This is a genomic window from Confluentibacter lentus, assembly GCF_002806995.1.
Lineage (GTDB): Bacteria > Bacteroidota > Bacteroidia > Flavobacteriales > Flavobacteriaceae > Confluentibacter > Confluentibacter lentus.
On record NZ_NIHE01000006.1, the window covers coordinates 1 to 115343 of the forward strand.

Annotated in this window: 123 protein-coding genes, 2 tRNA genes, 1 rRNA gene and 1 pseudogene; 41 read left to right on the forward strand and 86 right to left on the reverse strand. The window is 33.4% G+C overall.

What is annotated here, in order from left to right:
- Positions 1–84 (forward strand): 5S ribosomal RNA (gene rrf, locus CDH50_RS11360); the annotation flags it as partial.
- A 117-nt stretch (positions 85–201) separates the two neighbouring features.
- Entirely contained in the window at positions 202–705 is a 504-nt protein-coding gene (locus CDH50_RS11365) for a hypothetical protein (RefSeq protein WP_100612405.1), read from the forward strand.
- 3 nt (positions 706–708) lie between these two features.
- On the opposite strand, the gene CDH50_RS11370 is transcribed toward CDH50_RS11365, so the two are convergent.
- The 10 genes from CDH50_RS11370 to CDH50_RS11415 form a co-directional block, all read right to left on the reverse strand.
- The gene (locus tag CDH50_RS11370) at positions 709–939 is read right to left on the reverse strand and encodes a DUF6095 family protein (RefSeq protein ID WP_100612406.1); all 231 of its coding nucleotides are present in this window, start codon (positions 937–939) and stop codon (positions 709–711) included.
- A complete protein-coding gene (gene murQ, locus CDH50_RS11375; protein WP_100612407.1) occupies positions 926–1747 on the reverse strand; it encodes an N-acetylmuramic acid 6-phosphate etherase in 822 nt (273 codons plus the stop codon). Before murQ ends, CDH50_RS11370 begins: the two co-directional genes overlap by 14 nt.
- A gap of 90 nt (positions 1748–1837) precedes the next feature.
- Positions 1838–2662, reverse strand: a complete 825-nt coding sequence (locus CDH50_RS11380) for a DUF4249 family protein (RefSeq protein ID WP_100612408.1) — start codon at positions 2660–2662, stop codon at positions 1838–1840.
- Positions 2663–2666: 4 nt separating this feature from the next.
- Positions 2667–5042, reverse strand: a complete 2376-nt coding sequence (locus CDH50_RS11385) for a TonB-dependent receptor (RefSeq protein ID WP_100612409.1) — start codon at positions 5040–5042, stop codon at positions 2667–2669.
- Positions 5043–5117: 75 nt separating this feature from the next.
- Positions 5118–7328, reverse strand: a complete 2211-nt coding sequence (locus CDH50_RS11390) for an NADP-dependent isocitrate dehydrogenase (RefSeq protein WP_100612410.1) — start codon at positions 7326–7328, stop codon at positions 5118–5120.
- 851 nt (positions 7329–8179) lie between these two features.
- Positions 8180–8530: a 50S ribosomal protein L19 gene (gene rplS, locus CDH50_RS11395; protein ID WP_100612411.1), complete on the reverse strand. Its 351-nt coding sequence runs from the start codon at positions 8528–8530 to the stop codon at positions 8180–8182.
- 136 nt (positions 8531–8666) lie between these two features.
- Entirely contained in the window at positions 8667–9344 is a 678-nt protein-coding gene (gene trmD, locus CDH50_RS11400) for a tRNA (guanosine(37)-N1)-methyltransferase TrmD (RefSeq protein ID WP_100612412.1), read from the reverse strand.
- Between the two features lie 203 nt (positions 9345–9547).
- Positions 9548–10483 (reverse strand): hypothetical protein, encoded by a 936-nt coding sequence (locus CDH50_RS11405; RefSeq protein WP_100612413.1) that lies wholly within the window; start codon positions 10481–10483, stop codon positions 9548–9550.
- Between the two features lie 119 nt (positions 10484–10602).
- On the reverse strand, positions 10603–11343 hold the full coding sequence (locus tag CDH50_RS11410; RefSeq protein ID WP_100612414.1) for a DUF2490 domain-containing protein: 741 nt from the start codon (positions 11341–11343) through the stop codon (positions 10603–10605).
- On the reverse strand, positions 11333–12289 hold the full coding sequence (locus tag CDH50_RS11415) for a TerC/Alx family metal homeostasis membrane protein (protein ID WP_100612415.1): 957 nt from the start codon (positions 12287–12289) through the stop codon (positions 11333–11335). Before CDH50_RS11415 ends, CDH50_RS11410 begins: the two co-directional genes overlap by 11 nt.
- A gap of 289 nt (positions 12290–12578) precedes the next feature.
- Between CDH50_RS11415 and CDH50_RS11420 the strand changes: the two genes are divergently transcribed.
- The 6 genes from CDH50_RS11420 (at position 12579) to CDH50_RS11440 (ending at position 16816) form a co-directional block, all read left to right on the forward strand.
- The gene (locus CDH50_RS11420; RefSeq protein WP_100612416.1) at positions 12579–13064 is read left to right on the forward strand and encodes an Hsp20/alpha crystallin family protein; all 486 of its coding nucleotides are present in this window, start codon (positions 12579–12581) and stop codon (positions 13062–13064) included.
- Between the two features lie 154 nt (positions 13065–13218).
- Entirely contained in the window at positions 13219–13947 is a 729-nt protein-coding gene (locus CDH50_RS11425; RefSeq protein WP_100612417.1) for an energy transducer TonB, read from the forward strand.
- A gap of 191 nt (positions 13948–14138) precedes the next feature.
- The gene (locus CDH50_RS15345; protein WP_262496130.1) at positions 14139–14267 is read left to right on the forward strand and encodes a hypothetical protein; all 129 of its coding nucleotides are present in this window, start codon (positions 14139–14141) and stop codon (positions 14265–14267) included.
- Between the two features lie 28 nt (positions 14268–14295).
- Positions 14296–15642 carry a histidine kinase gene (locus CDH50_RS11430; protein ID WP_100612418.1) on the forward strand — a complete coding sequence of 449 codons (1347 nt, stop codon included), beginning with the start codon at positions 14296–14298 and terminating at the stop codon, positions 15640–15642.
- A gap of 13 nt (positions 15643–15655) precedes the next feature.
- Positions 15656–15955, forward strand: coding sequence for a 2TM domain-containing protein (locus tag CDH50_RS11435; RefSeq protein ID WP_198513489.1), 300 nt, complete (start codon positions 15656–15658; stop codon positions 15953–15955).
- A 105-nt stretch (positions 15956–16060) separates the two neighbouring features.
- Complete coding sequence (locus tag CDH50_RS11440) at positions 16061–16816, forward strand: LytR/AlgR family response regulator transcription factor (RefSeq protein WP_100612420.1); 756 nt, start codon at positions 16061–16063, stop codon at positions 16814–16816.
- A 64-nt stretch (positions 16817–16880) separates the two neighbouring features.
- Here CDH50_RS11440 and CDH50_RS11445 read toward each other — a convergent pair whose 3' ends face one another.
- From CDH50_RS11445 to CDH50_RS11480, 8 genes are all read right to left on the reverse strand, one after another.
- Positions 16881–17921 carry a hypothetical protein gene (locus tag CDH50_RS11445; RefSeq protein ID WP_100612421.1) on the reverse strand — a complete coding sequence of 347 codons (1041 nt, stop codon included), beginning with the start codon at positions 17919–17921 and terminating at the stop codon, positions 16881–16883.
- Positions 17922–18068: 147 nt separating this feature from the next.
- The gene (gene miaA, locus CDH50_RS11450) at positions 18069–18977 is read right to left on the reverse strand and encodes a tRNA (adenosine(37)-N6)-dimethylallyltransferase MiaA (RefSeq protein ID WP_100612422.1); all 909 of its coding nucleotides are present in this window, start codon (positions 18975–18977) and stop codon (positions 18069–18071) included.
- Positions 18970–19815 (reverse strand): ion transporter, encoded by an 846-nt coding sequence (locus tag CDH50_RS11455; protein ID WP_100612423.1) that lies wholly within the window; start codon positions 19813–19815, stop codon positions 18970–18972. Before CDH50_RS11455 ends, miaA begins: the two co-directional genes overlap by 8 nt.
- A 29-nt stretch (positions 19816–19844) precedes the next feature.
- Positions 19845–21206, reverse strand: a complete 1362-nt coding sequence (locus CDH50_RS11460) for an exonuclease domain-containing protein (protein ID WP_100612424.1) — start codon at positions 21204–21206, stop codon at positions 19845–19847.
- A gap of 43 nt (positions 21207–21249) precedes the next feature.
- Positions 21250–21606: a four helix bundle protein gene (locus tag CDH50_RS11465; RefSeq protein WP_100612425.1), complete on the reverse strand. Its 357-nt coding sequence runs from the start codon at positions 21604–21606 to the stop codon at positions 21250–21252.
- A gap of 28 nt (positions 21607–21634) precedes the next feature.
- Positions 21635–22297: a YggS family pyridoxal phosphate-dependent enzyme gene (locus CDH50_RS11470; protein ID WP_100612426.1), complete on the reverse strand. Its 663-nt coding sequence runs from the start codon at positions 22295–22297 to the stop codon at positions 21635–21637.
- 79 nt (positions 22298–22376) lie between these two features.
- On the reverse strand, positions 22377–23267 hold the full coding sequence (locus CDH50_RS11475) for a 3-hydroxyacyl-CoA dehydrogenase family protein (protein WP_100612571.1): 891 nt from the start codon (positions 23265–23267) through the stop codon (positions 22377–22379).
- Positions 23268–23387: 120 nt separating this feature from the next.
- Complete coding sequence (locus CDH50_RS11480) at positions 23388–24347, reverse strand: Gfo/Idh/MocA family protein (RefSeq protein WP_100612427.1); 960 nt, start codon at positions 24345–24347, stop codon at positions 23388–23390.
- 157 nt (positions 24348–24504) lie between these two features.
- On the opposite strand from CDH50_RS11480, the gene CDH50_RS11485 reads away from it, so the two are divergent.
- Positions 24505–25146, forward strand: a complete 642-nt coding sequence (locus tag CDH50_RS11485) for a protein-L-isoaspartate(D-aspartate) O-methyltransferase (protein WP_100612572.1) — start codon at positions 24505–24507, stop codon at positions 25144–25146.
- 5 nt (positions 25147–25151) lie between these two features.
- Here the strand turns inward: CDH50_RS11485 and CDH50_RS11490 are convergent, their stop codons facing one another.
- The 3 genes from CDH50_RS11490 to CDH50_RS11500 form a co-directional block, all read right to left on the reverse strand.
- Positions 25152–25910, reverse strand: a complete 759-nt coding sequence (locus CDH50_RS11490) for a carboxypeptidase-like regulatory domain-containing protein (RefSeq protein WP_100612428.1) — start codon at positions 25908–25910, stop codon at positions 25152–25154.
- A 151-nt stretch (positions 25911–26061) separates the two neighbouring features.
- Complete coding sequence (locus tag CDH50_RS11495) at positions 26062–26850, reverse strand: carboxypeptidase-like regulatory domain-containing protein (protein WP_100612429.1); 789 nt, start codon at positions 26848–26850, stop codon at positions 26062–26064.
- Between the two features lie 105 nt (positions 26851–26955).
- The gene (locus CDH50_RS11500) at positions 26956–28857 is read right to left on the reverse strand and encodes a DEAD/DEAH box helicase (RefSeq protein ID WP_100612430.1); all 1902 of its coding nucleotides are present in this window, start codon (positions 28855–28857) and stop codon (positions 26956–26958) included.
- Positions 28858–29248: 391 nt separating this feature from the next.
- Between CDH50_RS11500 and CDH50_RS11505 the strand changes: the two genes are divergently transcribed.
- On the forward strand, positions 29249–29899 hold the full coding sequence (locus tag CDH50_RS11505; protein ID WP_100612431.1) for a hypothetical protein: 651 nt from the start codon (positions 29249–29251) through the stop codon (positions 29897–29899).
- 47 nt (positions 29900–29946) lie between these two features.
- On the opposite strand, the gene CDH50_RS11510 is transcribed toward CDH50_RS11505, so the two are convergent.
- The 4 genes from CDH50_RS11510 to CDH50_RS11525 form a co-directional block, all read right to left on the reverse strand.
- Positions 29947–31179: a M48 family metallopeptidase gene (locus CDH50_RS11510; RefSeq protein ID WP_100612432.1), complete on the reverse strand. Its 1233-nt coding sequence runs from the start codon at positions 31177–31179 to the stop codon at positions 29947–29949.
- A 44-nt stretch (positions 31180–31223) separates the two neighbouring features.
- Positions 31224–31571: a four helix bundle protein gene (locus tag CDH50_RS11515; protein ID WP_100612573.1), complete on the reverse strand. Its 348-nt coding sequence runs from the start codon at positions 31569–31571 to the stop codon at positions 31224–31226.
- Positions 31572–31640: 69 nt separating this feature from the next.
- The gene (locus CDH50_RS11520) at positions 31641–32435 is read right to left on the reverse strand and encodes a TrmH family RNA methyltransferase (protein ID WP_100612433.1); all 795 of its coding nucleotides are present in this window, start codon (positions 32433–32435) and stop codon (positions 31641–31643) included.
- Complete coding sequence (locus tag CDH50_RS11525; protein ID WP_100612434.1) at positions 32428–33510, reverse strand: DUF3810 domain-containing protein; 1083 nt, start codon at positions 33508–33510, stop codon at positions 32428–32430. Before CDH50_RS11525 ends, CDH50_RS11520 begins: the two co-directional genes overlap by 8 nt.
- Before the next feature lie 200 nt (positions 33511–33710).
- On the opposite strand from CDH50_RS11525, the gene CDH50_RS11530 reads away from it, so the two are divergent.
- Entirely contained in the window at positions 33711–35174 is a 1464-nt protein-coding gene (locus CDH50_RS11530; protein ID WP_100612435.1) for an aminoacyl-histidine dipeptidase, read from the forward strand.
- A gap of 89 nt (positions 35175–35263) precedes the next feature.
- Here the strand turns inward: CDH50_RS11530 and CDH50_RS11535 are convergent, their stop codons facing one another.
- From CDH50_RS11535 to CDH50_RS11570, 8 genes are all read right to left on the reverse strand, one after another.
- Positions 35264–36103 carry a hypothetical protein gene (locus tag CDH50_RS11535; protein ID WP_100612436.1) on the reverse strand — a complete coding sequence of 280 codons (840 nt, stop codon included), beginning with the start codon at positions 36101–36103 and terminating at the stop codon, positions 35264–35266.
- The gene (locus tag CDH50_RS11540; protein WP_198513490.1) at positions 36100–36600 is read right to left on the reverse strand and encodes a hypothetical protein; all 501 of its coding nucleotides are present in this window, start codon (positions 36598–36600) and stop codon (positions 36100–36102) included. Before CDH50_RS11540 ends, CDH50_RS11535 begins: the two co-directional genes overlap by 4 nt.
- 129 nt (positions 36601–36729) lie before the next feature.
- Entirely contained in the window at positions 36730–37095 is a 366-nt protein-coding gene (locus CDH50_RS11545; protein ID WP_100612438.1) for a DUF2200 domain-containing protein, read from the reverse strand.
- 199 nt (positions 37096–37294) lie between these two features.
- The gene (yidD, locus tag CDH50_RS11550) at positions 37295–37516 is read right to left on the reverse strand and encodes a membrane protein insertion efficiency factor YidD (protein ID WP_100612439.1); all 222 of its coding nucleotides are present in this window, start codon (positions 37514–37516) and stop codon (positions 37295–37297) included.
- A 145-nt stretch (positions 37517–37661) separates the two neighbouring features.
- A complete protein-coding gene (cysS, locus tag CDH50_RS11555) occupies positions 37662–39143 on the reverse strand; it encodes a cysteine--tRNA ligase (RefSeq protein ID WP_100612440.1) in 1482 nt (493 codons plus the stop codon).
- A gap of 75 nt (positions 39144–39218) precedes the next feature.
- Positions 39219–39896 carry a GTP cyclohydrolase I FolE gene (gene folE / locus CDH50_RS11560; RefSeq protein ID WP_100612441.1) on the reverse strand — a complete coding sequence of 226 codons (678 nt, stop codon included), beginning with the start codon at positions 39894–39896 and terminating at the stop codon, positions 39219–39221.
- Between the two features lie 173 nt (positions 39897–40069).
- Complete coding sequence (locus tag CDH50_RS11565; protein ID WP_100612442.1) at positions 40070–41575, reverse strand: OmpP1/FadL family transporter; 1506 nt, start codon at positions 41573–41575, stop codon at positions 40070–40072.
- A gap of 24 nt (positions 41576–41599) precedes the next feature.
- Positions 41600–42607 (reverse strand): hypothetical protein, encoded by a 1008-nt coding sequence (locus CDH50_RS11570; protein ID WP_232732007.1) that lies wholly within the window; start codon positions 42605–42607, stop codon positions 41600–41602.
- 132 nt (positions 42608–42739) lie between these two features.
- Between CDH50_RS11570 and proS the strand changes: the two genes are divergently transcribed.
- The 3 genes from proS (at position 42740) to rpsT (ending at position 44714) form a co-directional block, all read left to right on the forward strand.
- Complete coding sequence (gene proS / locus CDH50_RS11575) at positions 42740–44218, forward strand: proline--tRNA ligase (RefSeq protein ID WP_100612443.1); 1479 nt, start codon at positions 42740–42742, stop codon at positions 44216–44218.
- 149 nt (positions 44219–44367) lie between these two features.
- Positions 44368–44439, forward strand: a tRNA-Glu gene (locus CDH50_RS11580).
- A 23-nt stretch (positions 44440–44462) separates the two neighbouring features.
- Positions 44463–44714: a 30S ribosomal protein S20 gene (rpsT, locus tag CDH50_RS11585; RefSeq protein WP_100612444.1), complete on the forward strand. Its 252-nt coding sequence runs from the start codon at positions 44463–44465 to the stop codon at positions 44712–44714.
- An 84-nt stretch (positions 44715–44798) separates the two neighbouring features.
- Here the strand turns inward: rpsT and CDH50_RS11590 are convergent, their stop codons facing one another.
- The 6 genes from CDH50_RS11590 to rho all read right to left on the reverse strand — a co-directional run bounded on the left by CDH50_RS11590 (position 44799) and on the right by rho (position 50460).
- Positions 44799–45560, reverse strand: a complete 762-nt coding sequence (locus CDH50_RS11590; protein ID WP_100612445.1) for a YoaK family protein — start codon at positions 45558–45560, stop codon at positions 44799–44801.
- Positions 45544–46035, reverse strand: coding sequence for a hypothetical protein (locus CDH50_RS11595; RefSeq protein WP_100612446.1), 492 nt, complete (start codon positions 46033–46035; stop codon positions 45544–45546). Before CDH50_RS11595 ends, CDH50_RS11590 begins: the two co-directional genes overlap by 17 nt.
- A gap of 4 nt (positions 46036–46039) precedes the next feature.
- Positions 46040–46525 (reverse strand): hypothetical protein, encoded by a 486-nt coding sequence (locus CDH50_RS11600; RefSeq protein ID WP_100612447.1) that lies wholly within the window; start codon positions 46523–46525, stop codon positions 46040–46042.
- Positions 46526–46620: 95 nt separating this feature from the next.
- Positions 46621–47991 (reverse strand): sensor histidine kinase, encoded by a 1371-nt coding sequence (locus CDH50_RS11605; RefSeq protein WP_100612448.1) that lies wholly within the window; start codon positions 47989–47991, stop codon positions 46621–46623.
- The gene (locus tag CDH50_RS11610) at positions 47975–48691 is read right to left on the reverse strand and encodes a response regulator transcription factor (protein WP_100612449.1); all 717 of its coding nucleotides are present in this window, start codon (positions 48689–48691) and stop codon (positions 47975–47977) included. The genes CDH50_RS11605 and CDH50_RS11610 overlap by 17 nt, the downstream gene beginning before the upstream one ends.
- Before the next feature lie 113 nt (positions 48692–48804).
- Complete coding sequence (gene rho, locus CDH50_RS11615) at positions 48805–50460, reverse strand: transcription termination factor Rho (RefSeq protein ID WP_100612450.1); 1656 nt, start codon at positions 50458–50460, stop codon at positions 48805–48807.
- Between the two features lie 195 nt (positions 50461–50655).
- Here rho and CDH50_RS11620 point away from each other — a divergent pair, with 195 nt between their 5' ends.
- Positions 50656–51066, forward strand: coding sequence for a DUF4293 domain-containing protein (locus CDH50_RS11620; RefSeq protein ID WP_100612451.1), 411 nt, complete (start codon positions 50656–50658; stop codon positions 51064–51066).
- A 77-nt stretch (positions 51067–51143) separates the two neighbouring features.
- On the opposite strand, the gene CDH50_RS11625 is transcribed toward CDH50_RS11620, so the two are convergent.
- Positions 51144–51641 (reverse strand): metallophosphoesterase family protein, encoded by a 498-nt coding sequence (locus tag CDH50_RS11625; protein WP_100612452.1) that lies wholly within the window; start codon positions 51639–51641, stop codon positions 51144–51146.
- A 114-nt stretch (positions 51642–51755) separates the two neighbouring features.
- Between CDH50_RS11625 and truA the strand changes: the two genes are divergently transcribed.
- Positions 51756–52499, forward strand: coding sequence for a tRNA pseudouridine(38-40) synthase TruA (gene truA / locus CDH50_RS11630; RefSeq protein WP_100612453.1), 744 nt, complete (start codon positions 51756–51758; stop codon positions 52497–52499).
- Positions 52500–54266, forward strand: coding sequence for an ABC transporter ATP-binding protein (locus CDH50_RS11635; protein WP_100612454.1), 1767 nt, complete (start codon positions 52500–52502; stop codon positions 54264–54266).
- A gap of 4 nt (positions 54267–54270) precedes the next feature.
- On the opposite strand, the gene CDH50_RS11640 is transcribed toward CDH50_RS11635, so the two are convergent.
- The 4 genes from CDH50_RS11640 to folP are packed head-to-tail and all read right to left on the reverse strand — an operon-like array spanning position 54271 to position 57443.
- The gene (locus tag CDH50_RS11640; protein WP_100612455.1) at positions 54271–55059 is read right to left on the reverse strand and encodes a DUF3667 domain-containing protein; all 789 of its coding nucleotides are present in this window, start codon (positions 55057–55059) and stop codon (positions 54271–54273) included.
- Complete coding sequence (locus tag CDH50_RS11645; RefSeq protein WP_100612456.1) at positions 55060–55845, reverse strand: diadenylate cyclase; 786 nt, start codon at positions 55843–55845, stop codon at positions 55060–55062.
- Between the two features lie 36 nt (positions 55846–55881).
- On the reverse strand, positions 55882–56565 hold the full coding sequence (locus tag CDH50_RS11650; protein ID WP_100612457.1) for a hypothetical protein: 684 nt from the start codon (positions 56563–56565) through the stop codon (positions 55882–55884).
- 53 nt (positions 56566–56618) lie between these two features.
- A complete protein-coding gene (gene folP, locus CDH50_RS11655; RefSeq protein ID WP_100612458.1) occupies positions 56619–57443 on the reverse strand; it encodes a dihydropteroate synthase in 825 nt (274 codons plus the stop codon).
- 162 nt (positions 57444–57605) lie between these two features.
- Here folP and CDH50_RS11660 point away from each other — a divergent pair, with 162 nt between their 5' ends.
- The 7 genes from CDH50_RS11660 (at position 57606) to CDH50_RS11690 (ending at position 62977) form a co-directional block, all read left to right on the forward strand.
- Positions 57606–58145 carry a DUF1599 domain-containing protein gene (locus CDH50_RS11660; protein ID WP_100612459.1) on the forward strand — a complete coding sequence of 180 codons (540 nt, stop codon included), beginning with the start codon at positions 57606–57608 and terminating at the stop codon, positions 58143–58145.
- 76 nt (positions 58146–58221) lie between these two features.
- Entirely contained in the window at positions 58222–59316 is a 1095-nt protein-coding gene (locus CDH50_RS11665; RefSeq protein ID WP_100612460.1) for a BT_3928 family protein, read from the forward strand.
- A gap of 47 nt (positions 59317–59363) precedes the next feature.
- Positions 59364–60440, forward strand: a complete 1077-nt coding sequence (locus tag CDH50_RS11670; protein ID WP_100612461.1) for an ABC transporter permease — start codon at positions 59364–59366, stop codon at positions 60438–60440.
- A gap of 25 nt (positions 60441–60465) precedes the next feature.
- Complete coding sequence (locus CDH50_RS11675) at positions 60466–60954, forward strand: TlpA family protein disulfide reductase (RefSeq protein WP_100612462.1); 489 nt, start codon at positions 60466–60468, stop codon at positions 60952–60954.
- A gap of 72 nt (positions 60955–61026) precedes the next feature.
- Positions 61027–61776 carry a triose-phosphate isomerase gene (tpiA, locus tag CDH50_RS11680; protein WP_100612463.1) on the forward strand — a complete coding sequence of 250 codons (750 nt, stop codon included), beginning with the start codon at positions 61027–61029 and terminating at the stop codon, positions 61774–61776.
- Between the two features lie 40 nt (positions 61777–61816).
- The gene (gene prmA / locus CDH50_RS11685) at positions 61817–62653 is read left to right on the forward strand and encodes a 50S ribosomal protein L11 methyltransferase (protein ID WP_100612464.1); all 837 of its coding nucleotides are present in this window, start codon (positions 61817–61819) and stop codon (positions 62651–62653) included.
- A gap of 51 nt (positions 62654–62704) precedes the next feature.
- The gene (locus tag CDH50_RS11690) at positions 62705–62977 is read left to right on the forward strand and encodes an ATP-dependent Clp protease adaptor ClpS (protein WP_100612465.1); all 273 of its coding nucleotides are present in this window, start codon (positions 62705–62707) and stop codon (positions 62975–62977) included.
- A 109-nt stretch (positions 62978–63086) separates the two neighbouring features.
- On the opposite strand, the gene CDH50_RS11695 is transcribed toward CDH50_RS11690, so the two are convergent.
- The 6 genes from CDH50_RS11695 to CDH50_RS11720 all read right to left on the reverse strand — a co-directional run bounded on the left by CDH50_RS11695 (position 63087) and on the right by CDH50_RS11720 (position 67384).
- The gene (locus tag CDH50_RS11695; RefSeq protein WP_100612466.1) at positions 63087–63293 is read right to left on the reverse strand and encodes a YgaP family membrane protein; all 207 of its coding nucleotides are present in this window, start codon (positions 63291–63293) and stop codon (positions 63087–63089) included.
- A 23-nt stretch (positions 63294–63316) separates the two neighbouring features.
- Positions 63317–64729: an MBL fold metallo-hydrolase gene (locus CDH50_RS11700; protein ID WP_100612467.1), complete on the reverse strand. Its 1413-nt coding sequence runs from the start codon at positions 64727–64729 to the stop codon at positions 63317–63319.
- Between the two features lie 86 nt (positions 64730–64815).
- Positions 64816–65604, reverse strand: coding sequence for a sulfite exporter TauE/SafE family protein (locus CDH50_RS11705; RefSeq protein WP_100612468.1), 789 nt, complete (start codon positions 65602–65604; stop codon positions 64816–64818).
- Position 65605: 1 nt separating this feature from the next.
- A complete protein-coding gene (locus CDH50_RS11710; protein WP_100612469.1) occupies positions 65606–66019 on the reverse strand; it encodes a DUF6691 family protein in 414 nt (137 codons plus the stop codon).
- A 93-nt stretch (positions 66020–66112) separates the two neighbouring features.
- Positions 66113–66670: a YeeE/YedE family protein gene (locus CDH50_RS11715; RefSeq protein ID WP_100612470.1), complete on the reverse strand. Its 558-nt coding sequence runs from the start codon at positions 66668–66670 to the stop codon at positions 66113–66115.
- 81 nt (positions 66671–66751) lie between these two features.
- Complete coding sequence (locus CDH50_RS11720; RefSeq protein ID WP_100612471.1) at positions 66752–67384, reverse strand: Crp/Fnr family transcriptional regulator; 633 nt, start codon at positions 67382–67384, stop codon at positions 66752–66754.
- 84 nt (positions 67385–67468) lie between these two features.
- On the opposite strand from CDH50_RS11720, the gene CDH50_RS11725 reads away from it, so the two are divergent.
- A tRNA-Arg gene (locus CDH50_RS11725) sits at positions 67469–67542 on the forward strand.
- A 57-nt stretch (positions 67543–67599) separates the two neighbouring features.
- Here CDH50_RS11725 and CDH50_RS15210 read toward each other — a convergent pair.
- The 17 genes from CDH50_RS15210 to CDH50_RS11800 form a co-directional block, all read right to left on the reverse strand.
- Positions 67600–67770 (reverse strand): hypothetical protein, encoded by a 171-nt coding sequence (locus tag CDH50_RS15210; RefSeq protein WP_198513491.1) that lies wholly within the window; start codon positions 67768–67770, stop codon positions 67600–67602.
- A 36-nt stretch (positions 67771–67806) separates the two neighbouring features.
- Entirely contained in the window at positions 67807–67968 is a 162-nt protein-coding gene (locus tag CDH50_RS11730) for a DUF1328 domain-containing protein (protein WP_100612472.1), read from the reverse strand.
- A 78-nt stretch (positions 67969–68046) separates the two neighbouring features.
- Complete coding sequence (locus CDH50_RS11735) at positions 68047–68712, reverse strand: hypothetical protein (RefSeq protein ID WP_100612473.1); 666 nt, start codon at positions 68710–68712, stop codon at positions 68047–68049.
- A gap of 4 nt (positions 68713–68716) precedes the next feature.
- On the reverse strand, positions 68717–69049 hold the full coding sequence (locus CDH50_RS11740) for a hypothetical protein (RefSeq protein WP_100612474.1): 333 nt from the start codon (positions 69047–69049) through the stop codon (positions 68717–68719).
- The gene (locus CDH50_RS11745) at positions 69036–69428 is read right to left on the reverse strand and encodes a hypothetical protein (RefSeq protein ID WP_100612475.1); all 393 of its coding nucleotides are present in this window, start codon (positions 69426–69428) and stop codon (positions 69036–69038) included. Before CDH50_RS11745 ends, CDH50_RS11740 begins: the two co-directional genes overlap by 14 nt.
- Before the next feature lie 10 nt (positions 69429–69438).
- On the reverse strand, positions 69439–69702 hold the full coding sequence (locus CDH50_RS11750) for a YtxH domain-containing protein (RefSeq protein WP_100612476.1): 264 nt from the start codon (positions 69700–69702) through the stop codon (positions 69439–69441).
- Between the two features lie 43 nt (positions 69703–69745).
- The gene (locus CDH50_RS15120; RefSeq protein ID WP_157804979.1) at positions 69746–69898 is read right to left on the reverse strand and encodes a lmo0937 family membrane protein; all 153 of its coding nucleotides are present in this window, start codon (positions 69896–69898) and stop codon (positions 69746–69748) included.
- Between the two features lie 25 nt (positions 69899–69923).
- Positions 69924–70346, reverse strand: a complete 423-nt coding sequence (locus tag CDH50_RS11755) for a hypothetical protein (RefSeq protein WP_157804980.1) — start codon at positions 70344–70346, stop codon at positions 69924–69926.
- Positions 70347–70364: 18 nt separating this feature from the next.
- Entirely contained in the window at positions 70365–70943 is a 579-nt protein-coding gene (locus CDH50_RS11760; RefSeq protein ID WP_100612478.1) for a hypothetical protein, read from the reverse strand.
- A gap of 281 nt (positions 70944–71224) precedes the next feature.
- Positions 71225–73009: a CHASE3 domain-containing protein gene (locus CDH50_RS11765; protein ID WP_100612479.1), complete on the reverse strand. Its 1785-nt coding sequence runs from the start codon at positions 73007–73009 to the stop codon at positions 71225–71227.
- Positions 73010–73013: 4 nt separating this feature from the next.
- Positions 73014–73460: a response regulator gene (locus tag CDH50_RS11770; protein ID WP_100612480.1), complete on the reverse strand. Its 447-nt coding sequence runs from the start codon at positions 73458–73460 to the stop codon at positions 73014–73016.
- Between the two features lie 4 nt (positions 73461–73464).
- Positions 73465–74031: a helix-turn-helix domain-containing protein gene (locus CDH50_RS11775; RefSeq protein WP_100612481.1), complete on the reverse strand. Its 567-nt coding sequence runs from the start codon at positions 74029–74031 to the stop codon at positions 73465–73467.
- Positions 74032–74143: 112 nt separating this feature from the next.
- The gene (locus CDH50_RS11780; RefSeq protein WP_100612482.1) at positions 74144–75262 is read right to left on the reverse strand and encodes an AI-2E family transporter; all 1119 of its coding nucleotides are present in this window, start codon (positions 75260–75262) and stop codon (positions 74144–74146) included.
- Positions 75263–75382: 120 nt separating this feature from the next.
- Entirely contained in the window at positions 75383–75568 is a 186-nt protein-coding gene (locus tag CDH50_RS11785; protein WP_100612483.1) for a CsbD family protein, read from the reverse strand.
- 252 nt (positions 75569–75820) lie between these two features.
- Positions 75821–75973, reverse strand: a complete 153-nt coding sequence (locus tag CDH50_RS11790; RefSeq protein ID WP_100612484.1) for an SsrA-binding protein — start codon at positions 75971–75973, stop codon at positions 75821–75823.
- Positions 75974–76472: 499 nt separating this feature from the next.
- Complete coding sequence (locus CDH50_RS11795) at positions 76473–78530, reverse strand: M56 family metallopeptidase (protein WP_100612485.1); 2058 nt, start codon at positions 78528–78530, stop codon at positions 76473–76475.
- Position 78531: 1 nt separating this feature from the next.
- Positions 78532–78891 (reverse strand): BlaI/MecI/CopY family transcriptional regulator, encoded by a 360-nt coding sequence (locus CDH50_RS11800; RefSeq protein WP_100612486.1) that lies wholly within the window; start codon positions 78889–78891, stop codon positions 78532–78534.
- 150 nt (positions 78892–79041) lie between these two features.
- Here CDH50_RS11800 and CDH50_RS11805 point away from each other — a divergent pair, with 150 nt between their 5' ends.
- Positions 79042–79995, forward strand: a complete 954-nt coding sequence (locus tag CDH50_RS11805) for a calcium/sodium antiporter (RefSeq protein ID WP_100612487.1) — start codon at positions 79042–79044, stop codon at positions 79993–79995.
- Positions 79996–80085: 90 nt separating this feature from the next.
- Here CDH50_RS11805 and CDH50_RS11810 read toward each other — a convergent pair whose 3' ends face one another.
- Complete coding sequence (locus CDH50_RS11810) at positions 80086–81108, reverse strand: glutamine synthetase beta-grasp domain-containing protein (RefSeq protein WP_100612488.1); 1023 nt, start codon at positions 81106–81108, stop codon at positions 80086–80088.
- Between the two features lie 293 nt (positions 81109–81401).
- Here CDH50_RS11810 and CDH50_RS11815 point away from each other — a divergent pair, with 293 nt between their 5' ends.
- From CDH50_RS11815 to CDH50_RS11830, 4 genes are all read left to right on the forward strand, one after another.
- Entirely contained in the window at positions 81402–83588 is a 2187-nt protein-coding gene (locus CDH50_RS11815) for a glutamine synthetase III family protein (RefSeq protein WP_100612489.1), read from the forward strand.
- A gap of 81 nt (positions 83589–83669) precedes the next feature.
- Positions 83670–84848, forward strand: coding sequence for an AIR synthase related protein (locus tag CDH50_RS11820; protein WP_100612575.1), 1179 nt, complete (start codon positions 83670–83672; stop codon positions 84846–84848).
- A gap of 108 nt (positions 84849–84956) precedes the next feature.
- Positions 84957–85919, forward strand: coding sequence for a DUF3078 domain-containing protein (locus CDH50_RS11825; RefSeq protein WP_100612490.1), 963 nt, complete (start codon positions 84957–84959; stop codon positions 85917–85919).
- Positions 85920–86100: 181 nt separating this feature from the next.
- Positions 86101–88653, forward strand: a complete 2553-nt coding sequence (locus CDH50_RS11830) for an adenosylcobalamin-dependent ribonucleoside-diphosphate reductase (RefSeq protein ID WP_100612491.1) — start codon at positions 86101–86103, stop codon at positions 88651–88653.
- Between the two features lie 138 nt (positions 88654–88791).
- On the opposite strand, the gene CDH50_RS11835 is transcribed toward CDH50_RS11830, so the two are convergent.
- The 7 genes from CDH50_RS11835 to CDH50_RS15385 form a co-directional block, all read right to left on the reverse strand.
- The gene (locus CDH50_RS11835) at positions 88792–90099 is read right to left on the reverse strand and encodes a hypothetical protein (protein ID WP_100612492.1); all 1308 of its coding nucleotides are present in this window, start codon (positions 90097–90099) and stop codon (positions 88792–88794) included.
- Positions 90096–90809, reverse strand: a complete 714-nt coding sequence (locus tag CDH50_RS11840; RefSeq protein WP_100612493.1) for a hypothetical protein — start codon at positions 90807–90809, stop codon at positions 90096–90098. Before CDH50_RS11840 ends, CDH50_RS11835 begins: the two co-directional genes overlap by 4 nt.
- Positions 90810–90974: 165 nt before the next feature.
- Positions 90975–91595 carry a Pr6Pr family membrane protein gene (locus CDH50_RS11845; RefSeq protein WP_100612494.1) on the reverse strand — a complete coding sequence of 207 codons (621 nt, stop codon included), beginning with the start codon at positions 91593–91595 and terminating at the stop codon, positions 90975–90977.
- 36 nt (positions 91596–91631) lie between these two features.
- Positions 91632–92966, reverse strand: coding sequence for a hypothetical protein (locus tag CDH50_RS11850; protein ID WP_100612495.1), 1335 nt, complete (start codon positions 92964–92966; stop codon positions 91632–91634).
- 138 nt (positions 92967–93104) lie between these two features.
- Positions 93105–93767 carry an ATP-binding cassette domain-containing protein gene (locus tag CDH50_RS11855; RefSeq protein WP_100612496.1) on the reverse strand — a complete coding sequence of 221 codons (663 nt, stop codon included), beginning with the start codon at positions 93765–93767 and terminating at the stop codon, positions 93105–93107.
- Positions 93768–94118: 351 nt separating this feature from the next.
- The gene (locus tag CDH50_RS15380) at positions 94119–94907 is read right to left on the reverse strand and encodes a hemolysin family protein (protein WP_317044652.1); all 789 of its coding nucleotides are present in this window, start codon (positions 94905–94907) and stop codon (positions 94119–94121) included.
- Between the two features lie 33 nt (positions 94908–94940).
- Entirely contained in the window at positions 94941–95393 is a 453-nt protein-coding gene (locus tag CDH50_RS15385; protein ID WP_317044653.1) for a CNNM domain-containing protein, read from the reverse strand.
- Positions 95394–95594: 201 nt separating this feature from the next.
- Here CDH50_RS15385 and prfA point away from each other — a divergent pair, with 201 nt between their 5' ends.
- On the forward strand, positions 95595–96671 hold the full coding sequence (gene prfA, locus CDH50_RS11870) for a peptide chain release factor 1 (protein WP_100612498.1): 1077 nt from the start codon (positions 95595–95597) through the stop codon (positions 96669–96671).
- A 94-nt stretch (positions 96672–96765) separates the two neighbouring features.
- Positions 96766–97581 (forward strand): orotidine-5'-phosphate decarboxylase, encoded by an 816-nt coding sequence (gene pyrF, locus CDH50_RS11875; protein ID WP_100612499.1) that lies wholly within the window; start codon positions 96766–96768, stop codon positions 97579–97581.
- A 24-nt stretch (positions 97582–97605) separates the two neighbouring features.
- Here the strand turns inward: pyrF and CDH50_RS15125 are convergent, their stop codons facing one another.
- The 3 genes from CDH50_RS15125 to CDH50_RS11885 all read right to left on the reverse strand — a co-directional run bounded on the left by CDH50_RS15125 (position 97606) and on the right by CDH50_RS11885 (position 98810).
- Positions 97606–97752: a hypothetical protein gene (locus tag CDH50_RS15125; protein ID WP_157804981.1), complete on the reverse strand. Its 147-nt coding sequence runs from the start codon at positions 97750–97752 to the stop codon at positions 97606–97608.
- A 78-nt stretch (positions 97753–97830) separates the two neighbouring features.
- A complete protein-coding gene (locus tag CDH50_RS11880) occupies positions 97831–98028 on the reverse strand; it encodes a Lacal_2735 family protein (RefSeq protein ID WP_100612500.1) in 198 nt (65 codons plus the stop codon).
- A gap of 80 nt (positions 98029–98108) precedes the next feature.
- A complete protein-coding gene (locus CDH50_RS11885; RefSeq protein ID WP_100612501.1) occupies positions 98109–98810 on the reverse strand; it encodes a DUF4197 domain-containing protein in 702 nt (233 codons plus the stop codon).
- Positions 98811–98971: 161 nt separating this feature from the next.
- On the opposite strand from CDH50_RS11885, the gene CDH50_RS11890 reads away from it, so the two are divergent.
- The gene (locus CDH50_RS11890) at positions 98972–100447 is read left to right on the forward strand and encodes a catalase (protein WP_100612502.1); all 1476 of its coding nucleotides are present in this window, start codon (positions 98972–98974) and stop codon (positions 100445–100447) included.
- Positions 100448–101032 (forward strand): hypothetical protein, encoded by a 585-nt coding sequence (locus CDH50_RS11895; RefSeq protein WP_100612503.1) that lies wholly within the window; start codon positions 100448–100450, stop codon positions 101030–101032.
- Here the strand turns inward: CDH50_RS11895 and purU are convergent.
- On the reverse strand, positions 101029–101880 hold the full coding sequence (gene purU, locus CDH50_RS11900; RefSeq protein ID WP_100612576.1) for a formyltetrahydrofolate deformylase: 852 nt from the start codon (positions 101878–101880) through the stop codon (positions 101029–101031). The two genes, CDH50_RS11895 and purU, sit on opposite strands and share 4 nt — an antisense overlap.
- A gap of 513 nt (positions 101881–102393) precedes the next feature.
- Here purU and CDH50_RS11905 point away from each other — a divergent pair.
- Positions 102394–102972: a Crp/Fnr family transcriptional regulator gene (locus CDH50_RS11905; protein ID WP_100612504.1), complete on the forward strand. Its 579-nt coding sequence runs from the start codon at positions 102394–102396 to the stop codon at positions 102970–102972.
- 246 nt (positions 102973–103218) lie between these two features.
- On the opposite strand, the gene CDH50_RS11910 is transcribed toward CDH50_RS11905, so the two are convergent.
- Complete coding sequence (locus CDH50_RS11910; RefSeq protein WP_100612505.1) at positions 103219–103614, reverse strand: hypothetical protein; 396 nt, start codon at positions 103612–103614, stop codon at positions 103219–103221.
- Between the two features lie 117 nt (positions 103615–103731).
- Here CDH50_RS11910 and CDH50_RS11915 point away from each other — a divergent pair, with 117 nt between their 5' ends.
- On the forward strand, positions 103732–104175 hold the full coding sequence (locus CDH50_RS11915; RefSeq protein ID WP_100612506.1) for an Lrp/AsnC family transcriptional regulator: 444 nt from the start codon (positions 103732–103734) through the stop codon (positions 104173–104175).
- Here the strand turns inward: CDH50_RS11915 and CDH50_RS11920 are convergent.
- Together CDH50_RS11920 and CDH50_RS11925 are read right to left on the reverse strand one after the other, a co-directional pair.
- On the reverse strand, positions 104172–105140 hold the full coding sequence (locus CDH50_RS11920) for a YpdA family putative bacillithiol disulfide reductase (protein WP_100612577.1): 969 nt from the start codon (positions 105138–105140) through the stop codon (positions 104172–104174). The genes CDH50_RS11915 and CDH50_RS11920 overlap by 4 nt on opposite strands.
- Positions 105140–106345 carry an MDR family MFS transporter gene (locus CDH50_RS11925; RefSeq protein WP_100612507.1) on the reverse strand — a complete coding sequence of 402 codons (1206 nt, stop codon included), beginning with the start codon at positions 106343–106345 and terminating at the stop codon, positions 105140–105142. The genes CDH50_RS11920 and CDH50_RS11925 overlap by 1 nt, the downstream gene beginning before the upstream one ends.
- Positions 106346–106717: 372 nt before the next feature.
- On the opposite strand from CDH50_RS11925, the gene CDH50_RS11930 reads away from it, so the two are divergent.
- Positions 106718–107323 (forward strand): DUF1684 domain-containing protein, encoded by a 606-nt coding sequence (locus CDH50_RS11930; protein WP_100612508.1) that lies wholly within the window; start codon positions 106718–106720, stop codon positions 107321–107323.
- 4 nt (positions 107324–107327) lie between these two features.
- Here CDH50_RS11930 and CDH50_RS11935 read toward each other — a convergent pair whose 3' ends face one another.
- From CDH50_RS11935 to CDH50_RS11945, 3 genes and pseudogenes are all read right to left on the reverse strand, one after another.
- Complete coding sequence (locus CDH50_RS11935; RefSeq protein ID WP_100612509.1) at positions 107328–108173, reverse strand: glycosyltransferase family protein; 846 nt, start codon at positions 108171–108173, stop codon at positions 107328–107330.
- A 14-nt stretch (positions 108174–108187) separates the two neighbouring features.
- A pseudogene (locus tag CDH50_RS11940) lies at positions 108188–108582 on the reverse strand (FluC/FEX family fluoride channel).
- Positions 108583–108592: 10 nt separating this feature from the next.
- Entirely contained in the window at positions 108593–109633 is a 1041-nt protein-coding gene (locus tag CDH50_RS11945) for an SRPBCC family protein (protein ID WP_100612510.1), read from the reverse strand.
- A 170-nt stretch (positions 109634–109803) separates the two neighbouring features.
- On the opposite strand from CDH50_RS11945, the gene CDH50_RS11950 reads away from it, so the two are divergent.
- Positions 109804–111843, forward strand: coding sequence for a dipeptidyl-peptidase 3 family protein (locus CDH50_RS11950; protein ID WP_100612511.1), 2040 nt, complete (start codon positions 109804–109806; stop codon positions 111841–111843).
- Positions 111844–112421: 578 nt separating this feature from the next.
- Positions 112422–112808: a pyrophosphohydrolase domain-containing protein gene (locus CDH50_RS11960; RefSeq protein WP_100612513.1), complete on the forward strand. Its 387-nt coding sequence runs from the start codon at positions 112422–112424 to the stop codon at positions 112806–112808.
- A 69-nt stretch (positions 112809–112877) separates the two neighbouring features.
- Here CDH50_RS11960 and CDH50_RS11965 read toward each other — a convergent pair whose 3' ends face one another.
- A complete protein-coding gene (locus tag CDH50_RS11965; protein WP_100612514.1) occupies positions 112878–113942 on the reverse strand; it encodes a branched-chain amino acid aminotransferase in 1065 nt (354 codons plus the stop codon).
- An 88-nt stretch (positions 113943–114030) separates the two neighbouring features.
- Here CDH50_RS11965 and CDH50_RS11970 point away from each other — a divergent pair, with 88 nt between their 5' ends.
- Both CDH50_RS11970 and mnmD read left to right on the forward strand, forming a co-directional pair.
- Positions 114031–114531 carry a DUF4920 domain-containing protein gene (locus tag CDH50_RS11970; protein ID WP_100612515.1) on the forward strand — a complete coding sequence of 167 codons (501 nt, stop codon included), beginning with the start codon at positions 114031–114033 and terminating at the stop codon, positions 114529–114531.
- A 2-nt stretch (positions 114532–114533) separates the two neighbouring features.
- On the forward strand, positions 114534–115208 hold the full coding sequence (gene mnmD, locus CDH50_RS11975) for a tRNA (5-methylaminomethyl-2-thiouridine)(34)-methyltransferase MnmD (protein ID WP_100612516.1): 675 nt from the start codon (positions 114534–114536) through the stop codon (positions 115206–115208).
- Positions 115209–115343: the final 135 nt, after the last annotated feature.

Below are 115343 nucleotides of genomic sequence, written 5' to 3' on the forward strand. Positions count from 1 at the left end.
CACCTCTTACCATTCCGAACAGAGTAGTTAAGCCCGTTAGCGCCGATGGTACTGCGAAAGTGGGAGAGTAGGTCGTTGCCTTTCTTGGAAGCCCTTCATAGCAATATGAAGGGCTTTTTTTTATGAGTGTAAGGAGTGGTATTTATAAAGACTAAGTGGAAATAATTTTTAAACTTAAAAAATTTATTTAATTTAGTCTACATGAACATAATTATACAATCTACATTAAAAACACTTCAAAAGTCTCAATATATTCTTGCCAATTTATCCAACGAGCAACTATCTAATACCTCGGTATCTCCTTACTATTCAAGTATTGGATCGCATATAAGGCATATTTTGGATTTTTATGATTGTATATTAAATAAGGATTTAAAGAATAGAATCGATTTGACAGCAAGGACCAGAAATAAGGCTGTTGAAAATTGTTGTAATCTAGCAGAAGAGTATTTAAATGTAATCACTGAAAGGCTTAAAGACTCCGATTTTAATATAGATGATATTATTATAGTTGCAGATGATTTGGGGTTAGGAAAGATTGAAATGTCTTATACCTTAGCAGCGATATTATCGCAAGCTAATAGCCATGCGATACATCATTATGCTATTATAAACTATATATTAAATGGTTTAAATGTTTCATTAGAAGATTCAGATTTTGGATATAATCCTACCACTCCAAAAAGAGAGAAGCAAAACAATTAATGATTATTTTTTAAACATGCTATTCATTATAATTTTAATGCCTTTGAATATTAAAAAGATAGCAAACGCTGAAATTAAGCAGCCTAGTATAAGTATAGGTAAGTAAAGAGGTTTTTCTTTATTGCTAAGGGCCACACTAAGTAAAATAGGACCCATGAATAGACTTAGCACTGCAAAAATTAATGTTTTTACACCTTTCGCCAAAATTTTTTTATCCGTTTTACTTGTTTCCATGGTGGTAGTTTATTATTGCCAATCGTACATTTTTATATGTATCTAATAAATTTTTTGCTTCTTGTTGAGAGATATTTAACTCCGACATAATCATTTTAGTGCCTCTATCAACGAGTTTATTGTTGCTTAGTTGCATATCCACCATTTTATTTCCTTTAATATGACCTAACTGAATCATAGTAGTAGTGGTTATCATATTTAAAACCATTTTTTGAGCAGTTCCAGCTTTCATTCTAGAACTTCCTGTCACAAATTCTGGGCCAACGATAACTTCAATCGGATATCTAGCGGTTATAGATAATGGACTATCCTGATTACAAGTGATGCATCCAGTCACAATATCATTTTTGTTGCACATTTCTAAAGCAGATATCACATAAGGTGTCGTGCCAGAAGCCGCTATACCTATAACAATATCATTTTTGTTGATTTTATAAGATTTTAAATCTTGCCACCCCAGAGTAGTTGAATCTTCTGCAAACTCGACAGCTTTTCTAATGGCGGTATCACCTCCAGCTATCAATCCGATTACCAAGTCATGCGATACACCAAATGTAGGGGGACATTCAGAGGCATCTAAAATACCCAGTCTCCCACTAGTACCTGCTCCTAAATAGAATAAGCGTCCGCCGATTTTTAGTTTAGAAACTATTTGTTCGATTAAATTTTCAATCTGGGGAAGCGCCTTTTCAACAGCTAATGCAACCGTTTTATCTTCATTATTGATATTTTTAAGCAATTCGGAAACACTCATCTTTTCCAGATGGTTATAATTAGAATCTTGTTCGGTAGTTTTAATAAAGTTCATCTGTCAAAAATACACTTTTTTGATAATGTGATTGTAAATCTATCACCTTCCTTTTGATACTTTATACATAGTTTTGTTTTAAACAAAATTTTATTCAATAGTATAAATAAATTGGTCTGCTTCCGATAGTCTAAAATATCCAAAAGGATAGTTGTCAGGGTTTGTTGTATTAACACAATTACCTCTAATACTGGTAGGTTGGGTTTCAAAAGGACTGCCATTTTCATCTGCCTTTTGTTGGAGTAAAAGAAAAATAAACTCATAAAATCGCTTGGAAACTCCATAGTTTCTAATGATTATTTTATCACCTGGATAAAGGTCTTCTTTGCTGAAATATCCAAAAATATCATTTCCGTTGGTAAATTCATCATCATAAATCTCTAAATCAACCAAAGAATTTTTATCATTAATGAATTCAAAGAAATAATAATTATCTTCATTTTCAGGATCGTTATAATAGGCTTTAAGTTCGGTTTCATCACCTGAAAATCCTTTATCATTTTCCTGTTCTACACGGGTAATTGAAGTGACCGATTTTAATATTTCGGTGCCAATGTAGGTTTCATTTTTGTAGTTAATAGTTAGGGTGTATTCTTCATCGATTTTAGGAATAAAATCATATGCAACGTAAATGCCTGTATCGCCTTCTTCATTAAAAACAAATGTATTGTTACTAGTATCTGTGATTTTTACTTCGGCGTTTATTGCTGGTTGAATTTGCGTATCAAAATAAGGAGCTGATAACGATAATTTTATTACCTGAAAATTACCAGTAGTTCCTTTAAGCCAATTGATAGAGGCTTCAATAACCAATTTTGGTGGAATACTGGGAGCACCAATTTGGATAACATCTTCGCAAGCTGTTGTCAATATGCAGATAAAAATGAGTATTGTTTTTTTGAATATTGAATTCATGATGTTAAAACTTAAAATTATAGGATACAGACGGTACTATACCGAATATTGATAATCGCGTTGCTTCATTAAGCCCGCTTGTTTCATTGCTTCCAAAGCGAATAGATGCGGCATTTCTTCTATTATAAGCATTATAAATTCCAAAAACCCAATAACTTTGCCAGCCTTCTTTTTTTTCTGGTTTTGGGGTGTATGTTGTTGAAATATCCAAACGATGATATGACGGTAATCTATTGGAATTCCTTGGTTCGAAATTGGGAACATTTACACCATTATATATGTATTGCGAATTAGGGTATGTTGTTGGTCTGCCAGTTTGAAATAAAAAATTAGCATTTAACTTCCATTTTTCAGAATACTTATAGCTTCCGGTTATTGAGATATCATGTGTTCTATCATGGGGTGTATTGTACCAATTACCATTATTAATACCCAATTCATTAGGTGTTCTTCCTTTGGTTTGTTGCTTTGATTTTGAAAGCGTATAAGCTATCCAACCATTTAACCTTCCTTCATTTTTTTTAAATAAAATCTCTAAACCATAAGCTTCGGCATTACCATTTAATATCACTTGTTCTATGGCATTATTTGCTATTAAATCGGCTCCATCAATATAGTCAATTCTATTTTTAACTGTTTTATAAAAACTTTCAATCTCTAGTGAATAATTTGTATTGTTGAAGTTTTTGAAATAACCCAAGGCAAATTGGTCTAATAATTGGGGCTTTATATATTTTCCACTTGGAGTCCAAACATCAAGAGGCGTAGGAGAACTTGTATTGGACAATAAATGCAAATATTGGCTCATGCGATTATAGCTTGCTTTCACAGATGAGTTATTATTAAGTTGATAAGCAATTGATAGCCTAGGTTCCACATTAAAAAATGATTTTATAACATCACTTCTTTTAAAGTTTTCTGTGCCAATTGGATTTGCTTTTTCATAAATCTGTAAGTTATCATTAAAAATGACAGCTTGATCATTTTCATAAATATTAAGTTCATCTTGGCCTAAACGTAAAAATGAACTTAATCTTAATCCAAATGACACTGCAATTTTATCTGATAATTGATATTCAGAATCCAAATAAACAGCATTCTCAAAAGCATATTTGTCTATAAGTTTAAATGGACTAATTCCAGACGTTTGCGTTGTTGGATCAATTTTTCCCGGATTAAATTTGTAATAAATACTGTTTAAACCAAATTCGAGTTTCATTTTATTGCTTAAATAATATTTGAAATCGTATTTTAAATTAAAGTTTTGAATCCCAGAGTTCCATTTAAACTCCACAAAATTGAGTTTTAAATCATAGTAATAATCGGAATAAATAAGTGATAAATTGGTAAAAAGTTTATTGGAGAATAAATGATTCCATCTTACATTAAGAGTGGAATTTCCATAGATGTTTTCAAAAGAATCTGCAATAGTAAATACATCACGACCAAAATAGCCAGATAAGTAAATATTATTTTTATCATCTATTTTGAAGCTTAACTTGGTGTTTAAATCATAAAAATAAGCTTCATTATTAATGTCAAACAGAGGTAAAAATAAGTGTGCATAACTAGAGCGCCCTCCAAAAAGAAACGAACTTTTGTCCTTTTTTAAAGGTCCTTCAATAAGAAGTCTGCTAGAAACAATACCTATGCCACCATTAGCATGGAATTTTTTGCTATTACCATCTTTCTGATAAATATCCAATACAGATGATACCCTGCCACCATATCGTGCAGGAATGCCTCCTTTGTATAATTTCAGGTCTTTGATGGCATCTGGATTAAAAACTGAAAAGAAGCCAAATAGGTGAGATGAGTTGTAAATGGTGGCTTCATCTAAAAGAATTAAATTTTGGTCAACCGCGCCACCCCTTACATTAAATCCAGAAGCCCCTTCACCAGCATTTGTCACCCCAGGTAATAATGTGATTGCTTTTATAATATCTGCTTCTCCCAAAACAACAGGTATGTTTTTAATGGTATTAGATGTTAAGCTATTAACACTCATTTGAGGCTTTTTAATATCTAGCTTTTCAATATTTTCCGTAATTATTATTTCGTTTAGGGTTTCAATGTTTTCTTCTAAACGATAGTTTTTAGTGATATTTTCCGAAAGATTTAATGTATCGGTTATTGTATTATAGCCAATGGATGATATAATTATTTTATGAGTGCCCTTTGGAAGTGTGATCGAGAAAAAACCGTACTCATTTGAAGATGTTCCTAACTCAATTTCAGGAAAGTAAAGATTAACACCTATGACTGTTTCGTTACTTTTTACTTCAAATATAGTACCACTTAAAGTGAATTTTTCTTGTGAATTTGAATAAAAACAATTGAAAAAGCAAAGCATGGCAAAGCAGGTAAAGATGTTTTTCATCAATCAATTTTTGATAAATGTAAAAAAAATGCCTCTGATTAAGAGGCATTTTATATAAACTTTATATTAATAATTTTAGCTTAAAATAGTATTAAACGTTTTGCTTGGTCGCATCGCTTCATTTACAAGCTTTTCATTTGGGATATAGTAACCCTCTATGTTTACAGCTTTTCCTTGAATGCTGTTAAGTTCGTTTAAAATAACAGATTCATTACTTGCCAATTCTTTTGCAATAGGCGCAAATTCTATTTTTAAGCTACTATCAGAATTTTGGCTTGCTAAAGCTTCCGCCCAATATTTAGCAATGTAATAGTGGCTTCCTCTATTATCTATGCCACCAACATCTCTGGAAGGACCGTTGTTGTTTTCCAATAATTGTTCAGTGGCCTGGTCTAGGGTTTCAGCCAAAATTTTTGCTTTTGTATTATTGTTTACCTCACTAAAATGCTCTAATGATACGGCTAATGCTAAAAACTCACCTAAAGAATCCCAACGCAAATGATTTTCGTTTAAAAATTGTTCAACGTGCTTTGGTGCAGAACCGCCAGCTCCTGTTTCAAACAAGCCGCCACCATTCATTAAAGGTACAATAGACAACATTTTAGCACTGGTTCCAACTTCTAAAATCGGGAATAAATCAGTTAAATAGTCACGTAATACATTTCCGGAAACCGATATGGTATCTTTACCTTCCTTCAATCTTTTACAAGTAAATAACGTGGCATCAACCGGCGATAAAATTCTTAAATCCAATCCTGTTGTATCGTAATCTTTTAAATAAGTATTTACTTTTTTAATCAATTCAGCATCATGAGCTCTGTTTTCGTCCAACCAAAACACGGCTGGTGTTTCAGAAGCTTTTGCACGGTTAACCGCTAATTTCACCCAATCTTGTACTGGGGCATCCTTAGTTTGGCACATTCTCCAAATATCTCCAGCTTCAACAGGGTGTTCCAATAATGTCTTTCTGGAAGCGTCTAGAACACGTATAACACCCTCCGATACGATTTCAAAAGTTTTGTTGTGAGAACCGTATTCTTCAGCCGCTTGTGCCATCAAGCCAACGTTAGGAACTGTCCCCATTGTTTTAGGATCAAAAGCACCATTTTCTTTACAAAAATCTATGGTGGCGCTATAGATCCCTGCATAACTGCTGTCAGGAATGACCGCTTTGGTGTCTTGTAATTTTCCTTCTGGATTATACATACGGCCAGAAGTTCTAATCATGGCAGGCATGGAAGCATCAATAATCACATCACTTGGTACATGAAGGTTTGTTATACCTTTATCAGAGTTTACCATGGCAATGGCAGGACGTTTTTTTAATTCAGCTGCAATATCAGCTTCAATTTCTTGACGCTTTGCTTCAGGTAATTCTTGAATTTTTTCAATTAAATTACCAAAGCCATTATTAACATCAACCCCTATTTTTTCAAAGGTTGCACCATGTTTATCAAAAACATCTTTAAAAAACACTTTTACGGCATGTCCAAAAATTATAGGGTCGCTCACTTTCATCATAGTGCCTTTCATATGTAATGAAAATAGTACGTCTTTAGCTTTAGCATCAGCTACTTGTTCCTCAAAAAAAGATACTAATGCTTTTTTACTCATTACGGTAGCATCAATTATTTCACCTTTTAATAAAGAAAATTTGTCCTTTAAAATGGTTATGTTTCCTTTGTTATCAGTATGTTCTATAGTGATACTTGTTGCTTCTGGTAAGGTTAAAGATTTTTCATTACTAAAAAAATCGCCACTGGACATGGTCGCCACATGTGTTTTGGAATCTTTACTCCACGCACCCATAGAATGGGGATTCTTTTTTGCATAATTTTTAACAGATTTAGGAGCACGTCTATCTGAATTCCCTTCACGAAGGATAGGGTTCACCGCACTACCTTTTATTTTGTCGTATCGAGATTTTGCCTCTTTTTCCGCATCATTTTGTGGTTCATCTGGGTAGCTTGGAACGGCATAACCTTTTGATTGTAATTCTTTTATGGCTGCTTTTAATTGTGGAATGGAAGCGCTTATATTTGGAAGCTTAACAATGTTTGCCTCGGGTTTCGTTGCTAAGGCACCAAGTATGGCCAAATCATCAGATACACGTTGTTCTTCTTTTAAAAAATCTGGAAAAACAGCTAAAATTCGTGCGGCTAAAGAAATATCTTTAGTTTCAATTTCAATTCCTGAAGATTTAACAAAAGCTTTTACTATTGGTAATAATGAACGTGTTGCTAAAGCAGGAGCTTCATCTGTTTTTGTATAGAAAATTTTAGACATTCGGGTCCAGTTTTTAAGTTAATAAAGTGCTTAAATTTTGAAAATACACTCATGCATTTTTCGAGTTGCGAATATACAAAAATTGATTTTTATTAATTGGCTATTCTTACGTGAAGTGTGCATATTTATTGGAATTATAAAAAAAAATGCTGCTGTAGAGAATTTGTTAAAAAATAGGTAAGATATTTAAAAAACAAAAGCCATATCATATAGAACTTAATCTATTGTGATATGGCTTTCTTTGAAGTAGCATGACTTGACCTAATTAGTATTGCTACTAAATCAACTTAATCTTTCGATTAATCTTTTCAATGCAAGTATTGCTATTTCAACGAAACATTTTAGTAATTTTCAATATGCATTGACATACTACTAAAATATTTCTGTTTATTGTTTTTTTTGATGCTTTTCAATCTATCATTTGTTTTCACAACTAATAAATTTCGAAACATTGCTCTTGCCATAATAAGCCCTTTCGGAACCTATCATTTTCAGAACTTTCAATCATATTAGTCATTTAGCTGCTTACACATCTAAATCTATCTATGGTATCATGGTTTTTTGCTTACACACGCATACACGTGGTGCAAAATAACCTCAAAAAACAATAATTTTTATAAAGAACGTTGCTTCATTTAGAATGTCAATATAAATTCACTTTTACATGAAACCAACCGAGGGTTGTTATTTAATTCTTATGCTAAGATAGTTTAAGAAATGAAAAAACCAAACTTTTTAGGCCATTAGATATCAACGCGTTATAAACCGATGTTATTAACTTTTGTTCATAAAAAAAGCCTTGATACAATATCAAGGCTTTTGAATTTCTGTTTAAAAACAGAAGTATATTTTTAGTGTCTACTTTCCTTAATTCTAGCTTTTTTACCAGTAAGACCTCTAAAATAGAAGATTCTAGCTCTACGAACTTTACCTTTTTTGTTAACTTCAATTTTTTGCAATGCAGGCAAATTAATTGGGAATATACGTTCTACTCCAATAGTACCAGACATTTTTCTGATGGTGAAGGTTTCTGATGCTCCAGTGCCTCTTCTTTGAATAACTACACCTCTAAAAAACTGAGTACGCACTTTTTCGCCCTCTCTAATTTCATAGTAAACAGTAATTGTGTCTCCAGCTCCAAACTCTGGAAAGTCTTTTTTGGTTACAAACTCGTCTTGAACAAATTTTACTAAAGATTCCATATCTTTAAATTTAATATTGATTAATTCGGAACAACATTCACGATTCTCGCCAGAGGTTAACCCGAAATTGGCTGCAAAGATAATTAAAAAGTTAAGAGTTAAAAGCTAAAAGCCAAAAGTTTTTGAAAATAAGTATTTAATCTTCCAACAAGTCGGGTCGTCGTTGTTTGGTGCGTTCAAAAGCCTGTTCTTCTCGCCATTTTTCTATTTCAGGTAGGTTGCCGCTAAACAGTAATTCTGGGACTTTCCAACCTTTATACTCACGTGGCTTGGTATAAATGGGCGGAGCCAATAAATTATCTTGAAACGAATCGGTTAGGGCAGAGGTTTCATTACCTAAAACACCAGGAATTAATCTAATAATCGCATCACAAAGTACCGCGGCAGCCAATTCGCCACCAGATAACACATAATCGCCAATAGAAATTTCCCGGGTTATAAAATGATCGCGCACCCGTTGGTCAACCCCTTTATAGTGGCCACATAAAATAATGATGTTTTCTTTTAATGATAGGTGGTTTGCGATGCCCTGTTTTAGGGTTTCGCCATCAGGCGTCATATAAATGACTTCATCATAATGGCGTTCTGCTTTTAGTCCAGAAATGCATTTATCAATCGGTTCAATCATCATCACCATACCGGCACCTCCACCAAATTGGGTATCGTCAACCGATTTATAATTATCACTCGTGTAATCCCTTAAATTATGAAAATGGACTTCGACCAAATTAGCTTCTATAGCGCGTTTTAATATGGAGGCTTCAAACGGACTTTTAAGTAATTCGGGTAAAACGGTGATGATATCTATGCGCATGATGGTATTTTAAAACATGCAAAGATAGTTTATTTGGAGAATATTTTTTTGGTGAGGGATTTGGTTTTGTTTAACGTGTTAGTGCATGATTAGTTGGGTGGTTGAACAGGAAATTTAGCAAATAAAAAATGAATAGAAAATCTGAGAGGATTTTCGTAAGTGGCTTGAACTGACAATTAATTTTATACTGTGTTTTGCACAGTTTATTCTTCTTCATCGTAATACTCAAAACTTATATCTGAATTCCCAATTGGCTTTAAATGTTCAAATCTTTCTTTTACATTTTCCAGATCCGTATAAAGCTCCTCAATTTCTCCTTTAATGCTGTATTCTTTATGAAATGAAATGAGGCGATTTAAGTAATAGTTTGTGTCATACATTTCAAGTTCAAGAGGTGGTTGCTCTTGTAAATATTCTTTGAAATTTATGGGTAATTCAGATTGAATTAAATATTTTAAAATTTCTTTCTGAACAATCTTCTCCTCACTAAAATCATATTTCTCCGACATAAATATTTTAAATGCCTTTGATTCATAGGGTATTTCGTAAGTGAATATTCTTAACCTATAACACTCATCTTTAACTATTTTATAATATTCTTTACAGAACTTTCCAATAGTTTTTCCGACATACTTTTTAATTCGCTCATCATTAGGTGTGCAACCAATCATTTCAACTGATATTTCAATATCAAGTGACTCTTCCAGAAATTTTATCAGTTGAAGTTTACTTTGATTTGGTCTGTAAACACTCTGCATTTGATACATCTCATATCTCGAGCTTTTATAAAATTTGGTTAGTAAAGAGAGAAGTTTTTTATGGTTTTTGCCAAGATTTATCTTTTTATGCTTTTCTATTCGAGTATTTAAATCGTCAAGATTGTGTGATATAAGGCTTTCTTCAAATTCTTCTTGATTCGTATCGTCCTTATGTTCGAGAAGTACAATACAAATTTTTTGAAGTCGCTCAAGTCCAACTGAAATGTTATACAGGAATTCAAAAGCCTCATCTTCATAATAGAAATGCGACATAAGTTCAAAGCTGTAAAGTCCGTTATAAATGAAATTTCCAGAAATACTTAATTCGGTGCCTAATCTAAAGTTTTTCCAAAATTCAGTAGGTGTAAAGTCCATTTTCATATTGTGCAGAACTTTTAAGATAAATATAGTTTCAATTATCTAAATCAATAGCTAAACGAATTTAGTCGAAATTTTGTACAATATCAATTTTTAGAAGTAAAAAAATTTAAGCTTTTAGTCTACTTGACAGTTCTACTTTCACTCAAATCCAAATTATGCCGTATTTGCAACCAAAACACGTTTGTTTGTCGGTAAGTTCCAGATGTGGCGGTTGAGACATATTGACTATTCCAAGTGGGAGAAACGGATAGATTTTTATTTAATTGAAATACAGGGCTTACCACAAACCTATTTTGGTCAAAAGTCTGGGTGGGTGTTTCCTTTCCAGTATTTATAAAAATTTCATCACCAACATTCAATAAAAACATACTGTCTGGATTGTTTTTGGAAAGTTTAAAGATGGGCACACTTACAATAAGACTATATCTAAATCGGAAATTAAAGGTGTTGTTCGGGTTATTTAGCGGATTGAAAAAGCGTTCTTCAACACGAATTCGTTGATTGATTCTTATTTTATTGAAATTATTTCTCAGCAATATTTCCTGATGCGGACGGTATTCAACCCTGTTTAAAGTATCTTGAGTATAAAAGCTAGAATAAGCAAAACCAATAGAAACCCTGAGATTTTGTTTTATGGAATACCCCAAACCTGTTCTCGCAATAAACTGTGCGTTTTCATCAAAACCATCTCGCCACCTAAAACTAGCATCTGTAAGAAGCGTCCAGTTTTTGTTTAATTTGGTTTCATTATAATATTGTAACCACTGTTGGTTTTCATGAGTTACGGTTTTGTTTTGAGCCGTTGTGTTATGAATTAAAAAAACAAAAACAACAACGCTTATTAAATTTTTAAATGTCATTTTTAGAATCCGAATTCTTGATATTTAAAGTAGAAATATAGATGCCAACACCCAAGGAAAGCGCAATAAATGATAACGAGAACCATTCGGGAATATGAAAAAATTGGGAGCTTATCAACTTTATGGAAACAAACAACAAAATGGAAAACACGCTGTATTTAAGATACGCGAATTTTTCAAGCATACTTGAAAGGAAAAAGTAAAGCGAACGCAAACCCATAATAGCAAATATGTTAGAACTATAAACAATAAAGGGGTCTGTGGTGATTGATAAAATAGCAGGAATACTATCCAATGCAAAAAGCAAATCGGTGAACTCGATGGTAATTAACGCACCAAATAAAGCAGTAAATACTTTTTTGCCATCAACAACCGTCACAAATTTTTCACCATCAATGATTTTGGTGAGCCTAAAAAACTTTGATAAGCCTTTGCCCTGTTCCTTTTCTTTATGTTCCACATCATTTTTCAACATTTTTATAGCTGTAAATAATAGGAAAAGACCAAAAATGATACTCATGCTGTGAAAACTATTCATCAGCACAAGACCTAAGTTTATTAAAATGGCTCTAAATACAATAGCTCCCAAAATCCCCAAAAACAACAGTCTATGTTGCGATTTCATAGGGATTTTAAATGAGGCAAAAATGGCGGCGATAACAAATAAATTGTCAACACTTAATGATAATTCAACCATATAACCGGTTAGATAATTAAGTACTGCTTGGCTGGGAGTAAGGTTGGTTGAGTTATCAACATGTCCTGAACTATAAAACCAATAAATTAAAATAGAAAACAAAAGCCCATTACAAACAAAAAAGATAGTTTCGTAAACGGCTTTTTTGGTAGATGATTGTGTGCCTTTTTTGTGCAAAACAAAAAAATCAAAAAACAAAAGTGCGAAAGCGTAAACTACTAAAATGATCCAAGGCGTAGTATTTTCCATTTTATATTTAGGATTAAAATTTAAACGAAATTAATTGATTTTGATTTAATAACCTTGAATGTAAGCTGGTTTATTTTTAACCAAACAACTAATTGTTATTTAATGACTTATGATTTTGATGTTATGAAATTGTGACAGTTTTTTATACTATAAAAATGAAAAATTGTCATTTGTTCGTTAACTAAATATGTAAAAAATAACAGTTATCTGCCAAATAATGCTTTGGTATTTTTTTTGTCTGTTATTGGGTAAAGTCAAATAAATAATGTTTAACTAAAAATTTTTAATTATGAGCAATTTAGCAACAGTAACAAAAAATGGAGGTTTAACAACAGCTAATAAAAACAGATTGTCAAACTTCCCAAATTTATCAACTTGGTTTGAAGATTTTCCTCTAGGGGATTTCCCAACCTTGTTTTCTTCAAATTTCAATACAGGGATGTCACTTCCTAAAGTAAATATTAAAGAAGTCGCGGATGCTTTTATAGTTGAAATGGCCGTTCCTGGATTAAAGAAATCGGATTTCAACATCGATTTAGATAACCATGTTTTGTCTATTTCAGCAGAAATTAAAGAAGAAAATAAAGAAGAAAAAGAAGCAGGCTACACACGTAGGGAGTTTGGTTATTCATCATTTAAAAGAACCTTTACCTTACCAGAAACGGTGCAAGACGACAAAATTAAGGCAACCTATAAAGAAGGTATTTTAAGTGTGCATCTTCCTAAAAAAGAAGAAGCCAAACAAAAACCAGCACGAACCATTGATATTTCATAAAAAATTTAATTTTCTTGGTATTATGCTAGAGGCTGTCTTACAAAAGACAGCTTTTTTTATTAAAAAATTTCATGATTTTTTGGGTAGTATATGACAATTATCATAGTAAATAATGGCTCATTGAAATAATTTTATACCATAAAAATTAAGAGTCATGCAAGTTAAAAAGCACCCAGAAGTAGAAATTGGTAGAAATAGCAGTTTGTATTTTGCCATCGGGCTTAATATCATGTTATTCTTTACGTGGCAAGCTTTAGAATATAAAACTTATGATAAGGAAGCCATAGATATTGGTATATTAAACTTAGAAAAAGAAGTAGAAGAAGAGATACCAATTACCAATATAAATACACCGCCACCACCACCACCTCCTGCCGTAGTAACTGAGACACTTCAAATTGTTGAAGATATAGAAGACATCGAGGAAACTGTTATTGAGAGTACAGAAGCAAATCAGGACGATAGAATAGCAGAACCTATTGTCACTGTTCGTGACGTAGCAGTTAAGGAAGTAGAAGAAGAAGTAGAAGTGCCATTTGCAATCATTGAGGAAGTGCCTATTTTTCCTGGCTGCGAAAATGTAAGTAAAGCTCAAAAAAGAGCTTGTTTTGAACAAAAAATACAAGCACACGTGGTTAAGAATTTCCAATATCCACAAGTAGCATTAGAATTAGGAATACATGGGCGGGTTTCTGTCATATTTACTATCGATAAAGATGGTAGCATAACAAAAATAAGGACTAGGGGGCCGGATAAGGTTTTAGAAAATGAGGCTGTAAGGATCATAAGTACATTGCCTAAGATGATTCCCGGTAAACAAAGAGGAAAACCAGTACCTGTACCATTTAGCTTGCCAATAAATTTTGTAGTGGCAGTAAATTAAAAAGATAAACCGTTAGGTTTTATATTGAGTTTGATTGTTTTAAACGGTTAACCATGTACATGTGGTTAGCCGTTTTTTATTGTAGTTATTTAAAATAACATTTCAGCAACAATAAATGACGGTTCGGTTAATACCTTTTTTATTTTTTTAACTTCCATAAGATATTTGCTTCATAATTTAAAAACACGATTATGAAACATCTCATTCCTATGGCCATCTTATTGGTTTCGGCCTTGCCAAACGGACAACCGAAATTAAAAATCCCATCCAAACTTTTTACTAACTTTAAAGCAGAAACACCATTACAAAAATCGACTTAAATAATACTTGTAACTTGAAGAAAATACTATGACAAAATTGACAAAAAATATCATCTTAACCTTTGTAATTGGATGTCTAGTATATGTTATTGGAAATTTTTTATTTCATGGTTTTCAATATGAAAGTTTGAATCAAGGTTTAGCCGATTTTTTAATTTTCCAGTTATATGCTTTTCTTCTCGGGTTTTCTAACATGTACTTTTTCAATTATCTGGAAAAACTTGAATGGAAAAAAACGGATAGAATAAAGCGAATAGTCATTGGGATTATTGGTTCTACGCTAATAACATTAATGGGCTTGTTTCTTTTAAGAGCCATGAAAGCGGTGATGTTTAATGGTGAATCATTTTTTGAGTTTGTAGCAGGTGAACGTTTTAAGTATTATCAATTCGGACTCTGGATGACTTTAACCATAGTCATCATTTTTCACGTTGTATATTTCTACAACAGATATCAGCAAAACAAAATAAAAGAACAAAAGGTTATTGCAGGAACGGCAAGTGCCAAGTTTGATGCTTTAAAAAATCAGTTAGACCCGCATTTTTTATTCAATAGTTTAAATGTGCTGACGAGTTTAATTGAAGAAAATCCGGAAAATGCTCAAAGATTTACCACATCGCTATCCAAAGTCTATCGTTATGTTTTAGAACAAAAGGATAAAGAATTGGTTTCGGTTGATGAAGAATTGGAATTCGCAAAAACCTATATGTCCTTATTAAAAATGCGTTTTGAAGATAGTATCATTTTTGAAATGCCCGATAAGTCGACAAATTCAGAAAGTAAAGTGGTTCCTTTATCATTACAACTGCTTTTAGAGAATGCCGTAAAGCATAATATGGTAACATCAAACAAGCCTTTGCATATTAAAATTTATGAAGACAGTAATTATTTAGTTGTCGAAAATAATCTTCAACTTAAAGACATCGTAAAAAAGAGTAGCGGCGTGGGTTTAAGCAACATCATGCAACGCTACGATTTATTAACAACCAAAAAAATAAACATTAACAAAGAAGCCAATAGGTTTACTGTAGCTATACCTATGCTTACAAAACAAATATCAATTATGAGAACACAACAATCAGAATCTAGAATGGAAGATAGCTATATAAGAGCTCGTAACCATGTTGAAGAACTTAAGAATTTTTATTACAGCCTCATTTCCTATGTCTTTGTAATACCGTTTTTAATATACATTAATTATAGAACCTATTGGGGTTTCCAATGGTTTTGGTTCCCAATGTTAGGCTGGGGCTTAGGCTTATCAATTCAAGCTTTTAGGGTATATGTCAGTGATAAATTTTTAGGAAGTAACTGGGAAAAACGCAAGATAGAACAGTTTATGAGACAAGAAGAAGATCAAAAACGTTGGAATTAAAACATATAGAATCATGGAAAATTTTAAAAAAGAAGACGCTTACATCAGAGCTGAAAAAAGGTTGAAAGAACTAAAAGGGTTTTACTGGCATGCATTCTGGTATGTGGTGGTCAATTTATTTTTAATTGGTATGGCTGTGGTAAATGGAAATGATATCACGCATTTTGGCACCTATTCTACAGCACTTTTTTGGGGCATCGGTTTGGGGTTTCATGCCTTGGGTGTATTTGGTAAAAACCTGATGTTCTCTAAAAATTGGGAAGACCGAAAAGTTCAGGAATTTATGGATAAGGATAAAAAGAATTGGGAGTGAGCATAGCTTTCAGTCGCAGTCACAATTTTTAGTCGGGTTCAAGTGAAAATTTGATAAGTTTAGCAACTTTGAACCTTAAACCCAGAACCTAGAACCTTAAAGAGAATGAACGTAATTATTATAGAAGACGAAAAACCATCCGCTCGCCGTTTGCAACGTATGTTGGAAAAACTGGACATTCAGGCGAAAACCATGTTACATTCGGTTGAGGAATCGTTGGAGTGGTTTCAAAAAAACCAACATCCCGATTTAATTTTTCTGGATATCCAATTGAGCGATGGTTTGTCGTTTGAGATTTTTGAAACCATCGATATTAAAAGTGCCGTTATTTTCACCACCGCTTATGATGAGTATGCGTTGCAGGCTTTTAAACTAAATAGCATCGATTATTTATTAAAGCCCATTGATGAAGACGATTTAGCAAAAGCCGTAAAAAAATACCAAGAGCGCATCCCGCAAAAGCAAACCGTGAATATCGATTTTAATGATATTAAAAAACTATTGGTGAACCCGATAGATCGCGAATATAAAAAGCGTTTTTCGGTAAAAGTTGGGCAACATATTAAGCTTATTAATATAGACGACATTGAGTGTTTTTACAGCGAAAACAAAGGCACCTATTTACATTGTACAGACGGTAGAAATTATTTGTTGGATACGACTTTAGAACTCTTGGAAAATGAGCTGGAACCACGAACTTTTTTTAGAATAAACCGTAAGTTTTTTGTAAACATTCATGCCATAAAAGATATGGTAAGCTACACCAACTCGCGATTGCAAATAAAACTAAAAACGTACAATGCTGAAGAAGTTATTGTGGCTAGGGAACGGGTTAAGGATTTTAAGGATTGGTTGGAGTAGTAAATGAATTTTCTTTATTATTAGAATCAATTTTTTATAAACTTGAATTATAATTCTTTATATTTTATTTAATTTTATCAATCAATTTTTCAATAAAAAGAGGATTATTTGGCTCATTTTCCTTTCCAATATAACCTGTTTTTTGATGAGAAAAAATTGATAAAGCAGCTTGAACAATTAATTTATCTTTTCCTTCTGATGTTTCTGCTCTATTTAAAAGGGCTAAAGCTGCGGCAAATGAATTTTCTTTGTGAGCATTTATAGTTTTGTTATGCATATGTGCATTATAATTTTTGATACTAAAAACTAATATGTAGACGCATATACTAATAATAAAAAGTCTAAAGATTAATGACTTTATAATCTCATACCACAATATCTGATTTCCACAATCATCACAAACTGATTTATAACTTGATAATGTTTCAATTGAGAAACAATTTAAATCAAAACAAAAATATTTTAAAATAATAAATAATGTAAATGAAAGCAATAAGAGAGAAAAAATTATTCCCCCTAGCCAATATAGAGACATTTTTTTATGGTCATCCGCCTCTTTTTTAAATATGTCTTGTTGGGCTAAAAACTCTCCAGAGGTAAGTAAATCTTTGTAGCGTTTATCAAAATTTTCAAGTTCAAATTGAAGAGTTTTTTTTATTTCTTCAATAGCATCTGCATCAGATTGTACTTTATCATTCTGTTTTTTTAGTTCATCTGCAACTTTTTGATTTACAATCTTACCCTTCTCAATTTCAGATTCTAATTCTTTAATTAATTGTTTGTATTCAGTTTTATTATCTAAATTAAAATTTATTATAGCAGCAATTTGTCCCCAATAACCTAGTATTTGCTCTTTTGATGATTTTAAATTATTTAAAACTGTCTGACGTTGAGAAACAAATTGACCATCATTATAATTGATTGTTTGACCTATTTGTTGAATAATTTCATTATATATTCTTATAATTTGTTCTAAAATAGAATCACCAACTTGTTCAGCATTTTCTAAAATTAGATAAAGTTTACTTGAGAAATCTATTATTAAAGGTTCTGATTCGATCAAAGATGCTTCTCCTAACTCTTTTCTGTAAAATTTTTTAATCAATATTTTTTAATTGTTCATATAAACTAACTAATTGATTTATTTTTGTTTGTGACCCCATTTTTTCAAATTCTTCTAAATGATAAATTCAAAACTACTTAATAGTTTAGCACGAAATTAATTAATTTTTCTTACATATTTACTTAAATTTCAATCGAATATTTTAACTTCAATACTTTTAATAACAACTTCAACATCACTCAAATAATCAAACCACAAAATACTCTCATCTTTTTTAAACCAAGTGAGTTGGCGTTTGGCAAAACGGCGTGTGTTTTTTTTAATTTCAGAAATGGCAAAATCTAAATCCCAGTCACCATTTAAATAGTTGAATAATTCTTTGTAACCAACCGTATTTAAAGCGTTTAAATGTTGGTAAGGCAACAAGCTTTCAACTTCTTTCAACAAACCTGCTTGCATCATGATATCGACTCGTTGGTTGATGCGGTTGTAAATAATGGGTCTATCGGCAGTGAGTCCAATCGTAATCGTTTTAAAATCACGTTTGGTTTTCTCTTTGTTTAAAAAAGAGGAATAAGGTTTGTTGGTGCCAATACAAATTTCCAACGCACGAGTCACCCGATGCGGATTATCAATCGCAATCGTGTTATAAGATGTTATATCTAAGGTTTTTAATTGTTCCTGTAAATAAGGAAGGCCTTTGGTTTCTAAATCGGCATTTAAGTTTTCTCTAATTTGGCTATCAACTTCAGGGAAATCATCCAAACCTTTGGTAATGGCATCTACATACAATCCGGAGCCTCCAACAATAATAACCACATCTTTGGTTTTAAAAAGAGTCTCTAAGCATTGCAGCGCCTCTTTTTCAAAAGCACCAACATTGTAATTATCTATAATGGATTTATGATGAATAAAATGATGCTTAGCAGCAGCTAATTCTTCTTTATTCGGTGCCGCTGTGCCAATATGCATGTCTTTAAAAAACTGCCTAGAATCTGCCGAAATAATCTCCGTTTTAAAATGTTGCGCCAGTTTAATGCTTAAAGCGGTTTTGCCAATGGCCGTTGGCCCCACAATGGAAATTAAAAATTTAGTCATCGTGTAATTTATGTCCGCAGTTATAACAAAATTCGGCTTTTCCCATGTGGTCTTGTTCGCCACAACTAGGGCAAGGGTTTCGGTTTCCGACTAAAAAGATGCTTCCTTTACGCTTATTTTGAGCCAGTTCAGCAGTAACAATACCCGTAGGAACGGCAATAATACCATAACCTAAAATCATGATAAAGGATGCTACTACTTGCCCCAATGGTGTTATAGGGTGTATGTCTCCATATCCAACTGTTGTTAGAGTGACAATACACCAATAAATACTCACAGGAATACTTGTAAATCCATTTTCCTTGCCTTCAATAACATACATTAATGAGCCTAAAAGCACGCAAACCACCAACACAAAATAAATGAAAACCAAAATTTTAACTCTGCTTGTTTTAAGGGCTAATCTTAGTTGGGATGCTTGTCCTGTAAAACTGACTAGATTAAGTATTCTGAATAATCGCAAAAGTCTTAATGCCCTAACAACCGAAAGTATTTGTGCACCACCTAAGAAAAATGATAAATACATGGGTAAAATGGCAATAAAATCAATAATGCCATAAAAACTAAAAATATATTCAGAAGGTTTTTTTATGGAAATGATGCGTAATATATACTCAATGGTGAAAAATATAGTAATAATCCATTCACAAATAAGAAGAATATTATGGTACTTAACATCTATAAAATCCACGGTTTCGAGCATCACCATGAGTACACTCAATAATATGAGCCCAAGTAGCACAAGATCAAACAACCTGCCCATCATGGTATTTGTTCCATAAATAATGATGTGCACTTTCTGCCTGAAGATATCGAATTTAGATTTTTCTGTATCCATAAAAAACTATAGACTCAAATCTACAAAAATTATAGATGGATAATTTTTAAATCCTTCCTCTTTCTTAAATAACTTTGAATAATATGCTGGGTATCTCTATTATTTTCCATTTTAGTAATGATAGATTCCAAAACCTCAATGTTGTTTATTTGATAGTTCAGATTGAAAAAGCCCAAACCTTTAAAAACACCGCTTTCAATGAGTATGGCGCTTCGTTCATCAATATCACGACCTCTGTCAATAATCACCATGTTTTTATTTTTGTAACTATTTTTATTGATGAGGGCCTCTACGCGTTTATTATAATCTTCTGGTGCTTCTTTTTGGATACAGGCACCAGCACATTCCTTGATGTCGTATTTAAAACAACTCGTTTTTGTATTGTAAATACCCGTTAGTTTTTGACATAATTGGTACTCTTCAACGGCATTAAACATAAAGGATTTTCCGCTTTGCCTATTTGCAAAGGTGGTAATAGGATTTTTACGGCCATCTGCAATATCAATCTTAAGATTGATATACCCATGTTCATCAACAAAACTATACAATGCATGTGTGAATACTTTTCGGCGTAACGCTCTGTTGTAAATAGGGTTGTTGCGTTTTATTTCTTCACTTTCTTTTAAAAGAGCTACCAATTCACTGCCAGTAGCATCATAAGTGACAGCAGCTACTTGCATTTGTATTTTTTTGGACTTCGGATTGGTATTCGTAAAATGTTGATTAATGCGTTTTTTTATATTGTTGCTTTTGCCAATATATATAATTTCACCGTCCGATTTATGCATATAATAAACACCAGTAATAGCAGGCATTTGTTCGATAATGTTGATATGCCTAGGCTCTAATTGATATTTAGGGTTTAAACGAATGGATTCTTGAATGATGCTTTTTGTGGAATCTTTATCCAATAACATTTTAAATAACTTAACTGTCGCCATAGCATCTCCAGCAGCTCTGTGTCTATCCGCCACAGGAATGCCAAGTGCTCTAACCAATTTTCCTAAACTATACGATTCTTGATTTGGAATCAAATCTTTCGCCAATTCAACTGTACAGAGTGATGGACGTTCAAATTCAAATCCCAATCGTCTAAATTCCGTGCATAAAATACGGTAATCAAATTGAGCGTTGTGGGCGACTAAAATGCAATCTTCGGTAATTTCAACAACACGTTTTGCGATTTCATAAAACTTAGGTGCATTGCGCAACATGCTACTATTAATACCTGTAAGATTCACTACAAAGGGTTGAATCTCACGTTCCGGATTTATTAGACTGATGAATTGATCAACGATTTCATGACCATCGTATTTGTAGATTGCAATTTCGGTGATGCCTTCTTCATTATACTTGCCTCCAGTCGTTTCTATGTCTAATATTGCGTACAAAAAATTTAGTTAAAAGTTAAAAGCTAAAAATTAAAAGTTAAAACTACTGTGGTTTTAACTTCATTGTGTTAATTGTAGAAACCAACATTTTTATGAGTTCTTGGTTTAAGTCTATTAATTTATTGAAATTTTCTGATTCTAAATAATCGGAATCTTTAAGTAACAAGAGCCAATACTCAGTTTCACTGGATTCTTTAAGAGCTATGCTCATTTTGCTTATGAAATCTTTATTTGATTGCGCAAATTCAGCTTCCCTAATATTAGCTCCTATAGAAGTGCCACTTTTTAGTAATTGTCTACTTAATGTGAATTCTTTCTTGTTTGAAGAAATGGATTTATAAGTTTCAATAATTTGTAATGCAAAATGATAACTCTTATTTTTTAAAATTGATTCCTTCATCCAACTATTAACTTTTCACTTTTAGATATTAACTTCTAATACCGAAAATACTGCTTCCAACACGTATCATAGTACTTCCACAATCTATGGCAAGTTTATAATCGCCACTCATACCCATGCTTATAATTTCTGGCTTAAAGTTAAAAGATTCTATGGGTTTAAGACTATCAAATGTGGTTTTTAACAAGGTGAACTCATTTTTTATTTGGTTGAGGTCATCCGTAAAAGTCGCCATGCCCATAACACCAACAATCTTAATATTTTTTAATTCTGAAAACGCTTTAGATTGAATCATTTTTGGAGCCTCGTCCGGTTCCATTCCGAATTTAGAATCTTCCGAAGCTATTTTAATTTGAAGTAAACAATCAATCACTCGGTTATTTTTTAGGGCTTCTTTGTTTATCACTTCCAAAAGTTTGAAATTATCAACGCCATGTATCAAACTTACAAAAGGTGCCATATATTTTACTTTATTACGCTGAACATGACCAATCATGTGCCACTCAATATCTTTTGGCATTTGCTCATGTTTTTCAACCATTTCTTGGATTTTATTTTCTCCAAAAATGCGTTGCCCTGCATGATAGGCTTCCATTAAATCGCTTATGGGTTTTGTTTTGGAAACAGCAACAAGGGTAACATGGGATGGTAACTCGGATTTTATTTGAATGAGGCTTTCTTTTATGGACATTTTTGTTGTTTAGGCGTTTAATTGTTTAACTGTTTAATTGTTTTTAAGTTTAAACGCATAAACGGTTAAACGAATAAACTTACTTCAAGAATTGTTTAGATACTTTTTCGGCTTTTTTACTTTCAGAATAATCATAAAATCCTTCACCAGATTTTACGCCTAATTTACCAGCGTTTACCATATTTACCAACAGGGGGCAAGGAGCATATTTCGGATTTTTAAAGCCATCATACATCACATTTAAGATAGACAAGCAAATATCTAACCCGATGAAATCTGCTAATTGTAGAGATCCCATAGGGTGCGCCATCCCTAGTTTCATCACGGTATCAATCTCATGAACGCCAGCAACGCCATTATAAAGTGTTTCTATGGATTCGTTAATCATGGGCATTAAAATACGGTTAGCGACAAATCCAGGGAAATCGTTGACTTCAATAGCTGTTTTTCCCAATTGCTTGGAAATAGTCATGATGGTTTTGATGACTTCTTCACTGGTATTATACCCTTTTATAATTTCAACCAAGGGCATTAATGGTACTGGATTCATAAAATGCATGCCAATAACCATGTGAGGTCTGGTGGTTACCGATGCTATTTGCGTTATGGAAATGGATGAGGTATTGGTGGCTAAAATGGTATCATCTGGGCAAGCACCATCCAACTGTTTAAAAATAGAAAGCTTTAAATCGACGTTTTCAGTAGCTGCTTCAATCACCAAACTGGCGTATTCAACACCTTCTTTAATATTAGTGAATGTGGTAATATTTGAAAGTGTCTCCGTTTTTTTTTCTTCGGAAATGGTTTCTTTCGTCACCATTCTATCCAAATTTTTTGAAATGGTTTCTAAGGCTTTTTTTAAAGCAGGCTCACTGATATCAATAAGCTGCACTTTAAATCCGTACTGAGCAAAGGTGTGTGCAATACCATTGCCCATGGTACCTGCTCCAATAACTGCTACGTTTTTCATTTGAATAGTATTTTTTTCATTTCCTCGAGGAGGAAATCTCATCAAAGTGATTTCTTAGGCAATTGATTTTTTTAATGTGATTACTTCGTCGTTTCTCTCCTCGTGATGACGTTTATTTCATCAAAAACAATTAATAATCTGATTCGCCACACGCAACGCTTCGGTACCATCATGTAGCGTAACCGCAGGTTTTGTGTTATTGTTTATCGCATCAGCAAAGCTTTCCAATTCATCTAGAATGGAATTATTTTCTGGTATGGGCGGATTATCAAAATAAATCTGTTTTTTCACGCCTTCGGCATTTTCAAGAACCATATCAAAATCCCCAGGATTTTCCGGAGCGTCCTTCATTTTTACTACTTCACATTGCTTCGTTAAAAAGTCCACCGAAATGTAAGCATCCTTTTGAAAAAAGCGAATCTTACGCATTTTTTTCAACGAAATTCTACTGGCAGTTAAGTTGGCAACACAGCCATTGGTGAATTCAATACGTGCATTGGCAATATCGGGTGTGTCACTGATAACAGCTACGCCACTTGCGGAAATATGTTTTATTTTAGAATTAACCGTACTTAAAATAATATCAATATCATGAATCATTAAATCCAATACCACAGGCACATCGGTACCTCTTGGATTAAATTCCGCCAAGCGATGCGATTCAATAAACATGGGCGATTTTACTTCATCCTTTACGGCCAAGTACGCCGGATTAAAACGTTCTACATGGCCTACTTGTCCTTTTACATTGTGCAAGGCTACCAACGCTCTTATTTCTTCGGCTTCTTCAACCGTATTGGTAATGGGTTTTTCAATAAAAATATGTTTGCCTTTTATAACGGCTTGTTTGGCACATTCGTAATGAGAAAGGGTAGGAGTTACAATATCCACGACATCTACGGCGTCAATAAGCGTTTCAATAGAATTAAAGAATTTATAACCGAATTCAGTTTCCACCCTTTTGCCGTTAGCTTCATCCGCATCATAAAAACCAACAAGATTGAATTTTTCGGATTGTTTTAAGAGTCTTAAATGAATTTTCCCAAGATGACCTGCGCCAAGTACTCCAACTTTTAGCATAATTTATTCGTTTTAAACAAAAATAGCATAATTAACACATGATTTTGGTATAACGCAGCTAAATTTTAATCACAAATTATTAAAAATAAATTCTGTTTAAATAGTTTTAAGCTTAAAAATGTTTGACTAATTTTAGCATTGAGAAATGACGCAACTTTTGAAAGATACATTTAAGCATAAAGGATTACGACAGCAATTAGTTACTGTTTTAAAAGGCAAGGGAATAACGGATGCAAATGTTTTGAAAGCCATAGGAAATGTGCCCCGGCATTTATTTATGGATTCTGGGTTTTTAGATTATGCTTATAAGGATATGGCATTCCCGATTGCGGCCGACCAAACCATTTCCCAACCTTACACCGTAGCATTCCAAACGGAATTACTTCAAGTTAAAAAAGATGATAAAATTCTTGAAATAGGTACAGGTAGTGGCTATCAAGCCGCTGTTTTATGCGAACTTGGCGCCCGGGTTTACAGTATAGAGCGCCAACAAGAGTTGTTTAAAAAAACGAGTTTGTTTTTACCTAAAATAGGCTATCGCCCCAAAAAATTGGTTTTTGGTGATGGTTATAAAGGTCTGCCTGAAGAATCTCCTTTCGATAGTATTATTGTCACCGCTGGCGCACCTTTTGTACCAAAACCTTTGTTGAGTCAGTTAAAAATAGGCGGTAGGTTGGTGATTCCTGTTGGGGAACCTACACAAATTATGACTTTGATTATTAGAAAGGACATCAAAGAATTTGAACAGCATGAATTTGGTGAATTTCGTTTTGTGCCGTTGTTGGAGGACAAGAATTAAACTATTTATTCTTTTATTTTTCCCTGTTCGTAATCAGATAAAAAGGTTTTAAAAGCTTTACTGTGTTTGAATAATTCCTCTAACAAAAACATGCTATTAGCATCATTTAAAAAAGTGCCGTTCATGTTTTGGGCTTCACAATATTCGAAGAATAAGGGCTTATATTCCAAAGGTATTTTTAACTCATTCACTAAAAATGTGTCATTTAAAAATTTGTCCTTAGAGAACAAGGAATCGAGTTGTTTGTAATTAATGGGTTCTATAACATCAGGTTTGACTTTATCCTTTTTGAAAAGTTTGACAATGAGTGAAGCAATCCCAATAAAATCTAAACCATAACTTGGAGCCTGTCCATATAAATGCGGATTATTTTTAATATCTTCAGTAATTTGTACTTTTAAATCCGTTGTATATTCTTCTGCGTCAAACACTTTTTTTTTTGAATGATCATTTACAACAACTTCATCCAGATTATTCATTATTTTTTTTAATTCAATAATCATTTTGTTTTCAAAATCGAGTTTGGTTATGACTTGCTTTTTTTGTTCATAAAACAAGGAATAAAAAACGAGTGTGTCGTTAACAGAAGCGTTTATTGAGAAGTTGCCCGCATCATCGGAATAGGTTGCTATTTTTTTTGAAAGATTGGTAACTTTTATATCTTTTAGTTTGGATTCTGCATCATAAATGACGCCCTTTATATTTTGGGAATTCATAGTTAATGGCAATAAAAATAAAAGAAGCAGGTAAATAGTGCTTTTCATTACACTGTTGGATTTTGATGGCTTTAATCAAATGTATAGAATCCATGTAATAAAAAGATTACTATTAACAAAGTTTAACACAGGTAAACCAAACGTTATATGTGTTAGATGTTGAGATTACTTTTTTTTGGAGGGAATTTAGTAGCGACTATTACAATTTACCTTCTCTATCCCTGTTAAGTACTTTGTATTCTTCATAGCACTCGCTTATGGCATCCAGTATTTGAAGGTCGTTTGCCGTTTGTATAAACCCTTTGGAGTAGTTGCACTGACTGACGATTTCGTCTAAATCCACTTTATTGACTTGTAGTAAAACAGTCAACATTTCACGGTCAAAGCGTGAGGCGAGCAGATTTCTAATTTCATCATCTTCCTTCATCTTTTTCAGCTTTCGCAATTCATTTGGTTTTTTGCCAAACATGCGATGTAAAAAATCGGCGGGATTAAAAATAGAACCTAATACTTTATTTATGGTAGATTGTCTTCCGGCCTCATAACCTGTACTTGGTAGCCCAGAAATGCTGTAACGGTAATTGGTGTTCATAGCAGGAACTTGTTTGATGTCAACCTCCAAATACCCTGTTAATTTTAATTGGTTTACAACCACTTCCTCAAGAGCTAGGGCTAGTTCGGTCAGTTTTATGGTGGTAGTGCTAGCATCGCTATACTTTAACCAGTCGTTAGTAACACGCACTTTTATGGATTTGAAACCTAAATAAGAGAAGTGCAACGTATCATTTACTTTAGCGGGAATTTCAAACTCACCATTACTATTGGTACTTGTACCAATAACCTTGTTGAGGTTTACGATGTTTACGCTCTCTAAAATTTTGTCGTTGGAAGCATCAACAACAACACCTTTTACTCTTCCTTCCTCTTCTTGTGAAAAACAAAAAACTGAAGACAATAATAATGAAAAAAGTAAAAGGTATTGCCTCATGTTATATAATAGGTTAATTCTAATTTAGTCATAAAAATACTAAACTAAACCTTAATTATAGATTTTAGAATTTTATTTTGACTTAAAATTAACAAATAGTGTTGATTAACGTCTTGAACGTCTTGGTCTTTCTATATTGGATTCGCTTGGCTTTGAGTCACTTCCAGAACGTCTTGCAGCTCTGTTAGGGCCAGAATTACCAGATTTAAAATCGCCACCAGAACGTCTTGGTCTTGAGGCATCATCACTTCGTCTGTCACCTCTATTTCCAAAATCACCTCTTGGAGCAGAACGTCTTTCACCACCACGTTTATCGTCACGTCTTCCGCCACGGCTTCTGTCATCGCGTCTTCCGCCGCCACCGCCACCACGGTTTTCAGAGACTTCAACATTTACAAATCTATCATTGTGTTTAAAGTCGGTGAAAAAAGCCAGTACTTTATCCTTTAATTCCTTTTCGGTATTAAAGAATGAAAAACTTTCTTTTACTTCCACTTTAAAAACATCATCCCTTCCAAGTTCTAAAACATCTTTTAAAAAGTCTTTTAAACTCATCCAGTCGTAACCATCTTTGCTACCCACATTAATAAAATAGCGTGTAGAATCGGATGCACTTCCGCCAAAATCACGACTACGTTCCCTGCCACCTTCTCTTCTTTCTTCACGATCGTCACTTCTGCCTTCAGAAACATTCAGGTTTTTGGATTTTTTATAGTAATTATAGAAGCGTGTGAACTCTACAGAGAAGAATTTCTTGATTAATTCGTCTTTAGTAGTATCAGCAAATAATTCGTTGATGTTGGTTAAATATTTATCAATTTCATGATTGATTTCAGTGTTATGGATTTTATTGGCAAGCGACATTAATTGTTTCTCGCAAATTTCCATACCTTCTGGAATCTCTTTCTTTATAAAGTCTCTTTTAATGATGCGCTCAATGGTTTTTATTTTACGTACTTCACTTTTAGAAACAATAACCATGGAAACACCTGTTTTTCCGGCACGACCAGTACGTCCAGAACGGTGCGTGTAGGTTTCGATTTCATCTGGCAATTGGTAGTTTATAACGTGTGTAATATCATCTACATCAATACCACGAGCGGCAACATCGGTCGCTACCAGCATTTGAATTTGGTTTTTACGAAACGAATTCATGACCAAATCTCTTTGGTTCTGACTCAAATCGCCATGCAGGGCACCAGCACTATAACCATCTTCAATAAGTTGTTCCGCTACTTTTTGGGTATCACGTTTCGTTCTACAAAATACCACAGAAAAAATATCAGGATTCGCATCAGCCAAACGTTTTAAGGCATCATAACGATCTCTAGAATTTATCAAATAATATTCGTGGGATACTTGAGTGGTGCTTTCATTTTTATTTCCAACTGTAATTTCCTCAGGATTATCCATGAATTTTTTGGCAATCACAGAGACTTCTCTTGGCATGGTTGCCGAAAATAACCAAGTACATTTATCTTGAGGGGTATGCGATAAAATATCGGTAATATCTTCGTAAAAGCCCATGTTAAGCATTTCGTCAGCTTCATCTAAAACAGCATATTGTATTGCGGAAATATCCACTAATCTTCTGCTAATCATATCTTTCATGCGTCCAGGTGTTGCCACAATAATTTGAGCGCCTTTTTTTATGTCCCTAGCTTGGTCTGTAATACTAGAACCACCATAAACGGCTACTACGTTAAGTCCTTTGCAGTACTTACCATATTGTTTCATTTCGTTGGTGATTTGCAAACAAAGTTCGCGGGTTGGTGATAAAATTAAACCTTGAGTAGTTCTACTTTCAATATCTATTTTTTGCAACATAGGAAAACCAAACGCAGCTGTTTTACCAGTTCCTGTTTGCGCCAAAGCGACTAAATCGGTTTCTTTTTCCAGTAAAATTGGGATGGCTTTGCTTTGTACATCACTAGGGGTTACAAACCCTAAATCGGTAATAGCATGCAAAAGGTCTTCATTAAGACCTAAATCTTGGAATGTGTTCATTCGTGTATAAGTATTCGATTTTATTATGTGGTGTTACATAAGAAGCGAATCGACATACTTAACTTAACCTTCTTGTAACACATCCTCACTCTGAGGAATTTAACTCAAATATTATTTTTTTGAGTTTCAAGTGGCAAAGATACACTATTATTTGGGATTGACGATTTTTGATTGACGATTTTTGATTTTTTAATTATTGGTGCGTTTTAACATGTTTCCGCTGTATCTTTTTAACGTTCATTGTGAAGGAGGAACGACGAAGCAATCTTTTTATCATAAGTAAAAACTTATTTATAATTATCTAAATTTTGAAATTCATGCTTACTTTATAAATATATTACTATACTTTTAGTATTATGTATTTTGCTGAAAATATTGAGCAATTAATTAAATGGAAAAAAAAGATACTTTACGATTTGGCTTCGGTACCTCTGAAAAACCTGGTAGCAGTATCTGGAGACTAAATACATCCAAAAATGGTGATGTTTTTTTGAATTTAATACCAGAACATGGTAATGAGACTCATTTTTCTCTGCATGCTTCGGGGGAATTTCATGTAAAACAATTCTCGGGTAAATATGTTAAAATAACAGGACCTGCTTTTTTGGAATCTGGCTTGTATATTGGTTTAGTTATTGAATTTCATAAGTGGGGTAATAGTTCTATACCGCCAATCAAAGTAACAGGTAAAGCTTCATTAATTAACTGGTTAGGTTGGCCTCAAGAAAAACACTTTTTAAGAGTTGTGTTATTTTACAGTAATATTGATGAAGATGTATTATTAAATGATAATATGATAAGAATTGCAACTGTTCAAGGTGTAAAGCTATTTGATGAGAATATGAATTTGCATGTTATAAAAGAAGAAGTAAAGATAATCGATAACCAAATAAATTCTACCATCAATTCTATTGATGATAATTGTGGTGATATTGAAAAAACTCCAGATGGCATGGAATTTATTCATATTTCAAGTAATTCTCTATTTACAATAATAAGTCATAAAAATTTTGAGTTAAAAGATGGAAAAATGTTCTTTTAGTGAAGGTTTTATTTTTGAAATGAATTTTATTAGGTTTTTCTTGAAATCTATTTCCTCAAATTATTAATCCGTTCCAACAACGTAGGATGCGAATAATGCATAAAAACATACGCCGGGTGTGGTGTTAAATTGCTCAAACTATTTTTGGATAGTTTTTTTAATGATGTAATTAATGGTTCAGATTTATAGGTGTTTTTGGCATAATCGTCCGCTTGGTATTCAAATTTTCTGGAAAACAGATTCATAATTAATCCTGTAATTTCAGAAATTGGTGCATACAACAATCCAAACGCAATTAATCCAATATGAAAGCTAGGTATTTGAACACCTAATGCATTTGACAATATAGGGTTTGATATAAACAGTGATAAAATATAAAGCATGAGTCCCGTCATTAAAATGGAAGCAAACAGATTAAAAATGATGTGCTTCTTTTTATAATGTCCCACTTCATGTGCCAGAACAGCCACAATTTCTTCTTCCTCTAAATCATTAATCAACGTATCATAAAGTGTTACACGTTTTTCACTTCCAAATCCCGAAAAATACGCATTGGCTTTGGTGCTACGTTTTGAGCCGTCAATCACAAAAATTTTGTCCAATTTAAAACCAACGGTTTGGGCATAGTCGGATATTTTATCTCTTAAACTTCCAGCTTCCAATGGTTTTTGTTTGTTGAACAACGGTACAATCAGTTTGGAATAAAACATATTCATAAATAATACAAATACCGCAACTAAACCCCAGGCATACAACCAAAAATAGGTTCCGGTAGATTGGTAAAACCAAATAATTAAGGCTAAAATGCCGCCACCGACAATAGCCATCATGAGCCAACCTTTGAGTTTGTCTAGAAAAAAAGTGGCTTTGGTTGTTTTGTTGAAACCGAATTTTTCTTCAATGACAAACGTGCTGTAATACGAAAAAGGGGTTGTTAAGATATCACTACCTATCATAATGATTCCGAAGAAAATCAAAGCGATCACGATTGAATTATCACTAAAGCCCCTAGCGATATCGTCAACAAATTCAAAACCGTCAAAAAACAAAAAAGCGAGGGTTAACACCAACGAAAATGTGGAAGTGATGAGTCCGAATCGGTAATTTGTGGCCTTGTAGTTCTGTGATTTTTTGTATTCTGTTTCATCATAAACATCTTCTAGATCCTTTGGAAGGGTGTCGTTAAAATGTTTGGCATTTAAAGCATCTAAAATCTTATCAACTATAAAGTTGACTAAGATTATGGCGATGATGATGTAGAATAGTGTTATTGAGGTCATAATAGATGATGAGTAATTAATAATGAATGATTAATAATGTGTGATTAATCTTTTGATGATTGAATTATTTTGAAAAGTATTTTTAGGATGCTGTTAAGTTCATTTTCTAGTTCTATGAATTCTTCATTAGAAATATAGTCGGAATCTTTAAGGAGCCTTAACCAATAGTGTGTTTCTCTAGCTTCTTTATAAGAAATGGACATTTTAGCTCGAAAATCTTTTTTTGAAATGCCGCCTATAGCTTCTTCAACATTTGCCCCAATCGAAGTCCCTGATCTTAAAATCTGCTTTGAAAGAACATATTCATTTTTAGCAATCAATATCCTATTTAATTTAATGATACTAAGTGCTAATGCATAGGTTTTGGTTGCTATTAAATTTTCTTTAAGTATCATTAATTGTTCATTATTAATTACTAATCATTCATTATTAATTGCACATTACTAATTAGACATTACTAATCATTTCCTCCTCTGTCTCTTCACCTCAAAAATAAGAATGCCTGCAGCGACCGACACATTCATGGAATCGATGTCGCCTTCCATGGGAATGATGATATTTTGCGTGGCGTTATTTAACCACTCATCACACAAACCTGTTGCTTCTGTTCCGACAACAATAGCGGTTGGTTTGGTGAAATCTTGTGTGTCATAATTCACTGAAGCCTGCAAAGCAGCGCAATAAATGTTTATGTCTTTTGATTTTAGAAACTCAATAATTTCCGAAGTTGTACCTGTGGCTATGGGATTTGTAAACACACAACCAACACTGGAGCGGATGATATTCGGATTATACAAATCCGTTTTTGGGTTGGCTATAATAACAGCATCCACTCGGGCCGCATCGGCAGTTCTTAAAAGCGCACCGATGTTTCCTGGTTTTTCGGGAGCTTCGGCTACTAAAATTAATGGATTTTTAGTTTTAAATGTCAGTTCAGTTAGATTATGTTCTTTGCTTTTTGCAACGGCTAAAACGCCTTCGGTGGTGTCGCGATAGGCTAATTTTTGATAGACCTCTGTGGTAATTTCGATAGTGTTTAGCTGTTTAGTTGTTAAGTTTTTTAGTTGTTCAGAACTGATGATTTCTGGATTAAACAACACAGTTTCCAACTCATACCCACCTTTTAATGCCAGCATGATTTCGCGTTCACCTTCAATTAAAAACAAACCGCTTTTTTTACGTTCGCGCGACTTATCTTTTAGCTGAATTAACTGTTTGATATATGGATTTTGTGTACTGCTAATTTGTTTATTCATTGTAAATTAAATCAGATTCTTTTTCAAAATAATTAACCAAAAGTGCCACCACATAACTGTAACTTTCCATGCCTTTGGCTTGATTGTTGGCTTTTAAGAAATTACTATAAAATCCTTTAAAAAACGGCTCTAACGGATTATCATGTGCTTCCCAAAACTCACGGGATTCTTTGTAATTATCTAAAATACCCGGATTTATGGTTTTCAAAAAACCATCAAATAAATCTTTGTCACGATTATTAATTTCATTCAAGCAGAAACGCAAAGCAAAGGTATAACCACAATATTTAAAGTACATATCATCATGGTTTATAGCGGCTAAGCAGCCAATAAAATTAGCTTCGTTTTCGGCGGCATAACCTAATTGGTGGGCGATTTCATGCGTGGTTGTCGTTGGGAATAAGTATGCGGGAATCAAACCGTCAACCTGTGCTTCATTGGTAAACGGATTTAAATAACCACTAAAACCCATATAAGTCAGAGGATAACTGTACAATGATTTTTTTACACTTTCAGGATGGTATTCCAAATGAGGAAATGTTTGTTTTAAATTATCATAACCCAATGGAGCCAATTCTAAAATTTCAGATTTACTATAAGGTAGGTCGATTTTTGTTGTGTCGTTTTTTTTGATTTCAACAAATAGGGCATTCGACTTTGCAATTAATTTTTTGGTGACTACAATCAATTGTTCAGTGGTATAATCCGCTTCCAAATTTAGGTTTTTGTGTAGTGGCAAGCGGTGATAGTTCATGCCCCACAATACATGAAAGGCAAAATAACATATAGCTACTGCCGAAAACACGTCTATAAACCATTGTTTGGTGTCTAATCTTAATCGTTTTCTATTTATAAAAAGCCATCTTAAGCCATAAATAATAGCCAAACCATAAACCAAATCGCCAAAAGAAAACGGTATCCAACCAAGGGTGTGTCTGAATATTTTAGACACCAATTGGTAAAAACCATTACTATAATACTGTTCAATAAACTCAGGGTACCGCGACAACCACTTTATAATGATATACTGCGGAATTAGGGACAGTGCCAGTATGGTTTTTTTGTCTTTAAGCATGCTTCAAAAATAGATAAAAATTTGTACCCAATTGTAGTCGACCATTTATTTAGGTTTCTACCTGCTTTTCACTATATCTTTTAATTTTGTCATTCCTGCGTAGGCAGGAATCCACAATTAAAAGGATGCCGTTTCAATCAGGAGTAAAAGCCAGAATCAGTGTATTTTTGCTAACTTTGTTCTACTTTAAAAATAACTTAATGAATTCAGAAATAAGAAACCTTCAACCAAAATCCCTTTGGAATAAATTCGCAGATTTAAATGCCATCCCCAGAGCCTCTAAAAAAGAAGCGCGTGTGATTGCGTTCATGAAAGATTTCGGAAAGTCGTTGGGATTGGAAACCATCGAAGATGCCGTTGGAAATGTCATTATAAAAAAACCGGCGACCAAAGGCATGGAGAATAGAACTACCATTGTGATGCAATCGCATTTGGATATGGTGCACCAAAAAAATAGTGATACGGTTTTCGACTTTGACACGCAAGGGATTGATATGTATGTTGATGGCGATTGGGTACGGGCGAAAGGCACGACTTTGGGAGCGGATAATGGTTTGGGCGTTGCCACCATTATGGCTCTATTAGAAAGTAAAGAGATCCCGCATCCAGCTATTGAAGCCTTATTTACTATCGATGAGGAAACAGGCATGACAGGTGCTATGGGATTGCAAGGTGGTTTATTGACTGGCGGTATTTTATTGAATTTAGATACGGAGGAAGATAATGAAATAGGTGTGGGGTGTGCTGGCGGTTTGGATGTCACGGCAACACGCGAGTATCAGGAAGAAGAAACCCCTGAATTTAAAATCGGGTTTAAAATCACCGTGAAAGGTTTGCAGGGCGGGCACTCGGGGATGCAAATCCATGAAGGTTTGGGCAATGCCAATAAAATCATGAACCGTTTGTTATTTGACGGTTTTGAGAATTTTGGATTACGGATTTCGGAAATGGAAGGCGGGAGTTTACGAAATGCCATTCCAAGAGAAAGTCAAGCTATTGTTGCGATTGATGCCATTCATGAAGCAGTTTTTTTATGGGAAATGGCCGCTTTGGCAGACACGATTAAAACGGAGTTTAAGACGATGGAGCCCCATTTAGAAATCAGTGTTTCTAAATGTGAAACGCCCAAAATGATTATGGATTTAGGAATTCAAGAAGGTTTTACCAGAGCCTTGTACGCGGCTCAAAATGGTGTTTACAGCATGAGTGCTGATATTCCTAATTTGGTGGAAACCTCTAATAATATTGCCAAAGTGGTTATTAAAAACGGAACTATTAAAGTGGATTGTCTCACACGGTCTTCGGTGGAAACGGCTAAAATGGATTTGGCAAATTCGTTGCGCGCTTGTTTTGAGTTAACGGGTTGTGAAGTCACGTTTTCGGGTGATTATCCGGGGTGGACACCCAATATGGATTCGCCCATATTAAAAGTCATGACCAAACTCTATGAAGATTTAAATGGCGAAAAACCCCATGTAGCGGCTTGCCATGCCGGATTGGAATGTGGCATTTTAGGTAAAAACTACCCCAATATGGATATGATTAGTTTTGGCCCCAACATTAAAGGCGCCCACTCCCCAGATGAACGTGCACAAATTTCATCGGTACAAAAATATTGGGAATTTGTGTTGGAGATTTTGAAGGGGATTCCTGATAAAAAGTAGTTTTTTTGTTATTAAAAATTGAATAAATCAGATAAAAATTTACTGGATTTTTGAAAAGTCTAGAACCAAGGAATTATTTTTTCATGGTGTTACCAAACGTTTTTATATTCAGATAAATCTTTGATACAAGTATATTTTTTATCGTTGACGAAATAAACAAAAATATGCGAGCCTAATTCGTCAATATGAAAGAACTCTTTATCAAAGCCAAGTGATTTATTTAATTTTACATTCAATAGATTATTTGATAAATCCCATTCTCCATATCTGTTAACATTATTTAACCAAGTAACTTTTAGTTTGTTTAATCCGTTTTCATTATATAAAAATAATTGTCCATTTTTAAATTTCCATTTTCCAAGTAAGTCAGAATTTTGATAATTGTATGGATTTATTTTCTTGTTAATTTTCATGTTTTGGAATAATTCCCAAGTGAATTCAGGATAATTGTTTTCTCCAAAAATTGGGTAATACTCTTTGTAGTTAGCTATAAGTTTGTTTACTTTTTCGTCAAATTGTTCTTTAGTTAATAATTCACTTTCATAAATATTTTTTAAATTTTGGTATTCAGTCGATTTGTGTATTTTGTCAATAATTATCTGCTCTTCTATTATATTAATCTTTTCTTGATACTCGGTTTCTGTTAATACTCCTTTATCTTTAAGAATTTGAATACTTTGTTTTTGTTCATTAATTGAAATTTTCGATTTTTCGGTTTTGTGTTGATATTTGTAATTGTTTGAAGATGAGTTTTTTGTGGTATTAAAAAAGTAAATTAAAATAGCTAAAATCCATTGAAGAGGCGGAAAAAGAAAACAAATTGTTAAAAACACTTTTTGCGAATAAGTGAAATTTTCAGATTTCCATATCAAACTGGTTGTTCCAATTGTAATCCCAATTATAAGTGCAATACCTATTTCAGTATTCATATTTTTATTCTATTTTCGATTTTTTCAAAAAGACCATAATAAGAATTTTTTTGTCTTTTTTGTTTCAAAACAACCTTATTTATAACAGGGTTGTTTAGAAAAAATACCATGCCATTTTCCCAAGAATTCCAAACTTCTTTAGGGATTCTTCCCATTGTTCTCCAAAGATATTCCTCTGCGCAAAAATTCAAATAATCTATTATTAACTTTTCATTTTCAGGTGTGAGTTGATATTTTTCATTTTGCTCTGATTTCTCAATTATTTCTTCTAAAGCATTATTGAATGTTTTATCATATTTAGTATTGAATTCTGTAAATAGTTCTTTGAATAATTTATCATTTTCAGTTTTGTACTGTCTAATTCCAAGCGATAGTGAAATTCCAGTAGCAATAATAGCTCCTAAAACTTCAACTCTCTCTTTGGTCAAATAAAAAAATCCAATACCAATTATCATTGAAATTAGATTTATTAATATTATGTCTGCGTATTTTTTCAAATGTGTGGTAACTTTAAGAGATGGATTGTTTTAATTATCTATATCGATATTTAAACGAAGTTCGACATTTTTTCTCACAAAATCAAAATAATAATTAGAAATCAAAAGAACTACAGAAAGCAAATAATTTTAAGAACCCCGCAATATCTTCTCCATCTTCCGTCCCTTTGCCAATTCATCTACTAACTTATCTAAATACCTTACCTGTTGTGTTAATGAGTTTTGAATTTCTTCAACACGATAGCCACATATAACACCAGTAATCAGTTGCGCGTTTGGATTTAAATTAGCTTCCTTAAAAAATTGTTCAAAGGTTACTTTTTTATCTATGAGTTCTTGGAGTTTTTTCTCGTCATAACCTGTCAGCCACGAAATGACTTGATGTAACTCGTCTTTCGTTCTGCCTTTCTTTTCCACCTTAGTGACGTAATGAGGGTAGACTGAGGCAAAGGTCATGTTTGCTATACGCGCGTCGTGGTGGCTGGTGTCGTTCATAATAGTCGCATTGTTGTAAAACGAATATAATTGAAATTTTTTATAGAGTCAAGAAAACGTCATTGCGAGGAGGCACGACGAAGCAATCTGTTTAATTTGGTTCTGCATCATGAGATTGCTTCGTGCCTCGCAATGACGGTTGAATTTAGTTCTACATCATGAGATTGCTTCACTTCGTTCGCAATGACGGTTTGCAACGTTAAGGCACAGGATCATAACCCGAACCGCCCCAAGGATGGCAACTAAAAACACGTTTTATGGCTAACCAACCACCTTTAAACAAGCCATGTTTTTGTAAAGCTTCTTTACTGTAGTGCGAGCAAGTGGGTTGGTAGCGGCAGGTTGCAGGCGTTAATGGCGATATAATGGTTTGGTAGATTTTAATTAAGAACAGAAACGGAGCGATTAATAATTTTTTCATTTCAATAGTTTAATCGTTTAAACGAAAGTATATCGAACGGTTTTACAACTAAATAACAAATTTTAATGCCAGTTGTTATAGCTTGTTGTCAAGTCGAAATGTACAAGACAGTTAAACAATTACACGATTAAACAAATCCACAACATTACGACAAAGAAAAAGTAGTTCCTTCCTTCCCATCCTTCAACTGAATACCAGCTTCAGCCAATTCATCACGGATTTTATCAGATAGTGCAAAATCTTTATTAGCTCTGGCGTCTTGTCTTAATTTGATTAGAATATCTACAGCCGCTGATAATTTATCCGTTCCAGAATCGGTTTTAGTCACGTTTTTTAAACCTAAAACATCAAAAGCAAAAGCATTTAAGGTTTCTTTTAAAAGCAATAAATCCTCTGAATTTAATGTTTGCGAACCTTCTTTAAGTTGATTGATATATTTAACCGCTTCAAACAAATTCGCAATTAAAATAGGGGAATTGAAATCATCATTCATGGCATCATAACACGATTGTTTCCATGATTTTACATCAATTGTAGATGTTTCCGAAGCTTTTAATTCATCCAACAAATTAATGGCATCCATTAATCTGTAAAAGCCTTTTTCGCTTGATAATAAACCATCATCCGTTAAATCGAGAACACTTCTATAATGGGCTTGGGCGTTAAAAAATCGGATGACACTTGGCGCAAATGCTTTACTGAAAAAGTTATTATTTCCAGATAATAATTCATCTGGATTCACAATGTTTCCAGTGGATTTCGACATACGTTGTCCGTTTAATTGCAACATATTGGCATGCATCCAATAATTTACGGGTGACTGACCTTTAGCAGCTTGGTTTTGGGCAATTTCACATTCATGATGTGGAAATTTCAAGTCCATGCCACCACCATGAATATCAAAATGATCGCCTAAATATTTTGTGCTCATGGCTGTACATTCCAAATGCCAACCAGGGAATCCATCGCTCCAAGGTGACGGCCAACGCATGATGTGTTGTGGTTCGGCTTTTTTCCAAAGGGCAAAATCTTGTGGATTTTTTTTGTCGGATTGTCCGTCCAATTCACGGGTATTATGAATTAAATCGTCTAATTTTCGTTTGCTCAATATGCCGTAATCGTTGGTTTCATTGTATTTATGAACATCAAAATACACAGAGCCATTGGCTACATAAGCAAAGCCGTTGTCGATGATGCTTTTAATAAGTTCGATTTGTTCAATAATATGACCAGTCGCCGTTGGTTCAATACTCGGTGGCAAAAAATTGAAGGTGTTTAAAATGTTATGAAAATCAACGGTGTAACGTTGCACGATTTCCATAGGTTCAATTTGTTCTAAACGTGCTTTTTTGGTTATTTTATCTTCACCGGCATCGGCATCATTTTCCAAATGCCCCGCATCGGTAATATTTCTAACATAACGCACTTTATAGCCAAGATGTTTCAGATATCTAAAAATCATATCAAAAGACATAAATGTTCTCACATTCCCTAAATGCACATTGCTGTAAACGGTCGGCCCACACACATACATGCCCACATGACCTTCATTTATAGGCTTGAAAGATTCTTTTTTTCCTGAAAGTGAATTGTATATCTCTAGTTTTTGATGCTGAAAAAGATGCATTGTTGTTAGTTGTTTAGTCGTTGAGTTGTTTAGTCGTTGAGTTGTTTAGTTAGTAAATAAACTCAACAACAAACATTAGAACTTAGTGTCAAGTTTTATATAATCTAAAAATTCCCTGCGTGTGGCTTCTTCCTTGAATTTTCCGCCGAATTCTGATGTTACGGTGCTACTTTCCACATCCCTTATGCCTCTAGAATTTACGCATAAATGTTTGGCATCAATAACGCAAGCTACATCTTGAGTATCTAAAACTTCTTGAAGTTCTTTAACAACTTGTATGGTTAAACGTTCTTGTACTTGCGGACGTTTAGCGTAATAATCTACAATGCGGTTCATTTTGGAAAGTCCAACAACGCGTCCGCTAGAAATATAAGCAATGTGTGCTTTACCAACGATTGGCAACAAATGGTGCTCGCAAGTAGAATACACAGTAATGTTTTTTTCAACCAACATTTCGCCGTATTTGTATTTGTTTTCGAAAGTAGAAGCACTTGGTTTTTTCTTTGGGTCCAATCCGCCAAACAATTCTTTTACAAACATTTTGGCAACTCTGTTTGGCGTGCCGTTTAAACTATCGTCTGTTAAGTCCAATCCCAACGTTTCCATAATATGGCGAACATCGTCTTTAATGATTTCTATTTTTTCTTCAACAGAAAGTTTAAAAGCATCCTGTCTCATAGGTGTATTCGATGAGGTTCCAATATGATCTTCACCCAAAGCATCAAAATCCTCAATGTTTTTCTCAATTTTCATGTGTTCAAAAAACTAATTTTTAGTCAGCAAAGATAAGTAATTCCGATTTGTTATGTTTTGTATTAACAAACAATTAATCCTGCTGTAAATTAATGGGAGATTTAAAGTCATTTATAAAACGAAAAAGCCTGAACTTTTGGGTTTAGGCTTTTTAAATATAAGTTGAAAATGTGTTAAATATTGAAAGCTAACGATAGCGTTACATTTGAATTTTTATTCAGAATATTAGCTGTATCTGTCAAGCCAACATTGTATAATGGCGTTTCAGAGTTTCTTTCAAAAGTATCAAAAGTTAAATCCAATTTGGTGTTTCCAAAGTTGTAACCTAAACCTAATGAGTAGCCAGTTAAATCACCAACCGTAAAACCGTTTACATAAGGACTTTCCTCAAAGCGGTAACCGCCTCTAAAGCTCAATTGTTTTACCTTGTATTCACCACCAATTCTGTAAGTTGATGCCGATGTTAACACATTGGCTACATCACTATTTAAACCAGTAAAATCACCTGCAGGTTTAAATTTAGTAGTGCTATAATCTTTTACTGAATAATCAAAACTGATTAAACCTTGCGTGCCAAAAACATACGCCAAACTACCCGTTATTTTTGCAGGTGTTTGTAATCTGTAATCTGGATAGATGTTTACGATTTGAGGGTTGATGGTTTTGGGACCAAAATCTCCATCAGTAAATAAATATTGAGTTGTTTCTTCCGAAATGCTGTACCATGTTGGTGAATCGTAGGTTAAACCAACTCTAAATTCGTTGGTTAATTTTAATATACCGCCTAACTGAAACGAAAATCCATTACCTGTAGTTGATAAGGTGTTTCCAAATTCTATATTATTTACCAATGAGTTGTTATTAGAATTATCCTCATATAAAGACGTTGTACGGTTATAATTTATAAAGTGGGAATTCAAATTTACACCTAAATATAGATTGTCTCCGTATTGCGCCGCCATATTGAAAGCAATTTTGCCATTTAATCCTGTAGCTGTATAATAATAATCATGGTCAAAAGTACCATTGGCAAGATTTGAAGTATAAGAGGTATTGTTATCGTCATCTACATCTGGTTCAAGAATATAGGATTGATAACCTAAAAAGGCTTGTTGATGACCAAAACCAAACACATCGCCAATATCGGCATAAGCATCGGTTATAGATTCATTACCTATTAATGAAATGTCTCCCAATCTCACTCCATTGGCATAATTTAAAAAGTAAAAATCAATGGATTGGTTATTTGTGTTTGTGCCAACGGCATTCCACGTATCATCATAGTTATTTGTTTTGTCATAAGCCACACCAATTGTGAATTTCTTCCAAGGAGAATTGGAATTATTATTTGCAAATACAAAGGACACGCCACCTTGATTGATATCAAAGTCCGTTTCAGAAATAGAGGTAAACCCATTAAAATATTGGGTATCATTTTTTGTGCTTAAATTCGAAAGGGAAAATGAGGCATGGCTTTGCGAAAAAATAGCCGAACCGGCAGGGTTGATGCTTATGGCACTCATATCACCTCCTAATGCTCCAAACGCACCACTTAAGGCTCTAAAACGAGCGGTTCCTTGAATTTCACTTTGTGAATATCTCACAGCATCGGAGATGTCTTGTGCGTATATTGTGGTCGCAGACATTAAGCCTATGAATAGGAATTGTAGCTTTTTCATATGTGAATTTTATATTTTTTAATATTATCGTCTTCTACCACCACCTGACGAACCGCCTGAGCTGCCTGAACTACCACCTCCAGAAGACCTAGAGAATGAGCCTGAGTTACTGCTGCCACTATTAGTAGATCTAGAATAATTTCCTGAATTATTGCTGGAGCTATTACTGTCGCTTCTTCTATATTGGGTAGAATTGTTATTAGAAGATGGAGAAGATGTTGTATTGCTACTATTCCTTCTTGACGAATTATTGTATATAGTTGATTGTGAATTGCTACTACGATTTGTTGAACTATATGGACTAACAGTACTACTTCTTCTATAAGAACTATTATATCTAGATGTGGTGCCATTATTGTTGTAAGAGGAACTTCTGGTACCTATGTTATTTGATGGATAGCTATTTCGTCTGCTGGCACTATAAGACACATTGTTTCTACCATAATATGCGCCTCCGTAAAAGTTATTGTATCCATTAAACACATAAAATCCAGGGTTATACCAGCCACCATAAAAGCCGCCATAGAATCCACCATAAAAGGGATCATAGAATCCCCAATTATTCCAGCGATTGCCATAGAAACCACCATAAAAAGGATCATAAAAACCACCCCAATTGTTCCAACGGTTGCCGTAAAAACCGCCATAGAAAGGCCTGTTCCACATGCCAAAACCACCCCAGCCAAAGCTCGGTTGCACATTAATGGTTACTTGACTGTTGGTTTGTCCCCAACCGCCATATCCTTGGTAATTGTTATTTATAGAATCATTTTCATAATTATTGCTTTGGTAAGAATCAATGTCAGTGAAAATAGTACCCTCATTGTTTACACTTTCATATTCTAAAGCCTTGCTTTTAAAATAATTTTTATAGTAATCATTAGAATTATTTTGAACGACGACAGTTTCATCATTTTGAGAAATAGTTCGTGGAGTTTCGCCATAAATGCCATCATTGTCCACACCAACATATTGGTATGAACCGCATGATGCCACAGCTAATAGCAATGTGAAAACTGCTATTAATGGCATTTTTCTTTTTAAGTAGATTATATTTTTCACATTTCAAGCATTATTTTTATGTTGAACATAACAAAAATAGTTAGTTTTGCCAAACTATTTCGATATTTAACATAGTCACAATTTTTGTGCCAAAACAATTGTATGAGTAAAAAACTTACCAGTAGAGCAGAAGATTATTCAAAATGGTATAATGAGCTTGTTGTAAAGGCTGATTTAGCTGAGAATTCGGCTGTTAGAGGTTGCATGGTAATTAAGCCCTATGGCTATGCTATTTGGGAAAAAATGCAGGCGGAATTAGATAAAATGTTTAAGGAAACAGGACATCAAAATGCGTATTTTCCTCTTTTTGTTCCAAAAAGTTTGTTTGAGGCTGAAGAAAAAAATGCCGAAGGCTTTGCTAAGGAATGTGCCATTGTAACACATTATAGATTACAAACCGATCCCGATAGACCAGGTAAATTGCGAGTAGATCCAGACGCTAAACTGGAAGAGGAATTGATTGTAAGACCAACATCTGAAGCCATTATTTGGAATACGTATAGAGGCTGGATACAATCTTACAGGGATTTACCTTTATTAATCAATCAATGGGCCAATGTGGTGCGTTGGGAAATGCGTACCCGATTATTTTTACGCACAGCGGAATTCTTATGGCAAGAAGGTCATACAGCTCATGCAACTAAGGCGGAAGCCATTGCGGAAGCGGAATTGATGAACAACGTATATGCCACATTTGCGGAAAATTTCATGGCAATTCCAGTTATACAAGGACTAAAAACCGAAAGCGAACGTTTTGCTGGTGCCGATGAAACCTATTGTATAGAAGCATTGATGCAAGATGGAAAAGCGTTGCAGGCTGGTACATCGCATTTCTTGGGTCAGAATTTCGCAAAAGCATTCGATGTGAAATTTGCTAACAAAGAAGGCAAGCAAGATTATGTTTGGGCAACCTCTTGGGGCGTTTCAACACGATTGATGGGGGCTTTAATTATGACACATAGTGATGATAACGGTTTGGTGTTGCCTCCAACGTTGGCTCCTAATCAAGTGGTGATTGTGCCTATTTATAAAAGTGAGGAAGAATTGAATGCCATAGATGTGGTAGCAAACGGTATTTTAAAAGAGTTAAGAAGCAAAAATATATCCGTTAAGTACGATAATAGGGATACACAACGTCCAGGTGCAAAATTTGCCCAATATGAATTGCAAGGTGTTCCTTTGCGTATTGCTATAGGTCCAAAGGATTTAGAAAATGGTACGGTTGAAATAGCAAGACGTGATACATTGACAAAAGATGTTGTCCCTTTAATTAATTTGACTGATGTAGTGGAAAATTTGTTGGCAGATATCCAAAAAGCATTATTTAAAAAAGCATTGGATTTTAGGGATTCCCATATAACAGAAGTAAATAATTTCGAAGAATTTAAGTCCGTTTTAGAAAATAAAGGTGGATTTATCTCGGCACATTGGGATGGAACCAATGAAACAGAAGAGAAAATAAAAGAGCTTACCAAAGCCACTATTAGATGTATTCCATTGAATAATAAGCAAGAAGCAGGCGTTTGTGTGTACACAGGAAACCCTTCAAAAGCAAGAGTATTATTCGCAAAAGCATACTAATTTAATTTTTTTTCAAAAAAGATTAAGTAGGTCTTGTGACATTTAAAAATAGTTGTATTTTTGCATCCGCAATGGAAACATTGTAAGTTATTTGAAAAGTGTTGCAAGTTTAAATATTATAATTATATTTGCGCTCTCAAAAAAATAATGGCCCGTTCGTCTATCGGTTAGGACGCCAGGTTTTCATCCTGGTAAGAGGGGTTCGATTCCCCTACGGGCTACAATTAAAAAAAACAAAATTAAAATGGCAAATCATAAGTCATCGTTAAAAAGAATTAGAAGTAACGAAACTAAACGTACAGTAAACAAATATCAGCATAAAACAACTCGTAATGCTATAAAAAAATTACGTGAGTTAACTGATAAAAATGAAGCTGAAACGTTATTTCCTTCAGTAGCTTCTATGTTAGATAAATTAGCTAAGAAAAATGTTATACACGCTAATAAAGCGGCTAACCTTAAATCTGGCTTGTCTAAACATATAGCTGCGCTTTAAGACTCAGATACAAATTGTATCCATAAAAAAACCACTTCAAATTAAATTGAAGTGGTTTTTTTGTTTTATGTGTTAACTCTGAGTTTAGGTGGTTTCTAAAAGAACCTTCCTTAATTTACTGGTTCTTTTTACGCGGATGTATTTTGTTACTTTAAGTTTATAATACTCATACAAGATAATAAATCCAATAACCGCACTTACAGCAAAGAACACTAAAAATTTGGCTTCATAGTAAATAACGCCCGCTACAATTCCTCCAGCTAAGTATGAAGCTGCAATGGCTAGCAGCACATTGAATTTAGAACGTAACTGTTTATTTTGTCTGTACTTCTTTTTAGTAAACATGGCTGTTAGAATTCCAACATCTGTAGTCAATCCAGTTAAATGTGTCGTTTTTACCGAAAAGTTTGAAATACTAGCTGTTAATCCATTTTGTATGCCCATGGCGAAAAGCATGGTTGCTACCATTATCTCTGTTTCGGATAATGTTTCCCGATAATGGAAATGTCCATAATAACCAACTGCCAATAAACAAATAATTTCTATTATTAATGGAGCGGAATGAGCCGCATAAGAGTTTTTCTGATTATAATTTATAATAATAATGTTGGAAACAAAGTTCCCTATAAAGAACATAAAGATCCATGCAAAAACCACAGAAGCTTGGTACCAATTCCCTTTTGAAATCTCTTCGGCCAATATGGCATAATGCCCGGTAACGTTGGAAGTAAAAGCAAAAAATATGATTAGGGATGTAACATTTACCATGCCAGCAGAAAAAGCCGAAAGTGACCCCAATTGGATGTTGTCCTTTAATGTTCTACTATTACTAAATTTTCTGAGCATAGTTGTCTTCTTTTATTTTTTCAAAAGTCATTTTCACAATACCTTTGGCCTGTATGTCTGTACTGAAATAGAGAACCATTTTATCATTATTTAAGACTTGAATATTGTAATGTTCAATTTTATTGGTTTTGTGCGATAGTTCTAAAATATTACCTCGTCCTTTCATGGTCCATGATAATGTTTCATTGTTCGTATCCGATGTCAACTCCAGATTTCCGCCTGATAAGAAATTCCAAACTTCGGCTTCATGTATGATTAATTCTTTACATATTTCAGTTTTTATTGCGTTACTTATTTTTTTATCGAAATTGGCATTTTCTGATTTTTCGTATTCCCAAGATATTTCTTTCCAAGAGCCTTCAATATGCTCTGTTGGAGAGACCAATACCATAGTATTCACAATGGAAATTATAAATCCGACAACCAATAAAACGGTGGAAATTAAAACGATAAGATTTGAGTTTTTTATATTCATAATCTTATGAGGTTAGAAGTTTGAATAAGCTGCTTCCTTGTGCAGACGTTGCATATTCTTTTGTGTAGCTAACAGTTTCTGTAAGCAAATTGGATTTTTTTATAAATGGTACGATGTCAAACCCTTGTTTGTAATTATAATCCATAGCTTCATCAGATTCAGGGATTACCGAATAATCGATTTTGTTTCCTTCAATATAGTTATTAAATGCGTTTTGGTTAAATCCATGAAAAAGTTCAACCCTGAGGGAATTAATTTTAGAACTGTATTTGTTCATGATAATTTCTTTAGCTTCGGTAAATTCGTCGTCTTCCAATTCTTTTAGGACACTTTTTGTGGAGTAGAAAAGAAGATCGGATATAGACCATGATAGCCTTTTTCCGTAGCCAAGGATGATATTTACTTTTTCGTCTTTTTCGCTATTTAAAGCGTTTTTTAAAATAGATATGGAGTCTGCAGTAAAATCAGTTGGGATAAGAATTGTTTTCATAGATATTGCTTTTTTGTTATTTTGTTTGAAGCAAATCTATACCTACGGTTTTAAAAGGGTTTTAAAATGAGATTAGAATGAGATTAGAAAATATGTTAAGAAAATTTAAAAAGAGGCAGTTTTATTTCAACTATGGTTTCAACGTTTTCTTCGGAAGATACAATTAATTCGCCATCATGCATTTTTATAAGGTTTCTGGTAAGGGGTAAACCAATACCATATCCTTCATGAATGCCAACGTTTGAAGCTCTGAAGAAAGGATCGTATATATAAGGCATATCTTTTTTTGGGATTCCTATACCATGGTCCTTGATAATGATGATGGCATAGGTATCTGAAACCGCTAAAGCGACATATACATCTTTTTTATCAGAATACTTGCAGGCATTAATCAGTAAATTTGAAATGGCAAGTTCCAATAATTGAGAATTTCCCATAATTTTAAGCTTATCCGATGTTTCAGGAAGCAAACTAAAATCTATATGTATTTTGTTATTGCTATAAAGCTTTTCAACAGTTTGAACGGCATCCAAAAGGACTTGGTCTACTCTTAATAACTTATTTTTTTGGACTTTCCCATTAAATCCTGTTTGCGCTAAATATAGGAGTGCTTGGGTTTTTTTGCTCAGTTTATCAGCCTCTTCAAGTATATTCGTTAATGCCGCTTCATAATCTTCAGTGCTTCTTTCCTTATTAAGGGTAACTTCTGCTTCTCCTATAATATTGGTTAATGGTGTATTAAGTTCATGGGACGCATTACTTATAAAATTGTTTTGCGTTTCAAACGATGCCTCCAACCTATTCAGCATATTATTAAAGGTAAGAGAAAGTAATCTTAGTTCTGCATTTTTTCTAGGAATATCCAAGCGTAAATTCAAATTTTTGGTGCTAATGGTGTTCATTTTTTTAATTATACTCCTTAATGGTTTTACAACCAAACGTGAAAAAAAGTACGATATTAGAAAAATAATAACAACCGAAAATATAATGGCGGTAATCAGGGAATTCTCTAAATAAGCCATGTGATGCGTGCTATAATAATTTTCGGCTGAAGCAAAAACCAAATAGTCTTTCTTTTCAGAAGATGTGTAATACACTAAAGAATAGAATGTTTTGTCCTTTTTATAAAATGCACGTTTTTCTTCTTTTCCTTTTTCTATAAAAGCATTTGGTAAGCCTAATTTTTTTAAATCTGCTTCAGCGGTATTACTATCTAAATCTACGATGGTTATCTTTTCGTTAGGTAACTCCTCTAAATATTCTTGCCTAATTTCCTGTATAGCTCTGGTATCATTTCCGCTTTCTAGTTGTATGGTTGCCGATGTTATTGCTCTAATTTCAAGTCTTTTATAAAAATCATCATAAGAATAGTTGGCTATGGAGTAATAGATGAAGCCACTAAATATGAGTGTAAATAGTAAAAAGATGGATGATAATAATAGAATGATTTTATTTTGTGTTTTCATCTGGTTCTTTTAGTACATAGCCCATGCCAATAATGGTTTGTATTAACCTCACTGAATTTGGACGCTCTAATTTTTTTCTTAGATAATTTATATAAACATCAACTACATTGGTTCCAAGATTAAAGTTTATCCCCCAAACATGATCTAAAATAGTATTCCGGGAAATGACCCGTTCTTTATTATTTAAAAACAGAAGTAATAATTTATATTCAGTTAATGTTAGGGATAATTCCATGCCATTTCTTTTAACGATTTTTTTTGAATCATTTACCTCAATATCTGAATAGGTGTAAATATCTTCTTCTTCAGGGTTAAATTCGTAATCCTCAGAGCGCCTTATTAAACTGTTTATTCTGGCTGTTAATTCAATGAATTTGAAAGGCTTCACTAAATAATCATCGGCACCAATATCCAATCCAAGGGCTATATTTTCAACGCTTCCAAGTGCAGTTAGGAATAATATAGGAACTTGTTGATTGCTGTTCCTTATTTTCTTACAGATTTCAATTCCATTAATATCAGGTAACATGATGTCGATAATAATCAGATTGAATTTATTGCCAAGGGCCCAATCAAGTCCGTGTTCGCCATTTAAAGCTATCGTTACCTCAAACCCTTTTTCGGTAAGTCCCTTGTTTATAAAGGCGCATACTTTGGTGTCATCTTCAATAAGTAATATTTTCTTTTTCGAGTTTGGCATATGATAAATATAAAACTTTACCGATTTAAATATAGCTATAAATTGGATTTCAAAAAAAATGCTTTTGAAATGGTCTTTTCAAAAGCATTTTATATAAATTTTTTAAAAAGCTTTTATCCGTTCATGGATATTAAAAACTCTTCATTATTTTTAGTTTGTTTAAAACGTTCGTTAATGAATTCCATGGCTTCAACAGGATTCATATCCGCAAGGTATTTACGCATTACCCACATACGTTGAATGGTATTTTCATCCAATAATAAATCATCACGACGTGTGCTTGAAGATGTCAAGTCAATGGCAGGGAATATTCTACGGTTCGATATTTTTCTGTCCAATTGAAGTTCCATATTACCAGTTCCTTTAAATTCCTCGAAAATCACTTCGTCCATTTTAGAGCCTGTTTCTGTGAGAGCAGTAGCAATGATAGTTAAAGAACCACCATTTTCAATGTTTCGGGCAGCACCAAAAAAACGTTTTGGTTTGTGTAACGCATTGGCATCAACACCGCCACTTAATATTTTACCAGAGGCTGGTTGCACGGTATTGTAAGCTCTTGCTAAACGCGTAATGGAATCTAAAAGAATCACCACATCATGTCCGCACTCAACCAAACGCTTTGCTTTTTCTAAAACGATATTGGCGATTTTCACGTGCTCATGAGCTTCTTTATCAAATGTTGAAGCAATCACTTCGCCGCGCACATTACGTTGCATATCTGTTACCTCTTCAGGACGTTCGTCAATAAGCAATATCATTTGGTAAACCTCAGGATGATTAGCAGCTATAGCATTCGCCACATCTTTAAGCAACATGGTTTTACCTGTTTTAGGTTGTGATACAATCATACCACGCTGTCCTTTTCCAATAGGAGAAAACAAATCCATGATTCTTGTAGAAATCGTGCTTTGTTTTTCTGCTAATTTGAATTTTTCTTTAGGAAATAATGGCGTTAAATGTTCGAATGACACACGGTCTCTTACTACATTTGGATTCTGCCCATTAATTTTGCTCACTTTTATTAAAGGGAAATATTTTTCACCTTCTTTTGGAGGTCTTACGTGGCCTAAAACGGTATCGCCGGTTTTTAAGCCAAATAAACGTATTTGGGATTGTGATACATAAATATCATCTGGAGATGATAGGTAATTATAATCTGAAGATCTTAAAAATCCATAACCATCAACCATGATATCCAAGACACCTTCACTTTCTATAATGGCATCAAATTCAAAATCGGGTTCACGGTAACGATTTCTACTGTCTTTATTGCCAGCATCCACATTCCCATTTTTCTGATTTGGGTTTTGGTTTGGATTTTGATTAGGATTTTGGTTTTTATTTTTGTGTTGGGGAAGATTGTCTCTTTTTTGATGCGGTTTTTGGGCGTCTTTTGGTCTAGGATTCGGAACATTTTTTATAGGCTGTTCTTCTTTCTTTGGAGCTTCAATAGCAATAGGCTCGGAAGGAGCTTCATTTGTTACAGTCTCAACTACAGGTTTTTCTTCCCTCTTTGGTTGCGGTGTATTTTTAATAGGTTTTTGAACGCGAGCTCGCGGTTTTTTTACTTCATCATTAGATTTTTCCTCGCTAAACAATGTAGGTTCTACGGTGTTTTTCACAACTTTTGGGTCGGCTGCCTGTTTGTCTAATATTTGGTAAACTAAATCTTGTTTTTTTAATGTGCGGTATTTTGGTATGTCCAAATTTTGCGCAATCTCTTGTAAGTCAGAGAGTTTTTTATCGTTTAACTGTGAAATTTCAAACATTGATGTTGAATTGAATATTTTATTTTGAAAAAAAATTTGAATTATTCTGAAAAAATGATTTTTTAATCTGAAGAATTAACAACTTACTAGTGTGATTGTTGTGAATTGTTACTGCAATTATACAACTTATTTTTAATTTTTAGCACTAATTTTATAAAGAAACTATTATTTTTGCTTCCAAGTTTTTAAAACAATATGTTACAACGCATACAAACCATATATTTATTAATAGCTTCCATAATTTCTGGAGGTTTCATATTTATGTTCCCCATTTGGAAATTGAATGACGGAGTTGAGGTGTTTGCAATAAGCAGTACGTTATATTCAGGATTGTTTTTTGGTTCTACAATATTGTCATTAATAGCTATCTTCATGTTTAAAAACAGGAAGCTCCAGTTTGTTTTGGGGCGACTTGCCATCATATTAAACTTTATTTTACTAGGATTTTTTGTGTATCAATCTCTAACGGTATCTGGAGAGGCCGAGGCTTCTGAGAAAGGTATTGGGATGTTCCTTCCTATTGTTTCTATCGTTTTTTTGGCTTTGGCCAATAAAGCCATCAAAAAGGATGAAGATCTCGTAAAATCTGTAGATCGATTGCGATAAACCTAACATCTTAGTAGTATTAGTGCGTTAGCCCAAGGTGAAGATCTTGGGCTTTTTTACTTTAAATTAGAAATGTATCAATAGCGTTTTTCAAACTCTATCACTTCTAAATTTTCAATTTTACTGCCATCAATCGTAAAACGTAACATGGTACGTGTTTTATGAAATCCGTGTTTACCAACAGCCCCTGGGTTCATATGAAGCAGATTTAACTTTTTGTCTGGCATCACTTTTAAAATATGCGAATGTCCACAAATAAACAGTTTTGGCGGATTTAACCTAATTTCGTCTCTAATTCTAGCATTATAAGCACCCGGATAGCCACCAATATGGGTTATCCAAACATCTACATCTTCACACATAAAACGATTATTTTCGGGAAATTCCATGCGAATGTTAGTGTCATCAATATTTCCAAAAACAGCTTTTAAGGGTTTCAATTTTTTAATGGCATCGGTTACTTTTAAATCGCCAATATCTCCAGCATGCCAAACTTCATCCGCTTGTTTTACATATTTTAATATGTCATCATCTATATAGCCGTGTGTATCAGAAAGTAATAATATTTTTATCATAAAATCCGTTCCGCTGTAGCGGACATCTTTTTAATATTTAATTAAGAAAGCTAACTTCGCAAGATTAACAAAACTGTCTATCTTTGTCATTTTAACAAAAGTATTAAAAATAGCTTGAGGTATTTTATTGAACTTTCTTATAATGGTAAGGCTTATCATGGTTGGCAGAACCAGCCAAAATCTATTTCTGTACAAGAAGTCATAGAAGATAGTTTATCTAAATTATTAAGTGAAACCATAGCTATTGTTGGTGCTGGGAGAACGGATACAGGCGTGCACGCATCGCAAATGTTCGCTCATTTTGATACCGAAATGGCTTTTATGGAAGACGATTTGGTTTTTAAACTAAACTCTTTTTTGCCGAAAGATATTGCGGTGCATACTATTTTTAAAGTGAAAGCCGAAGCTCATGCGCGTTTTGATGCATTGAGCAGAACGTATTTATATAGGATTACATTAAAAAAAAATGTGTTTACTTTTGATAACGTTTTTTATGTGAAGCAAGATTTAGATGTTGACAAAATGAATGAGGCATCACAAACGTTGTTTCAGTATAAAGATTTTCAATGTTTTTCAAAAAGTAAAACAGATGTTAAAACCTTTGATTGTGATATTATGAAAGCAGAGTGGTTTTTTAAGGATGGCGAACTTCATTTTGTCATTAAAGCCGATAGGTTTTTACGTAATATGGTGAGGGCCATTGTTGGAACTATGATTAATATAGGCTTAGGTAAATTGAATCTAGACGATTTACATCATATAATTACATCTAAAAATAGGAGCGAAGCTGGTTTTTCTGTGCCTGCCCATGCGTTGTATTTAATAGAGGTTGCATATCCAAATAATTTAAAACTTTAAATGAGCAGTAAAAAGGAAAACAAGTTTGATGTTAATTTATTTTCGCGGTTGTTTAAATATATAAGGCCTTATACAGCAGTTTTTGTAGGTGTTTTAGTATCGGTGCTTATTATTGCTGTATTGGCGGCATTAACGCCTCATATTTTACAAATAGCAGTCGATGAAAATTTAGCAAAAGACAAACTTGAAGGGTTTTCATTCTACATTGTTTTAATGATCATCCTTTTAATTCTGGAGTTTGCATTTCAGCTTATATTTATCTATTATTCAAGTTGGCTAGGACAACATGTCGTGAAGGATGTTCGTGTGAAATTATTCAATCACCTACTTAATTTTAAAATGAAGTATTACGATAATTCTTCAGTAGGTGTACTTATTACCCGTTCTGTAACGGATATGGAACGTATTGCAGATATTTTTGGACAAGGATTATTTACCATTTTTAGGGAATTACTTACCATGATAGTTGTTTCTGGCTTTATGTTTTACAAAAGCTGGAAGCTAAGTCTCATCGTATTTATAGTGTTGCCTTTGTTGATGTACGCGACACGGTTGTTTCAAAAATACATGAAAATCGCTTTTGAGGATGTTCGTAATGAAGTATCAAACCTAAATTCCTTTGTTCAAGAGCGTTTAACGGGCATGAAAATACTCCAGCTTTTTGTCAGGGAAGATATTGAAAGTAAAAAATTCAGAGAGATCAATGAGCGTCATAAAAAAGCATGGTTAAAAACCATTTGGTACAACTCCATATTTTTCCCTATAGCAGATTTGGCATCGTCTCTAGCCATTGGTTTGGTAGTCTGGTATGCCGGTTTGGCCATGGTAATAAGCGATGGCGCAACGCAAGGTCTTATTTTTGCTTTTATCATGTACATACCTAAACTTTTTAGGCCATTGAGTAGGATTGCAGATAATTTTAACGCACTGCAAATGGGTATGGTCGCTGCCAATAGAGTTTTTAATATTTTGGATACGAATTCGCAAATTGATGATAAGGGCACTAAAAACATTACGCATTTTAAAGGCGATATTGTTTTTAATGATATTTACTTCAGCTACGTTGAGGATGAAACGGTTTTAAAAGGAGTGTCTTTTGAAGTAGAAGCAGGACAAACCGTTGCCATTGTTGGAGCTACGGGCGCAGGAAAATCTACCATTATTAATTTATTAAGTCGATTTTATGAAATTGATAAAGGTGTTATAACTGTTGATGGCATTGATATTAAAGATGTGACTTTGTTTTCTTTAAGAAATCAGATTTCAGTAGTTTTACAAGATGTCTTTTTATTTGCAGATACCATTTTAAGCAACATTACGCTTAATAAACCAAACATCACGGAAGCTGAAGTGCACCAAGCTGCGAAAGATATTGGCATCCACGATTTTATTATGAGTTTGCCCGATGGCTATCATTATAACGTAAAAGAACGCGGGGCCATGTTATCTTCCGGTCAGCGTCAACTTATTTCATTTTTAAGAGCTTATGTTTCAAATCCGAGTATTTTGGTTTTGGATGAAGCAACTTCTTCTGTAGATTCCCATTCAGAACAACTTATTCAAAATGCGACCGATAAAATAACAACGGGTAGAACATCTATTGTTATCGCTCACCGATTGGCAACTATCAAGAAAGCCGATAAAATTATTGTTATGGATTCTGGTGAAATCGTAGAGCAAGGTACCCACAATGAATTGCTTAAAAAAGAAAATGGATACTACAAAAATTTATATGAAGTCCAGTTTTTAAAGGAAGAAGTTATTTAATTTTTTATTTAGTGGGAGTGGGCATCAAATCTTGAAGGGATAGGTTTTCTGTAATAATTACTAAGATGATCATTATTATAGAGATCACCACGTAAAAGATGAAGCCCAAAGGCAAAAAAGCAAGTGTTTTCATTAGCATTTGTTTTCCATTTAGTTTAAATAACCTTTTTAAAAGAAAAATGTGATAAATAAACAATAGAAAAATAAATGATAAACTATAAGTCATATAACTTTTAGGGGCAATCAAAACAATGCTTACTGTAGAAAATATGGACACTATGGAAGAGAATGACATGGTGTATAAATAAATAACAACATGCTCCGTCAAATTGTATTTCTTATTTATAAACACCATCCAAGAAATAATTGCAAAAGCAGGGATTATAGTAAAGTATAACAACGAATTATAATCAAACATAAAATTAAATATAGCGTCATTAAGTTTTTCTTGTCCTTGATAACTAGTTATGCTTGACAAATCCATCCCTTCTTTCATCTTATCTTTCAAAAAGAATAAATAAAAACCAGAAAGTGTAAAGGAGATTGCTAAAAAACTAATAGGATTTATATACTTTTTTCTAACGCCGTCGGTATAACTTTCAATAACAACTTCTGGTTTTACAAATAAATGAATAACTGTTTGTATAAACTTATTATCGTAGTTTAAATAGGTTTCGGTAAAATGCTCTAATAAATTTTTGAATGTGAGCCTGTTTTTAATAACCTGAGCACCACAAGAATTGCAATATTGGCTTTCTTCGGTTAATAAACGATGACAATTTTTACAGTTCATTTAAGCCAAATCATTTTTAATAATTTCAGCAAGCTCCGCATTGTCTTTAAACAACACAAATTCGCCATCCTTAAAATAAGAAATATGCCCAGTTTCTTCACTTACAGCCAATGCTACGGCATCTGTTTTTTCGGTAACACCAATGGCAGCTCTGTGGCGTAAACCAAAACGTCGTGGGATCACCTTATCATTATTAACAGGAAGGATGACACGGGTTGCTTTTACAATGTTATTACTGATTATAATCGCGCCATCGTGTAGCGGACTATTTTTAAAGAAGATACTTTCTATAATGGGCTGTGTGACCTTAATATTCATTTCGTCACCTGTGGCGGTTAGGAAATCTAAATTATTATTACGTTCAAAAACGATTAAAGCTCCCGTTTTAGACATCGACATTTTATTGCAAGCGGAAATAATAGTATCAACATTGGTTTCATCGCCAGTTTCAGTTTGCAAAAATTTAAACTGACCTAAAATTTTTCCTTTTTTACTAAAATTGGTGGAACCAACCATGAGCAGAAATTTTCTAATCTCTGGCTGAAAAACCACAATAAGCGCAATAATTCCCACTTTCATAAACCCACCAAGAATACTGGTAAGCAAGGCCATATTTAAAAAATTAGTAAGTCTGAAAACCAGATAAATAATAATGATGCCAATAAAAATATTAATGGCGACCGTCCCTTTTATCAACTTGTAGATGTAATAGAGTAGAAGCGCTACCAAAAAGACATCTATAATGTCTATAACCGTAAATTTTAAAAGGTCTTTAAAGATTTCCAAAGGTAACTGGGTTTTGGTAAATTTAGTAAAATATGGTTAATTATATAAGAACTCTTGATTTGATATTTTAAGATTTTTAAAATCAGATTTTAACACCATGGATTTATAGGTAATGTACTCTTGAAAAGTCAGTTTTTCATTGAAATTAAAATACAACGTGCTTTCAATAGTATCCATTTTTTTTAAATCATTTATCAACTGGTTTTTGTTGGTCATTATTATAAATGGCTCGGAATTCGGATTGATAATGGAAATGTCCCCATTCAAATTAAAGCTAATGGGTTTTAAGTTTTTTGCATCTTCAAATTCTGAAATTTTTGCCATGTAGGTTTCAGAAGATTCTTCATGATAAATCACATCCGTAAACTCCATAAACCCAAGATTTTTTCTGCCCAAATCATTGCAGGTAAAATAATTTTTGGCATTTTCATTTTTGTGTTCCGAATTTTGCTTTTTATTCTGAAGAAATTTTAGTTGTGGAAACACTTGTTTTAAGGTTAAACGTTTATCAACATTTACTAACCAATTGGTGGTACTTATTAAGTTTTTTCTATTGAGTTCGAAACCTTCAGAATTGGATTTATCATAAAATAGATAAGCAGCAGATACATCACTTATTTCAGAAATATCTGAATGATTAATTTCAGGAAGTTGAACCACTTTATCCTTTCCGCAGGAAATAATAAATAGTAAAATGATGAGTAAGTATATATTTTTCATGGAAATAGACAACTAGGTAGTTATACGATTAATCAATTCAACAGTTAAACAATTCAACAACTTAAAGACTCAACTAATTTGATGCATTCCACAGCCTCTTTAACATCATGTACCCGTAATATGGAAGCGCCTTTTTGTAAAGCAATGGTATTCAAAACAGTGGTGCCATTTAAGGCTTCATCAGGAGTTGTTTGTAAAGTTTTGTAAATCATGGATTTTCTTGAAACCCCCACAAGGATTGGTTTTTCTAGTATTTTAAATAATTCCAAATGGTTTAATAAATCAAAACTTTGTTCGCATGTTTTTGCAAAACCAAAACCAGGATCGACAATAATATCTATAATTCCTAATTGTTTGGCAGCAGCTATTCTTTCCGAAAAATAAAACAAAACGTCTTTCACAAGGTTATCATAATCGGTTTGCTTTAGCATATTTTGCGGTGACCCTTTCATGTGCATCATCACATAAGGCACTTTCAAATTGGCAACGGTTTGTAGCATATTCTCATCCAATTTCCCAGCAGAAATATCATTAATTAAAGCAGCACCAGCTTCAATACATTTTTTAGCGATTTGGCTTCTAAAAGTATCGATGGAAAGTAAGGTTTCTGGGAATTTTTTCAGAATTAAATCAACAATAGGAAGTATGCGTTTTAATTCCTCATCTTCCTTAATATGTTCGGCATTGGGTCTAGAACTGTAAGCACCAACATCAATAAACGTAGCACCTTCATTGAGCATTTTTTCAACATGAATCAACACATTGGTTTCATTTTTGTGCTTTCCACCATCATAAAATGAATCTGGTGTGATGTTTAAAACACCCATCACTTTTGGTGATGTTAAATTGATAAGTTGCCCTTTGCAGTTAATAGTCATTTATATTGTTCTAAATTCAATGTTTTAGGTTCAAAGTTAAGCTAATTATTCAAAAAAAATGAAGCATGAAAACATGGAACTTAAAACTTTGAACTTTAAATTGTAGAAACTTTGAACTTTAAACTATTTAATCGAAATTTACAAAAAATTCAATTGATTTAAATGCAAGATACGTCGAAACAATATGATGCGGTTATAGAGATTTGTAAAAGTCTGTTCATAAAAAAAATGAGTGATTATGGAAGTGCTTGGCGGATTTTAAGATTACCATCATTAACCGACCAGATTTTTATAAAAGCCCAACGCATACGTAGTTTGCAGCAAAATGCTGTTAGAAAAGTAGATGAAGGTGAGGCTAGTGAGTTTATTGGCATCATCAATTATTGCATCATGGCATTGATTCAGTTGGATAAAGGTGTTGTGGAGCAACCCGATTTATCAGCTGAGGAAGCCACAAAATTATATTCTGAGAAAGTCGCTATCACCAAAAAATTAATGGAAGATAAAAACCATGATTATGGTGAGGCTTGGCGCGATATGCGGGTGAGTAGTTTAACCGATTTAATTTTGCAAAAACTATTGCGCGTAAAACAAATTGAAGATAATGCTGGAAAAACTTTGGTTAGCGAAGGCATTGATGCCAATTATCAGGATATGATAAATTATGCGGTTTTTGCATTAATTCATCTAAACGAAAAATAAATGTCATTCCTGCTCAGGCAGGAATCCAAAATAAAACTAATCAAATAAATTCCTGCCCACACAGGATAGCAACATTATGAAAATCATTATTCACATTTCAAGATTCTTAGTAGGAGCCTTATTTATTTTTTCAGGATTTATAAAATTGAACGATCCACTAGGGTTTTCTTATAAGTTACAGGAATTTTTCACCCCCGATGTTTTAAATCTTCCTTTTTTAGAACCTTATGCCTTATTAATCGCTGTTTTTGTAGTGGTTTTTGAAGTGGTTTTGGGCGTGTTTTTGCTGATAGGTTACAAGCCAAAATTCACGGTGTGGAGTTTGTTGATTATGATCGTATTTTTCACATTTTTAACCTTCTACGCATGGTATTTTGATAAAGTTAAGGATTGTGGCTGTTTCGGGGACTTTTTAAAGTTAAAACCAGTGGAGAGTTTTATAAAAGATGTTATTTTATTGGTTTTTATACTCATTCTATTTTTTGGCATCAAGCATATAAAACCCTTATTTGGCAAGTTGCCAACAACTATTTTAGCTCTATTGGGTTTCATTGTAAGTTTATGGTTTGCGTATCATGTATTAATGCATTTACCTTTAATTGACTTTAGGGCCTACAAAGTGGGAAATAATATTAAAGAAGGGATGAGTATTCCTGAGAATGCAGCAAAGCCCATTCAGGAATTTTATTGGAAATTTAAAATAAATGGCAAAGAAGAAATTATTACAACTGATGGGTCTTATCCAGAGGTAGATGGTGAATATATTAGTTATGAAAACAAAATTATAAGTGAAGGTTACCAACCACCTATTCAAGATTTTTCGATAGAAAGTGATGAAGAAGATTTAACCGACTATTTTTTAAGTGAAGAAAAACTAATTATGATTGTTTCTTATAGCTTAGAGCATATTGAAAGAGATTCTTTAAAGAAATTAAAAAAAATGACGGACGAAGCCATTAAAAAAGGATACACCGTCATTGGTTTAACAGCTTCGGGAGCAGATGCTAAAAAGAATATCAAAGACACTTATAAATTAGATTTCGATTTTTATTTATGTGATGAAAAAGCGCTAAAAACTGTGGTGCGCGCCAATCCAGGTATTTTAAAATTGAATAAAGGAACAGTCATTCAAAAATTACATTATAATGATATGGATGATTTGGAACTGTAGTTTACAATCAATTAACAGCTAAACACCAAACTTAACACAAACGATAACTGATAAATTATCTATTAAATAAAACCTTTTATGCACTGCTCACTTTGTTTGGAGTGGTGACGGTTATTTTCTTTTTATTTAATGTGCTTCCTGGCGATCCTGCTCAAATGATGCTGGGTCAGAATGAAGATAGTGAGCAATTGGCAATCATCAAGAAAAAGTATGGGTTTGATAAGCCAATCAGCACCCAGTATTTGTATTATTTAAATGATTTGTCACTTGTTTCATTTCATTCAAAAAACGCTGAAGATTACACGTTTTTGAGTCCGAATAAATACGCAGCTACTGAATTATTTTCCATCGGAAACACCACAACAGTTTTAAAGTTTCCTTATTTACGGGAATCTTTCACAAAACAAGGAAAAAAAGTGAGCGAAGTATTAACTGAAACCTTACCAAATACCTTTGTTTTGGCTGTAACCGCCATCATTATTGCCATGCTTTTAGGGGTGTTTTTAGGCATAGTTTCAGCGCTTTATAAAGATACTTGGCTCGATAAAACCATACAGATTTTAAGTACGTTTGGCATGAGTATTCCATCGTTTTTTAGTGCTATTTTATTCGCATGGTTTTTCGGATATATTTTGCACAGATATACCCATTTAGAAATGACTGGCAGTTTATATGAGATGGATGATTTTGGTGAAGCCATTCACATTAAATGGAAAAATTTAATACTTCCCGCGGTAGTTTTGGGCATTCGTCCGTTAGCTGTTGTCATTCAATTGATGCGCAATTCTTTGTTAGAAGTTTTTAATCAAGATTATATTCGTACTGCTAGGGCAAAAGGGTTGAGTGAATATCAAATCATTTGGAAGCATGCGGTTAAAAATGCCATGAATCCAGTCGTAACGGCTATTTCTGGTTGGTTTGCATCCATGTTGGCCGGTGCCGTTTTTGTGGAATATATTTTTGGTTGGAACGGGCTCGGAAAGGAAATTGTAAATGCCTTGAATACTTTGGATTTACCAGTTATTATGGGTTCGGTTTTAATTATTGCCATATTATTTATTATCATAAATATTTTAGTAGATATCATCTATGTTTGGTTAGATCCTAAGGTGAAACTCGACTAAACACTTTTACTAAAAATCTTAAAGAATGAAAAAAATAACATACATATTTATTTTAGCAATCAGTTTTTTCAGTTGTAAAACTGAAACACCAAAAACATTTTCTGATGAGGCCTTAAACGACACCTTTATCACATTGGATGGTGATTCCATGCCGTTTAAAGATGTTTTAGAAGCTCACAAAGGTAAAACCATTGTTATTGATATTTGGGCGTCTTGGTGCAGTGATTGTATAAAAGGCATGCCGAAAGTTAAAGTCTTACAAAGTAATTTTAAAGATGCCACCTATATCTTTTTGTCATTGGATAAAAGCCAAGAAGCTTGGAAAAAAGGGATTAAAAAATATGATGTACAAGGAGTGCATTATTTTATGCAATCTGGATGGAAAGGCCCTTTTGGAACGTTTGTGGAATTGGATTGGATTCCGCGCTATATGATTGTTGACCCAGATGGAACAATAAAAGCATTTAAAGCAATAGAAGCTGACGATAATAAGCTGATAGAAGCATTAAAATAACTATTTTTGCACAGATAAATTTAATTAGTAACTATAATAAAATTCCTTCTTAATTGGAAGGTTATATTGGTAATGAGAAAACAAATAGTAGCAGGAAACTGGAAAATGAATAATGACTTAGCGCAAACAGAGACGTTAATATCAGACTTAAAGAAATACACAAAAATATCTGATGCGGCCGTAATGGTAGCACCAACTTTTACAAATTTGTGGCATGCTTATCAATCTTTAAAAGGCTCAAATATTGAAGTGATAGCTCAAAATATGCATTTTGCTAAAAATGGCGCTTACACAGGGGAAATAAGTGCTAGTATGTTGAAAAGCATCGGTGTTGAAACCGTTATTTTAGGGCATAGTGAGCGTCGTGAATATTTTAATGAAACCGATGAGTTATTAGCAAAAAAGGTAGATGCGGCTTTAGATTGTGGTATGAAAGTGATTTTTTGTTTTGGTGAAGTATTAGCGGATAGAAAGTCTGGTAACCATGAAAAAGTAGTAGAAAGCCAAATAAAAAACGCTTTATTTCATTTGGAAGCAGCATCATTTTTTAATATCATATTGGCTTATGAACCAGTTTGGGCCATCGGTACGGGCGAAACAGCTAGTCCGGAGCAAGCTCAAGACATGCATGCGTTCATTAGAAAAACATTATCAAACAAATATGGTTCTGATGTGGCTGAAGGTGTTTCCATTCTTTATGGAGGCAGTGTAAAACCAAATAATGCCAAAGAAATTTTCTCAAAACCAGATGTTGATGGTGGGTTAATTGGTGGTGCAGCATTAAATGCGGAAGATTTTTTTGCTATTGTTAACGCGTTCTAAAAATTCATGTCATTTCTGCGAAAGTAGAAATCTTTAATAAATGTCAAATACAATTTATATAGGTTACGAATTCAAAGTCAGCCCAATTCAACCTGGTGTTGAAATATTAATTGCTGAATTGGGATATGCTGGCTTTGAAAGTTTTGTTGAAACCGAGGAAGGTGTGTCTGCTTACATCCAAAAAGACGAATGGAACGATGCCATTTTAGAGGATATTCAAATACTAAAATCTCCAGAATTTGAAATCAGTTATAGTTTCAATGATATTGAACAGGTTAATTGGAATGCAGAATGGGAAAAGAATTTCAATCCCATCATTGTTGATGGTGAATGTTCTGTTCGTGCGCCGTTTCACGAAAAACCCGATACAAAATTCGATATCATTATTGAACCTAAAATGAGTTTTGGTACGGGACATCATGAAACCACACACATGATGATTCAGCATATTTTAAAAACAGATTTACAAAACAAATCGGTTTTAGATATGGGTTGTGGCACGGGTGTTTTGGCTATTCTTGCAGAAATGAAAGGGGCAAGACCCATTGATGCGGTTGATTATGATAATTGGTGCTATTTGAATAGTTTAGAAAATGTTGAAAGGAATAATTGCAAATACATCACGGTTATAGAAGGTGATGCCTCTGTACTAGAAGGCAAACATTACGATGTGATTATTGCGAACATCAATCGGAATATCTTATTAAATGACATGGGAACTTATGTATCCTCACTCAATAAAAATGGCATCTTATTTTTAAGCGGTTTTTATAACGATGATATTCCTACAATCCAAGCCGAATGTGAAAAGTATAAGTTAAAGTTTGAAGAAAAGTTAGAAAGAAACAATTGGGTTTCGCTAAAATTTTTAAATTAGTAACCTAAATCGTTTTTCCTTTGAGAAATTCTTAAACACTAAATAATAGCTATGAGTACAAAAGAAAAAGCCTCAGAATTATTACTTGAAGAAGCAGTAAACACTCAAAATGAAATTGTTCTCTATAATGATGATGTGAACACGTTCGATCATGTTATAGAAACGCTTATTTACGCTTGTGACCACTCTATGGAACAAGCTGAGCAATGCTCAATCATTGTACATTATAAAGGACAATGTACTGTAAAAACAGGATTGTACGACGACTTAAAGCCGCGTTGTTCTATGCTGCTGGAAGCGGGTTTAAGTGCTGAAATTATTTAAAAAGCACTCATTACATTTTTTATTATAGTCCAGTTTGCTTGGAGCTTACTTTTGTTTATTTATTGTTGCTTTCAAAAACTGAATCTAATTTTCTGTTTTTAAACTAGCTTTATTTTTTCGTTTTGCATGTGTTTATGCCTAATGGTAAATAAAGCGGACAAAAACTAATAAAGCTAGTCAGTACAAAAATGGCCGAAAATGCCATTAAAATATAGGCTAAAGTACCTTCAATGGTATCTGTAAAATATAATACAGCAATAACGATCGCAATTACAATCCTAATGCCTCTGTCTAAATCACCCATGTTTTTTTTCATAATTAAATCAATTTAAATTTGTATTAAAGTGTTGTAGGGCAAACATAATCTGTTAATGGTGCATCGGTTTTTTTAAGGGCATCAATGCCACCTGATATATCAATTAAATTATTAAATCCTCTTGCTTTTAATATGGAGGCTGCTATGGCTGAACGATAGCCGCCGGCACAATGAATATAATAGGTTTTGTCTTTGCTTATGGCATTCATGTGGTCGTTAATGTAATCCAGAGCAAAATGTTGAACGTTGTTCCCTTTTAGATGTGTGGATTGATATTCACTATCTTTTCGAACATCAAGTACATTCAAATCTTCATTTTTAATACGTTTTGAAAATGCTTCAGCGGAAATGGAATCTAGCATTTCAACATCTTTTCCAGAAGCTTTCCAAGTACCAAAACCACCATCTAAAAAACCGAGTGTATTATCATAACCCACACGGGATAATCGTGTCACGGTTTCTTTTTCTTTACCAATAGGGGTTATTAATAAAATAGGTTGTTTTAAGTCGGTTATTAATGCCCCAACCCAAGGTGCAAATGCGCCATTTAAACCTATGAAAATTGAATTTGGAATATGTCCTTTGGCAAATTCCTGCTCCGTTCTCACATCTAAAACCAAGGCATTTTCGTGGTTCGCAATAGATTCAAAATCTTCTGCGCTTAATGCAATATTTCCTTTTTTAAGAACAGTTTCAAAGGTGTCGTACCCTGTTTTGTTCATCATGGCGTTTTTAGCAAAGTATTGTGGGGGAGGTAGAATACCATTTAAAACTTCTTTGACAAATTCTTCTTTGGTCATATCAGCTCGCAAAGCATAATTGGTTTTCTTCTGCTCGCCAAGTACACCAACAGTATCTTTACTTAAATTTTTACCACATGCAGAACCTGCGCCATGAGCTGGATATACAATAATATAGTCAGCTAACGGCATGATTTTATTGCGTAAGGAATCATAAAGCATGGCAGCTAAGTCTTCTTTTGATAAATCGGATTTAATAGCCAAATCGGGTCTGCCAACATCTCCTAAAAACAAGGTATCACCAGAAAAAATAGCATGATCTTTTCCGTTTTCATCAATTAGTAAATAAGTGGCAGATTCTAAAGTATGTCCAGGCGTATGAAGTACTTTTATGGTAATATTTCCTAATTGGAATATTTCATTGTCTTTTGCGATATAAGCTTCATAATCGGTTTTTGCTGTAGGTCCAAAAATGATTTTAGCACCTGTTTTTTTTGCTAAATCGACATGACCAGAAACAAAATCAGCATGAAAGTGGGTTTCGAATATATATTTGATTTTTGCATGTTCATTGGCGGCTTTATCAACATATTGTTGAGTTTCCCTAAGAGGGTCAATAATAGCGACTTCACCATTAGACTCTATATAATAGGCACCTTGTGCTAAACATCCAGTGTAAATTTGTTCTATTCTCATATGCTATCGTCGTTTAATAATAAAAAATTTTTATTAAAAATACGAAATACCTAAGAGAGTGTCTGTAACTTAAGTCACATAAACTGTCACAGTTCTTTGTAAATAATATAAATAGCCATTAAAAGCGTGAAATAGCCAAATGCTTTTTTAAGGATGTTATTGGAAATAAATTTAGAAAGGCTGCCACCAATTATAATTCCCAAAATAGTCAAAAAAGAAAAGGACAACAAAAATGTCCAATCAACATAGAGGTTATGTAAATCGCCTATAAAGCCTATCAAAGAGTTCATGCTAATAATGACTAATGAAGTGCCAACGGCTTTTTTCATGGGCAAATTTGCCCAAAGTACTAAGGCAGGTACGTAAAGAAAACCACCGCCAGCACCAATAATTCCTGTGATAGTGCCAATAATTAAACCTTGAATAAACGTTTTAAAATAGGGTTGATTTATATAAATAAGGGTATCTTCCTTAGTTTTTTTTATCATGGAAAAAGAAGCAAGAATCATGATAATAGCAAAGAATACCATGATTGCCATATTTTTGGTAACAGCAAAATTACCCAAGGTAAAAAGTGTTTCTGGAATGGAATGGACTAAATATCGTCTTGAAAAATATACAGCTAAAAATGAAGGAAATGAGAAAGCGATACCTGTTTTAAAGTCTACCAATTTTTTACGATGTTTTTGAATAACACCTGCAAGTGATGATATTCCAACCACAAAAAGAGAATATGCGGTCGCAATAATGGGACTAAAGCCTAATAAATATACTAATAACGGCACTGTTAAAATAGCACCACCACCACCTACTAGCCCTAAAACCAAGCCTACAATTAAGGCTCCTATGTATCCTAGAACTTCGGTAGCATCCATGCTAATGAGGTAGTTTATCTTTTACAATACCATATAAAAAAGTACCAACTAAAGCAGAGGCTATTGCAATAAGTATAGAATAAACTCCAGTTCCTAATAATATATACATAGGGCCGGGACAAGCTCCAATGAGTGCCCAACCCAATCCGAAAATAGAACCGCCAATAATATATCTTTTAAAACCCTTGTCTTTTGACGGGAAATTAATAGGTTCATTTAAACTGTTTTTAACAGAGCTTTTTTTAGAAATTAAAAAAAACAACATCCCTGTAAGTACCGCAGTTCCTATGATGCCATACATATGGAAGGATTGAAACCGGAACATTTCATAAATACGGTACCAAGACACGGCTTCAGATTTCACCAAAACAATTCCGAAAAAAATACCGATCAATAAAAATTTAAGATGTTTCATATGTAAATGTTCAATTGTTTTAAATGGTCATATGGTATCGCCTTATTTCATTTTTGTTTGTTAACAAACTTCTTGTTTATGGCGATTTCATAATTAAAATATTAATGGTAGTATTAAATTCGTCATTATTAAACCTCCAATAAAAAAGCCTATCACGGCTATTAGCGACGGTTTTTGCAAGCTACTTAATCCTGTAATAGCATGTCCTGAAGTACAGCCATCAGCATAGCGCGTTCCAAAGCCAACCAAAAGGCCGCCTATAATCAAGATTAGAAAGCCTTTACCAGAAACAACAGATTCATAATCATACAATTCATTGGGTACTAAAGAAGCACCTGCATTATTAAAACCAAGAGCGTTTAGTTCGGAAATGGTTTTGGGATTTAAGTTAGTAACCACATCATCAGAGATAAAATTAACGGCAATATAACCGCCAATAATAGCCCCAATAACAACGGCTAAATTCCAAGATTGTTCTTTCCAATCAACCTTAAAAAAATCTGAAAATTTCCCTGCACCCAATACGGTACACATAGTTTTTAGGTTTGATGACATGCCAAATGTTTTTCCGAAATAAACAAGAAGCACCATTACCAAAGCAATTAAAGGACCAGAGACATACCATGGCCACGGATTTAAAATAAAATTCATACCTGATAAATTATGTAAATATATAATGAATTTAAAGTTCGCTATGTAATAAATGTTACGTAAGTAATAAACGATACTTTATTAAACCAATACTTCTATTTTATTACGGCTTATTTTGATTTTATGCTCGTTTTCAAGTTGTTTCAAAAGTCTTGAAATAACAACTCTCGACGTATGTAAATCTTCTGCTATATCTTGATGTTTGGTATCAAGCATATTACTGTCATAAAGGATTACTTTGTTTTTTAGGTATTTTAAAAGACGCTCGTCCATTTTCATAAATGCTAAAGTATCAATGGTTTCAAGCATTTCATTAAAACGGGTTTGATAGCTTTCTAAAATAAAGTTACGCCAACTTTCATTGGAGTGAAACCATTTTTGCATATAATCAACAGGAATCATAACCAAATAGGAATCAATTTCTGCAACAGCCCGAATTTTACTTTTTGTTGTGCCCATGCAACAGGCAAGCGACATGGTGCATGTTTCACCAGCTTCCAAAAAATAAATTAATAAATCGTCGCCTTCGCCATCCCCTCTTAGAATTTTAATACTTCCGCTAAGGAGTAACGGTATGTATTTTAGGGGCTGATTGACATCTATTATGATGTCATCTTTTGAAAAATGCCTAAAGACGCCTACTTGTAAAATTTCCTTGATCAGGGTTTCATCTAAAATATGATGAAACTTTTGGTGTACCAATTCGTTTGCCATACCCAAATATAATCATTTTATAAAATTGAAATAAATTGTTTGGTAGAGAATTAATAAAAATACTATATTTGCACCCACAAAAAAGGCCTCGTGGCGCAACTGAATAGCGCACTTGATTACGGCTCAAGAGGTTACTGGTTTGAATCCAGTCGAGGTCACTAAAACAAAAAACCACAAAGCTATTTGTGGTTTTTTTGTTTTTAAGATGTTTGTTGTTAATCTAGTGCATCTTCTACTTCGTCAGCTGCATCTTCAACGGCATCTCCCGCATCATCAGCTGCGCTTTCAACGGCATCTTCAACTTTTTCTCCTGTGGTTTTTTCTCTACAGCTATTTAATGCCGTTATAGATAAAACGATTATTAATATAAATGCTAATTTTTTCATGTTTTTAATTTTTAAGGTTATTGATTTTCTTTTCTATTATCTTCTAAAACCACCTCTTATGAGTGATAATATAAATAAGACGATAAATATGAAGAATAGTATTTTAGCTATTCCTGCTGAAGCTCCTGCAATACCGCCAAATCCTAAGACTCCGGCAATTATTGCAATGATTATGAATGTTATGGTCCATCTTAACATAATTTTTATTTTAAGGGTTAATTATTAAGTTTTAATTATTTATTAAGTAGGTTGTAAAGTTGCTAATATGAGACTAGTTTATTCTTTTGCAGCGGCATTTTCTTCCGATTTTGCCCCCATTCTATTTACGGTATACATTGGTGCAAACTTTAGTTTAAGAGCAGCAATTTGTCTGTTGTCAGAGCTAGTAAGGCCTTGATTTTCAACTGTATTTTTTCTGGTGTCAATTGCTTCGTACAATAGTTTAATTTCATCCCAATCTTCTCTGGAATATGAGTCTTTATTGGTTTGTACGGTATTAACAAATGTTTGATAAACATTTAAAATATTGTCTTTATTAATCCATTCAAATGCCATATCGCCACTGTCATTATAATTTGGTCCTAAAAGCGTTTTCCTGAAATTACTTTTACTAGTACGTATATCTTCTTTTTCTTTCTCGGCAAGCAGGGTTGTTTTATAAGTTTCATATTTTAAAGTGGCATCATCTAGATTTTCTTGTAATGTGGCTTTTTCTTCGGTATCATTAATGGTTACACTTGCGATGGATTTATGGTTATTATATCCATTTTCAATGCTTTCCCAATTAGAATAGGCTTTTGCATACTCTAGAGTTGCTACAGAATCTACATAGTTCGTATATTCTTGGACGTTTTGTTTTGCCATCTCTGCTTTTTCATCTTTACATGATGCAAATAATAAGGCTAATGAGCAGATTCCGATTGTTAATTTTATTGTTTTCATAATTTTAATGTTTAATGTTTTTTGAAATTATTTTTGTTGCGAGGTATTGTATACCGTAACCAAGCAAATTTTTGAATATTGAATTTGATTTACCTACTATGATTCTTTTGGAGAAATAACCTCCTGCCAAACTAAGTATTGATTCTAGTATGTTGCCTTTAAGTTGGGGTTCTTCTTTAATATCGTTTAAAGCTCTATTTAGTAATCTTGAAGGTCTTAATTCTTGATAAGTAATGTTTAATTGTTCTTTTAGCTCCCTGTTTTTTATTTTTTGTTTGTATTCTAGGGCTAGAATTTTGGCATCCAAAAGCTGACTTTGCTTACTATAATTTTTCATTTTCTTCAGTATTGGATTCTACAAATTCAGGTTTTCTTGGTTTCATTAATTTTGCAATTACCAGATCTGTGATAGGTGCTTTAATTAACCTATCATTGAAAAAATAGATAATTATGGTAATAATCAAATAGAAACCAGAGACAATTAAAAATCCTAAGTAATAAGCCCCTAATAATTTGCCAATTAATAAACTAATGGCAATATTTACGAACAGAGTAAATAAAGAAAAAGCTAAAACTATTGCTATCCTTGATACTAAAGACGAAACAACATCTGCTGTGACGTCTATAGCATGAAATTTGTATAGCTCTACACTAGTTTCGGTATATTCTTTAACTTTATTATAAAGTGATTCTATATGCTTGGCTGTGGTTTCCATTTAATACGTATTAAGCTTTTTTCATTTTTTCTTTTGCTTCTTCTTTTCCTCTGTTCAGCAATTCTTCTCCATCTTCTTTTATAGAGCTGTATTTATCTGAAACGGTATCTAAAAAATCATCAAAACCTTTTTTTAGTTTATCTTTAGCTTCTTTGCTTTTTCCTACGATTTTTTTTCGAGTGTTTTCACCTTTGTCTGGGGCTAATAAAACGCCTAGTGCTGCTCCTACTGCGATGCCTGCTAAAAGGCCTAATACTGTGTTACGTGTTTTCATTTCTTTTAATTTTAATTATTACTATTATTTTAATCTTTAATTTTTAGATCCCTTTACCGCCTATTAATCTTAGTAGAATAGCAATTACTGCTATGACCAATAGAATATGGATCAATCCGGTTGCACTGTAAACAAATACTCCAAATGCCCAACCGATTACTAAGATGACTGCGATGATGTATAATAAACTTCTCATAATATTGAATTTTAATGGTTAATAATTATTTTAATGTGGTAAATGATTCATCTATATTAGATTTTACCTCCTCGGAATTTCCAAATGAATTTATTACTCTAATTGCTTCTTCTAAGCTTATCGATACACCAGAGGCATGACCAGAATTGGTTATTACGTTCCAGGTGTAAATTTTATTTTCTAAATTTTCACTGATTAAAGACATTGGTATGATGTTTTTTTTAAGAATTTTTGCATTGTTTGTAAGCAGTGCTATTTCCTGATTTACATCGTCCATGCTTAAACAGGTTCCAGTAAAAGTTCCGAGTTCTGTTTCGATATTCCATTTATAAACCTGTATGGTTTTATTGTTTTGCTCTATATCATTTTTCTTATTTGCTGCTGTCATAGAGTTTGAATACAACATACTCGATGCCGCTATACTTGATGCTATTATTGACTTTTTCATGACATTAATTTTTAGTATTTAAATCTCTTGAGCTTCTTGGTTTAATCTATTTAAAGTATCTTCTATCTTATTTATGTTAGATTTTAACGTATGGGTGTCTTTAATTGCTAAAACTTTAAATTCCACATTATTGGTTGTTTTTCCTAAAGTATTTAGCAACTGTATTTGTGTTTCTGTTTTGTTTAAAATTTGCTTCAACTTTTTTTCTATAAACGCATGATTATCATCATCTCTAAATTCAAACGCATTGTTTATACTTATATAGGTTGGTATGGAAATAAGTTTATCTTCTGCTAGTTTGTTGTAATTTTTCGATATTTCAAAGTGCGTTTTTTCTAATCTTTCGGTTAACTGTGCTACGTTTTTTAGAGTATCAACATGCTTTATGGCTTCACATAATTCTATAATATCTAAATTGTTTCTTGAAACCCTAAGCAACAACTCAGCTTCTTTTTTGTATGTGTTTATTTTAGTTTGTATGTCACTTACAATGTCCTTTTTGCGTTTGTTGTTTTCTAAAATGTAATTACAAGAAATTAACACAGGGGTTGCAAACACCAACAACAGCATCAGTTTCAGCATGTTTTTAAATTTCATTTTTTTTCTCTTTTACATCGCTACACAAAGATGCAATGGTATGGTGCTTTTTGTGTTATAACATTTTTTACAATACTTATAGAATTTACATTTATCTAATTGATAGGTTGTTAAATAAGTATATTCCAAAGATGCGATGGGATGTAACTTTTTATGTTACAGTATTATGCAGTATGGTTACAATATTTCAATATAGCTGTGTTGAAGAAAATATAAAAAGGAATAATAACCTTTAAATAGATTTGTTTCTATTTAGGATTAGGTTGAAATAAAACGGAATTTTATATGAAAGGGAGGTAAATGGTAAATGTTGCACCAGCATTTGGTTTGCCGCTTCCAAAGATGAATCCTTGATGGTTTTCAACTATTTTTTTACAAATGGATAGCCCTATGCCTGTGCCCGAGTATTCATCTTTATTGTGAAGGCGGTTAAACAGCACAAAAATGTTTTCGGCATATTCATTATCAAACCCAATACCATTATCTGTAAACGTGATTTTATGGTAGTAAGGTTTTTTCGGGTTTGATATTTGAGGTTCTTCCGAAGCTTTTATTTTACTATAAACAATACGTATTTCAGGAATTCTGTCCTTCGATTTATATTTTAAGGAATTACTTATCAGGTTTGAAAACAGTTGTTGTATTTGAAAAGGAATGACATTAATTGTTGGAAGTTTGTTTGAAGTAATAATGGCATTTTCTTCGGATATTAATTCTGCTAAATCTTGTTTTGCGTTTTCCAACAATATATTAATATCAACCAGTTCAAACGCTTTGTCGGACTTATTGGTTCTTGAAAATTGCAATAAATCATCAATTAACAACCGCATTCTGGTGGCTGCATTTTTTATTCGGTCTATATATAATATTCCAGTTTCAGACAGTTTACTAGATTCTTTATCTTCGAGTCTGGACAAAAATGTTTGTATTTTCCTTAATGGTTCTTGTAAATCGTGGCTGGCAACATAGTTAAATGCCGAGAGTTCTTTATTGTTTCGTTCCAGTTCTAAATTACGTTCTTCTAGAGTTTTAAAGTGTTCAATTTCGTTTGTAATGTCGGTAGTTATTCCTAAAAGTTGTTTTTTGCCATCTAAGTTTCTATGTAGTTTTGCACAAGCTTTGAAGTGCCTTATGGTGCCATTTTTTTGAATGATTCTATAATATATAAAAGGGAGATCTTCATTTATCATCATTTTATCAACATCTTTTTGTAATTTTTCTACATCTTCAGGATGTACAAAATTTAAAAAATTATCTAATGTTGGTGTAAATGATTGCGGTTCTTCCCCTAGCAGTCTGTATAAATTGTCAGAATAGGTAAAAGCGCTTTCTTCTATGTCCCAAATCCAGTTGCCCTGTTGCCCAATAATTTCGGATTGCTTTGTAGATTCCTTAAAAATTTCTAATTGCTCATTGGCAGCTTTAATCTTTTTTAAGTCACGAATAATCTTGCTATAAGTTATAAACATGAGCACTAAAGATAGTAGCAGCACCATGTACAAAAACATGGGCGTAACTTTTAAATTAGACTCGTATGTTTGTTGCCTTTTTCGTAGCAATTCATTTTCAGAGTCAATCATTCCTTTGATTTTAACCCTGATTGTATCCATCAATTTTTTTCCATTATAAAAATTTTCCTTGAAGTTTTCATCATTATAATTTCCAACAGAAGAAAATCTAAAGGCTTTTTCAAAATACTCCATGCGCTTATCTATCAGAATATTAAGTTCTCTTAGATTGTTTTGCAAGGCTATATTGTCCTTGCCGAGTACTTTTAGTTCAGCATAACTGGAATTAATATTTTCCCTTCCAACATTGTATGGATCAAGGTAAATGGGGTCGTTTGTTATTATAAACCCTCGTTGTCCAGTTTCTGCATCTTTTAAATGGGAAAATATTTTTTCTAACTCAACATTTACCTTATAGGTTTGAGTTAGTAAGGCTGAAGATTGAGATAAATCTTCTATTTTTTTATAGGTTGTTCCACCAATTACTAGAATTATAAAAGCAGATATAAAAAAAATACTTTTAATTAACCAAGATTTTTTAAATATTCTAGCGGGCATAATTTTATAATCTTAAAAGGAAGTTGTCCTTGTTCAAGCCATTTGTATAATATTGCCAATTAATGGTAACAACTTCTTGTAATACTTTTTTGAGCGTTTTAAAATCGTTGGGTTTTTTAATGTAGATGTTTGCACCCATAATAAATGTTTTTTCAATATCTTCTTCTGATGCTGAGGTTGAATAAATAGCAATGGCAATATCATTGAATTTATCAAATTTCTTTAACTCTCTTAGGCACTCCAATCCAGATTTTCTAGGCATATTCAAATCTAAAAACAGCACGTTTGGTAATACGCAGTTTTCTGTATTTAAATAATCCATTAAATAAACACCATCATTAAATGTTTTTACCCTTGTGTTTATTTTTAGTTCCTCGAAGGCATCAGTAAAAAATAAACGATCATCTGCATCATCATCAGCCAATATGATATTTATATAATCTTCTTGCATACGTTTAGTTGGTTTGGTTCAGGTTTAATTCCCGTCTTTTAGTAATAATACGTTGAAATGCAGATGGCGTAATGCCTGTGGTATTTTTAAATTGAGTACTTAAATGCGCAACGCTAGAATAGTTGAGTTTAAATGCAATTTCAGTTAAACTTAAGTTTTCATTTATTATTAACTGCTTGGTATATTCTATTTTTTGAAGAATAATGAAATTTTCAATGGATGTATGAGTGACTTCAGAAAAAAGATTGGACAGATATCCATAACTATGCCCTAAAGCATCCGATAAGTATGCAGATGCTTTCACGTTAATGTTCGCGTCATCGTTAAAAACCATATCTGTGATAGCATCTTTTATTTTTTGTACCAATATGCTTTTCTGATTTTCAACAATTTCAATGCAATATTCATTTAAATCATCAGAGAGCTTTTGTAGTCTATCTTCTGATAGTTTTTCTAAAAGTTCTACTTCACCAAAACCAACAACTTTGTGTTTTATATTATGTTCCAGTAATTTTTCATCCAAGACTTTTCTGCATAAGGCATTAAAATCAAACTTTAAATGTAATTTCATATGAACTATTTGTCTTGTAAATTTAGAACTATTTATCCACAAATTTGCATCAGAATATTCAAAAGGTTTCTGGGACTTAAATATTTTGGAGGCACACCAATCAAAATTACCTTTAAGTACTAGTTTTACTTCTTATTTCTTTCCATTTTTTTAATCTAGTTCTTGCCCTTCCCCGTAGATGACTATCAATTGGGTCGCCTATTAAAAATCCGTAGGCGTGATAACCTGGTGTATTGTCAAAGATTATTTTTAAAGTAGCCGTAATGGGTAAAGCCACAATCATGCCTGCAATGCCCCAAAGCATTGAAAAAACGATAAATGAAAGTATGGCAATAAACGCATTAATACTCACTTTAGAGCCGGTTATTTTAGGTGTTATAAAATTACCTTCTAAAAATTGTATAAACATAAATATGGCGATAACCCCAAAGGCATACCAAGCACTATCCTTGGTTGCTAGGGCAACAACGGCAGGAATTAAGGAACCTATTAAAATACCAATATAGGGTATTAATAATAAAATGGCTGCAAAAAAACCAAAAAATATGGCATGATCTATTCCTAAAATAAGCAACCCAGCGGTATTTAATACACCAACAATAAATATTACCTTGATCAATCCAACTAAATAGTTTTGTTGAATGCTATATATTTTTCCAATTATTTTGTTTAAAAAAGCTTTGGATTTGTTTCTAAATACTTTATAGCAGAAAACCCTTAAAAAACGTCTGTAATACAAAAAGAAGAACAAGTAAATAGGTATTAATACAAGATTACTGATTAAAGATCCAGATTGCGAAATGAACTCGCCAATTTTATCAAAGTTACCTTTTAATATATTCTCTATTTTTAAGTCTCTTGAGAATAGGGTGTCCCTGCTATTCATATTAAAGGTTTTTTGGAAGAATTCAATAATATTATAATAGACTTTGGATATGTTTTTTACATAATCTTCGCCATTATTACTTATACTATTTAATTGATAATATATTAGGGTTACAATAAGGGCTGTAACAAAAAAAATGATAAGTAGGGAACATATGGTAGCAAACAAGCGATTGAATCTCCATTTATGTTCTAGAAACTCTTGTATGGGATATATCATAACCGCTAATATAATGGCATATAAAATTGGCATTATAAGCGGCTTTAGTATGTATAAAATAAATACAATTGTAATGATGGTAAGTAATCCAAAAAGAGGATGGTAGTTTGTATTTTTTGTATTCATTTGGTTAAGATAAAATAAATTTTATAAATCTGCCTTACTAGCCATAATAGTAATTCACTAACCAACCAACCAAAATTAACTATTAGAATTAAAATTGGCTTTCAGGCAGATTTTTAATTTTTACAAATCTGAAATTATCTTATGTATTTCTTCTTTAGACTTACCTAATTTTTCTTGAAGTCTGCCAAGCATTTCATCTTCTTTTCCTTCTGCCATTAGCAAATCATCATCAGTTAGTTTGGCATATTTTTGTTTTAATTTACCTTTTAATTCTTTCCAATTTCCTTTTAATTCTGTCGTGTTCATAATTTTAAGTTTTAAAATGTTTATTTTTATTAGGATGTATTTTATCCAAATCCAGACTTTAAATTCAAATCCAGTTTGATTTCATTATGTTCCCAACTGTATTTTAGAAACCATATACAAGCCTAATATCTTCTCTGTTTATGTTGGTACAAAGTTAAAATAGAGAAAAAGGTTATGGGTTACAGAATTATTTTAGATTGTTATATAATTTTATGAATGCAAGTAATGTGTGCTTAAAAAAGTAAAAGCAAATCAGTCCAGGGCATTTTTTGTTACAAAATACCGCCAGCCAATTATAGTCATTTGTAGTTTATTGGCTTTAGCTAAATCCAATTGTTTTTTAGAGTAACTAGGTAAAACCAGTTTGTTGATTTTTGCTAAAATCTTGAATACTTGCTTTTTCATTTTAAAGTCCTTCTTATGAAAGCAAAAATAGTAAAACTTATTCTAGACTAAGTTTTACTTGTTTTTTGGTTTAGAAAATAATTGAAAAAATAATTTTAATTATAATTTCAATGACAAGTTCGGCAAGTGTGATCATAATGTTAGGTTTTATAGTTAATAATTGAGTTTGATATGTAATTGAAGTTTGAAGATATATATTTAGCCATATTTACACCTTATACTTTTATTAAAATCGATGAATTTGAATATAAATATGTAAGTTAAAAAATGATATTAATATCATTTTTTGTATTATTATCTACATTAAAGTTTAAAACATTAACTATTAGGTATGTTTGTTGTTTTAAAGTGTAATAATTGTAGGGCGTTTTGGAAGCATTTTTAAAAATCGTAGGGCATAAAAGTGTATAAAACCACGTTTTTTATATTTCTCATCTTTTTGTAAAATAAAAAAGCACTCCTTTTGGGAGTGCCTAAAAATTATAAAATAGCTAGCAATTTACTTTTTTGTAGTGATTTCTATAACCCCGTTTTTGGCTTTCTTGCCGTATTTTTTTGAAGCTGATTTATCTTCTAGTATATTTATTGATTCTATATTTTCTGGTATTAATGATGTAGCCTCACTCAATGTTTTTTCTTTTCCATTTATAATTATTAGATAATTCTTATCTTTTTCTAGAATTAAAGTGGCATTTCCATTAAGTTTCATTCTGGAATTTTTATATATTATACCTTTATTTTCAGAGTCTCTATTGTTCATTCTAATAGATAGAGTAGAATCAGGTTTAGCTGCATATCCAGCTACTGTCACTTCGTTAATTGTTTTTCCTTCAATGGTTTTAGTTTTTTCTTTTCTAATAATCTCAATAACACCATTTTTACCTTTATCACCGTATTTTTTTATGGCATTTTCAGCTTTTATAATGGTCATGGTTTCAATTTTGTCTGGATTTAATTTTTCAAATTCTTCTTGTGGTGATTCTTTGCCATCAACAATCACTAAAGGATGTTTGTCTTTTCCAACATCCAATTTATGTCCGATTCTGATGGTTTTAGTTGAATCTGACATTGTGCCATATCCAACAACTGTCACATTGTTCATTATTTTTCCCTCAATTTTAGCTTTTTCTTTGCTTGTAATTTCAATAACACCGTCTTTACCTTTCTCTCCGTATTTTTCTATGGCTTTTTCACCTTTAAGAACATTTAAATTTTTAATATCATCAGCATTTAAATCTTTAATGGCATTTAGTTTAACTTCAGTACCGTTTAATATTAATAAAGCTTTATTAAACTCATCACTTGGAAGCAAGTTATTTAAATTCTTTGATATTTTGTATTCATAAGCTTTTTCTTGAGAAGGAAAACCCGTCAATACTTTTTTATCTGTATCGGAAAGGTTACCAATGCTAACAGTATTGTTTTCTTCATCAAGAATTATTTTTATGGGCTTAATTGGTAGAATTGAAGATGTGCTAAAATTAGCACTTGAAGTTTCGTTTTTTATACTAATAGTAATTCCTGTTATTAATCCAGTTTCAGTACGTTTTAAATTACTAATCTCAAAAAAATATTCTTTGGTTGCGAAATGATTTTTCATACTTTCAAAATCGCTGTCTTTTTGAGTGTCAAGAATATAATAAGTATTAGCGTCATTTAGTTTTTCAGCTGAGTTTATTATTGAGTTATTTTGAGCAGGATTTTGTTTTTCAACATAAATGTCTTCCGTATTAAAGCCCATTAAAAACAGGGCAACAATAGGAATGACGAGTGCATACTTTAATTGATTGATTTTTTTAGATTTTGATTTGTGTAACATAACGATTCGTTTTTTGATTAATGAATTATAAAAATGATTGCTTAAAGCCATTTGATGAGATGGCATGCTTGTTTTAAGCAAGGTGTATTGGTAACTTTTTTTGCAATTGTATTGGTTTAAGGTGCGTTTGTCTGCTATAAACTCTAGGTTTTGTTTTAAATCTTTATTATAAAGCCATATAAACGGATTGAACCAAAGTAGAACGCAAAATAATTGGGTTATTAAAATATCTATAGAATGGTATTGCTTGGCATGGGTTTTTTCGTGTTCAATAATATGCTCTAGTTCTGTTTGGCTGAATGTTTCAGGATTGTAAACAATCCATTTAAAAAATGAAAATGGAGACGTGCTGTTTTGTGTTTCAATAAAAACAAAACGCTCTTTTTTAATGCCCTTATTTTTATGGATAATTTTAATTAATGAAAATAATTGAATGAAAAAGCGCGTTGAAAAAAACACCACACCTAAGCCATAAATAAGAGGTAAATAATCTAAAATATTAAAAGGTTTTTCAACGGTGTCGGTTACAACTTGCCCGTTTATTGTAACATTGTCAAACACTACTGGCGTATATTCAATATAAATAGGAATGACCAAAAACGGAATCAGCAACGAAGCTATGAGTCCGATTATTAAAAACCATCGGTTCGATTCAAAAAAGGTGTCACGCTGTAAGAATACCTTATAGTTGATATAAAATATGGTGACAACCGCCGTTACTTTTAGTAGATATTCCATATCATTTTTGGTTTTCTATGAGTGCAATGATTTCTTTAAGTTCCTCAACACTAATCTTTTCTTCCTTAGCGAAAAACGACACCATATTTTTATAGGAATTATTGAAATAATTATCAATGGCCGTATTCATAAATCCTTTTCTATAGGTTTCCTTACTAACAATAGGGTGGTATTGGTGCGTTTTACCATAAGCGGTATGGCCAACGTATCCTTTCTCTTCTAAATTCCTTATGATAGTTGATAAGGTGTTATAATGAGGTTGATCATCTTTAATTTCTGCCATCACATCTTTTACAAATCCTTTTTCAAGTTTCCATAAAATATGCATAATTTCTTCTTCTTTGTTTGTGAGCTTTTCCATTGTCAAATTGATTTAAACAAACATATAACTATTTTTATAGTTATACAACTATTAGTTTAGTTATTTAACGAAAATTTTAGTTTTTTAAAAACCTTTCACTTTTCATTTTAAACCTTTTCACTTTCAGTTATATTAGCAAAAAAAATTATTATGAGTATTGTTTTCGTGCTTCTTGGGTTTACTTTATTGGTAATAGGAGGGGAGTTTTTGGTTAAATCTTCTGTGGCCATATCATTTAAGTTCAATATATCAAAAATGGTGATTGGTATGACGGTGGTGTCTTTTGCCACGTCGGCTCCAGAATTATTGGTAAGTCTTCAAGCAGCATTATCTGGTTCACCCGCAATTGCGCTAAACAATGTTATTGGTTCTAATATTGCGAATATAGGTTTGGTTTTAGGTATTACAGCGTTGGTAAGTCCCATTGCAGTAGATAGATTATTTTATAAACTTAATTGGCCTGCAATGATGGTGATTTCATTGATATTATACTATTTTCTTTATAATGACAATAAACTATCCTTTATAGAGGGCGCTATATTATTTATGGGTTTAATAATTTTTATAGTAGTATTGATTAAAAAAGCAAAAAAACATGAAGTGTCAACAGAAATGCCAAAGGAAGTAGATGAATCTTTATCTACGATATCAAATTTTAAAATCATTCTTTGGTTGCTTATTGGGGCTGCGGCATTATATTTTGGTAGCGAATGGCTAGTTACTGGCGCTAAAGACCTGGCATTAATGTTTGGTGTTAGTGAAGCAGTTATTGGTGTATCCTTAATTGCTATTGGTACAAGCGTTCCTGAATTGGCAGCATCGATTATTGCAGCGGCCAAAAAGGAAAAAGCTATTTCTTTGGGAAATTTAATTGGGTCTAATATATTTAATATTTCCTCAGTTTTAGGTTTAACAGCGATGATTAGACCGATTCCTGTTACCGAATCATTAATTCTTTCCAGAGATATTTTTTGGATGATTGGAATTGCATTAATATTGATTCCATTAGTTTTTATCCCTAAAAAATTTGAAATCAATAATCTTAAAGGATTATTATTAGTTGCTGTTTATGGTGTTTTTATGTATTTGATTTTTACTTCTTAATAGTATTGGTTGAAACCTCTTAAAAATAAAGAAGGCTTACATGTTACTGTAAGCCTTCTTTATTATGAACAAAATTCTATTTTAAACTGATTAAATCTTAGCAGATTTTACAGTTTTGATAATTCTAGCTGCAATTTTGTAAGGATCTCCATTTGAAGCAGGACGTCTATCTTCTAACCAACCTTTCCAGCCTCTATTTACTGTAATTAATGGGATACGGATTGATGCACCACGATCTGATACTCCATAAGAGAAATCATTGATGGAAGCTGTTTCGTGTTTTCCTGTTAAACGTTGGTCGTTAAACTCACCATAAACTTCAATATGCTCTTTTACGAATGGGCGGAAAGCTTCGCATATTTTCTCATAAACTTCTCTAGAACCACAAGTTCTTAATGTTGAGTTAGAGAAGTTGGCGTGCATACCAGAACCATTCCAATCCATGTCTTTTCCAAGTGGTTTTGGGTGGTATTCAATATAGTAACCGTATTTTTCAGTAAGTCTGTCCAATAAATATCTAGCAATCCATAATTCGTCACCTGCTAATTTGGCACCTTTAGCAAACAATTGGAATTCCCATTGTCCACAAGCAACTTCTTGGTTGATACCTTCAAAGTTTAAACCTGCTTGGATACATAAATCGGCATGCTCTTCTACTAAATCCCTACCGTGTGTATTTAAACCGCCAACAGAGCAGTAGTACATGCCTTGAGGTTTTGGATAACCACCAACAGGGAAACCTAAAGGCAACTGTGTTGCAGTATCCATTATAAAATACTCTTGCTCAAAACCAAACCAGAAATCATCATCAGCATCATCAATAGTTGCTCTACCGTTAGATACGTGAGGTGTTCCGTCGGCATTGTATACTTCGGTCATTACTAACCAACCATTAACACGTTCAGGATCTGGGTAAATAGCAACAGGAACTAAAGTACAGTCAGAAGATCCGCCTTCTGCTTGTCTTGTTGAAGATCCGTCAAAAGACCAGTTTCCAATTTCTTCAAGAGTTCCTTTAAAGTTTTCATGCTCTTCTACTTTGGTTTTACTTCTCATGTTCTGAGTTGGATAATAACCGTCTAACCAAATGTATTCTAATTTAATTTTTGCCATAATAATAATAATTTTGTAGTTATTAGATATTGTCACAAATATAAATTTTTAAGTAATACTTACCATTTTATAGGGTGGTTTTAATGAAATACGATGTTATTTTTATTTAAACCCCATTTTTTTACGGTATATTTTAAAAAAACATTATTATTTTATATTTATATTATAAAAATGTTAACAGAACATTTTTTGATAATAAGAAATTTTCTATTTTAATTATTTTTTACAGACTTTGATGCTTATTTTTGTAGTTAAGCATCATGCTTTTAAAACATAATTAATAATTTAAAACTATGTCAATATTAAGGTTTCACGCTATTAAAGAATCACTTGCAAATAGACCAATTCTAGTAGAAGAGAAAGAACGTCGTTCAGATATATTTGGTAAAAATGTTTTCAACGAAACTGCCATGCGGCAATATTTAACAAAAGATGCTTTTAATGGTGTTATGAATGCTATAAAACATGGAAAAAAAATCGATAGAAATATTGCAGACCAAGTAGCATCTTCCATGCGTGATTGGGCATTGTCTAAAGGGGTTACCCATTATACACATTGGTTTCAACCGTTAACTGGAGCAACCGCAGAAAAGCATGATGCTTTTTTTGAAACAGTAGATGACGGCATGTCTGTTGAGAAATTTGGTGGAAGCCAATTGGTGCAACAAGAACCAGATGCGTCTAGTTTTCCAAGTGGTGGTATTAGAAATACATTTGAAGCAAGGGGTTACACGGCTTGGGACCCAACATCTCCCGCCTTTATCTATGGAAAAACACTTTGTATTCCAACCATATTTGTGGCTTATACAGGTGAGGCATTGGATTATAAAACACCTTTGTTAAGGGCGTTACAAGCGATTGATAGTGCAGCTACCGAAGTATGTAAATATTTTGATAAAAATGTTAGAAAAGTCACTTCGTCTTTAGGTTGGGAACAGGAATATTTTCTAATAGACAAAGCTTTGGTTGCCAGTCGTCCAGATATCATTTTAACAGGAAGAACATTGCTTGGGCATACTTCTGCAAAAGGACAACAATTGGATGATCATTATTTTGGCTCCATTCCCAATAGGGCCTTGAATTTTATGCGTGATTTAGAAATTGAATGTATGTATTTGGGTATTCCAGCAAAAACGCGTCATAATGAAGTGGCTCCAAATCAATTTGAATTAGCGCCTATTTATGAAGAAGCAAATTTAGCAGTCGATCATAATTCATTATTAATGGATATCATGGGACGTGTGGCTTCTAGGCATAATTTTAAAATATTATTACACGAAAAACCATTTGCAGGAGTGAATGGTTCTGGTAAACACAACAATTGGTCATTGTCAACAGATACAGGAATCAATCTTTTAGGTCCGGGAAAAACACCTATGAGTAATCTGCAATTCTTGACCTTTTTTGTGAACACTATTAAAGCGGTTCATGAAAACGAGGAACTTTTGCGAGCGACTATTGCTTCTGCTGGAAATGACCACAGATTGGGTGCCAACGAAGCGCCTCCTGCTATCATGTCCGTATTCATTGGCGAACAATTAACGAAGGTTCTGGAAGAGCTTGAAGGTGTTACCAAAGGAAAACTTTCCCCAGAAGAAAAAACGGATTTAAAACTTAATGTCATTGGAAAAATTCCTGATGTTTTATTGGATAATACCGATAGAAATAGAACGTCGCCATTTGCGTTTACAGGGAATAAATTCGAATTTAGAGCCGTAGGTTCGCAAGCCAATTGCGCCAACCCAATGACCATTTTAAATACCATCGTCGCCAAACAATTAAAGGATTTTAAGGTGGAAGTAGATGCGCTTATTGATGGTAAAGGATTGAAGAAAGATGAAGCCATTTTCAATATTTTAAGGGAATACATTAAAGGATTGAAAGATATATTGTTTGAAGGTAACGGTTATAGTGACGCTTGGGAAAAGGAAGCTAAAAAGAGAGGTTTGAGTAATAATAAAACCACTCCAGAAGCTTTAAAAGCCAAGATTTCTAAAAAAACGATTGCTTTATTTGAAGAAATGGAAGTAATGAGTAAGGTGGAAATGGAAGCACGTTATGAAGTTGAGATGGAAGATTATATCAACCATATTCAAATTGAAAGTCGGGTTTTAGGGGATATAGCGCGTAACCACGTTGTGCCAACAGCCGTGAAATACCAAAATATTTTAATTGATAATGTGAAAGGCCTAAAAGATATTTTTGAAGATAATTATAAGAAGTTGGCTAAAGAACAACTGGTGCTCATCGAAGAAATATCCACGCATATAGAGAGCATCAACGCGAATGTTACGAAAATGACGAATGAGCGTAAGAAAGCTAATAACATGCAGGACATCGAAAAGAGAGCACATGCATATTGCTTTAATGTAAAACCTTTGTTTGATGACATCCGATACCATTGTGATAAATTGGAGTTGCTTGTGGATGACGAAATTTGGCCGTTAACAAAATATAGGGAACTCATGTTCACTAGATAGTTCATATCATTTGGAAAATCCTGCTTGAAAAAGCGGGATTTTTTAATTCAAAAAATTAAATTTGCAGCACAATACCATATTATGAGTCAAGAAGTAAGTAAGCGTTATGCAGGACGTGGTGTTTCGGCATCAAAAGAAGATGTTCACAATGCTATAAAAAATATCGATAAAGGGTTGTTTCCAAAAGCATTCTGCAAAATCGTTCCCGATTATTTAACAAATGATGACAATTACTGTTTGATTATGCACGCCGATGGTGCGGGAACAAAATCATCTTTAGCGTATATGTATTGGAAAGAAACGGGTGATATCTCTGTTTGGAAAGGCATTGCGCAAGATGCCTTAATCATGAATATAGATGATTTATTATGCGTTGGTGCTACCGATAATATCATATTATCTTCAACCATTGGAAGGAATAAAAACCTGATTCCTGGCGAGATTATTTCAGCTATCATTAATGGAACTGAAGCGCTGATTTCAGAATTAAAAACCTTTGGCGTGACCATTCATTCCACTGGTGGGGAAACAGCTGATGTAGGCGATTTGGTTAGAACCATTATTGTAGATTCTACCGTAACCGCCAGAATGAAACGCAGCGATGTGATTGATAATGCCAATATTAAAGCAGGTGATGTTATTGTTGGTTTGGAGAGTTTCGGACAAGCTACTTATGAAACCTCATATAATGGAGGAATGGGAAGTAATGGTTTAACCTCTGCTCGTCATGATGTGTTCGGCAAATATTTAGCACAAAAATATCCTGAAAGTTTTGATGCATCTGTTCCTGAGGAGTTGGTGTATTCGGGGCACATGGCATTAACAGATTCGGTTAAAGATTCACCAATAGATGCTGGCAAATTGGTATTATCGCCAACAAGAACCTATGCGCCCATCATTAAAAAAATCTTATCAAAATATAATGGTAAAGATATTCATGGCATGGTCCACTGTTCTGGAGGTGCTCAAACAAAAATCCTTCATTTTATAGATCGGTTTCATATTGTAAAAGACAATTTATTTCCTGTGCCGCCATTGTTTAAACTCATTCAAGAGCAATCTAAAACCGATTGGAAAGAAATGTATCAGGTTTTTAATTGTGGGCATAGAATGGAATTATATGTTTCTCCCCAAATAGCCAATGATATTATTTCCATCTCCAAATCCTTCAATGTCGATGCTAAAATCATAGGTCGTGTTGAGGATTCAAAAATTAAAAAGCTTACAATAAAAAGTGAGTTTGGGGAGTTTAGTTACTAAATTTTTATTAGTGACGCAGAGACCGAACGATTTTTGAGGAAAATAATAATAATTTTTAAAATCAAAATTTACTATTTGTTTTAGCAGACAAAAGATTCATAACCAATCATGAAGAATATTTTTTTTATTTTATTTTGCTTACTATTCAATGTCGCAATTGCCCAACCAGATTCATTGTTTTTAAAAAATAAAGAGGAAAAAGAAAAAGGACCTGAATGGATTCAAAAGAATAAGTTTAGTATAGACTTAAATGAAGTCACCTTCGTAAATTGGAATGCAGGAGGGAGCAACTCCATATCTGCTTTGGTAGGCTATCAATTTTCTTATAATTATTCAGATAAATATTTTTTCTGGAAGAATAGTTTGGTGGCTGGTTATGGTGTAAATGGACAACAAGGAAGAGAGGCCAGAAAAACTACGGATGTTATTGATGTAAATTCGAATTTTGGATTTAGCCCTAACGAAAAATCTAATTGGTTTTATTCAGCTCGTTTTAATTTTAAGACCCAATTTGCCGAAGGGTACCAATATCCAAATACAAGTAGACCCATATCCAAATTTATGGCACCAGGCTATTTGTTTTTTGGAGGCGGTATGGAATACGGTCGTAATATTGATGAATTGTCCCTCTATTTATCGCCAATCACCCTAAAAGCCACCTTTGTTTTAGACGATAATTTAGCTAATGCCGGTAAGTTTGGAGTGACACCAGCAGTTTTGGACGTGGATGGAAACGTTATTATACCAGGAGAACATTCTAGAACTGAGGCGGGTATTTTAATAACCAATAGTTATCAAATGGAAATTGCCCAAAATATTATTGCGAAAAATCTTGTAAGTGTGTATTCAGATTACATAAATAATTTTGGAAACATCGATGTTGATTGGCAAATGAATTTGAACTTTAAGGTCAATAGTTTTGTGAGGGCAACTTTAGAGTCGCACCTAAAATATGATGATGACGTCAAAACAACCGTACCATCAGCAACGGTTGAAGGTGAGTTTGATGAAGCGGGCGCTAAAGTGCAATGGAAACAATTCTTGGGTATTGGCTTTGCAGTCGATTTTTAAATTTCAATTTTTTTGTTATTTAATAAATTTGTTAACTTTTTGATGTTGATAAGATTTTAATTTATTGAAAATCAAATTATTAACAGTTGTGTATTGATAACTTCATGATATTTGTCATGTTTTATGTTTGATTTTTTTTGTTATTTTATGGTTACTGCAAAAACCTAAATTTTAAATAACAATGAATTTAAACCTCACCAAAGCCCCACTTAAAACGTACACGCAAGATGAAGCTTTTAACGCTTCGCTAGCCTATTTTAATAACGACGACCTAGCCGCTCGTGTTTGGTTGAATAAATATGCCTTAAAGGATTCCCAAGGACATATCTACGAGTTAACGCCAAACGATATGCATCGCCGTATCGCTAAAGAAATAGCAAGAGTTGAGGTAAATTATCCCAATCCATTGTCTGAAAACGAGATTTTCGATTTAATCAAAGATTTTAAATACATCGTTCCGCAAGGTAGCCCGATGGCGGGTATTGGAAATCCGTTTCAAATAGCCTCGCTTTCCAATTGTTTTGTTATTGGGAATTCGGGGAATTCCGATTCGTATGGTGGCGTGATGAAAATTGACCAAGAACAGGTACAACTTATGAAGCGCAGAGGAGGTGTCGGTCACGATTTATCACACATTCGACCCAAAGGTTCTGCGGTTAATAATTCGGCACTGACTTCCACAGGTATTGTGCCTTTTATGGAACGCTACTCCAATTCCACAAGGGAGGTAGCGCAAGATGGTAGGCGAGGGGCTTTAATGCTTTCCGTATCCATTAACCATCCTGATTCCGAGGATTTTATTGATGCGAAGCTGGAACAAGGCAAAGTAACTGGTGCCAATGTCTCCGTTAGAATAGACGATGCGTTTATGGAAGCCGTTAAAAATGGTACGGAGTATGTTCAAAAATATCCCATTTTCAGCAGCAATCCCAAAGTATCAAAAACCATTGAAGCCAAAGCGTTATGGAAAAAGATTGTGCATAACGCATGGAAATCTGCCGAACCCGGCATTTTGTTTTGGGATACCATCATCAATGAATCCATTCCGGATTGTTACGCGGATTTGGGTTTTAAAACCGTATCCACCAACCCCTGTGGTGAAATTCCGTTGTGTCCTTACGATTCTTGCCGTTTATTGGCAATCAATTTGTTTTCGTATGTTGATAATCCGTTTACAAAAGACGCTAGTTTTGACTTCGAGTTATTCAAAAAACACATCGCCGCAGCGCAACGTATGATGGATGATATCATCGATTTGGAATTGGAAAAAATCGATGCTATTTTAGATAAAATTGATGCCGACCCAGAATTGGATGAGATAAAAGCTACTGAACGGAATTTATGGATAAACATTAAAAAGAAAGCCCAAGAAGGGAGGAGAACAGGTATTGGCATCACTGCGGAAGGTGATATGTTGGCCGCTTTAGGCATTCAATATGGTAGCGAAACTGGTAATGCGTTTTCTTTGGAAGTGCATAAAACCATTGCTATGGAGGCATATAGAGGTTCTGTAAATTTAGCGAAAGAGCGAGGTGCCTTTTTGGTTTATGATTCAGAACGTGAAAAAAATAATCCGTTTATTCAACGATTGAAAGAAGCGGATAGTAAATTGTATTACGATATGCTGGAGTATGGCAGACGAAACATTGCCTTGTTAACCATTGCACCCACAGGAACCACCAGTTTAATGACGCAAACCACTTCTGGTATAGAACCGGTTTTTTTACCAGTTTACAAACGAAGACGCAAAGTAAACCCCGGCGATAAAGATGCCCGCGTTGACTTTGTGGATGAAGTAGGAGATTCATGGGAAGAATACGTGGTGTTTCATCAGCGTTTTAAACAATGGATGGAAGTGAATGGCATGGACACGTCCGTTAATTATTCCCAAAAGGAAATCAATAAATTAATCAAAAAATCGCCTTACCACAAAGCCACGTCTAATGATGTGGATTGGTTGAGTAAAGTCCGTATGCAAGGTGCCATTCAAAAATGGGTAGATCATTCCATCAGCGTAACCATTAATTTGCCAAGCGATGCGACAGAAGAACTTGTTGGTGAGCTTTATTTAAAAGCTTGGGAAGTCGGTTGCAAAGGGGTTACCGTTTACAGGGATGGCTCGCGTTCGGGTGTGTTAATTGCCAATGATGATAAAGAAGATAAGAATCAAAATATACTAACGCCATTTCCTAGAAAACGTCCAGAGAGTTTGGATGCCGATGTGGTTCGTTTTCAAAATAACAAAGAAAAATGGATCGCGTTTATCGGTTTGATAGAAGGCAAACCCTATGAAATTTTTACGGGTTTGGCTGATGATGAAGATGGTATTTTAATACCACGTTGGGTGAATGAAGGCGTTATCATTAAAAATAGAAATGAGGACGGTACATCCCGATACGACTTTCAATATAAAAACATACGAGGCTATAAAACCACCATTGAAGGCTTATCGCATAAGTTTAATCCAGAATATTGGAACTACGCCAAACTCATTTCAAGTACGTTACGTCATGGCATGCCCATTGATAAAATAGTGGATTTAATCAATAGTTTACAACTGGATAGCGAATCCATCAATACATGGAAAAATGGCGTGGTTCGTGCCTTAAAGCGTTATGTGGAAGATGGCACCCAAGTAAAAGGGCATACCTGTGATAATTGTAAATCTGAGAATTTAATATACCAAGAAGGCTGCTTAACCTGTAAAGATTGTGGGTCTTCTAAGTGTGGATAATATTTTTTTAATTATGATTTAAAAAGGAAGTTGATTTTTATTGGCTTCCTTTTGGTTTTGGGATTATTTGGATGTTCGTTTAACGTGTTTGTCAGATTTGTTTTTTAGCTCAGTTCTTTGTTGGCAGCTGGTTTTATTTCAAAAATCAAGTCTATAAAAGAAATTATTAATGAATTCCCAAGCAATGTCTTCTTGACCATTAATTCCAATTTCTCCATATGGCGATTTACAAATCATTCGCATCACTATTTCTTTCTTCATTTCCTTTTTGTTCAATTCATAAGTAATGTCCATTGTAATTTCCGAAATGGCAGGTGTGTCATCTTTAATTTTTGTTATCTTATATTCTTTAAGGATTTTATATTCTAATTCTCGTCTAATCTTTCCTGCCTCTTTTTCTACGTTGATATCCTTATCTCCAATTCGATACATTTGAATTGCGATTTTACCATAGTTTTTATTCAGCCAATTTTGAGCTAAATTAAAAGCTTGTTTTTCAGGACTAAATTCTCTAAAATCGGATGGGTTTAGACTTAATTCAATTTCACTTCTTGGTTTCCAATCTTCTAACTCTTTAAGTGTCTTTTCGTGTTTAATTTTCCATTTATTATGCTCAATAATTGTATTCTTTAAGTCTCTTAAACTTTCTCTTAAAGTAATTTGAGTTTCTTGAATTGGCGGATTTTCTTTTTGTTCTTTTAAAGCTCTAGCCCAATCATTAATTGCAAAAAGTGTAGACCAACATTTTCCAACTACAAACTTATTATCAAACTTTAAATCTCGTCCGTGTAAAATTCCGTTCCTATATGGCAGAAATATTTCTTCAGAGTTTGTTTTTTTTCTTGAAGCATTAAATATATCTCTAATAGCAGTCAATCCGCTACTATGTGCCGCAATACTATCCCAAGCTGTTAAATCAGTTGTTTCTGTAAAAAAACCTTTATTTTTACTAATATCATTTACAACACCATCTATAATTAACAATAAAATAGGTACGCAAGAGTAAAATCGACGTTCCAAAGTGTCTTCGTAAGCCTTTTGAATGAGATTAAATCTAACAGAAAATTCCGGTAAAATTTTGAACCTATGATGTAGCCATTTAATTTCCGTTGAAGTAAAGTGGTCAGATAGTATATTTTCAGCTTTATTAATATCTCCATTTTCTGCAAGTTCTACTGCTTTTTCCATTAAAGGTGAATTCATAGATTCGTGAGATATCCAACCTAGTTTTGCAAATTGATTATTAAATCTATCAGGTATAGTAGATAAGTGTTCTATTTCTTTTTTTAAGTCTGGAAGTCGAGAAAAGGCTTCGTTTAAAGCGTCGTTCTTTAGACCAAAAAAAGAAAAAAATTTGATAATTTTTCCAATTGCATATGCTCCTTGAATTTCTTTTCTTGGTTTTGCATATGAAGGCAAATCAGATATTTTATCCTTTTTTATCATCTAAAAGTTTTGCTTTTAGTCCAATTTAAAAGATTTTCATAAAATTTATAAGAAATTGAATGATAATCATCATCCCAAATATTGATTTTTTCAATTGGCATTTGTACCCATTCATTAATTAAAACCTCTAAAATATTAAACAAATTTGAGTCAATGGCTTTCAATTCTTTTAGTGACTTAGGGTAATTTATATGTTGTTTGGGGTCGGACTTAATAGCTATGAATTTGCCAATGTAATAATCAACGAATTCGGGGTAATAAGTTCCTCTAATTTTAAAACCATTTTTTATCGCTAGAACCTCTGATTTTGAACATTTATTTACCTCGTAATCGATTATGAATTTCTTTTTGTCAAAACCTAGTTCTAAATAAATTGGTAGCATTTTAATGTGGTCTAGACAATTTCCAAAATGTTCAATTAAGTCTTTGGAAAATATTTTCGACAACGTTTCATTCCCATTGACTAATAATCCAATGCTTGAACCTATGAATATTTCTTTTTGTCTAATAAAAACATGAAGTAGTTCGTGAGTGAATGAATTTATGTCAATATTGTTTTCTGTTACATATATTATTGATTCGTCATTTTCAGAGTAACAGGCGTAATTTGGGTAGTCACTTAATTGGACGGAAATTGAATGCGTTTCATTTAGTTTTTCCCACAGTTTTCGATTTCGAGAATCAATAAGTCCAATTTTTTCTAAATTCATTTTGAGGTTTGTTCAACTTGCTGCCAACTAAGATGATATGGAATTGTTTTAATGTTCCATATCTGTACCAATAGCTATCAGAAAAAGCGAAGTTATATTTTTTTCTCACAAAACCAATAAATTTATTTTGTCAACCAGAAGTTCTAAGGAATAACAAAACAATCCTCACCCCTTAATTTTCACTCTTATATTTTTTACAACCAACAACATACTTATAACGCATACCATGAGAATTAAAATAAGTGTACTATTTACTAATGCCATATCGGTGCCAATTTCTGGGATATTCAAAAACGGGTATGGGTAATAGTTGTAAAAATGGCCTCTTACTAAAATAAAGGTGAGATAAAAAAGAGGGTATAGCAACCACATAATGGCATCACGAAACTTGATTTTTTCTTTTGTATCAAAAATAAACCAATACATAAGCATGTATAATGGTATGATGCTATGTAATAACTCGTCAATAAGGCGTTGCATGCCTGTTGGCTCCCAAACATGTCGCAATAAAAATTGATACACCAAACCCACAATAAGTATAAATGCTGTAAGCGCGGTCAATGCGGTTTTTTTACTCAATAGGTCTAAGGGTTTCATTGAAAAACCTAAAACTTTAGAAGTAAAGTAGAGTGCTACCAACATATTGGTAAGTATGGTAAAGAAGCTAAAAAAACGGATGATGGTTTCGAGAATGTCCGTCTCCCGATTTTGAATAATCAAAATAAACTGTGTGATGATAGCGAACCACCCTAGGCAAAAACCTATAATTTCAATCTTTTTTTGCATTTTTTGATGGTTCTTGGTAAGAGCGGGAAGCTTTTTTTAATTCAACTCATACATATTATTAAGTTGTTTTTCAAACTCTGCCTTATCAATTTTGTGGTTTGTTTTCATTTTGTCAATCAGCTCCATATTTTTATCCGAAAGTTTTTTAGTAATAATATCTGGAGATGTTGTGATGTTGTTTTCTTTTACTATCCTATTAAAATCCTCTACAAATTTATTATTGGCAATTATTTTTAATTCTTGAATTTCTCTATAGCGATTGTATAAATCCCGAGATCTCACTTTCATTTCAAAAGCCATATTACTAATGGTGGAAAGATGGGATTTGTTTAATTCTGCATTTCCTTTAAAAGAATCAATTTTATTGGAGATTTGAATGGTTATTTCTCGTGTTGTAAGATTATTGTCTATTGTGAATTTGGGGTCCATTTTTTTTAATGGCGTTTCAAGTCCCAAACAAAATTCTCTTAATTCAATGCCTAAAATACCAACATCGGTACGTATGTTTTGTAGCCTCATGAGGTACTCATTGTCAAGTTTGGCCATATAATCGTAGAACACTATTATTTGATTTAACTCATTTAATATTTGGGTTTGCGAGTTTTTTATTTCTGTTAGTAATGTGTTTTTATAGTCGTTTTTAACTTCTTTTTGTTCTACGGCACTAAATACCAAGCCAGAAGTTGTTCCAATAATGCTTTTAACGGTAGAAGCAAAGGGTACGATACCTGTCACATCATTTACTATAGGATTATCTAAAACGGAGGTCACGGTACTTAAAATATTGGAGATTTTGGACTGTGTTTCATTCTTTTTAGGGCCATCTTTCATGACTTTATCAATCAAATCTTTATAGTTTTTTGATAATGCCACTTGTAATTTATCAGAAAGTTTAAACCCTAAAGAACCAGATTGCGGATTGATGATTTTTCTAAATTCTACGGCTAATTCTTCGCTGGTTAGTTTCTCGTCAAGTTGGCTGTATTTGTCACCATAGAACTTAATATAATGATGGAAATTTTCGAGAATTTCTTTGTTTCTCGCAATATTTAGCTTTTGGAATTCTTCTTTTTCTATATCAGTTATTTTAAGTTTTTGTTCTACATTGTCAGCTCTGCTTGTTAAATCACTGTATTTAATGTCTAATTCCCTGCTCACGTTTTCAACTTTTGAATTAACAGAAGTAGTACTCTTTTCAAAATTGCTTTGTGTCAAATCAGCTTGCAACTTTAAATTATTATAAAGCTTAGTGAGTTCTTCTAGTTTGGCATTTAATTCATCAATGGCAACGTCGCCGTGTGGTTCACTTTGTCCAAGTGCAATAAAGCATAAGAGCAATGTGAATGAAACTAATATTAGTTTTTTTGTCATTTTATTTGGTTTTTAAGTTGGGTAGCCAAAGGATATATAATAACGATAATGAAAAATTTTTTTCATATTAGAAATTAAACGAAGTTCATTATTTTTTAGCATATTGTCAAACATAAAAAGTTAAATGGTAAATTATTTTTATTCTATAAAACCCATGCTCAAATACTTATTATCCTCTAGCTCGTGTAAATCATTTACAAGTTTTGACCAACCATTTTTTAGAAGATAAATTGAATCTGATACATCAACAATATGTTGATACATATGGTCAGTGATTACAATTGCTTTTTGATGTTTTTCAGTCTCAATTAAAGCTACTATTTTTTCAATATATAAAGGTGCTATATGGGAAAAGGGTTCATCCAGCAAGATGATGTTGCTTGAATATTTTAATATTAAATAAACTTCCATAACACGACGCTCGCCACCAGAGAGTTTGTTGAATTTTAAGTTTTCAAAGTAAGCGAATGAGGGAAATGTGTTGGTGAAATCAATCCAATCCACATTAAAAAGTTGGAAAGCTGTTTTTGTGTTTAGATTATTCGGTATGAAATGATGTTGGGGTAAATAAGAGACTAATCCAGTTTGATAAAGCGGTTTTAAAATGGGTTTACCATCAATTCTTATTAATTTGTATTTAGAAATTAAATCTCCAAAAATGATTTTTAACAAGCAGCTTTTTCCGCAGCCATTGCTTCCTAAAATACCAGTTATGTTTCCTGATTCAGCTTTTAAATAGATGCCATTTAAAATACGTTTTTCTTTAAAATACAGTTCAACATTATCTATTTCTAAAATCATACAAATGCTTTTATAATTGAAAGAACGGAAATAGTTAAAAAAGCATCCATAACAAAAAATATGAAGAACAGTTTAAAGGTTGAAATCCCTAAATTTTTATAAAATAGGAGTTTTTGCTTAAAAGAAGATTCCTTAATAAAGTAAGCCAAGAAAAGAATCAAGACTATTTTTCCTAAAATGACTAAGGGAATATAATGACCCAAAAGTATGAACAAAAATATATTTATTCCCAAAGACCAAAATATAAAAGGTCTGTAAAAATAAAAGATGGTGGCTAGTTTTTGCATAACATATTCATAACGACTTAAAGCTAAGAATATTTTCAGGATTCAATACTTGTAATTGACAATGCTATTTCTCACTCACCAATATCTTATCAATTTTTTGTCCGTCTTTGTCCACCACCTCCAGCACATAGTTTTCTATGGTTATTTTGTCTCCAACTTTCGGGACTTCATTGGTTTCATGGATGATGAGTCCGGCAACGGTTGTGAATTTATTGTGCTGCTCATCGGTTAAATTAATGTCAAAATATTTTGCAAATTCTATGATGGAGTATTGGCCATCAACCAACCAACTTTGGTCCTCCCTTTTTATTATTTGATATTCTTCTTGGTTACTTTCTGTAGATTCCCCAATGAGCGCATCCATAACATCATCCATGGTTACAATGCCTTGCGTGGTGCCATATTCATCTACCACAATGCCATAATGCAATTTTTCCTTTTTGAAAATCTCTAAAACTTTATAGGCTTTGGTGTTTTCATTAAAATAAATGGGTTGAATAACAAAATCATTAATTTTAAAATCTTTATCACTTACTGGCGAAAACAAATCCTTTAGCAAAACAATGCCAACGATTTCATCTAAATTAGTGCTTTTTGCAACAGGATAGGCGGAGTGTTTTTCCTTGTTTATTTTTTGTTTTACCTCTTGCAAAGTGTCATCCAATGTAAAAAAAACAATATCACTTCTATGGGTGATTAACGAATCTACATTTCTGTCGCCAAACTCAAAAACACGATTCACAATAGTGTGTTCAATATCTTGGATTTCACCACCTTCGGCACTTTCCTTGATTATGGATTTTATTTCTTCTTCTGAAATGGCATTATCTGTTTGGTTTTTTATTCCAAGCACTTTTAGTAAAAGATTATTGCTAAATGTTAGCAGTCAAACGAACGGCGACGTCATAATAGATAAAACCTTCATGGGTTTTGCCAACATGGAAATGATAGATTCGGGGAAGGTCATGCCGATGCGTTTCGGCAAAAGTTCGCCCAAGACAATGGAAAGATAGGTGATGAAAATAACAATGATTCCGGTGGCAATTTCAAAAGAATAGGGTTTTAAAAGGGCATAATTATTGAGAAAACCAATGACATCCTTTGTTAAATTCTCACCACTATACACCCCAAGCAAAATGCCTATAAATGTGATGCCGATTTGAACGGTGGAAAGAAATTTAGTAGGATTTTCAGATAATTCCAAAGCTGTTTTGGCGCCCGTATTTCCCTTCTTTTTGGCGGATTCCAATTTGAATTTTCTAGAGGCAACCAAAGACATTTCAGACATGGCAAAAACGCCATTTACTAAAACAAGTAACAATATGATTATAATTTCCATTTAACTTTTGCTATTTTAATTGCCACTGAAAAATTCCGCTTGTTATGAGGAACTTCGTTTTATGACAACCTCAAAATTAGATAAATAATTTCAATACGTATTAATTTAATTGGGTTCTTAGTATAGTTTTCAATACCCAAGTTTTCAACTATTGAAAATTCATAAATTATCGTATTTTTGCCCCACAATTTAAACAGGCAGATGTTAGAGAAATTACAAATAATAAAACAGCGTTTTGATGAGGTGAGTGATTTGATCATTCAACCGGATATTATGACCGATCAAAAGCGTTATATAGCACTAAATAAAGAATATAAAGACTTAAAAGTTCTGATTGATAAGCGTGCCGAATATATAGAAGTCACTAATAATTTAGCCGAAGCTGAAGAGATGCTTTCTGATAAAAGCGACCCAGAAATGGCTGAAATGGCCAAGATTCAGTATGAGGAAGCCAAAGCGCGCATTCCCAAATTGGAAGACGAAATAAAATTCCTTTTAATACCTAAAGACCCAGAAGACACTAAAAATGCGGTGGTGGAATTACGTGCCGGAACGGGTGGGGATGAAGCTAGTATTTTTGCGGGCGATTTATTTAAAATGTATTCCAAATATTGCGAAAGCAAAGGTTGGAAAGTGGATACGGTAGATTTTAGTGAAGGTACGAATGGTGGTTTCAAGGAAATCCAGTTTGAGGTTACGGGAGAAGATGTTTACGGAACGTTGAAGTTTGAAGCTGGTGTACACCGTGTACAACGTGTGCCACAAACCGAAACTCAAGGGCGTGTACACACCAGTGCGGCCACAGTGATGGTATTTCCAGAAGCCGAAGAATTTGATGTGGAAATTAACCCAAAAGATGTGCGTATTGATTTTTTCTGTTCGTCAGGTCCGGGAGGCCAGTCGGTGAATACGACGTATTCAGCCGTGCGTTTAACCCACATTCCAACAGGATTGGTAGCACAATGTCAAGACCAAAAATCGCAACACAAAAACAAAGAAAAGGCGTTTAAAGTATTACGTTCCCGTTTGTATGATATAGAATTAGCCAAAAGGCAAGAAGCAGATTCTGCAAAGCGAGGCAGTATGGTGTCGTCTGGCGATAGAAGTGCTAAAATTAGAACTTATAATTATCCGCAAGGACGTGTTACCGACCATAGAATTGGATTAACATTATACGATTTAGGCAATATTGTAAATGGGGATATTCAACGTATTATCGACGAATTGCAGCTAGCTGAAAATACAGAGAAGTTGAAGGCTAATAGTGATGTGATGTAACTGTCATTCCTGCGCAGGCAGGAATCCACAACTTTATGATTTCGTTTTAATTAAAAAGATTCCTGCCTACGCAGGAATGACAAAAATAGATTAAGTGACAACAAACCAACTCATATCAGAAATTCAAAAAAAGAAATCCTTTCTCTGCATCGGTCTGGATGTTGATTTAGATAAAATCCCGACGCATTTATTAAATGAGGAAGATCCTATTTTCGCATTCAATAAAGCTATTATTGATGCCACGCATGAGTTGTGTGTTGCTTATAAACCCAATACGGCATTTTATGAAGCTTATGGTTTAAAAGGTTGGAAATCGTTAGAAAAAACAATTCAGTATTTAAACGAATTTTATCCTGAAATTTTCACGATTGCAGATGCCAAACGTGGTGACATCGGCAATACCAGTAGCATGTACGCCAAAGCCTTTTTTGAGGGTTTGGGTTTTGATAGCGTTACTGTAGCTCCTTATATGGGCAAAGATTCCGTTGAGCCTTTTTTAGCATTTGAAGATAAACATACTATTTTGTTAGCCTTAACATCTAATGAAGGCGCCTTCGATTTCCAAACAAAAACGGTTGATGGAAAAGAATTGTATAAACAGGTTTTAGAAACGTCAAAAACCTGGGAAAACTCCCATAATTTGATGTATGTAGTAGGTGCTACAAAAGCAGAATATTTGACGGATATTAGAAAAATAATCCCTAATAGCTTTTTATTGGTTCCAGGCGTTGGTGCCCAAGGTGGCAATCTTCAAGAGGTTTGTAAATACGGAATGAATGAAACGGTGGGGTTGTTGATTAATTCTTCTAGGGGGATTATTTATGCGTCTAATAAAGAAGATTTTGCAGAAATAGCGGCACAAAAAGCCTTAGAGCTTCAACAAGAGATGGAAGCTATATTAAATAAATAGTTTAAAACAATTTGTGTTAGTCATTTAAAAGTTGGCACTTAAGCTTTCAGGATAGTCAATTTTGCTGGTATCTTCAACAAAATTCACTACCATTTTTTCAAGTTCTTTCAGACTAATCAATTTACTTACGTTTGGCTTAATTTTACCAACTCTACAAAAATGGGGACTCATAACTTTGTTCTTTATAATACAAAGTACGAGCCTTGTTGTGTTTTGGATGTAAGTCAAAGGTTAAATAAATGTAAAAAATTAAAGTTTGTGTAAAGTCTTTTCTCTGGAAAGATATTTGAGTTCATTCAATTTGTTAAGAAGTTTTACAGCTTTGAATTCAGAAATATCACTTAAAGCCGCATCTATTTGCCTTAAATTGTAAGCTTCCTCAACAAGTTCCTTGTATTGCTTGCTAAGTTTGGTTTGATGTTTCTTTATGAGATTAATTCGATTCATTTAATTGCTGAATAACAGATAATTAAATATACATTATTTTTTTGAATTTAAAAAAAATAATGATTTTTTGTCTTAATAATTTAATCTTGTAAAGCAAAAACCCTTTTTAATAAATCGGTTGTTCTGGAAGAAAAATTGGTTCGAATCTCTTTTTCTTCAATAGCAATCATGGTGTAAACCCCTTTTAAAGCTTCTTTGGTAACATAATCTGTTAAATCTGGATTCACATCTGCCGTTAGAGGCAACGCATTGTATCTGGTAATTAAATTGCTCCAAATTTTATCGGCACCCACTTTACTAAAAGAGTTTTTAATTACCGGGTTGAATTTCGAATATAAAGTCGTTTCGGTTTTACTTGTTAAATATTGTGTGGCAGCATTATCACTTCCCAATAAAATATTTTTAGCATCGGCAAACGTGATGCCTTTTACGGCATCTACAAAAATAGGTGTTGCTTCTTTAACGGCATCTTCGGCAGCCCTGTTAAGCACCTTCAGACCATCATCTGCCAAATTGCTTAAACCTACATCCCTTAATGCTTTATCAACTTTTTTTAATTCATCAGGCAATAAAATTTTAACCAATTCATTTTTAAAAAAACCATCCGTTTGGGTCAGTTTGCTGACTTGTTTATCAATTCCAAAATCCAATGCTTGTCGTAAGCCAGATGCAATTTCTTCATTGTCAATAGTGCCTTGTGGAAGTTGGTTAATGACTTGTTGTAACTCGGCGCAGGATGAAAGTATAAACAATGTAAAAAGGGCGATACAGGATTTTTTCATAGTACTAGGTTTTAATAGTTTCAAAAATTTGAAATTATCTGTTCAGGTATAAAAATAGATTAAATCTATCTAAATATTAAAACAATTGATTTATTTTATTTCGAATTCAAAGCTCTTTTTGGTAAATTTATAGGGATTGATTAACTCTAAAACATATACCAATGACTAAAAAGACCTTAACAACCGCAGCAGGTGCGCCTGTGACCCATTATGAAGATTCCCAAAGTGTCGGACCCAGAGGCCCACTTTTGTTACAAGATTATTTTCTGCATGAGAAATTAGCGCATTTTAATAGAGAGCGCATTCCTGAACGTATTGTTCATGCTAAAGGTTCTGGTGCTTATGGTACTTTTACCGTAACCCACGATATTTCTAAGTACACACGGGCTAAAGTTTTTTCTGAAATTGGCAAAAAAACCAAGGTCTTTGTACGTTTTTCGACCGTAGGTGGCGAAAAAGGATCGGCCGATACTGAACGTGACCCTAGAGGTTTTGCAGTTAAATTCTATACAGAGGATGGTAATTGGGATTTAACGGGTAACAATACGCCTGTATTCTTTATAAAAGACCCTAAGAAATTCCCCGATTTTATCCATACCCAAAAACGCGATCCTTACACCAATTGCAAATCCCCAACCATGATGTGGGACTATTGGTCGTTAAATCCAGAAAGTTTGCATCAGGTTCTTATTTTAATGTCTGATAGAGGAACGCCAGTCGGCTATCGTTTTATGAATGGTTATGGAAGCCACACATTTTCTATGGTAAATGCTGAAAATGAGCGTGTTTATGTTAAGTTTCATTTTAAAACGGCACAAGGCATTAAGAATTTTACAGATGCTGAGGCAGCCGACATGAAATCTAAAGACCCAGATTTTTCACAACGTGACTTGGTTGATGCCATCGATAACGGTCATTTTCCTAAATGGAATTTGAAAATTCAGGTGATGACCATGGAACAAGCGAAAACGTTTCGATGGAATCCATTTGACTTAACCAAAGTTTGGCCACATGGAGATTATCCATTGATTGATGTGGGTACCATGGAGCTAAACGAAAATCCAGACAACTATTTTGCACATGTAGAGCAGTCCGCTTTTGCTCCTGCTAACGTGGTTGATGGCGTTGGTTTTTCTCCAGATAAAATGCTCCAGGGCAGAATTTTATCCTATCCAGATGCCCATAGATACAGAATAGGGGTTAATTACGATTCGCTTCCTGTTAATAAATGCCCTTTTGCGGTCAATAATTACCATAGAGATGGTGCCATGCGCTTTGATGATAATGGTGGAAAGTCTCCCAATTATAGACCAAATAGTTTTGATGATATTATTGAAGACCAAAATTATAAAGGAACACCGTATGAACTTGAAAGCAATGTTGTGGCGTATTTTGACAGGAATGAAAATGATAATGACCACTATACCCAGCCAGGAAATCTATTCCGTTTAATGACAGATGACCAAAAGAAGAACACCATTAGTAATATTGTTGGTGCTATGAGCGGTATTTCCGGGCCAAAAAGAGATGAGATTATAAACAGACAATTATGTCATTGGTTTAGAGCAGATCACACATTAGGTGCAGCTATTGCAGAAGGTTTGGGTGTAGAAGTTGATATGGAACTTTTAAGGTAATTGAAAGTGGAAGATTCCCAACTTAAAATTTTAAATATCTCTGGAAAAGGGTTCAAAAAGCAGCTTCTTATTTCTTCAAAGGAAGTGTCGACTTTACATGTCTTTTTGAAAGAGATTATTAATGATAGCGTAATGATAATAAACACCAATGTTGGGTTGGATGTTTATTATCATTCATCATTATGCTATAAAGATTTAATCGTGAATGCATTTTTGCTTTTAACGACTTGTAAAGGAAAATCTATGGACGATTTTCATATAAAATCCTTAAATTCTGAATCTGACATTGAAAACGAAACCAATCGGTTTTTTGAAAAACTCATTAAAAACCCTTTGTTGTTTAAAAGTTATACCAAGAGTTTATTCAATCAATTGAAAATAAATTACAGCAACAATGTTGAGCTGATAGATGAATTGCTTGCTTTGTGGCAGAATAAAATTTTAGAAACAAATCTCGATAGCAATATATTAAAGATCATGGTGCCCTATATAATAAATCTGCAAGGCACTTATTTTGAAACGCTCAATCAGCCCATATTAAAGTCACTTGCAAGGGAAACATTAAAAGAAGCAAGATTTAATTAAGAGAAGATAACGGTTTTGTTATTGTAAACCATCACTTTTCTATTGGTGTGCAATTTAACGGCGTTTGCAAGTACAATTTTCTCTAAATCGCGCCCTTTTGCAATTAAATCTTCAATGGAATGGGTGTGGGATACTCTCGTTACACCTTGATCGATAATAGGGCCTGCGTCCAATTCTTCGGTCACATAATGGCTGGTAGCTCCAATAATTTTAACACCCCTTTTGTAAGCAGAATGGTAGGGTTTGGCACCTACAAACGCTGGTAAAAACGAATGGTGTATATTAATGATTTTGTTAGGGTACTTAGCTATTAATTTTCCAGAAACAATTTGCATATAGCGCGCTAAAACAATAAAGTCTATGTCATGATTTTCAAGAAGTTCCAATTGTTTGTTTTCGGCTTCTGTTTTATTCTCTTTTGTGACTGGAATATGATAAAAAGGGATGTTGAAACTATCTGCAATGGATTTTAAATCTTTGTGGTTGCTTATTATGAAAGGAATTTCCAAGAAAAGTTCACCAGAATTATAGCGTCCTAATAAATCATATAAACAATGGTCGTATTTTGAAACAAATAAGGCCATTTTTGGTTTGATATCTGAATAGATACGCCATTTCATATTGAATTTAGCTGCTAAATGAGTTTTAAAGGATTCTTTAAAAGCTTCAGTAGAAAAATTAGCAGTTTCAAATTCACTTTCAAGCCGCATAAAAAAGATATTTTGCTCTCTATCTACATGTTGATCTATATAAACAATATTGCCTTCTTTTTCAGAAATGAAATTTGTTATGGAAGCAATGATATTTCTTTGGTCCTTGCAATGGATTAAAATGGTAATCTTATTCATGTGATTTAAAATAATTTCGGCGGATAAAATTACCCAAAAATATTTAACAATAACAATAGAATGCGATTTTACATTTTTCATTAAAGCCCAATCGATATTTCGTCGCTTATTTTTGCAAATATTTGTACGTCAAAGAACGAATCGAACGCTTGAACTAATTTAGTTTCAGAAAATAGTTGGACTCAATATCTCGGATTAATTTTACGGTATTAAACCCAAATAATTTAACCTTCTCACCTATGGAAACTACTTTAAACTACCATTTTAAGAGACAATCAGAAAATCATTTAGATTGGCTGATAAATATTATCAAATCTGAAAAATATTATCAAGTTGAAGGTAATATCATTAATTTTAATAATAGTGCTTATATAGATTAAACCAATCCATTTTAATACAACCTCAATCCTTATGGACATTTAAATTCCATAAGGATTTTTTTTAATTAAGTTTTGAGGCTTTGATAATATGGTAATTGATTCATTAATTATATTTGAAAATTAATTGATTCTTATGCCAACGACTAAATACAATCATTTTTTTAGTATTATTTTATTAAATTCCATCTATCCATTATCAAAATCACTCAATAAATTTTTATCAAATGCACTTGTTTTCTCTCAGTATAAAAAAGGGGATTATATAGTGAGAAGCGGTGATTTTTGTGATAGGGTTCATATCATAAGAAAAGGTTTGGTACGTGGTTATTTCAAGTATAATGACAAAGACATTACTACTTGGGTAAGTGTAGATAATGAGCTGGTCACCTCAATATCTGGATATTTTAAAAAAGAACCTGCATTGGAGAACATTCAATGCCTCGAGGATACATTTACTGAAAGTTTAAGTTTTGATGATATGCATTATGCCTTACAGAACTTTAAGGAAATGAATCACTTAAATAGAATATTGATGGAGTATTATTATCTTCATGCAGAATACCGTGCCTTTATGGCTAGAATACCTACTGCTAAAGATAGATATGAGTATTTCTTAAAAATCACAAATCCTGAAATTATTAAACGCCTGCCTAATAAATATTTGGCATCATTACTTAATATGCGACCAGAAACCCTATCGAGATTAAAATAGGAGAAGTATTTAAAAAATAAATAATAATTGACATATGTCAATGCGGTATAAACTTTTTAAAAATTTAATGAATTTCATACAATACATTAGCATTACTTTTCATACTTGAAATGTATGGATGTAAATTGCTATATATCAATAAAGTTTATTGTTTTAGGTTAAGCAATATAACTAACCGAAAACACCCATCTGCTGATGGGTGTTTTTTTTATGTTAATATATTTTGTGAAAAAGTATAGTTGTGTATTATAAACTCAACATCCAGTTTCGTTGAAGCTTCTTGAATTTCCTTAATTCAGCACGTAAAATAGGTAGAAAATCTTTGCCATTACTATTGGAACGTTCAAGTCTATACGAGTTTTTGTAAAGTAAATTGGTAAGTCGTCTTAACGAGGCAATATGCTTGTGCTTTCTGTCTGAATACCGTTCCAATTCAGCATTTACGATTTCTGGAGCCAAGGAAACGGATTGCTGAACAATATCACCTGAAAAATAGATGTTTATATCTTCAGAACCATCCTCTTTTAAATTGGATAAATCGTGATTTAAATACACGGAAATATTTTGAGACAACGCAAAGATTTCCATCGCCTTTTTATAAATAGGCAATTCATACAAATGTGTAGGTGTATTAGACAACATGTGGCTCAAGCAATTTTATTCAAAATTACTCACTAATATGCGTAATCTACTTTAGAATTTAAAGTAAAATTGTATATTTGGTTTAATATTTAATTATTTATTGTTAAAATTCCTTAGATGAAAATAGATAATCTTAATTGGAAAATTTTAAAATGCCTCCAGCAAAATGCAAGGCAGTCTAATGCGGAGATTGGCAGACAAGTGGGAGTGAGTTCGCCAGCGGTTTCAGAGCGCATTAAAAAGATGGAAGATTTAGGGGTTATCCAAGGGTATAATACTCTGATATCGCCTTTTGAAATTGGCTATCAATTAAAGGCAATCATTACCATGAGAGCGTTTATGGGTAAATTAAAACCGTTTTTGGAAAAGGTAAAAACCTATGATGAAATTGTGAATTGCTACCGCATTACCGGTGATGAAAATTTTGTGATGGAAGTGGTCTTAAAAAATCAAAAACACTTGGAACAATTCATAGACCAACTGATTGTTTATGGCGAAACAAAAACCCAAATTGTGCTCTCCCATGTGGTGAAGCAAAAGGAATTAAAACCTGTTATTTAATTGGTATTGTTCCCAATGTGATTGGCAATCATTTTTGCATGAATCCTTGAGTTTTCAATAAACCATTTATGCGTTTCATTCCCTCCGCAAATAACGCCTGCTAAATACAGTCCTTTAATGTTGGATTCCATTGTTTCTGGATTATATGTTGGTATCTTCCTGTTATCCTCAGAAAGCGTGATACCACTCTCTTTTAAAATTTCAAAATTTGGTAGATAACCCGTTAATGCTACCACATAATCATTATCTAAAGTGATTAATCCTTCAGGTGTTTGAATGTCAATACTATGTTCATCAATTTTTATAACTTCCGAATTAAAATACGCTTTAATACTGCCTTCCTCAATACGGTTTACAATATCCGGTCGCACCCAATATTTTACACGTTCCCCAATGTTTTCACCTCTAATAACCATGGTCACACGGCCACCTTTACGCCAAATTTCCAAGGCGGCATCTACGGCGGAATTGCTGGCACCAATCACCACCACATTTTGCAAAGCGTAATTATGGGCTTCTTTGTAATAATGCGTCACTTTGGGAAGATGTTCTCCGGGAATATCTAATAATTTAGGAATATCATAAAACCCTGTACAAATAATGACCTTTTTTGAGGCATAGCCATTTTTGCTCGTTGAAATTGAAAAACCATCACCTTCTTTTTTAATGGAGTTCACCTTTTCATATAAATTAATGTGAAGTTTATTGGAAGCCGCAACACGTCGGTAATATTCCAAAGCTTCATCTCTATTAGGCTTCGGATTATTGCTGATAAATGGAATATCATCAATCTCCAATTTCTCAGAAGTAGAAAAGAAGGTCATATTCCTAGGGTAATTAAATAACGAATTGGTAAGCGTGCCTTTTTCAACAACTACGTAATCCCAGTTTCTTTTTTTACATTCTAAAGCGCAGGCAATCCCAATGGGGCCTGCGCCAATAATGATGATGTCTTTTTCTGTTATCAAAATGTCGATTTTATTAAATGTTTATTTAAGCTAAATAATATCAGTGCACAAACCAGTGCAATGCCACTAATAATATACCATGTGGTATCAAAACCATGCGCATTTGTCATTTGTAATCCAGCATTATGTCCAAAAATATGGGCTATGGAAAACGAAATGGAATACAGCGCCATATATTCACCTTGGTTTCCTTTTTTAGCCCGGTCTGCTGCAAAGGCATTCGAAAAAGGGAACGCAACCATTTCGCCAAAAGTCATGAGCAACATTCCAACAATTAAAATCCCAGACCAAGCGGTTAAATTAAGCACCAATAAGCTGATTCCTGTTAAAAGCGCTCCAAAAAACATAAGTCTCAATTTGGTATATCTGGTATGCTCCAACCATTTTATCAATGGCATTTCAAAGATAAAAATAAGAAATCCATTTAAACCTAGGATGATGCCTATTTCTAGTTCACTTAGTTTATGAATATCATTATAGTAAATGGGAATGGTTGAAAAATATTGTAAAAATACAATCCCGAAAAGTGTCATGGCCACTAAAAACACTAAAAAAGCCTTGTCCTTGTAAGCCGAGATTGGATTATCGTTCACAATGGTATCTAAAACCTTTGCTTTTTTCGGATTTAAAACCTGAATCATTAATAAAGCAGCTAAAATACAAGTAATGCCATCTACCCAAAATAAACCAGCATAACTCAAACCTGTAATAATAAGTCCGCCCACAGCAGGTCCCGCTGAAAACCCTAAGTTTATGGCCAGCCTAATGAGTGTTAAGGAACGTATTTTATTTTCGGGTTTGCTATAGGCATTTAGAGCCACAAAAATAGCAGGTCTAAACGCATCAGCAACAAGCATCACAACAAAAACACCAAAACAAACCGAGGCAAAATCATCTGCTAATTGTAAAGCGATAAAAAGCAATCCGCTAAAAAACAGACTTCCAACCATCACTTTGTAATAGCCTATTTTGTCGGTCAATTTTCCACCTAACCAAGAACCGGCTACCGAACCCAAACCAAAAGCGCTCATAATCCAACCTACTTCGCTAATACTAAAATGCAAATCTTCCTTTAAGTACAAAGACAAAAAGGGAATTACCATAGTTCCTGCTCGGTTTATAAGCGTGATTAATGCCAGCCACCAAACTTCTTTTGATAGACCTTTAAAGGTGTTTAAGTAATTGTTGAATAATGTTTTCATCCTTTATAATCCCTCCAATGAAGGGTATTTTTATAATTAATTTAAGTGTCACATTGAGCGCCGTCGAAATGAATTAAAAAATGTCATTTTCAATATTTTCGACTTTAGTTTATCTTGAGCGCCGTCGAAAGGCTCAGACTGACATTAAAATATCTAAAACAAAAAAGTCCGACTGTGAAGTCGGACTTTTTAAATATTGTTATAGATGCATTCATATCACCACAATACATAAAAAGCCCAACTCTTATCTTTTAAAGAGGTGGATGGCTTCATACAAATGGTGACGTTGTGACGCATATTAATTTTTATTTTTTGATGCTTCAAATTTATATAAAATATTCTTTAGTTGTATTTTTGAAATAAATTTTTTAAATGAAGCTGTTAGTTACCTTATTGATATCTATAATTTGCCTTACAGGTTGTGCCCAAGACAAACGCCCTATTAAAGGCGATACGGAATTTCAGCGTGAGTTGAATGCCGAATATAAAGACGCTTCAAAATCGCCTTTAAAAGCTAAGGATCGGAAAAAGTTTGAAGGTCTAGACTTTTTTAAATTTGATGCTGCTTACGTGGTGCAAGCACGTTTGGAACGTACACCAGACTCTAAATGGTTTAATATGCGAACCACCACAAGCAGAGTGAGCAAAGAGCGTATTTTTGGGATTTTGCATTTTGAATTAAAAGGAAAACCATACCAATTAAATGTGTACCAAGGTGAAGAAACCATGAAACTAGAAGGTATGGGAGACTATTTGTTTTTACCTTTTTTAGATGAAACCAACGGTATGGAAAGTTATGGTGGCGGCCGTTACATCGATTTACGAATACCTAAAGGTGACACCATAGAAATAGATTTTAATAAAGCTTATAACCCGTATTGCGCATACAACGACAAATATTCTTGCCCTATAGTACCACGAGACAATTACTTAAAAACAAGAATTGAAGCAGGAGTTAAGGCATTTGGAGAACATTGATAATTTAGTTTTTCACTAAAGAATATACCCTTATCCTAAAGCCCAATAGCATCTTCTTAAATTTCGATTTCACATACTGCGTTGGTGTATAACAGTTAATCAACTTTGGATTTATGTAAATTTTAAATCCTTTTTCTTTAATCTGCTTATTCAGTGCTACATGTTCACAGATTTCATAACCATTATCGTCAACACCAATATATCTAACATCATAAAGTGTATGTCGTTTGTAAATTGCTAATCCGCTAAAGGCTGAATCTACTTCAAATGGTTTAAGCGATTTTTGGAACCAAAACATTCTTGATTTAAGCGCTTTTCTTCTTGCTTGTTTTGATTTTAAACCTAATTCATTTACCATAAAATGATATACTTTCCAACAGTCGTTAGGAGAAATAAGTGGATGCCTTAAGGCCCATAAGTCGTAATAAAATCCTTTCTGATTTGCTGTGCACACGTCCCAATCGCTAATTTCCCAACATGATGCTATGTTTTCTTTAGTAAGCAATTTGTTCATTCCATCCAAGTCCGAAACCAAAACGTACTCTGTATTCTGAAACAACTTATTATTTTCTAACTCTTCCAGGTATTTGTTTCTACAAAAAGCTAGTCGTTCCGTTCTTACAGGAATAAGACTTTCTAACTCACCCAATGTGATATAATGGAAATTTTTAATCGTATTTTTAAGATATTCCAGTTTCTCCAGAGTATTGTCATTGCTGTCTGATTCAATAATTAGAAATTGGACATTATTGTAATTGTTTAGTGCTTTTTCTAAACGTTCTATCTCACTAATAATAAATTCTCCACAATTTCTTGCAATCCCGACCACAGCAATATTATTGAAATTCATATTAGCACAAATATTTATATTGTTATCAAAAAAATCATTATTCTTTCTGACAAATTCAAGCCTTTATTTAGCTTATTTAGCCAAATACATCCCAAAAATACTGCTAAAAAGCCGATAATAAAACTGGTAATGGTGTAAATGGCAAAACTGGTAAAGTCTACAGATTTTAAAAATATATAGTTCTCATATGCAAACGTAGAAAAGGTGGTGAAGCCATCACAAAACCCCGTAGCAAGCAATAAGGTTTGGTTTTGGGTTTTGCTGCCAAACTAAGAATAATTCCTATAAGCATACTGGCTAAAATGTTGGCTGCAAAGGTACCGTAAGGAATGCCGTTTTCGGCACTGTTTAAATGTTTTCAAAGAATGTAGCGTAACGCACTACCAAAACCAACACCTAAAAAATGAATAAAATGCTTTTCATTCCGTTACAGTCATTTGTTTAATAGCAATATAAATGTCCGTTACCCAATCCGCTGGGTTGGGGTACTGAGTTTGGTTGGTGATGTAAACTTCCAGCATGGGGCCATCATCTGCAAACTCCAGACCGTTTTTTGGTATATAATCCCTAGCAACATCCCAAGCTTCTTTTAAATTGGTGTAGTTGCCTTTTAAGGTTGTTTTTACGGCTTTAAAAGCTGGTAATTCCCCTGTTAGCACATTGCTATCAGTGGTAATCACTCTATCGGTGGTTGGTACGCAAGCAGAAAATATGGCAGCGTTGTTTTGTTCGTCCCAAGTAATATAACTAACAAACGGTGCGCCGGCCATGGCAATGTTATTTTCTTGGGCATATTTGGTAATTTTAGGTAGCATATCTGCAATGGTCGATGATACCTCGTTTATTTTACTGGATGTGGTACTGTAAAGATAGTAACCCCCACCATGCTCTGTAATGCCGCTTACGGTAATGCTGTATTTTTTCATATCGGCAATAACGGTGCTGTCTAATTTATGCAAACCGTGTTCAAAATCGGGTGCTGTATTTTTTTCAATAGTGCCAGAAAAAACAGTGTACATTTTGGTCATAAAATCTTGTTTGCCTTTCATGCTCCATGTAACTTTGGTGCCTTCGTCGGTAGGTTCGAAATCCCATTGGATATCCGATTCCAATTTAAAAGGTTTTACAAAAGACATGAGTTGGGAAATAAATTGATTATCATTGGCAGCCAATGTTTTCATGGAGCCTTCGCCTAAAACGTCACCGTTCCAACTGTAATGCGCACCAACGCCAACGGTTTTTTCACCATAAGTAAGTTTGGCATCAGGTTCTTGTTCCATCCAAGGAGAGAATTCAGGCCAATTTTTAAAATCGTTTACTTTGTTAAATAACACAGAAACAGGGGCTTGAATCACCCGACTTCTGCTAAAGGAGAATTCATTGGGCTGTACTGCAATGTAAATGGACGTACCTATAATGGCTATTAATAATAAAAAGGAAATATATTTAAACGTTTTCATTTTAATTTTTAGAGACAACAAAAATCAAAGGTACGGTTTTTTAAATTATCCTTGATAAATTATTATATTTGTTACCTTAAAATTAAATATTATTCAATCAAAAATGCGTAATTGATATTTTTCAATAATAATATTTAATAAAAAGAGTGACTAACAATAAATAATTACAAATGAAATTAAAATTAATCGCAAGTTTATTGCTTGCAACAATTATTCTGGTAGCTTGTGGCCGGGATAAATCTGAAAAAACAAATGAGGAGGTAACTGCCGTAAACGATACGGTCTTTGAGTACAAAGTCGATGAATTTGCCGATGTTAAAGTATTAAGATACCGCATCCCCGATTGGGAAAAACTTACTTTAAAGGAACAAAAATTGGTTTATTATTTAACTCAAGCAGGATTATCTGGTAGGGATATCATGTGGGACCAAAATTACAGACATAACCTGACGATTAGAAAGGCTTTGGAATCTGTTTATAACAATTATACGGGTGATAAATCAACTGCCGATTGGAAAACTTTTGAAGTATATTTAAAACGTGTGTGGTTTAGTAATGGTATCCATCATCATTACTCCAGTGATAAAATAAAACCGGATTTTGGTCCAGAGTATTTAAAACAACTTTTAACGGATACGAAAACGGTTTTAGAAGGTGAGGCTTTTGATGTTCTTTTTAATGATAAAGACGCAAAAAAAGTAAACCAAGCCAAAGGGGTTGATAATGTGGCACTATCGGCCGTCAATTTTTACGGACCCAATGTCACCAATGCAGATGTGGAAAGTTTTTACAAAGCCAAAGTATCGCCAAATCCTAAAAAGCCATTATCCTTTGGGTTAAACTCACAATTGGTAAAGGAAAATGGCATATTGAAAGAGCGTGTTTATAAATCGGGGGGCTTGTACGGTTCTGCCATCGATGAGATTATTAAATGGTTGGAATTGGCAAAAGGTGTTGCCGAAAACAAAGCGCAAGGCGATGCATTGGGGTTGTTAATCGATTATTACAAAACAGGTGATTTACAAACTTGGGATGATTATAATGTGGCATGGACAGCTGCAACCGAAGGCAATATTGATTATATCAATAGTTTTATTGAAGTGTATAACGACCCGTTGGGTTACAGAGGTTCTTATGAAACGATTGTACAAATCAATGATTTTGATATGTCGCAAAAAATGAAAGTCTTATCAGATAACGCCCAATGGTTTGAAGATAATTCTACGTTAATGCCAGAACACAAAAAAGAAAGTGTCGTTGGTGTTACATACAAAGTAGTTAACGTAGCGGGCGAAGCGGGTGATGCATCGCCAAGTACGCCAATCGGTGTTAATTTACCAAATGCCAATTGGATACGTGCCGAAGTTGGTAGTAAATCGGTGTCACTAGGAAACATTACTGAGGCCTATAATAATGCAGGAAGCACAGGTCGTTTAAAGGAATTTGTAAATGATGATGAAGAGTTGCAGCTAACGGAGCAATACGGACAATTATCGGATAAATTACATACAGCGTTACACGAAGTTATTGGTCATGCGTCAGGAAAACTAAATCCAGGTGTTGGAGAAACAAAAGAAACACTTAAAAATTATGCCTCAACCATAGAAGAAGGGCGCGCCGATTTGGTGGCACTGTATTATCAATACAGCCCTAAACTTCAAGAATTGGGATTGGTAGATGATTGGAAAAAAGCAGGTATGGCGGGATATAATGACTATATCCGAAACGGATTGATGACACAATTGATTCGTTTAAATTTAGGGGATGATGTGGAAGAAGCCCACATGCGTAACAGACAATGGATTTCGGCTTGGGTATTTGAAAAAGGAAAAGCGGATAATGTGATAGAGAAAATCAGCAGGGATGGAAAAACCTATTTCAATATTACTGATTATGATAAACTTCGTAACCTTTTTGGAGAGTTATTAAAAGAAGTACAGCGTATAAAATCGGAAGGCGATTATGCTGCTGCGGAAACTCTAGTAGAAACCTATGGTGTGAAAGTAGATCAGGTTCTTCATAAGGAAATTTTGGAGCGTAATAAACAATTTAATTCAGCGCCCTATTCAGGTTTTGTCAATCCAGTATTGGTTCCGAAAACCAATGATGAAGGAGATATTACAGAGATTATGGTTACATACCCTGAAACATTTTCAGGACAAATGTTGGATTACAGCAAACAATATAACTTCTTGCCAGAAATTAATTAAACACTTTTAGATAACATGTTTAGAAAACAGAATCTTTTCAAGGTTCTGTTTTTTTGTTTACACTAAACACTAAAAGAATTAAATTCAAAATAATAAGGACACTAATGATAATTAAGATTTTCATTTCTTGAATGGGTTTATTTGCTAGATGCACCATTTTATAAATGGTTGCGTAAAATAGACTACTTTTTTTACAAAAGGTTTAATTTACTTTGTAATATTAATATAACAAGTGAGGTTTCAATTACCCTACCCAGTTGCTAATTAGAAGATTACTTAAAAAAGAATTTTATAGCACTTATAGACAAAATAAAACCAATAAAAGCTATCAATACCCAAATGCTGCCAGCATAAAATTTCTTATGAAGTTTCAAATCTTTTCTATATGTGTAGGCAATGACTATTGCAAAAACGATAATGAATAAAATGGCAAAATAGATTTGACCTTTACTGAACATATGTTTATTTTTATGCAAAAATAAGAAATAATCAATGAAATGCCCGTTTGGAAATTTACAAACTAATATCAAATTTCAATAGGGTATAACATTTGACCTCTAAAACAATTTAAAAAGCAAATGAAAAATAAATTAGAAGCTGTAAAAGAATTTCACACGGCGTTTAAAATCGGACATCTAGAATCTCCAAAAGCAGATTTAGGTGCAGAAAAAAACAGACTTCGATTCAATTTAATGAAAGAAGAGAACGAAGAATATTTAGAAGCAGCCAATAATAACGATTTAGTTGAGGTTGCTGATGCCCTTGGAGATATGCTTTATATTTTATGCGGAACTATTATAGAACACGGTTTGCAGTACAAAATAGAAGATGTTTTTGAAGAAATACAGCGTAGCAATATGAGTAAATTGGGAGAAGATGGGCATCCCATTTATAGAGAAGATGGTAAAGTGCTCAAAGGTCCTAATTATTTTAAGCCAGATATAGCAGGTATTTTAGACAAATAAAAAGAGAAGCTTAGCTTCTCTTTTTATTATCAATTTGAATTCCTTACTTTTTGTAAGAATTAGGAGGGTTTACACCTTAATTCTCCATCCAAAAGGGTCTTCAGATTTGTTGGTTTGAATATCGGTGATATACTTTTTTATAAAAGCAGCATACGTTTCTTTTAATTCTGGCAAATCATAATCGATGCCTTTATATCCAAAACCAGATATGGGCGATACCACAGCAGCAGTACCCGCACCAAACATTTCTTTTAAACTGCCATCTTTAGCAGCATTCACTACTTCTGTAACGGTAATTTTTCTAACTTCAACAGGAATACCTTCGGCTTTAGCAATATCAATGATACTTTTTCGGGTAATACCATCCAATATTCTATCGCTAGTTGGTCCAGTAATGAGTGTGTCGTTTATTCTGATAAAAATATTCATGGCACCAGCTTCTTCTATGTATTCATGATTGGTGTCATCTGTCCAAATCACTTGCTGATAGCCTTTTTCAACAGCCAATTGTGTTGGGTAAAACTGACCCGCATAATTACCACCAGCTTTAGCAAAACCCACACCACCATTGGCAGAACGCGAATAGGTTTCTTCAATCAATACTTTAACGTTTCCAGAGAAATAAGCACCAGAAGGGGCTAATGCAATGACAAATTTATATTCATCAGCAGGCGATGCATGAAATCCATTCCCCGACGCAAAAATAAAAGGCCTTATATACAAAGAACTGCCTTCTTTTTTAGGAATCCAGTTACTATCTACTTTTAAGAGTGCTTTTAAGCCTTCCATAAAAATCTCTTCCGGTAATTCAGGCATTGCTAATCGCTTTGCTGAAATATTCAAACGTTTAAAATTCTCTAGCGGACGAAACAACCAGACATTATCATCCGTGTCTTTATAGGCTTTTAAACCTTCAAAAACTGATTGTCCGTAATGGAATATTTTTGCCGAAGGATCTAAAACAATAGGTTGATATGGCACAATCTCTGGAGACTGCCATTTACCATCTTTATAGTCACATACCAACATGTGATCGGAAAAAGTTCTTCCAAAATTTAAGTTGTCAAAATCCACTTCATGAATCTTTGTAGCTTTTGTTTTTGTGATTTTTATATCACTCGTTAATGTATTCATAAATTCATGTCTTTACGTGAACAAATTTAAGTAAAATAGCTTTGAAAAAATGGGTATATTTACAACAAAACGTTAAAATTCAAACTTTATGAGGTTAAAAAATGTGTTCTTCGTAGGTATTTGTATTTTTTTAACAGTAGCCTGCAAACAAAATACAGAGAAAACGGATCAAGATACTGAGGTTGCTGGATATGCATCTTTCGGAAAAAATATTAGCACAGCCGATGCTTTAAATCAGATGGATGCCTTATTACAATACGAAATAATGAGCGTTGGCGATACCATTGAGTCTAAAATAACAGCAAAAGTTAGTGAAGTTTGTCAGGCAAAAGGCTGTTGGATGACTTTAAATTTAGAAAATGGCAAGGAAGTTATGGTAAAATTTAAGGATTATGGTTTTTTTGTTCCCAAGGATATTGCTGGCAAAGAAGTCATCGTGAACGGACTTGCCTATGTTGATGACATGTCTGTGGAAAAACAAAAACATTATGCTGAAGATGCTGGCAAGAAACCTAGCGATATAGCGAGCATTGTGCAGCCAAAGAGAACCCTGTCCTTTGAAGCAGATGGGGTATTGATTAAAGAATAATTTTGGAGCGTAACGTTATTATCACTGCCGACGGTTCTTCAACCATCTATTTACCGGAATGGGATGAGCCCTATCATTCTAAACACGGTGCCATTCAAGAAGCCTATCATGTGTTTATCAAGCATGGCTTCCATTTTTTATGTGAACAAAGCTATAATGACATGGCTATTTTAGAAATCGGTTTTGGCACAGGATTAAATGCTTTTATAACCTATATGGAATCTGAAAAGCTACAGGTTTCTGTAGATTATTGTGGTGTGGAAGCGTATCCAGTTTCAGCAGAAGACATCGTGAAGATGAATTATGTAACCGAATTAAAAGCAGAAAAAAAAGCATCATTTTTCGAAAAGATGCATCAGGTATCTTGGGAAAAATCCCATAAAATAGCATCCCATTTTTCACTTACAAAACAAAACAAATTCTTTTCAGATATAGAAGATCAAAACAAGTTCAACCTCATTTATTTTGATGCTTTTGGAGCTAGGGTACAACCAGAATTATGGACGGAAACCATCTTCCAAAAAATGTATGACGCATTAAAACCTAATGGCATTTTAGTAACCTATTCTGCTAAAGGAAGTGTACGAAGGGCTATGCAAGCCGTTGGTTTCAGCGTAGAAAAATTGCCTGGCCCACCAGGGAAGAGGGAAATGCTTAGAGCTACTAAAAAGCTCTAAGTATTCGGCACAAGCCAAATGTTGCGCGCTTGCAAAGAAGTGTAACATTCAACTAAGCTAAATGCTCAGGGCTTGTAAAAAATATAATTTATTGTTCGTTGTTCATTGTTCATTATTCATTGCTCATTGTTCATT

Bases quoted from the DNA above. Each gene is read 5' to 3' on its own strand.
- CDH50_RS11570 (WP_232732007.1), bottom strand. From the start codon at position 42,607: ATGCCATTAATAGCAGTTTTCACATTGCTATTAGCTGTGGCATCATGC.
- rplS (WP_100612411.1), bottom strand. From the start codon at position 8,530: ATGGAATCTTTAGTAAAATTTGTTCAAGACGAGTTTGTAACCAAAAAA.
- CDH50_RS15120 (WP_157804979.1), bottom strand. From the start codon at position 69,898: ATGAGAAGTTTATTATACATCATCGCAGTCATCTTAGTAATCGGTTGG.
- CDH50_RS15210 (WP_198513491.1), bottom strand. From the start codon at position 67,770: ATGAAAAAATTAGCATTTATATTAATAATCGTTTTATCTATAACGGCA.
- CDH50_RS11950 (WP_100612511.1), top strand. From the start codon at position 109,804: ATGAAATTAAAATTAATCGCAAGTTTATTGCTTGCAACAATTATTCTG.
- CDH50_RS11720 (WP_100612471.1), bottom strand. From the start codon at position 67,384: ATGGCAAACGAATTGGTACACCAAAAGTTTCATCATATTTTAGATGAA.
- CDH50_RS11855 (WP_100612496.1), bottom strand. From the start codon at position 93,767: ATGATTTTAGAAATAGATAATGTTGAACTGTATTTTAAAGAAAAACGT.
- CDH50_RS11970 (WP_100612515.1), top strand. From the start codon at position 114,031: ATGAGGTTAAAAAATGTGTTCTTCGTAGGTATTTGTATTTTTTTAACA.
- cysS (WP_100612440.1), bottom strand. From the start codon at position 39,143: ATGCATCTTTTTCAGCATCAAAAACTAGAGATATACAATTCACTTTCA.
- CDH50_RS11765 (WP_100612479.1), bottom strand. From the start codon at position 73,009: ATGCCCGCTAGAATATTTAAAAAATCTTGGTTAATTAAAAGTATTTTT.
- prfA (WP_100612498.1), top strand. From the start codon at position 95,595: ATGTTAGAGAAATTACAAATAATAAAACAGCGTTTTGATGAGGTGAGT.
- CDH50_RS11635 (WP_100612454.1), top strand. From the start codon at position 52,500: ATGAGCAGTAAAAAGGAAAACAAGTTTGATGTTAATTTATTTTCGCGG.
- CDH50_RS11705 (WP_100612468.1), bottom strand. From the start codon at position 65,604: ATGGATGCTACCGAAGTTCTAGGATACATAGGAGCCTTAATTGTAGGC.
- CDH50_RS11415 (WP_100612415.1), bottom strand. From the start codon at position 12,289: ATGGAAAATACTACGCCTTGGATCATTTTAGTAGTTTACGCTTTCGCA.
- CDH50_RS11750 (WP_100612476.1), bottom strand. From the start codon at position 69,702: ATGAAAACACGTAACACAGTATTAGGCCTTTTAGCAGGCATCGCAGTA.
- prmA (WP_100612464.1), top strand. From the start codon at position 61,817: ATGTCAAATACAATTTATATAGGTTACGAATTCAAAGTCAGCCCAATT.
- CDH50_RS11520 (WP_100612433.1), bottom strand. From the start codon at position 32,435: ATGAATAAACAAATTAGCAGTACACAAAATCCATATATCAAACAGTTA.
- CDH50_RS11805 (WP_100612487.1), top strand. From the start codon at position 79,042: ATGAGTATTGTTTTCGTGCTTCTTGGGTTTACTTTATTGGTAATAGGA.
- trmD (WP_100612412.1), bottom strand. From the start codon at position 9,344: ATGCGCATAGATATCATCACCGTTTTACCCGAATTACTTAAAAGTCCG.
- CDH50_RS15385 (WP_317044653.1), bottom strand. From the start codon at position 95,393: ATGGAAATTATAATCATATTGTTACTTGTTTTAGTAAATGGCGTTTTT.
- CDH50_RS11825 (WP_100612490.1), top strand. From the start codon at position 84,957: ATGAAGAATATTTTTTTTATTTTATTTTGCTTACTATTCAATGTCGCA.
- CDH50_RS11620 (WP_100612451.1), top strand. From the start codon at position 50,656: ATGTTACAACGCATACAAACCATATATTTATTAATAGCTTCCATAATT.
- CDH50_RS11470 (WP_100612426.1), bottom strand. From the start codon at position 22,297: ATGTCCATAAAAGAAAGCCTCATTCAAATAAAATCCGAGTTACCATCC.
- CDH50_RS15345 (WP_262496130.1), top strand. From the start codon at position 14,139: ATGAAACATCTCATTCCTATGGCCATCTTATTGGTTTCGGCCTTGCCA.
- CDH50_RS11770 (WP_100612480.1), bottom strand. From the start codon at position 73,460: ATGCAAGAAGATTATATAAATATCATATTGGCTGATGATGATGCAGAT.
- CDH50_RS11845 (WP_100612494.1), bottom strand. From the start codon at position 91,595: ATGCAAAAAAAGATTGAAATTATAGGTTTTTGCCTAGGGTGGTTCGCT.
- CDH50_RS11410 (WP_100612414.1), bottom strand. From the start codon at position 11,343: ATGACATTTAAAAATTTAATAAGCGTTGTTGTTTTTGTTTTTTTAATT.
- CDH50_RS11790 (WP_100612484.1), bottom strand. From the start codon at position 75,973: ATGAAAAAGCAAGTATTCAAGATTTTAGCAAAAATCAACAAACTGGTT.
- CDH50_RS11755 (WP_157804980.1), bottom strand. From the start codon at position 70,346: ATGAAAAAGTCAATAATAGCATCAAGTATAGCGGCATCGAGTATGTTG.
- CDH50_RS11715 (WP_100612470.1), bottom strand. From the start codon at position 66,670: ATGAATTTTATTTTAAATCCGTGGCCATGGTATGTCTCTGGTCCTTTA.
- CDH50_RS11885 (WP_100612501.1), bottom strand. From the start codon at position 98,810: ATGAAAAAATCCTGTATCGCCCTTTTTACATTGTTTATACTTTCATCC.
- CDH50_RS11600 (WP_100612447.1), bottom strand. From the start codon at position 46,525: ATGAAAACAATTCTTATCCCAACTGATTTTACTGCAGACTCCATATCT.
- CDH50_RS11780 (WP_100612482.1), bottom strand. From the start codon at position 75,262: ATGAATACAAAAAATACAAACTACCATCCTCTTTTTGGATTACTTACC.
- CDH50_RS11890 (WP_100612502.1), top strand. From the start codon at position 98,972: ATGACTAAAAAGACCTTAACAACCGCAGCAGGTGCGCCTGTGACCCAT.
- CDH50_RS11490 (WP_100612428.1), bottom strand. From the start codon at position 25,910: ATGAAAAGCACTATTTACCTGCTTCTTTTATTTTTATTGCCATTAACT.
- CDH50_RS11535 (WP_100612436.1), bottom strand. From the start codon at position 36,103: ATGAATACTGAAATAGGTATTGCACTTATAATTGGGATTACAATTGGA.
- CDH50_RS11590 (WP_100612445.1), bottom strand. From the start codon at position 45,560: ATGCTCAGAAAATTTAGTAATAGTAGAACATTAAAGGACAACATCCAA.
- CDH50_RS11830 (WP_100612491.1), top strand. From the start codon at position 86,101: ATGAATTTAAACCTCACCAAAGCCCCACTTAAAACGTACACGCAAGAT.
- CDH50_RS11380 (WP_100612408.1), bottom strand. From the start codon at position 2,662: ATGAATTCAATATTCAAAAAAACAATACTCATTTTTATCTGCATATTG.
- CDH50_RS11690 (WP_100612465.1), top strand. From the start codon at position 62,705: ATGAGTACAAAAGAAAAAGCCTCAGAATTATTACTTGAAGAAGCAGTA.
- CDH50_RS11440 (WP_100612420.1), top strand. From the start codon at position 16,061: ATGAACGTAATTATTATAGAAGACGAAAAACCATCCGCTCGCCGTTTG.
- miaA (WP_100612422.1), bottom strand. From the start codon at position 18,977: ATGACTAAATTTTTAATTTCCATTGTGGGGCCAACGGCCATTGGCAAA.
- folP (WP_100612458.1), bottom strand. From the start codon at position 57,443: ATGACTATTAACTGCAAAGGGCAACTTATCAATTTAACATCACCAAAA.
- CDH50_RS11695 (WP_100612466.1), bottom strand. From the start codon at position 63,293: ATGAAAAAAAACATGGGTGATTTAGACAGAGGCATTAGGATTGTAATT.
- CDH50_RS11390 (WP_100612410.1), bottom strand. From the start codon at position 7,328: ATGTCTAAAATTTTCTATACAAAAACAGATGAAGCTCCTGCTTTAGCA.
- CDH50_RS11480 (WP_100612427.1), bottom strand. From the start codon at position 24,347: ATGCTAAAAGTTGGAGTACTTGGCGCAGGTCATCTTGGGAAAATTCAT.
- CDH50_RS11525 (WP_100612434.1), bottom strand. From the start codon at position 33,510: ATGCTTAAAGACAAAAAAACCATACTGGCACTGTCCCTAATTCCGCAG.
- CDH50_RS11775 (WP_100612481.1), bottom strand. From the start codon at position 74,031: ATGAAATTACATTTAAAGTTTGATTTTAATGCCTTATGCAGAAAAGTC.
- CDH50_RS11435 (WP_198513489.1), top strand. From the start codon at position 15,656: ATGGAAAATTTTAAAAAAGAAGACGCTTACATCAGAGCTGAAAAAAGG.
- CDH50_RS11505 (WP_100612431.1), top strand. From the start codon at position 29,249: ATGGAAAAAAAAGATACTTTACGATTTGGCTTCGGTACCTCTGAAAAA.
- CDH50_RS11665 (WP_100612460.1), top strand. From the start codon at position 58,222: ATGAAAATCATTATTCACATTTCAAGATTCTTAGTAGGAGCCTTATTT.
- CDH50_RS11815 (WP_100612489.1), top strand. From the start codon at position 81,402: ATGTCAATATTAAGGTTTCACGCTATTAAAGAATCACTTGCAAATAGA.
- CDH50_RS11495 (WP_100612429.1), bottom strand. From the start codon at position 26,850: ATGAGGCAATACCTTTTACTTTTTTCATTATTATTGTCTTCAGTTTTT.
- CDH50_RS11605 (WP_100612448.1), bottom strand. From the start codon at position 47,991: ATGAAAACACAAAATAAAATCATTCTATTATTATCATCCATCTTTTTA.
- CDH50_RS11500 (WP_100612430.1), bottom strand. From the start codon at position 28,857: ATGAACACATTCCAAGATTTAGGTCTTAATGAAGACCTTTTGCATGCT.
- CDH50_RS11930 (WP_100612508.1), top strand. From the start codon at position 106,718: ATGAAGCTGTTAGTTACCTTATTGATATCTATAATTTGCCTTACAGGT.
- CDH50_RS11475 (WP_100612571.1), bottom strand. From the start codon at position 23,267: ATGAAAAACGTAGCAGTTATTGGAGCAGGTACCATGGGCAATGGTATT.
- CDH50_RS11880 (WP_100612500.1), bottom strand. From the start codon at position 98,028: ATGAATCGAATTAATCTCATAAAGAAACATCAAACCAAACTTAGCAAG.
- CDH50_RS11425 (WP_100612417.1), top strand. From the start codon at position 13,219: ATGCAAGTTAAAAAGCACCCAGAAGTAGAAATTGGTAGAAATAGCAGT.
- CDH50_RS11925 (WP_100612507.1), bottom strand. From the start codon at position 106,345: ATGAAAACATTATTCAACAATTACTTAAACACCTTTAAAGGTCTATCA.
- CDH50_RS11945 (WP_100612510.1), bottom strand. From the start codon at position 109,633: ATGAAAACGTTTAAATATATTTCCTTTTTATTATTAATAGCCATTATA.
- tpiA (WP_100612463.1), top strand. From the start codon at position 61,027: ATGAGAAAACAAATAGTAGCAGGAAACTGGAAAATGAATAATGACTTA.
- CDH50_RS11530 (WP_100612435.1), top strand. From the start codon at position 33,711: ATGAATTCAGAAATAAGAAACCTTCAACCAAAATCCCTTTGGAATAAA.
- CDH50_RS11595 (WP_100612446.1), bottom strand. From the start codon at position 46,035: ATGAATATAAAAAACTCAAATCTTATCGTTTTAATTTCCACCGTTTTA.
- CDH50_RS11625 (WP_100612452.1), bottom strand. From the start codon at position 51,641: ATGATAAAAATATTATTACTTTCTGATACACACGGCTATATAGATGAT.
- CDH50_RS15125 (WP_157804981.1), bottom strand. From the start codon at position 97,752: ATGAGTCCCCATTTTTGTAGAGTTGGTAAAATTAAGCCAAACGTAAGT.
- CDH50_RS11910 (WP_100612505.1), bottom strand. From the start codon at position 103,614: ATGTTGTCTAATACACCTACACATTTGTATGAATTGCCTATTTATAAA.
- CDH50_RS11835 (WP_100612492.1), bottom strand. From the start codon at position 90,099: ATGATAAAAAAGGATAAAATATCTGATTTGCCTTCATATGCAAAACCA.
- CDH50_RS11660 (WP_100612459.1), top strand. From the start codon at position 57,606: ATGCAAGATACGTCGAAACAATATGATGCGGTTATAGAGATTTGTAAA.
- purU (WP_100612576.1), bottom strand. From the start codon at position 101,880: ATGAATAAGATTACCATTTTAATCCATTGCAAGGACCAAAGAAATATC.
- proS (WP_100612443.1), top strand. From the start codon at position 42,740: ATGAGTAAAAAACTTACCAGTAGAGCAGAAGATTATTCAAAATGGTAT.
- rho (WP_100612450.1), bottom strand. From the start codon at position 50,460: ATGTTTGAAATTTCACAGTTAAACGATAAAAAACTCTCTGACTTACAA.
- rpsT (WP_100612444.1), top strand. From the start codon at position 44,463: ATGGCAAATCATAAGTCATCGTTAAAAAGAATTAGAAGTAACGAAACT.
- CDH50_RS11820 (WP_100612575.1), top strand. From the start codon at position 83,670: ATGAGTCAAGAAGTAAGTAAGCGTTATGCAGGACGTGGTGTTTCGGCA.
- CDH50_RS11745 (WP_100612475.1), bottom strand. From the start codon at position 69,428: ATGGAAACCACAGCCAAGCATATAGAATCACTTTATAATAAAGTTAAA.
- CDH50_RS11510 (WP_100612432.1), bottom strand. From the start codon at position 31,179: ATGACCTCAATAACACTATTCTACATCATCATCGCCATAATCTTAGTC.
- CDH50_RS11640 (WP_100612455.1), bottom strand. From the start codon at position 55,059: ATGAACTGTAAAAATTGTCATCGTTTATTAACCGAAGAAAGCCAATAT.
- CDH50_RS11610 (WP_100612449.1), bottom strand. From the start codon at position 48,691: ATGCCAAACTCGAAAAAGAAAATATTACTTATTGAAGATGACACCAAA.
- CDH50_RS11650 (WP_100612457.1), bottom strand. From the start codon at position 56,565: ATGAAAAATATATACTTACTCATCATTTTACTATTTATTATTTCCTGC.
- CDH50_RS11465 (WP_100612425.1), bottom strand. From the start codon at position 21,606: ATGAAGGAATCAATTTTAAAAAATAAGAGTTATCATTTTGCATTACAA.
- CDH50_RS11740 (WP_100612474.1), bottom strand. From the start codon at position 69,049: ATGAAAAATTATAGTAAGCAAAGTCAGCTTTTGGATGCCAAAATTCTA.
- CDH50_RS11800 (WP_100612486.1), bottom strand. From the start codon at position 78,891: ATGGAAAAGCTCACAAACAAAGAAGAAGAAATTATGCATATTTTATGG.
- CDH50_RS11730 (WP_100612472.1), bottom strand. From the start codon at position 67,968: ATGTTAAGATGGACCATAACATTCATAATCATTGCAATAATTGCCGGA.
- CDH50_RS11710 (WP_100612469.1), bottom strand. From the start codon at position 66,019: ATGAAACATCTTAAATTTTTATTGATCGGTATTTTTTTCGGAATTGTT.
- CDH50_RS11370 (WP_100612406.1), bottom strand. From the start codon at position 939: ATGGAAACAAGTAAAACGGATAAAAAAATTTTGGCGAAAGGTGTAAAA.
- CDH50_RS11810 (WP_100612488.1), bottom strand. From the start codon at position 81,108: ATGGCAAAAATTAAATTAGAATACATTTGGTTAGACGGTTATTATCCA.
- murQ (WP_100612407.1), bottom strand. From the start codon at position 1,747: ATGAACTTTATTAAAACTACCGAACAAGATTCTAATTATAACCATCTG.
- CDH50_RS11850 (WP_100612495.1), bottom strand. From the start codon at position 92,966: ATGACAAAAAAACTAATATTAGTTTCATTCACATTGCTCTTATGCTTT.
- CDH50_RS11430 (WP_100612418.1), top strand. From the start codon at position 14,296: ATGACAAAATTGACAAAAAATATCATCTTAACCTTTGTAATTGGATGT.
- CDH50_RS11420 (WP_100612416.1), top strand. From the start codon at position 12,579: ATGAGCAATTTAGCAACAGTAACAAAAAATGGAGGTTTAACAACAGCT.
- CDH50_RS11735 (WP_100612473.1), bottom strand. From the start codon at position 68,712: ATGAAAACAATAAAATTAACAATCGGAATCTGCTCATTAGCCTTATTA.
- CDH50_RS11385 (WP_100612409.1), bottom strand. From the start codon at position 5,042: ATGAAAAACATCTTTACCTGCTTTGCCATGCTTTGCTTTTTCAATTGT.
- folE (WP_100612441.1), bottom strand. From the start codon at position 39,896: ATGAAAATTGAGAAAAACATTGAGGATTTTGATGCTTTGGGTGAAGAT.
- CDH50_RS11960 (WP_100612513.1), top strand. From the start codon at position 112,422: ATGAAAAATAAATTAGAAGCTGTAAAAGAATTTCACACGGCGTTTAAA.
- CDH50_RS11405 (WP_100612413.1), bottom strand. From the start codon at position 10,483: ATGAAAATGGACTTTACACCTACTGAATTTTGGAAAAACTTTAGATTA.
- CDH50_RS11840 (WP_100612493.1), bottom strand. From the start codon at position 90,809: ATGAATTTAGAAAAAATTGGACTTATTGATTCTCGAAATCGAAAACTG.
- CDH50_RS11795 (WP_100612485.1), bottom strand. From the start codon at position 78,530: ATGGAATATCTACTAAAAGTAACGGCGGTTGTCACCATATTTTATATC.
- CDH50_RS11675 (WP_100612462.1), top strand. From the start codon at position 60,466: ATGAAAAAAATAACATACATATTTATTTTAGCAATCAGTTTTTTCAGT.
- CDH50_RS11545 (WP_100612438.1), bottom strand. From the start codon at position 37,095: ATGAACGACACCAGCCACCACGACGCGCGTATAGCAAACATGACCTTT.
- CDH50_RS11905 (WP_100612504.1), top strand. From the start codon at position 102,394: ATGCCAACGACTAAATACAATCATTTTTTTAGTATTATTTTATTAAAT.
- CDH50_RS11965 (WP_100612514.1), bottom strand. From the start codon at position 113,942: ATGAATACATTAACGAGTGATATAAAAATCACAAAAACAAAAGCTACA.
- CDH50_RS11915 (WP_100612506.1), top strand. From the start codon at position 103,732: ATGAAAATAGATAATCTTAATTGGAAAATTTTAAAATGCCTCCAGCAA.
- CDH50_RS11700 (WP_100612467.1), bottom strand. From the start codon at position 64,729: ATGAGAATAGAACAAATTTACACTGGATGTTTAGCACAAGGTGCCTAT.
- CDH50_RS11760 (WP_100612478.1), bottom strand. From the start codon at position 70,943: ATGAAATTTAAAAACATGCTGAAACTGATGCTGTTGTTGGTGTTTGCA.
- CDH50_RS11565 (WP_100612442.1), bottom strand. From the start codon at position 41,575: ATGAAAAAGCTACAATTCCTATTCATAGGCTTAATGTCTGCGACCACA.
- yidD (WP_100612439.1), bottom strand. From the start codon at position 37,516: ATGAAAAAATTATTAATCGCTCCGTTTCTGTTCTTAATTAAAATCTAC.
- CDH50_RS11935 (WP_100612509.1), bottom strand. From the start codon at position 108,173: ATGAATTTCAATAATATTGCTGTGGTCGGGATTGCAAGAAATTGTGGA.
- CDH50_RS11365 (WP_100612405.1), top strand. From the start codon at position 202: ATGAACATAATTATACAATCTACATTAAAAACACTTCAAAAGTCTCAA.
- CDH50_RS11785 (WP_100612483.1), bottom strand. From the start codon at position 75,568: ATGAACACGACAGAATTAAAAGGAAATTGGAAAGAATTAAAAGGTAAA.
- CDH50_RS11455 (WP_100612423.1), bottom strand. From the start codon at position 19,815: ATGGATACAGAAAAATCTAAATTCGATATCTTCAGGCAGAAAGTGCAC.